The sequence below is a fragment of the Azonexus sp. R2A61 genome, assembly GCF_021401135.1.
GTDB lineage: Bacteria > Pseudomonadota > Gammaproteobacteria > Burkholderiales > Rhodocyclaceae > Azonexus.
In genome coordinates, this window is record NZ_JACBFO010000002.1 from 853,550 (window position 1) to 967,463 (window position 113,914).

The window sequence follows — 113,914 nt, forward strand, 5'->3', positions numbered from 1 at the left end:
CAGGATGGTCATGCGCGACAGCGACGCGTCCTCGGTCGGCGCGACGGTCAGCGATTCAATGTTGTAACCGCGCGCCGAGAACAGGCCGGCAACGCGGGAAAGTGCACCCGATTCGTTTTCGATCAGGATGGAAATGATGTGACGCATATGCTTTTCCTCCCCCGCTTACAGATCTTCGGCGAGGATCATTTCGGTCAGACCCTTGCCGGCCGCCACCATCGGGAACACATTGGCACCAGGATCGATGATGAAGTCCATGAAGACCAGATCGTTCTTGTGCTCGGTAAAGGCCTTGCGCAATGCCGGCTCGACATCTTCCGGCTTTTCGATGCGCATGCCGACATGGCCATAGGATTCGGCCAGCTTGACGAAATCGGGCAGCGAGGTGACGTAGGACTGGGAATAACGCTTGGAATAGAACATCTCCTGCCACTGGCGGACCATGCCAAGCATGCCGTTGTTCAGGTTGATGATTTTGATCGGCAGTTCGAACTGCTTGCAGGTCGACAACTCCTGAATGCACATCTGGATCGAGCCTTCGCCGGTAACACAGGCCACCTGCGCACCCGGATTGGCAAACAGCACGCCCATCGCGTAGGGCAGACCGACCCCCATCGTGCCCAGACCGCCGGAATTGATCCAGCGACGCGGCTTGTCGAACTTGTAGTACTGCGCGGCGAACATCTGGTGCTGACCGACGTCCGAGGTGACAAAGGCATCGCCGCCGGTCACTTCGTAAAGCTTTTCGATCACGTACTGCGGCATGATGTGCGCACTCTGGCGGTAGGCCAGCGAATCGCGGCCGCGCCACTGATCGATCTGTTTCCACCAGTCGGCAACGTCGGGATCGGTCACGACGTCACCATCCAGCAGCTTGAGCATCTCGTCGAGCACCTCGTTTACGTTGCCGACGATGGGCACATCCACCTTGACGCGCTTGGAAATCGACGACGGATCGATATCGATATGGATGACCCGGCGCTTCTCCTGGCCGTAATGCTCCGGATTGCCGATCACGCGGTCGTCAAAGCGGGCGCCGACGGCAAATACCACGTCGGCGTAATGCATCGCATTGTTGGCCTCGAACGTACCGTGCATGCCGAGCATGCCGACAAACTGCGGATCAGTCGCCGGATAGGCACCCAAACCCATCAGGGTATTGGTGACCGGGAACTTCAGCTTGCGGGCCAGTACGGTCAGCTTCTCTGCCGCTTCGGACAGAATCACGCCGCCGCCGGCGTAAATGATCGGACGCTTGGCTTCCTGAAGAATCTGGACGGCTTTCTTGATCTGCCCCAGATGCCCCTTGACGACCGGATTGTAGGAACGCATCTGGACGGTCTTGGGGTAATCGAATTCACAGACCTGGGCCGTGATGTCCTTCGGGATATCCACAACCACGGGACCGGGTCGTCCGGTCGACGCAATATGGAAGGCCTTTTTGATCGTGACCGCCAGATCCTTGACGTCCTTGACCAGGAAATTGTGCTTCACGCAGGGGCGGGTAATGCCGACCGTATCGCACTCCTGGAAGGCATCCTGACCAATGTAGGCCGTTGGCACCTGACCGCACAGGACGACCATCGGGATCGAGTCGGAATAGGCGGTGGCAATGCCGGTCACGGTATTGGTCACACCAGGCCCGGAAGTCACCAGGGCAACCCCGACTTTCTGTGACGAGCGGGAATAGGCATCGGCAGCATGAACAGCAGCCTGCTCGTGGCGGACCAGGATGTGCTTGACCTCTTCCTGCTTGAAAAGGGCATCGTAAATGTGCAGCACGGAACCACCAGGGTACCCGAACACATATTCGACCTTTTCTTCTTGCAGGCACCTGATTACAATTTCCGCACCGCTGATCATCATACTCGAGCCTAAAAAAGCTGTTAGCGTGAAAAGGGCGTAACCTTAATCGACACCACGGTGACGGTCAAGGTGCATTGCCGCAGAACGCCCATCCGGCTCGTCCGACGAAAGAAACGCTCTGGCCACACCACATCAACTCTCGGGATTTCTCGAAAGCGTCGAACGGCGCGCCTTCAAGCAGGCCATGTTTGCCGTGCACGAAGAGGAAGCCGCACTGGACATCGTTCAGGACTCGATGATGAAGCTCGCCGAAAAATACGGCGATCGACCCGAAGAAGAGTTTCCGATGCTGTTCCAGCGCATCCTGCAGAACACCATCCGCGATTTCTACCGGCGCAGCAAGGTCCGCTCGATGTGGACTACCGTGCTTTCTGCCTTTGGTGGCGATGAGGACGACGAACACGACCCGCTCGACACGCTGCTTGGTGACCAGGACACCGACGGCCCCAGCACACCGGAAAGCGAACTATTGCGTAGCCAGACGCTGGCCGCGATCGAGGAAGAATTAAAAAAGTTGCCGGCACGTCAACGCGAAGCATTCATCATGCGTTACTGGGAAGACTTGGACGTTGCGGAAACGGCCAGCGCCATGGGTTGCTCGGAAGGTAGCGTCAAAACGCATTGCTCCCGCGCAACCCATACGTTGGCAGCAGCCCTGGCGGCAAAGGGGATCAGACTATGAACGAAATACAGAAAGCCTACAGAATCAAGCGGGCCCTGAACCACGGGCTCAAGGACATTCCGGCACCGGCCCTCCGACGCCTGGAGGCAGCCCGCCACCTGGCACTCGCCAACCAGAAACAGGAAGCGGCATCGATCGCCCTGATCGGTGCCGGCATGCGCACGACCGCTTTCCGCATCCCCGGACAGGCGCCGCGCATCCCCTATCTGAAGCAGATCATGGCGGTCACCGCCTTGCTGCTGGGCATGTGGATTTCCTTCTACTGGCACAGCACGCAATACGTCAGCGAACTGGAAGAAGTGGATAGCGCACTGCTTGCCGACGACCTGGACCCCGAAGCACTCATTGACCCGGACTTGCTTGAATGGCTGAAAGACGACTCCTCAGACGACACCTCGCTGGAGTGATTCTGGCGTTCGCGCTGTTCAGCCTGGCTCAGGCGGACACCCCGACGGCAGTCATCATCGGCACCCCGCCGCAACCCGAGTGGAGCGGACTGACGCAGACCCAGAAGGACGTCCTGCAACCTTTGGCCAAGGACTGGGACAGCATGGAGGCCGTTCGCCGCAAGACCTGGCTGGCGATTGCCGACCGCTATCACCGGATGGATCCGCCCGAGCAAGGACGAGTCCAGCAGCGCATGCGCGACTGGGTTCGACTGACGCCCGAGCAACGCGCCAAGGCACGAGGCAACTATCGCGAACTCAAGCAACTGTCGACCGAACAGAAACAGCTGATCAAACAGAAATGGTCAGCCTACAAGCAGTTGTCGGACGAAGAAAAACAGGCAATACGGGAAAAGCACAAGTCGTCGGCCTTACTGGCACCGCCCGCCCCTTCGCCCGAAACAGTCGAAATCGATGGTAACCTGCCGGCTTCGCCCGACTCGCCAAAATAAATGACTGTTGCCGTACCCGGCATGGGCCGCCGCCTGGTGTCCATGCTCTACGAAGGGCTCGTGCTCTTCGCCATCCTCATCGCCGGCTTTCTGTTTCCCCAGATCGTGCTGTCCGGCTTTGGCTTTCAGGCCAGCGGCCGGCTGCTGTGGATTCACTGTTTCCTGCTGCTGATGATGTATTTCACCTGGTTCTGGCTGCATGGCGGACAGACGCTGCCGATGAAAACCTGGAAGATTCGCCTGGTCGACCGCAACGGTGGACCGTTACGCCCGACCCAGGCGATCCTGCGCTACTGCGCGATGTTGCCCAGCACCCTGTTGTTCGGCGTCGGCATCCTGTGGGCCGTGTTCGACACCGACAAGCAGTTTCTGCACGACCGGATCGCCGGTACCCGACTGATCCGCGTTCCGGAGCCAGGATCAGCGCCGCTCGACCCACCAGATCATCGCACCGGCAGCGAGCAGGAACAGGGCTGACGGCGCTGCCGCGCTGGCGAACGGCGGCCAGGCATTGATCACGCCGAGATTCGAGAACAGGCCGTTCAGGGCATAGAACGCGATACCCAGCATCACGCCAGTGAATATCTTCAGACTGACCCCGCCGACCCGGTCATGGGCGTAGCCAAAAGGCAGCGCCAACGCCACCATGACCAACGCGGACAGCGGGTAGAGAAATTTCTTCCACATCGCAATCACGTAGCGATCCGTGTTCTGCCGGTTCTCTGCCAGATGCCGCGTGTAGCTGAAAATATTCATCAACGACATGCGTTCCGGCGGCACCATCAGCACGGCCAGCAGATTTGGCGTCACCGATGACGCCCAGACGTCCTCCGGCAATCGTTCGACACTGGCGCGGTCGCCGGCCAGCGCAGTGCGCACGACTTCCTGAATGCGCCAGCCGACCGTCTTGTCGAAACTGGCAGAGGCCGCATCGGTCACCGAAACCAGGGCGTTCCGGTCATCGAAACGATAGATGCGGATTCCTTCGAGAAAGGTTTGCGTCGTTACCCTGCGGATATTCACGAAGCTGCGCCCATCCTTGACCCAGACGCCACTCGAGAACCCCTGCTGGGCCACGACGCGGTTCAGCGCATTGGCCTTGATTTCATGCGCCAGCTTTTCGGTGAAAGGAACCAGCACCTCGCCGATCAGGAAAGTCAGCACAGCCAGCAGCAGGGCGGCACGGCACAAGGTGCCGAGAAGTCCTGCGGTCGACATCCCGGAAGCCCGCAAAACTGTGATCTCGGAATGACGCGCCATCGTCGACAAGGCATACAACGCACCGATCAGGCAGGCAATCGGTACCAGTTCGTACACCAATCCCGGCAGACTGAGCGCGACGACCAGCGCTGCACGCCAGATGTCGTAAGTTCCCGAGCCGACCCGACGCAACTCGTCGACAAAGTCGAAAAAGGAGAAGAGCGCCAGAAAGGCCAGCAACACAAGCATCACTGCCGCCAGCACTTCGCGCTGCAGGTAGCGCTGGTAGAGCGCGTTGGACAGGATGGACGGCATCGATCAAAGCCCCTTGCGACGGAACGGGCTGCGCAGGACCATGCGCCGGCGGAAAAGCAGCAGCAACGGCAGCAGCATCAGCAGATGTGGCGCCCAGACACCGATCGAGAACGGCACCAGTCCGCGCCCAACCCAGGCCTGAACGACGGAAATCAGATTGCTGTAGATGGCGTAAACCAGAATGGCGATCAGCATGTTGGCCGAGCGCCCGGCACGCGGATTGACGTACGAAAGCGGGATCGCCAGCAAGGCGAGAATCACCGCCGAAACGGGAATGGCGATCCGCCACAGCAATTCCGCACGAGCACCGTTGCCAGGCTCTTCGAGCAGATCGAGGATATCCATCCGCTTCGGCGAATTACTGCCCGGCTTGATGTCGCTCTCTTCCGTCATCACCTGATAACGCTCGAACGCCATCACCTTGAATGCCGCACTTCCCGGCTGAACCTCGTAGCGCCGCCCGTTTTCGAGCACCACCGCCCGTTGACCGCCGCCCACCGTCTCCAGATAACCGGCATCGGACATCACCACGCCCAGCTTGCCATCCTGCACATTGGCCACAAAGACATTGCCGACACGCTCGCTTTCACCGGGAATCTCCTCGACGAAGAACACCCGCTGACCATTGCCCACTTCCTTGAACGCCCCCGGTGACAGGCGCGAAAGCTCGGAGCGCGCCGCCAGCACGCCCCGGTAGTCTTCCTGTGCCTGATTCGCCCACGGCGTCAGCACGACAGCCAAGGCAGCGACGGCCAGCACGATCGGCAGCGAAAATACCAGCACCGGCCTGACCCACGCCGTCAGCGGCAAACCGCTGGACAGCCAGACCACCATCTCGGAATCGCGATACAAGCGGGACAACGAGAGCAGGATGGCGACGAACAACGTCAAGGTCAGCAACATCGGCAGGAATTTCAACGCGCCGAAGCCGAGCAGGGTGATCACCCCTTCGGGCGCAAGACGGCCGCCCGCCGCATCCTTGAGCAGACGAATCAACTGGATGGAGGTGAGAATGGCCAGCAACGCGACACTGATGCCAGCCGCTGCCTGAGCAAATTCGCGCCGGACGGCACGCTCGAATATCATGCTTTGACGAAACTGAAAAAATGCAGGGATAATCCCGCGGATACCGATATTTCCTGGACCAGGAGCAGCGCGTGGAATTTAGCATAAAAAGCGGCAGCCCGGAGAAGCAGCGCAGTGCCTGCGTCGTGGTGGGTGTGTTCGAGCCGCGAAAATTGAGTTTTCCGGCGGAGCTCATCGACAAAGCCGCTGGCGGCTATCTCGCCGACGTCATCCGTCGCGGCGACATGGAAGGCAAGGCGGGCACCACGCTGTTGCTGCACAGCGTCCCGGGGACACTCAGCGACCGCGTACTGCTGGTCGGCCTGGGCAAGGAAAAGGATTTCCGGGAAAAGGAATTCACCGCCGCCGTCCGTACTGCCGTCAGAACACTGAACGACACCGGCGCCTTCGACGCGACGCTGTTCCTGACCGAGTTGCCGGTCAAGAAGCGCGATGTGACCTGGCGCGTTCGTCAGGCCGCATGTACCGCCATCGACGCCACTTACCGCTTCGATCAGTTCAAGTCGAAGAAGGAAGAGGTACGCCGTCCGCTGCGCAAGCTGACACTGGCCGTCGAGCGGCGCAACGAACTGACCCAGGCCGAAACGGCGCTCAACCAGGGCACTGCGATCGCCGAAGGCATCGCCCTGGCCCGCACGCTGGGCAACCTGCCCCCCAATGTCTGCCACCCCACGTATCTGGCCGAGCAGGCCAGAGCACTGGCCGACGAGTTCAAGCTCGACTGCGACATCCTCGAACGCGCCGACATGGAAAAGCTGGGCATGAACGCCTTGCTTGCCGTCGCCCGCGGCGCCCACCAACCGCCGAAACTGATCGTCCTCCACTACCGTGGCGGCCCGGCCGCCGGCAAACCGGTCGTTCTGGTCGGCAAGGGCGTCACCTTCGACACCGGCGGCATCTCGCTGAAACCGGCTGCCGAAATGGACGAAATGAAGTTCGACATGTGCGGTGCCGCCAGCGTTCTCGGCACGCTGAAAGCAGTTGCCCGGATGGCGCTGCCGATCAACCTGACGGTCATCGTGCCGGCCACCGAGAACATGCCGGGCGGCAATGCCACGCGGCCTGGCGACATCGTCACCTCGCTGTCCGGACAAACCATCGAGATTCTCAACACCGACGCCGAAGGCCGGCTGATCCTGTGCGACGCCCTGACCTACGCCGAACGTTTCGAGCCGACCACGGTGATCGACGTCGCCACGTTGACCGGCGCCTGCGTCGTTGCACTGGGACAAGTGGCCAGCGGTCTCTTCTCGAGCAAGGACAGCCTGGCCCGCGACCTGCTCGACGCCGGCGAAGAAGCACTGGATCGCGCCTGGCACATGCCCCTGTGGGACGATTACCAGGAACTCCTGAAGAGTCCGTTTGCCGACATGGGCAACATCGGCGGCCGCTACGGCGGCGCAATCACCGCGGCCTGTTTCCTGTCGCGCTTCACCAAGCAGTATGACTGGGCTCATCTGGACATCGCCGGCACCGCCTGGAAGTCCGGTGCCGACAAGGGCGCCACCGGCCGCCCGGTGCCGCTGCTGGTGCACTGGCTGATGCAGCAGGCCGGTTCGGGCGAATGACCCAGGTTTTTTTCTATCACGGCGCCAGCGACCGCATCGCCGCCGCCTGCGCCCTGATCGGCGGCGCCTGGGCAAAACGCCGGCCGCTGATCATCTACGCACCGGAAAAACAGGTGGCGGACAGCGTCGACCGCAGCCTGTGGACCGCCAATCAGTTGAGTTTCATTCCGCATTGCCGGGCCGACTCACCACTGGCCGCCGAAACGTCGATCCTGATCGCCGACCGACTCGACGCGCCAGCCCAGCAGGAACGGCTGATGAACCTGTCGCGCGAACAGCCGCCGGGTTACCAGCGCTTTGCAAGCCTGGTCGAGGTCGTCGGCCAGGACGAGGAAGACCGGCTGGCCGCGCGCGAGCGGGTTCATCGCTACAAGGAAGCGGGCTGCGACGTCCGTTACTTCGACCTCAGCCAGCGCTGACGCCATGCCCAGCCCCATCCTCGCCCGGGCCGACGCTTTGATGCAACGCCGCCGCGCCAGCCTGGCCGACGGCGACGACGTACCGGTCCTGACCGACGCGGTGGTCAATGACGAAGACGACATTCCGCTGCTGCTCGACGCGGAAACGGCCGCTCCCACTACCGCCGAGCAGCCGGCCACCGATTCGCCGCCCTCGCCGAGCGCAGCACTTCGGGAGGAAGAACGCTTCAGCACCGACGAGGAACGCGAACTCTTGATCACCGCACTGACCGAACGGGTTGTACTGCGCCTGCAGACTGAAATCCCGCGGCTGGTCGCCGTCGCCGTGCGGGAATTCCTCGACGAACAGCAGCGCCAGTCCTGACACGAGCCGACGAGCAGGCAGCGGCGTCCGGTATAATTGCCGGTTTTCCGTTTTCCCTTCCCGCGCCGCCATGGAACTCGCCAAAGCCTTCGAACCCGCCGATATCGAACGTCGCTGGTATCCCGAATGGGAAACCAGAAATTACTTCGCCGCCGGGGTCGACCGCAGCAAACAGGACAATTTCTGCATCCTGCTGCCGCCGCCCAACGTCACCGGCACGCTGCACATGGGTCATGGCTTCAACCAGACCATCATGGACGCGCTGACCCGCTACTACCGGATGAAGGGCGCCAACACGCTGTGGCAGCCGGGCACCGATCACGCCGGCATCGCCACGCAGATCGTCGTCGAGCGCCAACTGGACGCGCAAGGCATTTCCCGGCACGACCTCGGCCGCGAGAAATTCCTGGAGAAGGTTTGGGAGTGGAAGGAATACTCCGGCGGCACCATCACCCGCCAGATGCGCCGCATGGGCACCAGCCCGGACTGGAAGCGCGAGCGCTTCACGATGGACGCCGGCCTCAACAAGGTCGTCACCGAAACCTTCGTCCGCCTGTACAACGAAGGCCTGATCTACCGCGGCAAGCGTCTGGTGAACTGGGATCCGAAGCTGCATACCGCCGTCTCCGACCTGGAAGTCGTGCAGGAGGAGGAAGACGGCTTCATGTGGCAGATCCGCTACCCGCTGGCCGATGGCAGCGATAGCCTGGTGGTCGCCACGACGCGTCCGGAAACCATGCTCGGCGATACCGCCGTGATGGTCCACCCGGAAGACGAGCGCTACAAGCACATGATCGGCAAGACGGTGAAGCTGCCGCTGACCGGCCGCGAAATCCCGATCATCGCCGACAGCTACGTCGATCTCGAATTCGGCACCGGCTGCGTCAAGGTCACGCCGGCGCACGATTTCAACGACTACGCGGTCGGCCAGCGCCACGGCCTGCCGATGATCTCGATCCTGACCCTGGACGGCAAGATCAACGACCACGCGCCCGAGAAGTATCGCGGCCTCGACCGTTTCGACGCCCGCAAGGCCGTCGTCGCCGACCTCGAAGAACAAGGCATCCTGGTCAAGGTCGACAAGCACAAGCTGAAGGTGCCGCGCGGCGACCGTACCGGCGTGGTCATCGAGCCGATGCTGACCGACCAGTGGTTCGTCGCCATGTCCAAGCCCGGCGCCGACGGCAAGTCGATCACCGAGAAGGCGCTCGACGTCGTCCACTCCGGCGAGATCAAGTTCTACCCGGAAAACTGGGTCAACACCTACAACCAGTGGCTGAACAACATCCAGGACTGGTGCATCTCCCGCCAGCTCTGGTGGGGCCACCAGATTCCGGCCTGGTACGGCGTCAATGGCGAGGTCTTCGTCGCGCACAGCGAGGAAGAAGCCCGTCACCTGGCCGATCAGGCCGGTTACGCCGGCCAGTTGCAGCGTGACGAAGACGTCCTCGACACCTGGTATTCGTCCGCCCTGTGGCCCTTCTCGACGCTGGACTGGTCCGGCGACGAGGCGACCGACGCGGCCAACCAGGTGCTGCAGCAATACCTGCCGTCGTCGGTGCTGGTCACCGGCTTCGACATCATCTTCTTCTGGGTCGCCCGCATGGTCATGATGACCAAGCACATCACCGGCAAGATCCCGTTCAAGCACGTCTATGTGCACGGCCTGATCCGCGACGGCGAAGGCCAGAAGATGTCCAAGTCCAAGGGTAACGTGCTCGACCCGATCGACCTGATCGACGGCATCGGTATCGACGCGCTGGTCGAGAAGCGCACCTTCGGCCTGATGAATCCGAAGCAGGCCGAGAGCATCGCCAAGAAGACCAAGAAAGAATTCCCGGACGGCATTCCGGCCTTCGGCACCGACGCGCTGCGCTTCACCTTCGCCTCACTGGCCAGCCCGGGCCGCGACATCAAGTTCGACCTGAACCGCTGCGACGGCTACCGCAACTTCTGCAACAAGCTGTGGAACGCCACGCGCTTCGTGCTGATGAACGTCGAAGGCCACGATCTGGCGCTGGAACACCAGCAGCACGGTCCGAGCTGCGGCGGCAACGCGCCGCTCGAATTCTCCTTCGCCGACCGCTGGATCGTCAGCCAGCTGCAGAAGGTCGAGCAGGAAGTCGCGCAGCATTTCACCGATTACCGTTTCGACCTGATCGCCCAGGCCATCTACAAGTTCATCTGGGACGAGTTCTGCGACTGGTACCTGGAAATCGCCAAGGTGCAGATGCAGACCGGCAACGAGGCACAGCAGCGCGGCGCCCGCCGGACCCTGGTGCGCACGCTTGAAGCCATCCTGCGCCTCGCCCATCCGCTGATCCCGTTCATCACCGAGGAACTGTGGCAGACGGTGGCGCCCATTGCCGGCCGCAAGACGCACGACTCGATCATGCTCACCGCCTACCCGCAAGCCGAGGACTACAAGATCGACACCGCCAGCGAGGCCAAGGTCGAGCGCCTGAAGGCCCTGGCTTACGCCTGCCGCAACCTGCGTGGCGAGATGGGCCTGTCGCCGGCGCAGCGCACGCCGCTGCTGGTGGCCGGCGGCGGCGAGGAAATCGCCGAATTCGCACCGATCCTGGCCGCCCTGGCCAAGCTCTCCGAGGTCCAGATCGTCGCCGACATGCCGGAAGACGCGATGGCGCCGGTCGCCGTCGTCGGTGAAATCCGCCTGATGCTCAAGGTCGAGATCGACGTCGCGGCCGAGAAGGAGCGCCTGAAGAAGGAAATCGAAAAGCTCGAAAAGCAGATTTCCATCGCTCAGGGCAAGCTTTCCAACGAAGGCTTCGTCGCTCGTGCGCCGGCCGCCGTCGTCGACCAGGAAAAACAGCGCGTCGCCGAATTCACGGCCACGCTGGAAAAACTCAAGCCGCAACTGGCCAAACTGGGCGACTGACATGAACGGACCGCAACACACCGAGCGCTTCTCGCGCATCTTCACCGCCTTCATGGTGTATTGCGTACTGGTCTGGTTGTGGGGCCTCGGCCTGTTCATGCTGTGGCCGTGGCAGAAGGGCGGCGAATGGTTGCCCGATTATCCGGTCGTCGTGCATTGCGCCGGCGAACAGGATTGCCCGATACCGGTCGGCAAGCTCGACGAAGCGCGCGCCGACGGCCGTCTGCTGGCCCTGATGCCAAAGGACGATACCGGCGAGACGGCTTACGAATCGATCACCGTACAGTGGAAGAAAGTGGCGGGCGGCATGCAGGTCAAGGCTTCCGCCTGGAACTTCCAGACCACCGTGCGTTACCGCATCGAGGACGACCGACCGGTCCTGCTCGAATACCAGGAAATCGGCGGCAAGGTCTTCCTGTACGCATTGCTCGGCGCCCTCCTCTCGCTCGGCCTGCTTTACCTGAACAAGCGGCGCAAGGCTGACTGAAAAATAACGGATTTCCACGGTCGACCGTGGAAATCGCTAAATTTCGCCGGTCGACCGCAGGCGAACGCGGATCAAGCCGCGCAAGGCATTGCCCAGCCAGAAACCGTCGCTCAGATCGGCCGGATACAGCACGGCCTCCCTGGCCTTGCCCTGCGCCAGCAGGCTGTCGCGCAACACGCCGGGCAAGGCGCCGCTGCTCAGCGGCGGTGTCAGCAAGTAGCCGTCGCGCTCGACAAAAACATTGCTGCGTGCGCCTTCGGCAACTTCGCCGCGCCGGTTGAGGAAAACCGCATCGAACACCGCCCCGTCGGCCGGCAAGCCGGCGAGCGCCGCATCGTATTCGGCCCGCTCCGTGGTTTTGTGCCGACGCAGCGGATCGTCGGCGTCGATCCGTACCTCGGCCAGTACCGCCAGTCGCTCGTTCGGCGCCGCCGCTTCAAGCGGAAAGGCCGCCACCTCGATCCGCCCGGCCTTGTCCAGCGTCAGACGCACGCGCCAGGTTCCGGCGACCGGTTGCGCTGCCAGTGCGCGGAACAAGCCTTGCTCGTCGATCGGGAATCCCAGCCAGGCGGCGGAACGCTTGAGCCGTGCGTAATGTCCCGCCCACATCGGATAGACGCCGTTGTCGCGGCGCAAGGTTTCGATCAGCTTGATGCCGGGATCGAGATCGCGCAGGAACGCCAGTTTCAGGGCGCACTCCTGCCATTCCGCCGCCGGATCGGAATCGGCGACGATGCCGCTGCCGACGCCGACCCGCCCACGCCCGCCGGCCGCGATCTCCAGCGTGCGAATCGCCACGTTGAGCCGGAAATCGCCGTCCGGCGCCAGCCAGCCGAGGGCACCGGTATACAAGCCGCGCGGCGCGTTCTCCAGTTCGCCGATGATCTGCATCGCGCGGATTTTCGGCGCACCGGTGATCGAACCGCAGGGAAACAGCGCCTCCAGGATGTCGCCGAAACTCGCATCGGGCGCCATCGCCGAAATTTCCGAGACCATCTGGCGCACCGTCGGGTAATCCTCGACGTCGAACAGGCGCTCGACACGCACGCTGCCCGGTGTGGCGATGCGTCCGAGATCGTTGCGCAACAGATCGACGATCATCAGGTTTTCCGCCCGGTCCTTGGGCGAGTCGCGCAGTTGCGCCAACGGCGCGGCAAGCGGTGCGGTGCCTTTCATCGGTCGGGTACGCAGACGACCGGCCCGTCGCTCGACGAACAGTTCCGGCGACAGCGAAACGACGGCACTCCGGCCATCGCCGACAAAACCGCCGTAGCCGGCCGGCTGACGTTCGCGCAGCGCCGCGTACAGGTCGAGCGGGTGGCCGAAAACCCGGCAATCCAGCGGGAACGTGAAATTGACCTGATAACAGTCACCGGCCGAAATCCACGCCTTGATGCGGTCGACCGCAGCAAGATAGGTTTTTTCGTCGCGCGACGAGCAAAGGCCGCCGACGCCGGCCGCCCGGCCGGGACGCTGGCGGCTCAGCCACGCTTCGGCCTCCGGTACCGTCAAGCGTCGACAGTCGGCAAAGCGCCAGAAACGCGCGAGTGGGCGCTCACCCGGCGACCACTGGGACGGCGCCGATTTCGGTTCCAGCAGATGACCGAGCTCGTAGTCGAGGGCAACGACAGTCCAGGCCGGACGCGCCGTCAGCTCGGCCAGCGCGGCATCGAAGCTGCTGCGGTCGACGACCTCGATACAGGAAAAAAGGCCGCTGAAAAGCCAAGCGGCGGGTTCGCCTTGCGGCGCCCGCCGATCTTCAAGGAAAGCGACGAAATCGGGGTTTATTTGCGCTTCAGGTAAAACTCGAAGACATTGTTCACCTCGCGCTGATCGACCAGCTCGTTGCCGGTCTGCTTGGCGAAGGCGGGGAAATCCTTGAGGGAACCCGGATCGGTCGCCTGCACGCGCAGCACCTGACCGGATTCCATATCGGCCAGCGTCTTCTTGGTACGCAGGATGGGCAACGGACAGTTCAGCCCCTTGACGTCGAGGTCGCGATCAAATTCCATGGTCGTATTCACAAAACACAGTGCCGCGATTCTACCCTCAATTGCGCTGCGCCTTCATTTCTTCGACACGCTGCAACTTGAGTTCGCGCAAACGCGCGTCGATCGACGACATCTCGTAAAAATTGGCGTCACCGGCCTTCTGCGCCAGTTCAAGCTGGCCGATCGCCCCTTGCGTCTGGCCCTGCAAGGCGAACACCTCGGCCAGTGCACGATGCTGCATCGCCTGCCGTCCCTGGCCGGCATAGGCCAGCGCCCGCAACTTGTGCAGCCGCACATCCTGCGGATTGGCCAGTAACTGCTCCTCGGCGAAACGCAAGGTTTCGTCGTAGCGCCTCAACTCGCCCAGGGCATCGCCGTAACCGTAGATCAGCGCAGTGTTCTGCGGGTAGCGCTGCATCGCTTCGCGATAGATGCGCAAGGCCTCGACGCCCTGGCCGTTGGCCAGGCGGATCTGCGCCGCCAGCCGTTCCAGCATCGCCGATGGCTGGTGCATGGCACGCGCAGCATCGATCTCGCGCGCCGCCGCCGCCCAGTCGCGCGCCCGGAAAAAGGCCTGCGCCAGCCCGTAACGGACAACCACCTCATTGCTGAACTTGCGCGCCTGCAGCAATTGGCTGAAGTCCTTGATCGCCTCCGCCGGCAAGCCCTGGTTTGCCCGCAATCGGGCCCGCACCAACTGGAAGTCCAGGCTGTCGGCAATCTGCCGGTACGGCAGCGCGCGTTCCCGGTTCTGCATGTCCGACATGCGCTCGCCGCTCAACGGGTGAGTCCGCAAATAAGCTGTCGCGCTGCTCTCGTACAGGCGCGCGGACTGCTGCAGTCGCTCGAAGAATTGCGCCATGCCGCGTTCGTCGAAACCGGCCTTGGACAAGGTGTCGAACCCGAGACGATCGGCCTCCCGCTCGTAATCCCGGGAAAACGCCAGTTGCGCCGACAGCGCACCGGCCTGGCTAGTGGCGATGGCCGCCGTTGCCACCTGGCCGTTGGAGCGGGCTGCCAGCAAGGCCAAGCCCATCGCCACCATCGACGCAATGCTGACCTTTTTCGACTGATAGATCTGGCGCGCGATATGGCGCTGGGTCACATGCGAGATTTCATGGGCCAGCACACCGGCCAGCTCCGACTCGCTCTGTGCCGCCAGAATCAACCCGGTGTGCACACCGATATAGCCGCCAGGCATCGCGAAAGCGTTGATGCTGGGATCGGCAATGGCAAAGAACTGGAATCCGAAGCCGGGATCGGCACTGAACGACGCCAGCCGATTGCCCAGCTGATTCAGGTAGAACTCGACGTCGGGATCGTCGAGATAAGCCGCCTCGCGCCAGCGAATCTCATGCATGATCTGCTGGCCGATACGCTTCTCCGCCGCAATCGGCAGATCCTCCGCCGCCACGTCGCCCAGTTCAGGCAATTCGTGGGCCGACACACTGCTCGCGGCGAGCAGGGAAGCCAGAAGCAAGGCGGCGAGACGTCGGGAAAAAGCCATGGGTGCTATGATATTCCATCCCGCGCGACGGTCCAGCCGGCGCTTTGTAACCGAAAGCAAGTCATCGTGACCGATTCCCCCTTGACCCATTTCGACGCCACCGGCCAGGCCCACATGGTGGATGTCGGCAACAAACCGGAAACCGCCCGTATCGCCCGTGCCGCCGGTACCATCCGCATGCAGCCGGAAACGCTGGCCCTGATTCGCGACGGCTCGGCCAAGAAAGGCGATGTTCTCGGTATCGCCCGCATTGCCGCGATTCAGGCGGCCAAGCGCACCGGCGACCTGATCCCGCTGTGCCATCCGATCGGTCTGACCCGCGTCGCCGCCGAATTCGCCATCGACGACACCGACAGCGCCGTCCACTGCTCGGTCACCGCCGAATGCTTTGGGCGCACCGGTATCGAGATGGAAGCGCTGATAGCGGTTTCCGTCGGCCTGCTGACCATCTACGACATGTGCAAGGCCGTCGATCGGGGAATGCGCATCGAAGGCGTGCGTCTGATCGAAAAGAAGGGCGGCAAGTCGGGGCACTGGATCGCCGACTGACCTGTCGGCGGCACGATGCCCGAAATCGGTGCAGACGCACCAGCACGCATCATTTCGAAGTCACTACAGACAATAAAAAAGCCCGCCGGAGCGGGCTTTGCATGTTCCTGAACGGCAGCGAATCAGGCGCGCTGGATATTCGAAGCCTGTTTGCCTTTCGGGCCCTGGACGACTTCGAAGGAAACCTTCTCGCCTTCCTTGAGGGTCTTGAAGCCGTTCATGTTGATCGCGGAGAAATGGGCGAAGAGATCTTCACTGCCATCATCCGGCGTGATGAAACCAAAACCTTTTGCGTCGTTGAACCACTTGACGGTACCGATTGCCATGTTTGCTACTTTCCTACAAAACGAATGAACTTCCGGGTCTCCCCGACTCCCTGTTTGAGCTCAATAACGCGGCGCCCCCGGCAACCTCGATACAGCTTGAAGCCAAACAAAGACGCTTTCTACGCCTGTTGAATGATGACGTCAACAGGTTTGGTTGATGCAGCGCAAAATCCTCGGGCAAGGGAATTGCTAGGCAATCAATGAATTTGTCGCAGTCACTCCCGTAACCCCGGTTGCAGATTGGAAAGGACTGTATAAGAATCGGACGCATGGCTACGAAGATTCAGGAAGGCGGACAGCTAGAGGCTTTGCGCAGCAAGCCGGCGCCGCCACGGATGTACAAGGTGGTGTTGCTGAACGACGATTACACACCGATGGATTTCGTCATCACCGTTCTGCAGCGTTTTTTTTCGTTGGACACTGAACAAGCGACGCGAATCATGCTCAAAGTTCACAACGAAGGCCGTGGCGTCTGTGGGGTTTATCCCCGCGACATCGCAGCAACGAAGGTTGAACAGGTCATTGCTTTCGCCCGCCAGAACCAACACCCGCTCGCCTGCATCATGGAGGAAAACTGATGATTGCCCAGGAACTCGAAGTCAGCCTGCACATGGCCTTCGTCGAGGCGCGTCAAAAACGCCACGAGTTCATTACCGTCGAACATCTGCTGCTGGCATTGATCGACAATCCCTCCGCGGCCGAAGCCCTGCATGCCTGTGGTGCGAAAACCGACACGCTGCGTAAGGATCTGAACAATTTCATCACCGAACACACGCCGACGGTTTCCGGCGAGGACGACATCGACACGCAGCCGACCCTCGGCTTCCAGCGCGTCATCCAGCGGGCCATCCTGCACGTGCAGTCGTCGGGCAAGAAGGAAGTCAACGGCGCCAACGTGCTGATCGCGATTTACGGCGAGAAGGATTCGCACGCGGTGTATTTCCTGCAAAAGCAGGGCGTCACGCGGCTGGACGTGGTCAATTTCGTGTCGCACGGCATCAGCAAGGTGCCGCAGCAGAAGGCGGTGCCGGAAAGCGAGGTCGATAGCGAGACCGAAAAGGCCGATGCCGGACCGCTTGAGCAATACACCATCAACCTGAACGCCCTGGCGTTGCAGAACAAGATCGACCCGCTGATCGGCCGCGACAAGGAACTGGAACGCGTGATCCAGATTCTCTGCCGCCGACGCAAAAACAATCCGTTGCTGGTCGGCGAGGCCGGCGTTGGCAAGACGGCCATCGCCGAAGGCCTGGCCCGCCGCGTGGTCGAGGGCGAGGTGCCGGAAGTGCTCGCCCAGGCCAACGTCTATTCGCTGGACATGGGTGCCCTGCTCGCCGGCACCAAGTACCGGGGCGACTTCGAGCAACGCCTGAAGGGTGTCTTGAAAGCGCTGCAGGACAATCCGCATGCGGTCCTGTTCATCGACGAAATCCATACGCTGATCGGGGCCGGCTCGGCCTCGGGCGGTACGCTCGATGCCTCCAACCTGCTCAAGCCGGCACTCTCTTCCGGCCAACTGAAGTGCATCGGTGCCACGACCTACACCGAATTCCGCGGCATCTTCGAGAAGGACAGTGCACTGTCGCGGCGCTTCCAGAAGGTCGATGTGGTCGAACCGTCGGTCGCCGAGACCATCGAAATCCTCAAGGGCCTGAAGGCGCGCTTCGAGGCCCACCACGGCATCAAGTATTCGGCGACGGCGATCTCGTCGGCCGTCGAACTGTCGTCGCGCTACATCACCGACCGCCATCTGCCGGACAAGGCAATCGATGTGATCGACGAAGCCGGTGCGGCACAGCGCATCCTGCCCAAGTCGAAGCAGAAGAAGACCATCGGCAAGACCGATATCGAGGAAATCGTCGCCAAGATCGCCCGCATCCCGTCGCAACACGTGACGATGGACGATCGCAGCGCACTGAAGAACCTCGACCGCGACCTGAAGGCGACCGTCTTCGGTCAGGACAAGGCGATCGATGCACTGGCCAAGGCGATCAAGATGGCGCGCTCCGGTCTCGGCAATCCGGGCAAGCCGATCGGTTCCTTCCTGTTCTCCGGTCCGACCGGGGTCGGCAAGACCGAAGTCGCCAAGCAACTGGCCTATTGCATGGGGGTCGAACTGATCCGCTTCGACATGTCCGAGTACATGGAACGCCACGCCGTCTCCCGGCTGATCGGCGCCCCGCCGGGCTACGTCGGTTTCGACCAGGGCGGCCTGCTGACCGAGGCGGTCACCAAGAAGCCATACAGCGTGCTGCTGCTCGACGAAATCGAGAAGGCGCACCCGGACATCTTCAACATCCTGCTGCAGGTGATGGACCACGGCACGCTGACCGACAACAACGGACGCAAGGCGGATTTCCGCAACGTCGTGCTGATCATGACCAGCAACGCCGGCGCGGCGGAACTGCAGAAGTCGAGCATGGGCTTCACGTCGAGCAAGGAAATCGGCGACGAGATGCAGGAGATCAAGCGCCTGTTCACGCCGGAATTCCGCAACCGGCTGGATGCGATCATCTCCTTCCGTGCGCTGGATCACGAGATCATCCTGCGGGTCGTCGACAAGTTCCTGATGCAGCTGGAAGAACAGTTGCACGAGAAGAAGGTCGATGCCCACTTCACGGATGCCGTCAAGGAAATGCTCGCCGAACGCGGCTTCGATCCCTTGATGGGAGCCCGGCCGATGGCTCGCCTGATCCAGGACACGATCCGCTCGGCGCTGGCCGACGAGCTGCTGTTCGGCCGTCTGGCCAACGGCGGGCATGTCACGGTCGACCTCGACAAGGAAGGAAAAATCCAGCTCGACTTCGCCGAGGAAAAAAGCGAAGCCACCGTCTGACGATTGCCTTCCGGTCAAAAAGCCGTGCAAGATTGCACGGCTTTTTTATTTCCGGAGACAAGCATGAGCTTCAAGACCCCCGACCTGTGCGACGAATTCGAGGCCGAGCTGGGCAAGACGGTGCGCGTCGTCGCTCCGATGTTTCAGCGCTACGGTGGCCGTACGGCTTTTTGCGGCGAAATCGTCACGCTGAAGATTTTCGAGGACAACACGCTGGTCCGCGAGATTTTCAATGAGCCGGGTCACGGCAAGGTGCTGGTCATCGACGGTGGCGGCTCGTTGCGCTGCGCGCTGGTTGGCGATCAGCTGGCCATCCTGGCCCACAAGAACGGCTGGGAAGGCGTTGTTGTCTACGGCTGCATCCGCGACTCGGGCGACATCAACGGGATCGACATCGGTGTCCGCGCACTGAACACGCATCCGCAGAAGACCGTCAAGAAAGGCATCGGCGACCGCAACCTGGCCCTGACTTTCGGTGGTGTCACCTTCCATCCCGGGGAATGGCTGTATGCCGACGAGGACGGCGTGCTGGTCTCGGCTAAAGCGCTGACCCAGGCATGAAAAAAACCGGGGATCGCCCCGGTTTTTCCTGTTTTTCCATCGTCGACCGCAGGATCAGCCTTCGAGCAGTACCGAGCTCTCGCAGCCGACACGCACCGTGCCCCAGTGGCGACCTTCCAGCATGATCGGCATATTGATTTCCGAAAGGATTTCACCGGTATCCCGGGCATAGGTCTGAACCAGCAGGGGCTGCGCGTTCTTGGCACCGCGCAGCCCGGTCGCATCGTCCCAGATGCGCCGAGTGCGGTTGCCGACCAGGTCGGCCTGGTAATTGCCGGTCAGCGCCTGCGAGAACTTCAGGTTGTGGATCGCGCCGTAGGCATTGCTATCGACGATCAGCGCGTAAACCCCGCCTTTCAACCCGCCCAGCGCATTTTCAAGCAGCGGCTGGACCTGCTGTTCGAAGACGCGGCAGTAACCCACTTCGTATTTCTGGGGATTGGTTCCCGGCAGCGCCCGGTAGTTGCGATCCCAGACGTCGACGCCCGACTTGGCCAACTCCCGCAACTTGTCCTGGATCGCATCGCGGAAGCGGCGCGCCTGATCGACGTTGAAGTCGAAGGCACCACGGCCGATCTTGAAGCGCGACACTAGCTCCTGAACGCTTTCCGTCGCCTGACTGAGCAACTGCGTCGTCTGTTCGGACTCTTTCATGCTGCCCGCCACCTCGTCCGACAGGTCATGCACCTGACGGACCGAATCATGCACCTGGGCGTTGGTTGCCGTCAGTTCTTCCATGGCCGTCGCGATCTGGTTGAGCTGGTCGCCGGTTCGCTCGAAATCGCCGACCATGCGCTGGAATTCGCCGGACGAACGTTCGACGACTTCGCGCGTGGTCCGGATATCGGCGTTGATCAGATCGTTCTCGCGCTGCGTCTCGCGCACCAGATCGATCATGCCGCCGATATTGACGGTGATTTCCTGGGTGGCGACGTTAACCCGTTCGGCCAGTTTGCGGACCTCGTCGGCGACGACCGCGAAGCCCCGGCCCATCTCACCGGCACGAGCCGCCTCGATCGCCGCATTCAGCGCCAGCAGGTTGGTCTGGTCGGCGATCTCCCGGATCAATCCGGCGATCTGCTTGATGCTGTCCGAGCGCTGGGCAAGGTGGCCGACGGTGTCGTTGAACTGGCTGAGCTTGGTGCTGACCACCTGCACCTTGCTGACGATTTCGTGCATTTCTTCAAGCGAGTTGCGCGCCGTCGCCAGGTTGGCGTCCGTCGAGTGAGAAATCAGTTCAGTCGAACTCGACACCTCCTGGATCGCCTGCACCGCCTCGGTACTGGCACCGAACACCGAATTGGCAATTTCACCCTGGCGGCTTGCCCGTCCGGCCGTCGCCGATACCGTTTTCTTGACCACCACCGCTTCACGGGCGATGTTCACACTCATCTTGCGCACTTCGCTGATGATCTCGCGCATCTTGTCGGCGAAACGGTTGTAGGCCTCGGCCAGCGTACGCAGCTCATCGTGCGTGATGGTCGGCAGGTTGCGCGAGAAATCGCCTTCGCCACGACCGATTTCATCGAAGATCGTCGAAATCATCCGGATCGGCCGCAGGATCAGATAGCGGATGTACATGATCTGCAGCAGATTCCAGCACAGCGCGATCATGGTCAGCGTGACCATGACGATCAGCCCCTGGTCCATGCTCTCCAGAATGTGCTGCAAGACCTCGCTGCTGGTCCCCGCACGGGCGATCTCTTCCGACACCAGTCGCTTCTGATGCACGTAGACACCCAGATAGCCGAGATCGATGACGAACAGCAACAGGAAGCTCATCAGCTTCTTGGTCAGCGAATTCCAGAAAGTCCGTTCGTTCCAGTCGTAAAGCCGCCTGAATAATTCCATTCAGATCACCAAAATGTTCAAATTTACCGAATTCAACACTCCCCACGACGCAACGTCAAGTTTCAAACAAGATCCATTTCGTCCGAAAATTGCTGCAGCGCATTTCACCGTAGCAAACAATATTTCATATCGTGAAAACCAAACAATAAAGCCATGAATATTTTGAAAAAAATAAAGTCTTATGTCTTATATAAGACTATTGTTGCCCTGCAAAAATCCTTCTATACTTCAGTCATCGCCCCACTGCACTCAACCGGGGGCGCCCAAAGCCTGATCTCAACCCAACCCTGAGGAATTCACATGAGCACTCGCGAACAGCAAATCGCCGCCCTGGAAAAAGACTGGGCCGAAAACCCCCGTTGGAAGAACGTCAAGCGCGGCTACTCCGCTGCTGACGTCGTCCGTCTGCGCGGCTCCCTGCAGCCGGAATACACCCTGGCCCAGCGCGGTGCCAAGGTTCTGTGGGACAAGGTCAACGGCGGCGCCAAGAAGGGCTACGTGAATGCTTTCGGCGCGATCACCGCCGGTCAAGCCATGCAACAGGCCAAGGCCGGCCTGGAAGCCGTGTATCTGTCCGGCTGGCAAGTCGCCGCCGACGGCAACACCTCCGAAACCATGTACCCGGACCAGTCGCTGTATGCCTACGACTCCGTGCCGACCATGGTTCGCCGCATCAACAACACCTTCAAGCGTGCCGACGAAATCCAGTGGTCGCGTGGCGTCAATCCGGGCGACAAGGAATTCATCGACTACTTCCTGCCGATCGTCGCCGACGCTGAAGCCGGTTTCGGCGGCGTGCTGAACGCCTTCGAACTGATGAAGAACATGATCGCCGCCGGCGCCGCCGGTGTGCACTTCGAAGACCAGCTGGCTGCCGCCAAGAAGTGCGGCCACATGGGTGGCAAGGTCCTCGTGCCGACCCGCGAAGCGGTCGAAAAGCTGATCTCCGCGCGTTTCGCCGCCGACGTCATGGGCGTGCCGACGCTGATCCTGGCCCGTACCGATGCCGAAGCCGCCAACCTGATCACCTCCGACTACGACGAGAACGACAAGCCGTTCCTGACCGGCGAGCGCACCCAGGAAGGCTTCTTCCGCGTCAAGAACGGTCTGGAACAGTCGATCTCCCGCGGCGTCGCCTACGCTCCGTACGCCGACCTGGTCTGGTGCGAAACCGGCGTGCCCGATATCGGCTTCGCCCGCGAATTCGCCCAAGCCGTGCTGGCCGCCTGCCCGGGCAAGCTGCTGTCCTACAACTGCTCGCCGTCCTTCAACTGGAAGAAGAACCTCAACGACTCGCAGATCGCCTCCTTCCAGGAAGAACTGTCGGCGCTGGGCTACAAGTACCAGTTCATCACGCTGGCCGGCATCCACGTCAATTGGTACAACACCTTCAAGTTCGCCAAGGCCTACGCCGGCGGCGAAGGCATGAAGCACTATGTGAACATGGTTCAGGAACCGGAATTCGCCGCTCGCGAAGATGGCTACACCTTCGTCTCGCACCAGCAGGAAGTCGGCACCGGTTACTTCGACGACGTCACCACCGTGATCCAGGGTGGCTCTTCCTCCGTGAAGGCCCTGACCGGTTCGACCGAAGAAGAACAGTTCCACTAAGCAACGATTTAGGCATCCCTGCCGCCTACCCGGCGGCATTCGACCGGCCCTCACAAGGGGCCGGTTTTTTTATTTTTCCTGCGGTCGACCGCAAGCAACGCTAAAATCCGAGCCTCCGGCTGGAAATCACGTGAACAGGCTCTGGCACCGCATTTCAGAACACATCCTCGCGCCGTCGCAATTGAACGGCGCGGTGCTGCTCGATTTATTGTCGCCGCGCGGCCGCTCCGACGATCTGCAACGCCATGCAGCCAGTGTCATCCAGGCGCGGGTCCAGTTGATCGCGGCGCTGTTCGCGGTACTGGTGCCGCTCGCCGCCATTGTGGACTGGCTGGTTTTCGATCCGGCCACGGCCCGTTACCTGACCGCGCTGCGCTTTGCCTCCGCCGCGATCTTCCTTGTTCTGGCCTGGCCCAGGCCGCCATCGAGCGACCGCGGTTACGGCCGGGCGATGGGCAATCTGGCCTTGCTGTTGCTGGTGCCTTCGCTGTTTCACCTGATGTCGCTCGGGACGCTGAATGCAGCGGCCCAGACGCCGCTTGAAAAGGCCTTCACCCAGCTCTACGCCTACCTGCCGACCGTCGTCCTGGGCGGACTGGCGATCTTTCCGCTGACCGCACTGGAAAGTCTGCTGCTGTCGCTGCCGGTCCTGATCCTCGGCAGCTACTCGCTGTCGCTGGCCGAACCGCCGCTGTCGCTGGCCCAGCACGGCGGCGCATTGTGGTTCATGCTGATGATGCTCGGCGTGGCGATGTTCTCGTGCATGAGTCAGTGCCATTACATGACCACGCTCGTCGTGCGTGCCCTGCACGACCCGCTGACCGCCGCCTACACGCGGCAATCCGGCGAGGAAGCGATCCAGCTGCTGTACCGCCTGAACCAGATGGCCGGCAAGCCGCTGACGCTGGCTTTCATCGACCTCGATCGCTTCAAGAGCATCAACGACAATTTCGGCCACGAAGCCGGCGACCAGTGCCTGCGCCAGTTTGCCGACTGCCTGAGGGCCGGGCTGCGGCGCAGCGATGTCCTGATCCGTTGGGGAGGAGAGGAATTCGTCGTCGCCCTGCCCGACACACCGCCGGAAAACGCCGCCACGTTGTTGCGGCGTCTGCGCGCGACCGGCTTCGGATTACGTCCGGACGGCACCCCGCTGACGGCATCGATCGGCATCGCCAACAGCGGCGAGCCGAACAGCGCCTATGAGATCCTGCTCAAGCGAGCCGACGAACGGATGTACGCCGCCAAGGATGCCGGCCGCGACCGCGTCGTCTGGGCCGATGGCCGTTGCGAACCGCTGGCCCCTAGCGATCCGGTCGCGACCACATCCACGTCAGCGTAACGCAGGCAACGAGCAGCGGCAGATAGGCCCAGTTTCCCGGCAACGAATACCCGCCGCCGACGACACTGATTGCCAGCATCGCGCTGGCCGCCAGTTTCGCCGCCCGCGGAATCGCCCGATGTTCGCGCCAGGCGACGATGGCCGGTCCGATGCGCGGATGCGCCAACAGGCGGGCCTCCCATGCCGGATGCGAACGGGCGAAGAAAAAGGCGGCCAGGATCAGGAAGGGCGTCGTCGGCAACAGCGGCAGCACCGCGCCGATCGCCCCGAGCAACACCGACAGCACGCCAAGGATGCGGTAAACCGGCTTTTTCATCGTTTTTCCCCGTCGACCGCGTCAGCGCAATTCCCAGTAACTCGGACGGCCGTAATTGTCCTTGAGCAGATCGATGAACAACCGCACCCGCAACGGCAGGTGACGACGTTGCGGAAACACCGCATAGATACCCATCGGCGGTGCCTGCCAGGCATCGAGCACCGAGGTCAGGCGCCCTTCCTTGAGATCGCGACCGACCTCCCACAGCGAGCGCCAGGCCAGCCCACGGCCGGCCAGCGCCCATTCATGCAAGACAGCGCCGTCGTTGCACTCGAAGTTACCGCTCACCTTCACCGTTTCGACCGTGGTGCTGTCCGGATCGCGAAACACCCAACCGCGCTGCTGACCGAGCGACAAACAGTTATGGCCGGCGAGGTCGGCCGGCGTGCGCGGCACGCCGTGTGCCACCAGGTAGGCCGGGCTGGCCACAACCATCCGCCGCATTTCGCCGAGACGGACGCTGACCAGGCTGGAATCGGTCAACTCGCCGATCCGGATGGCGCAGTCGATGTTCTCGTTGATCAGATCGACCAGGCGATCCGAAAGGTCCAGATTGACGCGCACCTCGGGATTCGCCTTCATGAACTCACCGACCAGCGGCGCCACGTGCTGGCGCCCGAAACCGGCCGGCGCCGACACGCGCAACTGGCCGCTGGCCCGCACGCTACCCAGCGACACCGCCGCTTCGGCGTTGGCCAGATCGGTCAGCAGCTTCTGGCAATCCTCAAGAAACGCCTGGCCTTCGAAAGTCAGCGTCAGCTTGCGCGTCGTGCGGATCATCAAACGCACGGCCAGGCGGGACTCAAGCGCATCGAGCCGACGCCCGATGATCGCCGGCGTGACGCCCTCCGCCCGGGCTGCCGCCGACAACGAACCGCGAGTAGCCACATTGACGAAAGCGGATATCTGCTTGAAGGCGTCCATTTGATACCTGAAGTAAAAGAAGCAACGCTGATTTTGCCACTTATCCTATCAATCAAGTAACAATAAACTTGCCAACCATGACGAATCCATCCCCCCTGCCGCCGATCAAAGCGATTGCCTTCGACGCGTACGCCACGCTGTTCGACGTCTATTGCATGGAAGCGCTGGCCGAGGAATATTTCCCCAGTCAGGGCAAGGCGCTCACCGTCCTGTGGCGGCACAAGCAGGTGGAATACACGCGCATCCGGACGATGAGCGGACGTTTCAAGACCTTCTGGGAGCTGACCCGCGATGCGCTGATTTTCGCTGCCGCCCAGCTCGAACTGCCGATGAACGACAGCCAGCGCCAACATCTGATGAACCAGTACGCCTGCCTGCGCCCCTTTCCGGAAAACCAGGCGACCCTGGAAACGCTGGTGGCGATGGACATGCCGCTGGCCATCCTGTCCAACGGCACGCAGCCGATGCTCGACATCGCCGTCAAGTTCAACGGCATGAACCATCTGTTCGCGCACATCCTGTCGGCCGACACGGTGCAGAAATTCAAGACTGCCCCCGAGGTATACCAACTTGCGGTCGACGCCTTCGCCCTGCCGAAAAACGAAATCCTGTTCGTCTCGGCCAATGCCTGGGACGCCTGCGCAGCGACCTGGTTCGGCTTCCAGACCTTCTGGGTCAACCGCAACGGCCAGCCGCCCGAACAACTCGACGTCGCGCCGCACGCCAGCGGCCGGCTCCTTTCCGACGTGCTGGCCCATGTGCGCGGCCTGCACGGTTAATCCGCCATTCACCATAAACCAACGTAGAGGAAAACTCATGAGCATCCAACTGCCCGCCGGCGTGCAAATCACCGCCCCGATCAAGCCCGAATGGGAATCCATCCTCAGCACCGAAGCGCTCGAATTCGTCGCCAAGCTGCACCGCGCCTTCGAAGCCCGCCGCCAGGAACTGCTCAAGGCCCGCGTCGAGCGCCAGGCGCGCATCGATGCCGGCGAAATGCCGGACTTCCTGCCGGAAACCGCGCACATCCGCAACGGCGACTGGAAGGTCGCGCCGGTGCCGGCCGCGCTGCAATGCCGCCGCGTCGAAATCACCGGCCCGGTCGAAGCCAAGATGATCATCAACGCCTTCAACTCGGGTGCTGACTCCTACATGACCGACTTCGAGGACTCCAACAGCCCGAACTGGGAAAACCAGATCCAGGGCCAGGTGAACCTGTACAAGGCGATCCGCCGCGAACTGTCGTTCAAGAACGAAGCCGGCAAGGAATACAAGCTCAACGACAAGATCGCCACCCTGCAGATCCGTCCGCGCGGCTGGCACCTCGACGAAAAGCACGTGCTGGTTGACGGTCAACGCGTTTCCGGCGGCATTTTCGACTTCGCTCTGGTCTTCTTCCACAACGCCAAGGAACAGATCGCCCGCGGCGCCGGCCCGTTCTACTACCTGCCGAAGATGGAAAGCCACCTCGAAGCCCGCCTGTGGAACGACATCTTCGTGATGGCCCAGGACCACGTCGGCCTGCCGCAAGGCACCATCAAGGCCACCGTGCTGGTCGAGACCATCCTCGCCACCTTCGAGATGGAAGAAATCCTGTACGAACTGCGCAATCACTCCGCCGGGCTGAATGCCGGCCGCTGGGACTACATCTTCTCCTGCATCAAGAAGTTCAAGAAGAACAAGGACTTCTGCCTGGCCCAGCGCGGCGCCATCACCATGGAAGTGCCCTTCATGCGCGGCTACGCCCTGGCCCTCGTCCAGGCCTGCCACAAGCGCGGCGCCCCGGCGATGGGCGGCATGTCGGCCCTGATCCCGATCAAGAACGACCCGGTGGCCAACGAAAAGGCCCTGGCCGGCATCCGCCACGACAAGACCCGTGACGCCAACGACGGCTTCGACGGCGGCTGGGTGGCCCACCCGGGCCTGGTGCCGATCGCCATGGAAGAGTTCGTCAAGGTCCTCGGCGACCGCCCGAACCAGTTCGAGAAGCAGGTTTCCGGCAACTTCGGCCCGGCCCAGTGGCTCGACTTCCAGCCGACCACCCCGATCACCGAAGCCGGCCTGCGCAACAACATCAACGTCGGCATCCACTACCTCGGTTCCTGGCTGGCCGGCAACGGCTGCGTGCCCATCCACAACCTGATGGAAGACGCCGCCACCGCCGAAATCAGCCGCTCGCAAGTCTGGCAGTGGGTGGTTTCGCCGAAGGGCATCCTCGACGACGGCCGCAAGGTCACCGTTGAAATGGTCCGCCCGATGATTGCCGAGGAACTGGCCAAGGTGAAGGCCACCGTGACGGCGCAAGGCGAAGACACCGCGACCTACGACCAGGCCGCTGAAATCTTCGACCGCATGAGCCTGACCCCGGACTACCCGGAATTCCTGACGCTGCCGCTCTACGAGGCGATGGCCTGATAAAAACGAAGTGGAGAGAGACCAAACGCCGGGGCAACCCGGCGTTTTTTTTGACGTTTGCGGTCCCCTCAAAAAAGCCCAAATTCCGCACTCCCGCCATGCGTGATGGTCACCGGCACACGGCCGCCTGCCGAAGCATCGACAAAGATGCCGCTCCCCCAAGCCCCGCTTTCCGGCATGGCTCTGACGAATTATTTTTGCCACCCCACAATATTTTCCCGTCTCCGCCGTCTACCCTGGCATGGACACCACGTTTTCCCTGCCGACGCCCGCTGAGACGCCCCTGCCCATGGCCGATCGCAATCGCCACCTGACCGAGACCATCGCCCGCGAGAGCGGCCGGCTGGGGCGTTTCATCCGCCAGCGCGTCGCCGACCCGGGCGAGGCGGAAGACATCCTTCAGGACGTTTTCTTCGACCTGGTCGAAGCCTGGCGGCTGCCCGAACCGATCGAGCAGGTCGGCGCCTGGCTGTTCCGCGTCGCCCGCAACCGCATCGTCGACCGCTTCCGCAAGCAGCGCGAAGTACCGCTGGCGGCAGTCGCCAACCCGCACGATGACGACGCCGAAGCGCGCTGGCTGGACGATGCCCTGCCAGCGGCGGACGGCGGCCCGGAAGCCGCCCATCTGCGCCGCCTGTGGCTCGACACCATGGCCGCCGGCCTCGACGAATTGCCGGCGGGGCCGCGCGACACCTTCATCGCCCACGAAATCGATGGCCGCAGCTTCAAGGAGCTGGCAACGGCCAGCGGCGTGCCGCTGAACACCCTGCTCGGCTGGAAACGCCAGGCCGTCCTGCATCTGCGTGAACGCCTGCGTCCACTCTACGACACTCACCCCTGAATGAGGAAACCCCGATGAAATGCACTTCCCGTACCGCCGGCTGCGTCAAGCACGGCCTCAAGATCGGCCTGCTGGTCATTGCCGGCATCGCCGCTGTCACCTGGATCGTCATGTACCTCTGGAACGCCCTGCTGCCCGACCTGTTCATCGGCGTCTCGCCCATCGGCTACTGGCAGGCGCTGGGCGTGCTGATCCTCAGCCGCATCCTCTTCGGCGGTCTGCGCGGCGGCCACCACCGCTGGCACGACCGGCACGCGCATTGGGAGAAACTCAGCGCGGAGGAGCGCGAACAATTGCGCGGCCGCTTCCACAGCCGCTGGCACCGCTGCTGCGACACGTCGGCAAGTACTGACGACAAGAAGGGCAACGGCGATTCACCCGCCGCGTAAGCACCGAGCCACCGGCGGCCGGGAAATCGCCTTCCCGACCGCCGGCAGATTCTCCGCCCTCAGCCAAAACTGCACATGCCCACCACGCCCCCGACGCCGCCGGCGGTCCTGCCCCAACGCATCCGCCGTGCCCTCTGGCGCATCCTGCCGATCATCGCCGCGCTGCACGCCTACATCGGCTGGCGACTGCTGCTGCCGCTCGATCTCGGCCCGGCAACACTGGCAGTCGCCACCGCCGGACTCACACTCTCCGCCGTGCTCGTGCCGCTCGGCTTGCTCGGACGCTTTCTCGGCCAGCGCCAGGCGCTGGCCGACCGCCTGAGCGGCCTCGGCGGCCTGGCCATGGGTCTGTTCTCGTCGGTCCTGGTCCTCACCGTGCTGCGCGATCTCGCCAGCCTGGCGATAAGCGATCCGGCGCAGGACCGCCCGACCGCGCTCGCCGTCTTTGTGCTGGCGCTGCTGGCGACTGCCATCGGCTTCGTCAATGCCCGCCGCGTCGCCCGCGTGGTGCACGTCGACGTGCCGTTGGCCGGCTTGCCGCCGGGCCTGCACGGCTTTCGTATCGTCCAGCTCAGCGACATCCACGTCGGGCCGACGATCAAACGCGACTACGTGCAGGCCATCGTCGACCGCGTCAACCGCCTCGCTGCCGACCTGGTCGCCATCACCGGCGACACGGTCGACGGCAGCGTCGAGCAGTTGCGCGGAGACGTCGCCCCGCTGGCCGGACTGCGCAGCCGCCACGGCAGCTATCTGGTCACCGGCAACCACGAATACTATGCCGGTGCGGCGGCCTGGCTGGCCGAGTTCGACCGCCTCGGGCTGCACGGCCTGCACAACCGGCATGTCGTCATCGACCACGACGGCGCGCGCCTGGTCGTTGCTGGCGTCACGGACTACAACGCCGGCGCCTTCGACCCCGCCCAGGCCAGCGATCCGGCTGCGGCCCTGGCCGGCAGCCCGGCCGGATTGCCGCGGCTGCTGCTCGCCCACCAGCCGCGTTCGGCAAACGCTGCGGCGGCCGCCGGCGCCGATCTGCAGTTGTCCGGACACACGCACGGCGGCCAATTCTGGCCGTGGAATTTCTTCGTCCCCTTGCAACAGCCCTTCACCGCCGGCCTGCACAAGCTCGGCCGGCTGACCGTCTATACCAGCCGCGGCACTGGCTACTGGGGACCGCCCAAACGCTTCGGCGCCCCGTCCGAAATCACCGTCCTGCACCTGCGGCCGGCCTGAAGCGGCCGCCTGCGGTCGACGGCAAAAAACCGCAAAAATCGCTGAAGGGCCGATGCACCGCAATGGTTCGCAATGCACCATTCGGCACTTGTTGCCAAGCACCGGCACCACGCACCAGCGCGTTCTCTCCGCCAACGACGGCCTGCCGCGGTTCGCCGCAGGCGGCCGTCAAACGGGTGTTTTTCCGGCACGTTTTGTGCACCGCAACAAACACTCACCCACGTCATGTCGCAATCACGACAGGAGAATCGCCATGGACCGCTGGACCAAACTCACCGAATTCTTCGCCTGCGGCCTCGCCGTATTGCCGGCCACATTGGGCATCGGGCTCGACAGCTTCGAGATCTTCGCCACCAGCCTGGGGCTGATGCTGCTGCTACTGATCGGCGTCACCATCGGCGCCCCGGCCGTGCCACCGCCGAGCGAATCCGGCAGCGATGGCGAACACCACGAACGCTGACCGACAACGGCGCCTGCCCCGGCATGACAGGCATGCCTTCGACATTGAAAATTAGCAATCGCTTTTTTTCAAGTGTCTGATGTATAGGCTTTTATCGGAAAAAATCACCAAAAACCCCAGTTCTCGGGTCAAATTTGACGTTTGAACGGTATTTTCCGCGCTCTGGCTTGATTTCCATCCCCGTAGGGACATAATTGCCCCCACACATAACAATGGTTCTCTCGGGGAGAGGAGACAAGAGCCGTGAATCTGAACACCAAGGTCACCCTGTTCTTTGCCGGTATCGCCGCCACCTTGCTGGCCGTGCTGATCGCGATCAGCCTGTATGCCTTCCGCAGTTTTTCGATTGCCTCGGCCACCGAGCATATCCGTACGGCAGCTGAAATCGTCCGTGTCCATCTGACTGAATCGATGATCAACGGCGTCATCGACAAGCGCGAGAGCTTCCTGTCGCGACTGGTCGAGGTCAAGGGGCTGCGCTCCGCCCGCGTGTTCCGCTCGGAAGACGTCAAGAAGCAGTTCGGCGAAGGCTTGCGCATGGAGTCGGCAGCCGACGAGCTGGAACGCCGGGTACTGGCCGAAGGCAAGTCCTATTTCGAAGTCATCGACGAGGGCGACGAATCGATCTTCCGCGGCACCATTCCCTATATCGCCACGTCCACCGGCAGCCCGAACTGCCTGCAATGCCATCATGTGCCGGAAGGTACCGTGCTCGGCGCGGTAAGCATGAGCATGTCGATCGACGCGCTGAAGCAGAAGGCACTGCTCACCGTCGCCGGCATCGTCGGCGCAGTCACCGTCTTCGCGTTGCTGCTGGTCCTGCTGTCGCGCCGGCTGCTGCGCCCGGTCTCGGAAACCGCAGTCAACGTGGAGATGGCCGTCCAGCGTGCCCTGGCCGGCGATTTCCGGGCGCATGTCGAAAAACGCACAAACGACGAGATCGGCCAGATCGCGACCGACATGAACCGTCTGCTGACCTTCCTCGACGACGGTCTGAACCGGATCGGCGACAGCGTCGCCCGACTCACCGACCGCACGCCGACCCCGGGAGAAAACCGCCTGACCGCAACCATCGACATGGTCGACGGGCTGACCAAGGCGGCTCACTTCAAGCAGGCCATCGAAGAGGACGAATCGAAGTCCGAGATCTACCAGCGCCTGTCGCGCACGCTGCAACAGGAGTTCGATCTCCGCGAATTCTCGCTGTACGAGATCAGCGCCAACAAGAAACAGATGCTCAGCATCATCGTCGACGGCGAAGAGGCCGACGGCTGCCGCTGGTGCTCGCCGGAAATCCTGGTCCGCCCGGAAGCCTGCCGCGTTCGGCGTACCGGCCATCTGGTCGACGGCGTCGAGAATCCGGAAATCTGTTACGCCTTCGCACCGCCGGCCGACGCGGGCGCCCGCCGCCATGTCTGCTTCCCGATCATCCAGTCCGGCTCGGTCGGCAGCGTCGTGCAATTGCTGACCCGCCCGGCCGAACAGGAGGCATTGCAGGCCAAGGTGCCGCTGATCAACGTCTACCTGCGCGAGACCGCGCCGGTGCTCGAAACCAAGCGACTGATGGAAAGCCTGCGCGATTCGACGCTGCGCGATCCGATGACCGGCCTGAACAACCGCCGCTTCCTCGAGGAATACGTCGAAACGCTGGTCGCCGGCGTACAGCGCAAACGCTCGCACGCGGCAATCATGATGCTCGACCTCGACTACTTCAAGATGGTCAACGACACGCACGGGCACGATGCCGGCGATGCCGTGCTGAAAGCGCTGTCCAACGTGCTCAAGCAGTCGGTACGCGCTTCCGACCTGGTGATCCGTTACGGCGGCGAAGAGTTCCTGATCGTGTTGCTCGACAGTTCCGGCGAGCACGCCGAGCGGATCGCCGAGAACATTCGTCAGGCCGTCGAGGCCCTGAAGGTGCAAATCGGCGGCATCGTGCTGCAGAAGACGATTTCGATCGGCATTTCCGACTTTCCGACCGACAGCGAAACCTTCTGGCAGGCCGTCAAGTTTGCCGACGTGGCGCTTTACCAGGCCAAGGAACAGGGGCGTAACCGGGTGGTCCGCTTCTCGACCGAAATGTGGTCGGACGGCAAGGACTACTGAGCATTACGCCAAAAAAGTAAAAGATCAATCGACACGACGGCGGATTATCAACACTGCCAGGCTGCAATAAACTGACATCCTCTTTCCGGAGGATGTCCTCATGCTTGCTTCCCTCAGCCTGCTGCTGAGCTGCCAGTTGATCGGCGAACTGATCGCCCACTGGCTGGCCCTGCCCGTGCCCGGCCCGGTGATCGGACTGGTGCTGCTGTTCCTCTGGCTCGTGCTGAGCGAAGGGCCATCGGACGACCTGAAGCAGACCTGCCAGACGCTGCTCCAGCATCTGTCGCTGCTGTTCGTTCCGGCCGGCACCGGCATCGTGCTCTACCTGACGCTGATCGGCGACGAATGGCCAGCGCTCGCCGCATCGCTGCTGATCAGCACGCTGGCCGCGCTGGTGGTCACCGCCGGCGTGATGGTGCTGGTCCAGCGCTACTTCGCCAGGGAGGAATCATGAACCTGCAGTTCCAGCCCTTTTCCGCCATCTGGGTCTACCTCGCGGCGTCGCCGCTGCTCGGGCTGACCCTCACTCTGCTCGCCTACCAGGCCGCCCACGCCCTGCATGTCCGCTGCAAGCGTCATCCGGCGGCCAACCCGGTGCTGATTGCCGTGGCCATTCTCGGGGTTTTCCTGTGGTTGACCGGAACCCGCTACGAAACCTATTTCTCCGGCGCCCAGTTCGTCCATTTCCTGCTCGGCCCGGCCACCGTTGCGCTGGCGGTTCCGCTCTATGCCCAGTTCCGGCGCGTGCGCCGACTGCTGCTGCCGGTGATTCTCGGCCTGCTCGCCGGGAGCCTGACCGCTATCGTGTCGGCCGTGCTGGTCGGCCGCTGGCTGGGTGCCTCGGTTGCCACGCAGGCGTCGCTGGCACCCAAATCGGTGACCACACCGATCGCCATGGGCATTGCCGAAAGAATCGGCGGTTTACCGTCGTTGACCGCAGTCATGGTGATTTTCACCGGCGTGCTCGGCGCCATCGTCGGCCGCCAGGTATTCGACCTGATGCGGGTACGCGACCAGGCGATCCGCGGCTTCGCCATGGGCGTCGCCTCGCACGGCATCGGCACGGCGCGCGCCTTCCAGGAAAACGAGCAAAGCGGCGCATTCGCGGCACTGGCGATGGGGCTCAACGGACTGCTCACCGCCTTGCTGCTGCCGGTGATCGCCGGCTGGCTGCTGGTCCGCTAAGGGTAAGCCCCAATGGCCGCTCCCGAACCGGCGGCCAAGAATCCCGGCATGTTCCCCAAACCCCCGCCCCCCGCGCCCCGCCAGACCTGGCTGTGGCAGGCGCCGTATCTGGCGATCGGCGTGTTCGCGCTGGCCATGCTGTTCGTCACCGGCCTGTTGCAATGGCGCGAACTGGATACCGCCCGGTCGGCGCTGGAAGGCGACATGCATTGGGCCGAGCGAACGCTGGAGGGACGTCTGCACGCCCACCTCGATTTTCTTGGCGAACTGGCGCGCGACCAGGAATTTCGTCAGCTCGACTACGAATCCTTCCAGGTCAAGGCATCGCGCTACGTGCGCGAAATGCCGGAAATCGAAGCGATCATCTGGGTCGACACCGATGGCAAGGTGGAATGGGTGGCGCCCAACGAATCGACCGCCAGCTTCGTCGGCGACCAGTTGAGCGGCAAACGCCTGGCGGCACTGCAGAAAGCCCTGCGCACGCGACACGAGGTCGTCTCCGCCGACTACGCCAACCCGGTCGGCCAACCCGAGCACGACATCGTGATTCCGGTCCAGCGCGGCAGCGCCGACGTCGGCGCGTTCATCGCCATGCAATCGCTCGATGCCTTGCTGCGGGCAGCGATGCCGGCCGCCTTCATGACCCGCTATCACCTGACCGTGGTCGACGAAGCCAACCGCGAGGTCTATCGCAACTCGTCAGTGCGCCCCACCGAACGCAAGATTTCCGGCTCGTTCGTGGTCGACCTGCCGAACAACCGGCTCGGCCTGGATATCGTCGCCTACCGCAGCGGCACTGCCTGGCTGCCCTACGTGCCGGCGCTGCTGATCGTCGTGCTGACGCTGATCGCCACGATCACATTGATCCAGCTGCGCCGCCATGCCCAGCACCGGGCGGATACCGAAGAGCAGTTGCGGGCCGCCTATGCCTTCCGCCAGGCCATGTCCAATTCACTGGTCACCGGGATGCGGGCGATCGATCTGGAAGGACGGATCTCCTTCGTCAATGCCGCCTTCTGCCGGATGACCGGGTTTGCCGAGAGCGAGCTGGTCGGCATCAAGCCGCCCTATCCCTACTGGCCGCCGGAAGAATTCGACCGGCTGCAGCACAATATCGACACCGCGCTGGCCGGCAAGGCTCCGGCCAGCGGCTTCGAGATGCGCATCATGCGCAAGAGCGGCGAGCGTTTCGACGTGCGACTCTATTTTTCGCCATTGATCGACGCCAGCGGCGAACAGATCGGCTGGATGGCGTCGATGAACGACATCACCGAGCCGAAGCGGGCGCGGGTCGAACTGGAACGCGCCCACGAGCGCTTCACGACGGTGATCGACGGGCTCGATTCGGCGGTGCACGTCGCCGACGCGCTGACCGGCGAAATCCTGTTCGCCAACCGCGCCTTCCAGAACATTTACGGCTTCGACGCCGTCGGCCGCGACACGGCGCTGGTCACCGCCAGTTGCCGCCCGGATCCCGCCGCGCTAAGCCACGATCCTCGCGATCTTGCGGTCGACATGCTGCCCTGCGAGATTTTCGACGGCGAACTCCGCCACCAGTTGTCCGGCCACTGGTACCACCTGCACGAACGTGCCATCCGCTGGGTGGACGGGCGCACCGTGCGCGTCCAGATCGCCGCCGACATCACCGACCGCAAGCACATCGAAGAGGTCAACCTGCAACAGCAGAAACGCCTGGAACAAACCTCGCGACTGATCACCATGGGCGAAATGGCCAGTTCGCTGGCCCACGAACTGAACCAGCCGCTGTCGGCGATCGCCAATTACTGCGCCGGCTGCGTCAAGCGCATGCAGGCCGGCAACTACCGCTTCGACGACCTGCTGGCCGCCATGCAGAAAGCCTCGGAACAGGCCGAGCGGGCCGGCAAGATCATTCGCCGGATGCGTGACATGGTGAAGAAGGGCGAGCCCAAGCGGCAACCCGTCTCGCTCGCCGAACTGGTCGACGAAGCACGCGCCTTTGCCGACATCGAAGCCCGTCGCACCGGCACCCAGATCGTCGTCGAACTGCCGGAAAACCTGCCGCAGATCCTGGTTGACCGCATCATGATCGAACAAGTGCTGCTCAACCTGATCAAGAACGGCATCGAGGCCATGCACGAACTGCCGGCCGAACGCCGGATACTGCGCGTCCAGGCACGCAGCCAGGATGCCCGGACGGTCGAGGTGGCGATCGTCGATCAGGGGCACGGGCTGGCCGACGAAGACATCGAACGCATCTTCACCCCGTTCTACACGACCAAGCCCGACGGCATGGGTATCGGCCTGCCGATCTGCCGTTCCATCATAGAATTCCACCAGGGGCGCCTGTGGGCCGAAGCGCGGCGCGAGGGCGGCAGCAGCTTCCGCTTCACCGTACCGGTCAGCGGGCAAGACAACATGAAGGACGACGATGACTGAGAGCGGACAAATCATCTACGTGGTGGACGACGACGAGGCGATGCGCGATTCGATGACCTGGCTGCTCGAAGGCGAAGGCTGGCCGGTGGCGACCTTTGCCTCCGGCCAGCGCTTTCTGGCGGACTACCACGCTGGCATGAAAGGCTGTCTGGTGCTCGACGTGCGGATGCCCGACATGAGCGGCCTGGAGCTCTACGAACACCTGGTCGACCTGCGCTGCGCGCTGCCGGTGATCTTCGTCACCGGCCATGGCGACGTGCCGATGGCCGTAGCCGCCTTGCAACGCGGCGCCTGCGACTTCATCGAAAAACCCTTCCACAACGAAGACCTGCTGTCACGCATCCGGCGCGCACTGAACGTGGATGCCGAAAATGCCGCCCGCCGCCAGCGCGACGGCGAAATCACCCATCGCCTGGCGCAACTGACGCAACGCGAGCGCGAAGTGATGAACCTGGTCGTCGCCGGAAAACTGAACAAGCAGATCGCCGACGAACTGGACATCAGCATGAAGACCGTCGAAGCCCACCGGGCACGGGTCATGGACAAGATGGGCGTGCGTACGCTGGCCGAACTGGTCAAGGTGGTACTGCAGCTGAATTGAAGCGCCGTCCCCGGCGCCGGGATCACAACGGGATGATGTCGTCGCCGCCGGCGCCGAGTTGACCGTCGTACGAGGTCCGCTGACGGACTTCCTTGCGGCGCAGCAACTTCTCCTGCACCTTGGCCGGCAGGTCGGTGAACAGGATCAGGTCCTTGGCGATCAACAGTTCGATGGTGTCTTCGATGACCCGCACGAAATCGCGGTCGAGCTGGGTCAGCTCGTTTTCCCGCCAGCGCTCGTGGATGAACTGCAGCACTTCGGCATTATCCGCCGGCAACGATTCCTGGGCATTGCCGACAGGCGTCGGATGCAATTCGACGATCCTTCCCGCCTCATCTCTCGCCACGTACAGCATGCCCTGCCTCTCCTGTTCCCGTTATTGGCTCGAAGTCTGCATCAGCCCTTGCGGCTTGGCAATTGGCCAAACGAACATTTCAGTAATTTTTCGTAGGAATCTTCAACGGCATTTTCGGTTGACCGTGAAAATTCGTCGGCGGCACCTTGAAACCGCCGCCCGCCGGCTTGTCGGCCGGGACGACCCGCACCGACTGCTGCCCCGACTGCCGGTCGGCGCTCACCTCGATGACCGAGGCCCGCTGCGGCCCCGGCCGGTCCAGCGTTTCACGCACGATACGCACGCGCTCGGCGGCGATCCGGCGATCGATGCCATCGGTAGACATGCCGCGGTCGGCCAGCACCTTGCGCATCTCGAGCAGGCTTTCCAGTTCCTTGCTCATGCGCAGCGAACGGCTCGGTTCGCCCCAGCTTTCCTTCGGCTTGGCCACCGCGATGTTGAACGCCTCCGGATTGCTGACCAGCCGGGCCAGGTTGAGGTTATCGGCCCGCATCGCCCATTCCAGTGCCCCGTCGCCCCAGTCGTTTTTCGGACTGCGGTCGGCGCCTTTCTCGATCAGCTTGCGAGCCAGTCCCTCGCGCCCTTCGTAAACCGCCATCATCAGCACCGTCGAACCATTGGTGCTGCGGGCGTTGATATCGGCGCCAAGGCCGATCAAATACTCCATCATTTCCTCGTTGCCGGCGAATACCGCGTAATGCAGCGGCGACCAGCGACGGGCCGGCGCATTGATCCTGGCTCCGCGCTCGACCAGCCAGCGGGCCGCCTCCATCTTGCCGCGCCAGGCCGCCAGGGCCAGCGCCGATTCGCCGTTGGCGTTGAGTTGATTGATATCGGCCCCGCGCGCAATGAATAGGCGCATCAACGCGATGTTGCCCTCCCAGGCGCCGATCATCAGGCCGGAACCGATCCGGCTGCCGAGGAAGTCCGCCGGCAAGCCGGCATCGAGCCAGGCCTCGGCCTGCCCCAGATCGCCCAGTTCCATCTGGGTCGAGAAAGCCACCGGATCGGGCAGACGGGTTTCGCCGCCGAACCAGGATTGGGCTTGGACGGCGCAAATCGGCGTCACGCCGATTATCATTGTCAGTACGAACTTCCTGATCAGGCGGGTCATTGGTGGTCTCGCTTCATTCATCCGTGCATTTTCTCATGACCCGCCCCCGGCGCCCGCTTCTGCTTGCCCTGCTCCTGTCGGGACTGATCCACCTGCTCCCCTTCCTGAAACTGCCGGACACGGCGGCCCCGCGGAGCCCGTCGCCGAATGCCATGCAGGCGACCCTGCATCCCGCCGCCCCGGCAGCAAGTGCCGCCCCCAGCGAACTGAAGGTGGACGAGACGCCTGTCGGCCCCGCCAGGAAAGCTGTCCCCGACATCGAAAAACCGCGGCCTTCTGCGGTCGACCGCAGAAAACCCGCAAAAACCTGGCAGCAGTCGATCGGCCAGCAACTCGCCAGCCAGCGCAGGCAAGGCAACTGCTATCCGGAGGATGCGCTGCGTCAGGGCGTCCAGGGCGAAGTCCTCATGCGGGTGATCCTCGACGAAAACGGCAAAGTGGTCGCCAGCCGCGTCGAGGCGAGCAGCGGACAGCCCGCGCTCGATGCCGCCGCCCGCTGCGCGATCGACCGACTGAGCGCACTTCCCGCGGATGCCCCGAGGGAATTCCTGCTGCCGGTCCGTTTTCTGCTGCGCTGAAATTCACCTAATCAGAACAATTTTACGGATTATTAATTTTGTTATAAAAAACAATTTTGATGCTAATCTGCCGCACCAATTTGATTTTGATCAACAACGGTTCCGACAAGGAAAATCAGCATGGCATCCCTGAGCAATCTCCGCGTCTCCACGCGCATGCAGCTACTGGTCGGCCTGACGCTGGTCGGGCTGGTCATCCTCTGCCTGGTTTCGCTCTTCGAACTGCGGGACAGCATGCTCGAAGACCGCAAGGCCAAAACGAAAAACCTGATCGAAGTAGCCAACGGCGTCCTGGTACATCACCAGAAACTGGCGGCCAGCGGCGCGCTGTCGCTGGAAGCCGCCCAACAAGCGGCCCGCGACAACCTGCGTGACCTGCGCTACGGCGACAACGATTACTACTTCATTTTCGACACCCAGGGCACCTATCTGATGATGGGTGCCAACCGCTCGGTCGAAGGCCAGAACCGTATCGAACTGAAGGACGCCAACGGAAAATTTCTGGTCAAGGAACTGATCAAGGCCGCACAGGCCGGCGGCGGCTTCGTCGAATACTGGTTCCCGCGGGCCGGCCAGCAGACGGCCGAGCCGAAACTGTCCTACGCCACGCTGTTCGAACCCTGGGGCTGGGTGATCGGTACCGGCATCTACATCGACGACATCGATCGCGAATTCCGCAAGGTGGCGCTGCTGCTCGGCGGCATCGCCGTCGGCCTGCTCGGCGCATTGATCGCCGTCGGCTACCAGGTGAGCAGCAGCGTCCTTCGCCAGCTCGGAGGCGAGCCGGCGACGGCGGCTGCCATCATGCGCCAGATCGCCGACGGCGACCTGACCGCGCATATCGGCGACACCCCGGCCGGCAGCCTGCTGCATACCCTCGACCGCATGGCCGAGTCGCTGCGCAAGATGGTCGGCGAGATCAACGACGACGCCAACCGCTTGGTCGACAACGCCGAACGCATCGCCACGGCGTCGGACGAAGTCGCCAATGCCGCCGAACAACAGGCCGACGCCACGTCGGCGATGGCGGCGGCGATCGAGCAACTGACGGTGAGCTCCAACCACATTTCCGAAAGCGCCCGCGAGACCTCGCAGGATTCGTCGACGGCAGTCGAGCTGTCAGGCCAGGGGTCGGCCCGGGTCGGCCAGGCCACCCAGGCGATCGAACAGATCGCCTCGACGGTGACCGATGCGTCCGGGCGGATTCGCGCCCTGGAAGAACGGGCCCAGCAGATCTCGACGATCGCCAACGTGATCAAGGACATCGCCGGCCAGACCAACCTGCTGGCGCTCAACGCCGCCATCGAAGCGGCGCGGGCCGGCGAGCAGGGCCGCGGTTTCGCGGTGGTCGCCGACGAAGTCCGCAAGCTGGCCGAACGCACCTCGTCGGCCACCACCGAAATCGAGCAGATGATCGTCGGCATCCAGAGCGATACCGTCGGTGCCGTCGAAGCGATGAATGCGGCCCTGCCGGAAGTGCAACAGGGCGTCGAACTGGCCGGCTCGGCCTCGGAATCGCTGCGTGCCATCGAAGCAGGCGCCCGGCGCACCCTGGCCCGGGTCGGCGAAGTGGCTGACGCGACCAGGGAGCAGAGCGCGGCCAGCACGTCGATCGCCCAGCGTGTCGAGCAGATCGCCAACATGGTCGAGGAAACCACGGCGACCATCCGCGGCACGGCGACCACCGCCCATCAACTGGAAAACATCGCGCTCAGCCTGAAGCAGCTGATCAGCCGCTTCAGGGTATGAGCCGCTAGAGCGCGCCGGCAGCGCGCAATTCGGCAATGCGCGCCGCCGGGTAGCCAAGACCGGCGAGGATTTCGTCGGTATGGGCCCCGAGGGCCGGCCCGATCCATTCGGTGCCGCCCGGCGTTGCCGACAATTGCGGCACGATGCCGGGCATCCGGAAAGGCTTGCCGTCGGGCAGTTCGGCCGTCTGGAACATCTGCCGGGCGATGAATTGCGGATCGGCGAACATGTCGAGCACGGAATAGACGCGCGACGCGGGAACTTCCGCCTGCGCCAGCACCGCCAGCACCTCGGCCTCGTCGTGGCTGGCACACCAGGCATCGATCAGTCCGTAGATCTCGTCGCGCCGGCCGTCGCGGCCGGTGTTGTCGGCCAGCGACGGATCGTCGGCCAGATCGCTGCGACCGATGGCCTGCATCAGGCGACGGAAGATCGCATCGCCGTTGGCACCGATCGTCACGTGCTTGCCGTCGCGGGTGCCATGGGTATTCGACGGCGTGATGCCGGGCATGATGTTGCCGGTGCGCTCGCGCACGAAACCGAAGACGTCGGCCTCCGGCACCAGCGATTCCATCATCGCGAACACGGCCTCGTAGAGCGCGACATCCACCACCTGGCCGGCACCGCCATTGACCTCCTTGTGGCGCAGCGCCATCAAGGCGCCGATCGCCCCCCACAGCGCGGCAATCGAATCGCCGATCGAAATCCCGGTACGCACCGGCGGCCGGTCCGGAAAACCGGTCACGTAACGCAGGCCGCCCATCGACTCGCCGACCGCGCCGAAACCCGGCTGGTCCTTGTAGGGCCCGCTCTGGCCGAAGCCCGACAGGCGGACCATGACCAAGCCGGGATTGTCGCGCTGCAGTTCCGCCCAGCCCAGCCCGAGCTTCTCCAGCACCCCCGGCCGGAAGTTCTCGACCAGGATATCGGCCGAAGCGATCAAGCGGCGCACGAACTCGCGGCCGTCGGCGTGCTTGAGGTTGGCCGTCACCGATTTCTTGTTGCGCGCCTGGACGTACCACCACAGCGACGTGCCCTCGTACAACTTGCGCCACTTGCGCAACGGATCGCCGCCATCGGGGGCCTCAACCTTGATGACCTCGGCGCCGAATTCGCCGAGGATGCGGGTACAGAACGGGCCGGCGATCAGCGTGCCGAGTTCGACGACACGCAACCCGGCCAGCGGTTTTTGCGTTGCGGACATGTCAGGGCTCCCAGTGATCGACCGTCGATTTTTCATCCCACAAGCGGTCGACCGTACACTGCACCGCTTGCGGCGCACCGCTGGTCGATAGCTGCAGGCGCCCGTGACCGCCGCCGAGCAGGCCGCCATGCACGAGCAGACGCTCGAGCTGCCGGGCCACCGCCTCGCCGGTATCGAGCAGCGTCGTGCCGACCGGCATGCGCCGGGCGATGGCCGCCGCCACCCAGGGATAGTGCGTGCAACCGAGCACCACGACATCGGCTCCGGCCGCCGCCAGCGGGGCCACGTAAGCGTCGAGCAGCGCACCGACCCGGGGGCTGTCCGGCCCGTCGTTCTCGATCGCCTCGGCCAGGCCGGGACAGGCCTGGGCGACGACCTCGACGCCCGGCGCGTGATGGCCGACCAGACGCTGAAAACGCTCGCTGTGCAGCGTTCGCGTCGTGGCCAGCACGCCCAGCGTGCCGCTGCGGCTGAGCGCGGCGGCCGGCTTGACACCGGGCTCGAGCGCCACGACCGGTACGCCGATGGCAGCGCGGATGGCCTCGGCAGCGGCAGCCGTCGCCGTATTGCAGGCGATCACCAGCGCCTTCGCGCCACGGGCGACGAGCGCCTCGGCGATCCGGACGCCACGTTCGCGCAGGAAGCTTTCCGGCTTGTCGCCGTAAGGCAGGAAGCGGGTATCGGCAAAGTAGAAAAAGTCTTCGTGCGGCAGTCGACCGCGCAAGGCGCGCAGGACAGTCAGGCCACCCAGGCCCGAATCGAAAACGGCGATCGGATGTGCGTTCAAGATGACGGAAAACGAAAGGCCCCCTGGCGGGGGCCTCCATTGAACCACAGCCGGCGGCTTACATGCGAGCGATCATCGCGTCGCCAAACGCCGAACAGGACAACTCCTCGGCGCCGTCCATCAGACGCGCGAAATCGTAAGTCACCTGCTTGTCGCCGATGGCCGCTTCCATCGAACGGATGACCCGGTCGGCGGCCTCCTTCCAGCCCAGGTGGCGCAACATCATTTCGGCCGACAGGATCAACGAGCCCGGGTTGACCTTGTCCAGCCCGGCATACTTTGGCGCCGTGCCGTGCGTCGCTTCGAAGCAGGCATAGCGGTCGGAAATATTGGCCCCCGGCGCAATGCCGATGCCGCCGACCTGCGCTGCCAGCGCGTCGGAAATGTAATCGCCGTTCAGGTTGGTGGTGGCGATCACGTCGTATTCGGCCGGACGCAACAGGATCTGCTGCAGGAAGGCATCGGCGATCGAGTCCTTGATCGTGATTTCGCGGCCGGTCTTCGGATTGCGGATGCGGCACCACGGACCGCCGTCGATCGGCTCGGCGCCGAACTCCTCCTGCGCCAGCTTGTAGCAGGTGTCACGGAACAGGCCTTCCGTGAACTTCATGATGTTGCCCTTGTGCACGATGGTCACCGACTTGCGGTCGTTGTCGATGGCGTACTGGATCGCTGCCCGGACCAGGCGCGACGTGCCCTCGACGGAAATCGGCTTGATGCCGATGCCAGAACTTTCCGGGAAGCGGATCTTCCTGACCCCCATCTCGTCCTGCAGGAACTTGACGACCTTGGCGACGCCCTCGGAGCCCACGGCCCACTCGATGCCGGCGTAGATATCCTCGGTGTTCTCGCGGAAGATCACCATGTTGACCAGTTCCGGGTGCTTCAGCGGCGACGGAACACCCTTGAAGTACTGCACCGGACGGACGCACTGGTACAGATCCAATTCCTGACGCAGGGCCACGTTCAGCGAACGGATGCCACCGCCGACCGGCGTCGTCATCGGTCCCTTGATCGATACCGAATATTCCTTCAACGCAGCGAAGGTTTCCTGTGGCAGCCACTCGTCCGGACCGTAGAGGCGCGTCGATTTCTCGCCGGCATACACCTCCATCCAGTGGATTTTCCTTTTTCCGCCGTAGGCCTTGTCGACCGCAGCATCGATCACCTTGATCATGACCGGCGTGATGTCGATGCCGATGCCGTCGCCTTCGATGAACGGAATGATCGGATTGTCCGGCACCGGTTGTCCCGGCACGATTTTGGCACCACCTTGCGGAATCCTGATGTGGGAAGTCATGGGCAACTCCTTGCGTTGTTATGGGATGGCCCGAGCGGGCGGCTGGCGACCGGCGGTCTCCGCGCGCGGTCGACAGCGGGATCGATTATGAAACAAAAGCCCGATGACTGTCAGCGCTCGAAAGCCAACCGGCGATCGGCGGATTCACCATCGTCCGGTCGCGTCGGCACACGGAAGCGGCGAGCCAGGCGAGCCGCCGGCGTCTCCACCCAGCGATGGAACAGCAAGGCAGCGAACACACTGCCCAGGAAGGCCAGCAGCAGGCCGGCAGCCCCGGCCTCCGGCGACGTCCAGCCGAGTCGCGCCCAGATCGTCGAGGTCAGCACCAGCACCGGAAAATGAATCAGGAAGAGGCTGAACGAAACCTCGCCGAGCACGGCCAGCAGACGGCTCTTCGGCCAGCGCTGGCCGAGCCCCGAACGCTCCGCCACATACAGCACCATGGCAAAGATCATGGCGATCACCAGTCGCCACCGCCACTCGTAGATCACCGCCAGCAGCACCAGGCCCTGAAAGGCCAGGAACTCACCCGCTTGCCGGCTGACCAGCGCCTTGTTCACCTGGATGCCGAGGAAGAAATACGGGAAGAAATACATGGCCCAGCACTCGCCGGCCGGATCGAGATTGAAATGGAACAGCGAATAAATTGAGGTGGCCCAGCCGATGACCGTGAACACCCCGTCGCCACCGCGCCCGAAGCGTTGCTGTACGGCCAGCCCCAGAGCGTAGCCGAAACCCAGTTGAAAATTGATGCAGACGAACCACAGTCCGGCCGACAAGGCTTCATAGCCGAGGATGTCCTGCAGCAGGAAGAGATGGGCGAGAAACTGTGCCAGCGACACCGGTTGCCCGAGCACCTCGTCGGGCAGCCAGCCGCGGGCGAATTCGTAGATCGGCAGGATCAGCACGACGACCGCCAGATACGGCAGGCCCAGCCGGCAATAGCGCTGCACCGAAAACTGCCCGAGCTGGCGCAGACCCCAGAGGCGGCGGCCGATGGTGCGGGCGGCAACATAACCGCTGACCACGAAGAAGACCTGGGTGGCACGCGCATATTCGGCAAGCCAGGCAAGCAGATCGCCGTACAGCGGGGCGGCCCACTCACTGAGCGGCGGATAGAGCGCGAAGTGGTGCCACAGGATGGTCAGCGCGGCGCAGGCACGCAAGGCCAGGATGAAAGTAGGCTGGACGACGGGAAACACGACAGATACATTGAAATTCAATATTTTCCCACAAACGACCGGCCTTGCCTTGTGTCGGGATGTAACACCTGCGGTCGACCTCGCCCGTCAACGAAAAACGGAGGCCGAGGGCCTCCGTTCCGGACAGCGAAAACCAGGAATGATCAGGCTTGCATGGCCTTCAGTGCGGCGTTGAAGGTCGGGCTCGGACGCATCACCGCCTTGCACTTCTCGGGATCGGCCTTGTAGTAGCCGCCGATATCGGCCGGCTTGCCCTGCACCGTCTTCATTTCGGCAACGATCTGCGCTTCGTTGTCGGCCAGCGTCTTGGCCAGCTTGGCGAAGTGGGCAGCCAGTTCGGCATCGTCCTTCTGCGCGGCCAGTTCCTGGGCCCAGTACATGGCCAGGTAGAACTGCGAACCGCGATTATCGAGTTCGCCGGTCTTCGGCGACGGCGACTTGCGGTTGTCGAGCAGCTTGCCGGTTGCCGCATCCAGCGTCCTGGCCAGCAGCTTGGCACGAGCATTGTTTTCCTTCAGGCCGAGATCTTCCAGCGACACCGCCAGGGCCAGGAACTCGCCCAGCGAATCCCAGCGCAGGTGGTTTTCCTCGGTCAGCTGCTGCACGTGCTTCGGCGCCGAACCGCCGGCACCGGTTTCGTACATGCCGCCGCCGGCCATCAGCGGAACGATCGACAGCATCTTGGCCGAGGTGCCCAGTTCCATGATCGGGAACAGGTCGGTCAGGTAGTCGCGCAGGATGTTGCCGGTGACCGAAATGGTGTCCAGGCCGCGGATCACGCGCTCCAGCGTGTAACGCATGGCACGCACCTGCGACATGATGTGAATCTCGAGACCGCTGGTGTCGTGATCCTTCAGGTACTGGGTGACCTTCTTGATCAGTTCGTTTTCGTGCGGACGATACGGGTCCAGCCAGAAGATCGCCGGCGTGTTCGAGTTGCGGGCACGGGTGACAGCCAACTTGACCCAGTCGCGGATCGGCGCGTCCTTGACCTGGCACATGCGCCAGATGTCGCCGGCTTCGACAGCCTGCGTCAGCAGGACTTCGCCGCTGTCGATGTCGACGATGTTGGCGATGCCGTCCTCGGCGATTTCGAAGGTCTTGTCGTGCGAACCGTATTCCTCGGCCTTCTGCGCCATCAGACCGACGTTGGGCACCGAGCCCATGGTCTTCGGATCGAAGGCACCGTTGGTCTTGCAGAAGTTGATCATCTCCTGATAGATACGGGCAAAGGTCGATTCCGGCATGACGCACTTGGCGTCGTACTGCTTGCCGTCGGCGCCCCACATCTTGCCGCCCTGGCGGATCATTGCCGGCATCGACGCATCGACGATGATGTCGTTCGGCGAATGGAAGTTGGTGATGCCCTTGGCCGAATCGACCATCGCCAGCTTCGGACGGTGTTCCTGGCAGGCGTGCAGGTCGCGGATGATCTCGTCGCGCTTCGACTCCGGCAAGGTCTTGATCTTCTCGTAGAGGTCGACCATGCCGTTATTGACGTTGATGCCCAGTTCGTTGAACAGGGCACCGTGCTTCTCGAAGGCTTCCTTGTAGAAGATCTTGACGCAGTGACCGAAAACGATCGGGTGCGACACCTTCATCATCGTCGCCTTGACGTGCAGCGAGAACAGGATGCCGGAATCGCGGCAATCTTCCAGTTCCTTTTCGTAGAAGGCGCACAACGCCTTCTTGCTCATGAACATCGAGTCGATGATCTCGCCTTCGAGCAACTTCACTTCCGGCTTCAGCACGGTGATCTTGGCGCCCTTGGCGATCAGCTCCATGCGCACGCGGCGGGCCTTGTCGAGGGTCATCGACTTTTCGCCATGGTAAAAATCGCCGGCGTGCATGTGCGAGACGTGCGTCTGCGACCAGGGTTTCCATTCGCCCATCGAATGCGGATTCTTGCGGGCGTAGTTCTTGACGGCCAACGGGGCACGACGGTCGGAATTGCCTTCGCGCAGCACCGGGTTGACCGCGGACCCCAGGCATTTGCCGTAGCGCGCGGCAATCGCCTTTTCTTCGTCGGAAACGACGGTTTCCGGATAATCCGGCAAGGGATAGCCCTTGGCCTGGAGCTCCTTGACGCAGGCCTTCAACTGGGCGACCGAGGCGGAAATGTTCGGCAGCTTGATGATGTTGGCGTCGGCATCCAGCGTTTTCTTGCCCAGTTCGGCCAGCGTGTTCGGCAGGCGCAGCGCTTCGGGCAGCATGTCGGAAAACTCGGCGATGACCCGGGCCGACACGGAGATGTCGGCCTTTTCGATCTCGATCCCGGCCGGTTCCGTGAAGGTACGGATGACCGGCAGGAAGGCACAAGTCGCCAGCAGCGGCGCCTCGTCGGTGAGCGTGTAGATGATTTTGGACTTGCCTGAGGACATGCTAACCCCTTGTTGTTGGACGTGAATGCTGACCGGATTGTCGCCCGGTCCCCTTGCGCGGTGCTTACAACGAGAAACTTTCGGAGTATCCGCGCCAGCCGGCCCGCGGTCAACGGTGAAACGGCGTTTCACATCGCGAACCCCGCCAATCCGCACCCCGGGCGATGCTAGAATTTTCCCGAATGGAGGGGGACGAAACGATGAAGATTTCGGTCGGGCTGTACGGCACGAACGCGCACCGCATCGCGCTGGCCCTGATCCAGGGCTTCAACAAGCACTACACGCTGTTTCGCCAGACCTGCCGCGAGGCCAAGACGCGCTTCGAAACCGGCGACTGGCAGGGCGTCCACCGGGCGGTCAAGGAACGCCTGCGCTTTTACGACGACCGCGTCGACGAGTGCGTCGAACGGCTGCGCAGCGAATTCGACATCCAGGGGTCGGACGAGGCGACCTGGCAGCAGGTCAAACTCCTCTACATCGGCCTGCTGCTCAACCACAAGCAGCCGGAACTGGCGGAAACCTTCTTCAACTCGGTCAGCACCAAGATCCTGCACCGGACCTATTTCCACAACGACTTCCTGTTCGTCCGGCCGACGATCTCGACCGAGAACCTGGAGGCCGACGAAGAACCCACCTATCGCAGCTACTACGCCCCCCAGGATGGCCTGCGCGGTGCGATCCGCCAGATCATCACGGATTTCCGCTGGCAACACCCCTTTGCCGATCTCGATCGCGATGTGGACGAGGTGTATCGCGCCGTACGCCGGCACCTGCAAGGGATGCCGGCGCGCGACGTGAACTTCCAGATCCAGGTGCTCGGTTCCGCCTTCTACCGCAACAAGGCCGCCTACATCATCGGCAAGGCCATCAACGGCGCCAGCGAATACCCGTTCGCGATTCCGGTACTGCACGATGCCGACGGCCTGCTCAATCTCGACACCGTGCTGCTCGATGCCTGGCGCATCGGCCTGCTGTTCTCGCTGTCGCGCGCCTATTTCATGGTGGATATGGAAGTGCCGTCGGGCTACGTGCAGTTCCTGCGTTCGATCATGCCGAACAAGCCGCGTTCCGAGCTGTACATCATGCTCGGCCTGGGCAAGCAGGGGAAGACGATGTTCTTCCGCGACTTCATCTATCACCTGCACCATTCCGAGGACAAGTTCGTCATGGCGCCCGGTATCCGCGGGCTGGTCATGCTGGTGTTCACGCTGCCCTCCTACCCCTACGTCTTCAAGATCATCAAGGACGTCTTCGGCAGCTCCAAGGAAATGGATCAGGCGACGGTCAAGAAGAAATTTCTGCTGGTCAAGCAGGTCGACCGCGTCGGTCGACTGGCCGACACGCTGGAATTTTCCAACGTGATGTTCCCGCTCGACCGTTTCGACGATGAAGTGCTCGACGACCTGCGCCGGCTCGCGCCCAGCAAGTTCGAGATCGACGGCAAGCAGTTGATCATCCGGCATCTATATATTGAACGCCGGATGGAGCCGCTGAACATCCACCTCGACCGCATGGACAAGAGCAACGACCTCGCCGGGCTCGAACACGCGATCGAGGAATACGGCAACGCCATCCGCGAACTGGCCATTGCCAACATCTTCCCCGGCGACATGCTGTGGAAGAATTTCGGCGTTACCCGCTACGGCCGTGTCGTGTTCTACGACTACGACGAGATCGAGTACATGACCGACATCAACTTCCGCAAAATTCCACCGGCCCCCGATTTCGAAACGGAGATGTCGGGGGAAGTCTGGTATCCGGTCAATCGCGGCGATGTCTTCCCGGAGGAATTCGCCACCTTCCTGCTCGGCTCGCCGCAGGTTCGCAAGCTGTTCATGAAACATCACCGGGACCTGCTCACGCCTGCCTTCTGGCAAGCCGCCCAGGAGCGGATACGAGCCGGCCACGTCGAGGATTTCTTCCCTTATCCGCAAGAACTGCGCTTTCTCCACCGTCGGGCAGCACGCGCAGTCATTGCTGAATAAATTGGCCAGACCAGTAAGTGATTACTGATCAATCACTTCAGAAATCCTGATTGTTCCCGACTTAAGAAAGCCCTTATCGTTGGGCCATTCGACGTAAGCAGCCTTGATCCCTGACCGGCTGCCGATCTTCACCGGAATTCCCGACCATTCAAGGAGAAACACATGCCGCTGATCGTAGCGGTCGCTCGCGAGCGCACGGAAGGCGAAAGCCGGACCGCGCTCGTCCCCGAGACGGCCAAGAAGTTCGCCGCCCTTGGCGCCCAGCTCCGCATGGAGCAAAGCGCCGGCGTGCAGAGCCATTTCCTGGACCCCGACTATCCGGATGTCGCCTTCGCCCCCGGCCAGTCGGAAACCTATGCCGATGCCGGCCTGATTTTGCGCGTCACCCCGCCGTCGACCGCAGAAATCGCCGCAATGCCGGAAGGCAGCGTGCTCATCGGGCTGTTGAAACCCTACGAGTCGAAGGAACGTCTGGCGGCCTTGAACGCCCGCAAGATCACCGCCTTTGCCCTCGAACTGCTGCCGCGCATCTCGCGCGCCCAGAGCATGGACGCGCTGTCCAGCCAGGGCGCCTGCGCCGGCTACCAGTGCGGGCTGATCGCCGCCGCGCGCTGCACCAAGTTCTTCCCGATGCTGACCACCGCCGCCGGCACCATCCGCCCGGCACGCGTGCTGGTCATCGGCGCCGGCGTCGCCGGTTTGCAAGCCATCGCCACCTGCAAGCGCCTGGGCGCCATGGTCGAAGCCTACGATGTGCGCGCTGCCGCGCGTGAGCAGATCGAATCGCTCGGTGCCAAGTTCGTCGATACCGGCGTTTCCGCCGACGGTTCCGGTGGCTATGCCCGCGAACTCTCCGCCGAGGAGAAGGCGCAGCAGGCCGAGAAGCTGGCCAAGGCCGTCGCCGCCGCCGACGTGGTGATCACCACCGCCGCCATTCCCGGCAAGAAGGCACCGGTCATCGTCACCCGCGACATGGTCGCGCGCATGAAATACGGTGCCATCATCGTCGACATGGCCGCCGAATCCGGTGGCAACTGCGAACTGACCCAGCCGGGCGAACACGTCATCGCCAACGACGTGAATATCCACGGCCCCCTCAACCTCCCTTCACGCATGCCGACGCACGCCTCGGAGCTGTACTCGAAGAACCTGTACAACTTCCTGTCGCCGTGGATCAAGGATGGCCAGTTGAATTTCGACTGGTCCGACGAAGTCCTCGCCGGCACCGTGCTCTGCAAGGACGGCGCCACCGTCCATGCCACCGTGAAACAAGTTCTGGGAGAAGCCTGATGGACGGCCTGCTTGCCTTATACATCTTCATGCTCGCCGCCTTCACCGGCTACGAGATCATCGCCAAGGTGCCGGTCATCCTGCACACGCCGCTGATGTCCGGTTCCAACTTCATCCACGGCGTCGTCGTCGTTGGCGCCATGGTCGCGCTGGGTAACGCCGATACGGTGCTCGAACAGACCATCGGCTTCTTCGCCGTCGCCCTCGGCGCCGCCAATGCCGCCGGCGGCTACGTGGTGACCGAGCGCATGCTCGGCATGTTCAAGAAGAAGGAGGGCTGATCATGGCACTCCCGATCTACGTACAAGGCGCCTGGTTCGCCGGTGCCGCATTGTTCATCTTCGGCCTGAAGGGCATGAGCTCGCCGGCCTCGGCGCGCAACGGCATCGTTGTCGCCGGTTACGGCATGCTGGTAGCCATCGTCGCCACCTTCTTCATTCCGGAACTGAAGAACCTGGCGCTGATGCTCGCCGCGCTGGCCATCGGCGGTGCTGCCGCCTGGATTTCCGGCAAGAAGGTGAAGATGACCGACATGCCGCAGATGGTCGCCATCTACAACGGTATGGGCGGCGGTGCGGCGGCGGCGATTGCCGCCATCGAGTTCGCCAAGGGCGACACGCACGGCGTCGTCACCACCGTGCTGGCGGTGATCGGTGCCCTCATCGGCGCCGTCTCCTTCACCGGCTCCTGCGTCGCCTGGGCGAAGCTGCAAGGTGTCCTCAAGAAGACCTTCCGCCTGCCGGCGCAGAACGCGGTCAACGTGGTGCTGGCGCTGGTCGCCATCGGCCTCGGTGTAGCCATGGTCCTGTTCGCCCCGGCCCAGCCGGAGCTGATCTATGGCTTCTTCGTCGTCGCCCTGGTCCTCGGTCTGATCGTCACGCTGCCCATCGGCGGCGCCGACATGCCGGTGGTGATCTCGCTGTTCAACGCCTTCACCGGTCTGGCGGTCGGTTTCGAGGGTTATGTGCTGGGCAACCCGGCGCTGATCATCGCCGGTATCGTCGTCGGTGCCGCCGGTACGCTGCTCACCCAGCTGATGGCCAAGGCGATGAACCGGCCGCTGTCCAACATCCTGTTCACGCCGATGGTGGCGAGCGGACCGGGCGAAGCGATCACCGGCACGATGAAGGAAGTCGGTGCCATCGACGCGGCAGCGATGATGCGCTACGCCAGCAAGGTCATCATCGTGCCGGGCTACGGCATGGCGGTGGCGCACGCGCAGCACAAGGTCTGGGAAATGACCGCCATCCTGGAGGAAGCCGGCGTCGAGGTGAAATTTGCCATCCACCCGGTGGCGGGCCGCATGCCGGGCCACATGAACGTGCTGCTGGCCGAAGCCGGCGTGCCCTACGACAAGATCTTCGACCTTGAGGAAATCAACGGCGAATTCGGTCAGGCCGACGTCGCGCTGGTGATCGGTGCCAACGACGTGGTGAACCCGAGCGCACGCACCGACAAGGCCAGCCCGATCTACGGCATGCCGATTCTTGATGCCGACAAGGCGCAGAACGTGATCGTCATCAAGCGCGGCAAGGGTACCGGCTACTCCGGCGTCGAGAACGCCCTGTTCTACACCGACAACTGCCGCATGCTCTACGGCGACGCGCAGCCGATGGCCGGCGAGATCATCCAGCATCTGAAAGCGATGAATTGATTTGATCCAGCGCACATTTCACGTGAACTCCCGGCGATACAATGCCGGGAGTTTTCGTGGATGAAACCGATAATGAAAAGAAGCGACGATCTCCTGATCTGGGGAGCGGCAGGGGGGAGTCTGCTGTTGTGGGTGGTCCATCTGGCGACCGGCAGCGTATCCGGACACTGGTTCGCCGCCATTGCCGTCTCGCTGGCACTGGCCAGTGCCCTCTCCTTCGGCGAACGTTCGGGCTGGAAAACACGCCAGTCGGCCTACGTCGACGAACTCAAATCAGTGATGTCGGAATACCAGGTGCTGTCGTCGGAAGCGATGGCCCACGCCGAGCGCCAGTTCGGCTCGCTGGAAAAGGAAATGCAGGATGCCCAGGAGATCATCCGCAGTTCGGTCAATCGACTGTCCGGCAGCCTGACCGGACTGGAAAGCCACTCCTCCGACCAGCGCGAAATCCTGCGCTCGCTGATCGACGAAATGTTGCAGATGACCGGGCCGGACGACGAGCGCGCCGCCGAACAGGCCGGGCTGCAACGCTTCTTCGACGAGACCAACGCGTTGATCGCCGAATTCGTCAGCAAGATGGAGCACCTTCGCTCGACCAGCCGGGGCATTGCCGACAGTTTTTCCGGCATGCAGCATCAGGTGGCCCGTATTTCAGGGACCTTGAACGACATTGCCGGCATCACCAAGCAGACCGATCTGCTGGCGCTGAACGCCGCCATCGAAGCCGCCCGCGCCGGGGAAGCTGGCCGCGGGTTTGCCGTGGTTGCCGACGAAGTGCGCAACCTGGCGGCACGCACCGGTGAATTCAACATCGACATCCGCAACGCACTGAGCGACATCCTGAGTTCGCTGCAGGATGTCGGACAGCGCATCGAATCGGCGACCCAGATCGACCTGACGATCGCCGACCAGTCGCAAGCCACGTTGCGCGACCTCGGTGCCGAGCTGATGGAACTGACCGACAAGGCGCGCAGCCATTCGTCCCACATCACCGCGATCACCGAGAAGATGCAGGGCATGACGCAGGAAGGCGTCATGGCGATGCAGTTCGAAGACATCGTCACGCAGATGATCACGCGCATCGCCCAGCGCACCGAAAACGTCGGTCAGTACCTGCATGCCTTCCTGAACCTTCACCACGACCAGGGCGAAAAGGACGGCGTGCAGCGCTTCCGCGCCCGCAGCCAGAAACTGGTTCAATTGCTGGTCGACGCGCAGGTCAAGGCCGATGCGATTCGCGGCAACACGGCCGGAGCCACAGCCAGGGCCCACAGCGACGGCGATATCGAACTGTTCTGAGCTTGCTGCGGTCAACCCCGACATCGGAGGAAAAATGGATCTGGACGGCCTGATCGATATCTGGGGCGACCGCGCGGTGATCACCGTTGCCGGCCTGCTGATCGGCATCCTGTTCGGCGTTTTCGCACAACGCTCGCGCTTCTGCCTGCGCTCGGCCACGGTCGAATTCTGGGCGCGCCAGGGCACCTCGCGCCTCGCGATCTGGCTGTTCGCCTTTTCCGCGGCAATGATCGCCACGCAGGCGCTGATCGCATCCGGCTGGCTCGACGTCTCCCAGGCCCGGCAGTTGTCGGCACGCGGCAGTCTGTCCGGTGCGCTGGTCGGCGGCCTGCTGTTCGGAACCGGCATGATCCTGGCGCGCGGCTGCTCGTCGCGCATGCTGATCCTGTCGGCCAACGGCAACCTGCGCGCCCTGCTGACCGGCCTGATTTTCGCCGTGACGGCACAGGCCTCGCTGAACGGGCTGCTGTCGCCGCTGCGCACCTGGATTTCCGGCTGGTGGACCATCGACGGCAGCAGCCGCGACCTGCTCGGCCTGATGCATGTCGGGCACGCCGGCGGCCTGCTGTTCGGGCTGCTCTGGCTGGCGGCGGCCATCCATTTCGGCCGCCGCGCGGCGCTGCAGCCTCGCGAATGGCTGGGCGCCGTCGGTGTCGGCCTGGTCGTCGCCTGCGGCTGGCTGATCACCTATCAGGTCGGCACCGCCTCCTTCGACGTGATGCCGGTACAGAGCCTGAGCTTCACCGGTCCGTCGGCCGATGTACTGATGCTGGTGCTGTCGCCGCCCGGACAACCGTGGGATTTCGACATCGGACTGGTGCCCGGCGTCGTCCTCGGCTCCTTCCTGTCGGCCGCCTGGCGCCGCGAACTGAAACTGGAGGGGTTCAAGGATGGACACAGCATGCGCCGCTACATCGTCGGCGCGATCTGCATGGGCTTCGGCGGCATGCTGGCCGGCGGTTGCGCGGTCGGGGCCGGGGTATCCGGCGCCTCGATCTTCGCACTGACGGCCTGGATCGCCCTGATCGGCATGTGGGCCGGCGCCGGCCTGGCCGATGCCTTGATCGACCGGCCGGAGCGCCGCCAGGCTGCGTTGCCGCAGCCGTGAAAAGTCACCCGGCGAGGCGTCGACCGCGCCAGCCGGCCCAGGTGTAGATCAGGATCGCAGTGCCGGCCAAACCCAGCCCGAAGACCAGGGCGATCAGGAACCAGTCGGCAGGACCGCCGGCATCGGTAAATCCGGATGACGAGACCTTGGCCATCAGGATCAGGGCCAGCACGCCGCCCAGCAAGCCTGCCAGTTCGGCGCGCACCAGGCGTTTTGAGTCGATCCTGCGTTCCTTCAGCAGCAATGCGACGAAGGCGACAGTGCCCCCCACGATGAGCAGCAGCATCACCCACAGCAAGGGACCGAGCATTTCCTGAAAAACAGCCAGGAAAACCAGGGGATCCAGTTCTTTCATGTTCTTTTCTCCTTTCAGGCGCGGCCGCGCAGCATGCTGATGTAGGTTGGCTTGAGCGCCATCGTCTTCATCACCCAACTGATCCACAACTCTTCCAGCGGGGCGATCACGCCCGGGAAAGACGGCGTCAGGTTGTTCTTGTAGTCGAACTCGACGAGCATCGCCTGACCGAGCCGGGTAATCAGCGGGCAAGAGGTATAGCCGTCATAGCGCGCCATCGATTCCTTGCCTTCGATCTGTGCCAGCAGATGGTCGACCGCCACCGGCACCTGCCATTTGACGCTGGCCGCCGTCTTGCCCTTGGGCACACCGGCCACATCGCCGACGGCAAAGACATTCGCGAAGCGGGCGTGCCGCAGATTGTGCTTGTCCACCTCGATCCAGCCATCGGCGGCCCAAGCGCCTTCCTGCCAGCGCAACGGGCTGTTGCGCACCGCATCCGGCGCGCGCATCGGCGGAATCACGTTGATGAAATCGTAGGGCTGCTCGACCGGACCGGTCGGCGTATCGAACGTGGCGATCTTCCGGCCAGGATCGATCGCCGCCAGCACCCGCTCGTAATTGATCTTGACCCCGCGCTGCTCGAACAACATGCGGACCTTCTCATGCACGATGGGCACGCTGAACAGGCTCTTGTTGTTGGCGTTGTACACGATTTCCGCCTTGCCGCGATTGCCGCGACGCTGCAGGTAGTCCTCGGTGACGAAGGTGTATTTGAGCGGGGCGCCGGCACACTTCATCTCGGTATTCGGCCGCAGGAAGACACCGACGCCGCCCCGGTCGGCAAACTCGGACATTGCCTGCCAGGTGGCCGCCGCCTTGGCCGGGCTGTGATAGATGCTGCCCAGGCCGTTGCTGCCGATCAGTTCGGTATCCATGCCGGGGATCGCCGCATAGTCCAGCGTCAGGCCGGTGGCGACGACGAGGAAATCGTAGACATGTGCGGTACCGCTTTCGGTAACCACCTTGTTGCCTTCCGGATCGAATTCGGCGATCCGCTCCTCGACCAGTTCGACGCCGGCCGGCAGATAATCGCGGGTCGCCGTGACGACGTAGGATTCCGGCTTGATGCCGGAGGCCACCAGCGTGAATCCGGGCTGGTAGAAATGCGCCTTGCGGGCATCGATCAAGGTGATCTTCGCGCCGTCCAGACGCGCTGCCAGCTGCGATGCCGCCGCCAGCCCGGCCGCCCCGGCGCCGGCGATGACGATGCGCGCCGGGGTTTTCACCCTGGCGGCTGCCGAAGCACTCGCCGGCAACACGCCGCCCGCCCCCGCCAGTGTCGCAAATTTGATGAAAGAACGGCGATCCAGTGTGAATCGCCGTTCCGTTTCGTGCGCTTTCGTCATGCCAGGCCTCCCTTGCCGTTGTAAGTCTGACGAAAGTTATATCAACAAATCAGAAAAGTCTAATATTTGAAATATTCCGAAACGCCCGGTCGACCGCAAGATTCAGCGCGGGAAGTACATCCGGCGCTTGTCCAGCGTGTAACTCCACGGCAAACCGGCATTCTTCCACCCGTTGACCGTCCGCTGCCCCTTGCCCGGCCCGGCCGAGGCCTTGTCCCCCTCAAACCCTTCGGCAACGCTGTAGACGCTGGCGTAGCCTTCGGCCTGCAAGCGGTCGGCCGCCTTCGCGCTGCGGTCACCGGAGCGGCAAAGCAGGATCACCGTCGCATTCTTGTCCAGCCCCATGGCCTGCAGGCGGCGGGCGATCTCGGCGACGAAATCCTGATTCGGTTCAAGCTTGTACATGGCGCGCTTGTCGTCCCAGTCGGTCATCAATTCCTGATGTTCGACAAAAGGCACCAGCGCATCGGCCGCCTCCGCCATACCGACGTACATCGCCTCGGCACGGGTACGGATGTCGAACAAGGCCACCGTCTTCGGATTGCCCTGCTTCATCTCGAATGCCTGTTGCGGCGTCAGATAGCGCCCGGCTTTCGAGACCTTGGCTTCGGGCAGCTGGCGCCAGTCGGTGCTGCCCGGCGCCCAGTCGCCGGCATGGGCGAGAACGGAAAGGAGCAGCCCGACACCGGCCAGCGCAGTTTTCAGGGGGCTCATCATGCAATCCCCGGATTCTTGTCGGCGCCCTTGAGCTTGGGCATGTTCAATTCGATCGGCTTGATCGTCTTGATGTCGCGCAGGTAGCGGGCAACCACCTCCCAGATCGGCTCGCCGGCGCCCTTCGCTTCTTCGGAGACCGGCGCCCAGCCGGCCACCTTGTAGGTTTTCTTCGGATCGATGCGTTGACCGCGCAGCATCATGTCCTGGATGCGGCTGCCCATCTTCGCGGTCGGATCGCAGGTGTACTGCAGACCGCCGACGCGCACCATGTCACCGCCCTGCTGGTAGTAGGGATCCGGGTTGAACAGGTTGTCGCAGACATCCTCCAGTACCGTCTTGATCGTCTCGCCGGTCATCATCGTGACCGTCGTCCACGGATAGGTGATCGCCGTCTGGTCGAGCACGTGCTCCATCAGCACATCCTGCCCGGGCAGCAGCGAAGTCCCCCAGCGAAACCCCGGCGAGAAGGCAATCTCGGCGTCCTTGACCTTGAGCAGGGCATCGACGATGACCTGGTCGAAAGTTCCGTTGAAATTGCCCCGGCGGTACAGCGTGCCCTCGGTCACCGCCAGCTTTTCGCCCAGTTTGTCGAGGTAGGGCGCACGCGCCTTGTCGATCAGCGTCTGCATGGCCTTGTCGGCCGGCAACAGGTTGGCGAACACCGGCAGCAGCTTGTAGCGGAAATCGACGACCTTGCCGTTCTTCACGTCGAAATCCATCACGCCGAGGTACTTGCCGTTGGAACCGGCGTTGGTCACCAGCGTCTTGCCGCCGGCGTTCCTGACGACCACCGGGGCCGGCACGCCATCGTGCGTATGACCACCGAAGATGGCATCGATACCACGCACGCGCGAAGCCATCTTGAGATCGACGTCCATGCCGTTGTGCGAAATGACGACGACGACCTGAGCGCCCTTGGCACGCGCTTCGTCGACCACCGCCTGCATGTTGTCGTCCTGGATGCCGTAGCTCCAGTTCGGAATCTGCCAGCGCGGATTGGCGATCGGCGTATACGGAAAAGCCTGGCCGACGATGGCCACCGGCACGCCGTTGATGTTCTTGATCACGTAGGGCTTGAACACCGGATCGCCGAAATCGGTGGTCTTGATGTTCTGGGCGACGATGTCGACATGGCCGGCGAAATCCTTTTCCTCGATTTCCTTGACCCGTTCCTCACCGTAAGTGGCTTCCCAGTGCAGCGTCATCACGTCGACGCCGAGCGCCTTGCAGGCGTCGACCATATCCTGGGCATTCGACCACAAGGCGGTACCCGAGCCTTGCCAGGTATCGCCGCCGTCGAGCAGCAGCGCTCCCGGCCGGCTGGCCTTCATGCGCTTGACCAGCGTCGCCAGGTGGGCGAAGCCGCCGACCTTGCCGTAGGTCTGCGCCGCCTTCTCGAAATTCAGATAGGTGAAAGCATGTGCCTCGAGGCTGTTCGGCTTGAAACCGAAGTGCTTGAGCAGGTGGTCGCCGACCAGATGCGGCACCTTGCCGAACTGGTCGCCAAACCCCAGATTGACGCTGGGCTCCCGGAAATAGATCGGCAGCAGTTGGGCGTGGCAGTCGGTGATATGCAACAGGCTGACGTTGCCGAACTTCGGCAGGTCGTACAACCGGGCGGCACCTTTCTCGGCCATGGCGAATTCGCTGTGCAGCGACATGCCGCCGGCGGCAGCCACTGCGAGCACCTGGAGGAATTCACGACGATTCATGCTCATGGAATGGTTCCTGAAAAAAGCCCGGCGAGGCGGGTCGCCCCGGCCGGACAAAATCACGCAAGGATTACTTTTTGTTGACCGGGGACGCAGGGTCCAGCAGGAAGGCCATCAGGTCCTTGATCTGCTTTTCCGTCAGGATTTCGGCATCGCCGTTGCGAGGCATGTGGCTGCAGGCATTGAAGGCCTTGGCGTTGTAGATCTTGCCCCAGGTGTATTTCACGACTTCCTCGCCGTTGCCGCGTAGCTTGCCGTATTCGAGCAGGCTGGGGCCGATCGTGCCGTAGGAGATCTCGTGATGGCTCATCTGGTGACAGTTGTAGCAACCGCCGCCGTTGTTGTAAGGCGTCTTGTCGGTCCAGGTCAGACCGCGACCGTTGACCGCGATCTTCTCGCCCTCCTTCCAGTCGCCGAGATACTTGCCGTCGGCCGGATAACGGATGGTCTTCATCTGTTCGGCTTCGATCCGGGCCATTTCCTTTTTCGAAGGCAGCTTCTCGCTGGAACAGGCTTTCTGGAAATCGAGCTGATAGATGCGGTGCTTGCTGGCGATGCCGGTCGTCTTGAACGAGCGGTCCATCATCGCCTTGAAATCGGCATAGGTATCTTCACCTTGCGCCCAGGCAGCTGGCATGGCGACGAGCAGGCCGACGATGAGGCTGATTTTCTTCATGGCGGTCTCCTTAGCGCTTGATGCCGGGGGTCAGCATGGTGCCGCCCTTGGCCGTGGCGGCCAGATAGACGGACAGGGCAATGGTCACGTCCGAACCGTAGATCGGCTCAGGCAGACGCTGCTGACGGAAACAGTCGTTCAGACGATGCTGCATGGTCCAGAACTCGCCGTTCGAGACGCGATAGGCAGGCCAGCTTCCCCAGCCGGCCGCCGCCCCCTTCTGCGTGCGCAGATCGGGCAGGTCCTGCATGCGGATACGCTTGCCTTCCTCGCCATGGCAGGTCGCGCAGGAGAAATCCATCGGCCCGGCGCGGAAGTAGAAGGCCATCTTGCCCATCTCGTACATCTTCTTCATTTCGGGATGGCGCATGTCGACATCGATCCTGGCACCGTTCGACTCGGTAACCACATAAGCCACCAGTGCGGCGACCTTCTCGCGTTCTCCCTTCAGGAACTTGCCGTCAACGATGCTCTTGGGTTCGATGCCCTGAAGGTTTTCCATGCAGGTCATCAGACGCGACTCCAGATCCTGTACCCGACCGGTGTCCTTGAAGTAACGCGGCATCTTGGCATAGGCGCCCTTGATGACGCCCGGCCCGAGGCCGAGATCGCAACGCTCGAGCGATGCCTGCTGCGGTCCACGCTTAGTTTTCCACAATTCCTCGCCTTGCGCCGCAACCAGTTCGGAAGGATTGCCGTCGGCCAGCAACTCGCGATACTTGGCGATTGCGTCCATTTCCGACGAAGCGGCTGCCGTGCCGGAAAGCAGCCCGCAGGCGAATCCGGCCAGCAAAATGGTGAATGTATGTCTCATCACGCCTCCATGGGTGTTTTACGTTATCGGAACGGGGGTCGTGCCCCCGTCCGTTTTTGTTGTGTCGCCGGACGGCAGGATCAGTTGACCACGGCCTCGTCGGTCCGGCTGTCGCCCTTGTTGTCCTTCCACGACACGCTGACCTTGTCGCCCTTGGCGCCGCCCTTGAACTTGAATGCCAGGTAAGGGTTCTTCGACACCGCGGTGCCGAATTCGCTCTGCAGCACGACCTTGTCGCCATGCTTGGCCACCAGTTCGGTAATGAACCAGGCCGGAATCACCGCGCCGTTGGCATCCTTGCGCTGACCGGTTTCCATTTCGTGGCTGATCAGCACCTTGACTTCAGTAACGCCATCCTTTGCGGCGGCGCGAATCTTCATCGGATTTCCCATGTGTTTTCTCCTCTTTCTCTAGTCCGGGACAGGTCGAAATCAGCCGCCGCAGCCGCCGAGCGTGACCTTGATTTCCTTGGTCGCCATATAGAACTTGCCGCCGGCCTTGACCAGGGCATAGACGTTCGACGTCTGGCCCATCTTGACCCGGGTCTGCACGTTGGCTTCGGTACCTTCCGGCAGCGTGAAGCTGGCGGCCAGCGCGTTCGGGTTCTTTTCGACCAGGATGGCGACCATGGTCGTTCCGGCGATCGACGAGGCGACGCCGACCGGCACCACGGCGCCGTTTTCGGCAATATCCGGGCCGGTCACCTGGACATCCTTGCTTTCGACCGGAGCACCAGCCCCCAGCGCCTTCAGCGTATCGGCCATGCTCTTGGCTTCGAAAGCGGCCTTGTTCCAGTCCGCCAGTGCGACGCCCGGCTTGATGATGCCGGCGGCCGCGAGCGCGCCGAGGACGGCGGCACCGGTACCGGATTTGAGTACGTTACGACGTTGATTATTCATGACTTCTCCTCTCAAAAATCGGGATTACTTCGCACCGGAAAGAATCCACTTCACCAGTGTCTTGATGTCCTCATCCTTGACGTGCCCGTTCGGCGGCATCGGGATGGAACCCCAGGCCCCCTGGCCGCCCGCCTTGACCTTGGCGGCCAGACGGTCGGCCGCATCGGCCTGATCCTTGTACCGGGCCTGGACTTCGTTGAGTCCCGGTCCGACGATCTTGCTGCTCAGGCCGTGGCAGGCCATGCATCCGGAAGCGTTGGCCAGCGTCAGTTCGGCCGACTGGGCCGGCGCCCTGGCGACGGCGGCATCGCCGTCGACCGTACGCACGCCGCGCACCGGACCGAAGCTGCGGTTCTGGTCTTCCAGATTACCATGAGCCGTCCGCGCATAATTTGGCAGTACCGAACCGATACGGACTTCCTTCTTGCAATCCTTCATGCAGGCGACGTTTTTCACGTCCGGCTTGCCACCGTTGCCGATGCCACCACGCGCTGCCGGCGCCCCGGGCCACATGCCGTGATTGGTGGTCATGCCGTTGCGGTTGGGCATCATCTTCTGCACCTCGGCAATGTTCTTGTCGGACAAGACGAAATCAGCCGGCACGATTTCGGCAAGGTTCAGGAAGTAGGCCAGGATCGCATACACCTCGTCAGGCTTCAGGGATTTCGGCGCAGTCCAGGGCATGGCGCGCTGGATGTAATCGAAGATCGTCGAAATCGTCGCCACCTTGGTAAAGGTCGTGCGCTGCGGGATATCGCCCTTGACGAAGCCGCCGACCCGGCCGTTCTTGATGTCCTCGTGGGTCGTTCCACCGATCAGCGGGGTAAACACTTCGTTCGACTCCCCGAAGGAACCGTGGCAGGAAGCGCACTTTTCCTCGAACAGGTCGTTACCCTGCTGAACGTTGCCCGACCCCTTGGGCAGCCCCTTGAAGTCCGGCCGGACATCGATGTCCCAGGCGGCCAATTCGGCCGGTGTGGCCTGTCGTCCCAGCTTGAAGGTATCGAAGGCGAAGGCGCTCGCCGTCAGCGCCAGCAGCGCCGCCGCGACAATGGATTTAGAGAACCTGGACATTGCTGACCTCCCCGCTTTCGACGACTTTCCAGGACTGGATGGCATTGTTGTGATAGATCGACTTGGTGCCGCGCACTGCACGCAACTGGCCGTAGGACGGCTGGACATAGCCGGTCTCGTCGATCGCGCGCGACTGCAGGATGGCCGGTTTGCCGTCCCACACCCAGTCGATGTTGAAACGGGTCAGCGCCTTGTTCTGGATCGGCCCTTCGAGGCGTGCCGTCTTCCAGTTGATACCACCATCGAACGAGACATCGACGCGGGTGATCTTGCCACGCCCCGACCAGGCGACACCGGTAACGTTGTAAAAACCGGTCTCCAGCAGCTGTTGACCGCCGGAGGGCGAAGTAATCACCGACTTGCACTCCTGGATGCTGGTGTACTGTCGATGCATGCCGTCCGGCATCAGGTCGATGTAATGCACCGCCTCATCCTTGGTCGCGTAGGGCATGTCACCGACCTCGATGCGACGCAGCCACTTGACCCAGGACACGCCCTGCACACCCGGCACGACGAGACGCAGCGGGTAGCCGTTCTCGGGCCGCAGCATTTCGCCGTTCATGCCGTAAGCGACGATGACCTCGCCGTTCTCGACCATTTCCATCGGGATGGTGCGGGTCATCGAGGAGCCGTCGGCGCCTTCGGCCAGCACGTAGCGGGCCTTCTTGTAATCGACGCCGCAGTCTTCGAGCAGCGTCTTCAACGGCACGCCGGTGAATTCCGAGCAGGACAACATGCCGTGCGTGTACTGCACGGTCGGCACGGCGACGTTGCCCCATTCGAGGCCGGTATTGGCGCCGCATTCGATGAAGTGGATGCGCGACACCGGCGGCAGGCGCATCAATTGATCCATCGTGTAGACCTTGGGTTGTTTCAGGAAGGCCGGATCGGAGCCGTTGATCATCAGGCGATGCTTGCTCGGATCGACGTCGTGCCAGCCCTGGTGGTGCCGCTCGAAATGCAGGCCGGACGGCGTGATGATGCCGAACAGGCCCTGCAGCGGGCAGAAGGACACCGAAGCGCCACCGACGCGGGTCAGCCCCGGCGATTCGCGGCGCAACAACTGGCTTTCATACTTCGACGGCTGACCGTAGGGATTGGTCGCCACCGGCAGGCCCAGGCTGGTCGTCCAGGGAGGCAGGTTCAGGATGTCGGGATCGCCCGCGGCGTCGGCCCTTGCCACCAGAGGTGCCGCCATCGCCGCCCCGGCGGCGAGGAAGCTCTTCCTCAGAAAATCGCGCCGCCCCGCGCCGACGGCCTTGACCTGTTCTTCCGACAGGAAATTTTCCGGTGCACGCCGCAAATGCCCCGGTTTCTTCGATAAATCAACCATTGAGATTTCTCCCCTCCGCTCGCTTGAGTTCAAGTGCTGCATGACGGGACACCTAACTGCTCGCCAATGTCGCGGCTGGCGACAGTGATGGCGACGGTCCGGCAGATGTCCACGAAATTCGGATCGACGACACGGTAGAAAACACTATTTCCCTCCCGACGCCGGTCGACCACGCCAGCCCGATACAGGATGTTCAGGTGGCGGGAAATATTGGCCTGGGTCAGCCCGATCTGATCGACCACGTCGTTGACCGGCCTCTCGTCCACACACAGGCAGGAGAGGATGCGCAAACGCGTGGGATCGGCCAGCAGGCTGAAGTATCGAGCGACCTGCTCGAATACCTGGGTTGTCTCGTCCATATCGTTCTTTTGATCTAAGTCAACAAAACTCTATAACCGAGTATTTATATAGTCAACAACTAATATTATTGCGACGCAGCATGCTTTTTGAAAAAAAGCGCTATAACCTAGGCACCGGGTTGCATCCAGAATGCCGTACAAAAACACCGGCAACCCAACATCAAAACACCTAGAGGAAGGAGATGTCTCGATGAAGCCATTACTCAACGTCGCCGCCGTCTGCCTGCTTGCCGCCAGCACCGGCGCCCAGGCAGCGGATCCCCATCTCGGCCGCAACCTGGCCGCAACCTGCGCCAACTGCCACGGCACCAACGGCAAGGCCGTACCGGGCGCCGGACTCGACTCGCTGGCCGGCGAAAGCAAGGAAAAACTGCTGCAGAAACTGGCCGATTTCAAGAGCGGAGCCAAACCCGCATCGATCATGCACCAGATCGCCAAGGGCTATACCGACGAACAACTGGCGCTGATCGCCGCCTACTTTGCCGCGCAGAAATAAGGGGGGGGAACGACCATGATGCAGATGAAACGACGCGATTTCCTGAAGGTCGGCGCGGCAGCTGGCGCAATGGCAACACTTTACGGCTGCGCCGGCGGTACCAAGGCCAGTGGTCACGTGGTCGTGGTCGGCGGCGGCTACGGCGGCGCCACGGTGGCGAAATACCTGCGCATGTGGAGCGAAGGCGGCGTTCAGGTCACCCTGATCGAACGCAACCCGACCTTCATTTCCTGCCCGATCTCCAATCTGGTCATCGGCGGCACCAAGACCATGGAAGACATCACGGTCAGCTACGACGGACTGAAGAACACCTGGGGTGTACGCGTGATCCAGGACGACGTGGTCGCCGCCGATCCCGCCAAGCGCACCATCAGACTCGCCAAGGGCGGCGAACTGAGCTACGACCGCCTGGTCCTGTCGCCCGGGGTCGACTTCATGTTTGGCGAAATTCCCGGACTCGACAACGCCACCGCCCAGTCCAGCATCCTGCACGCCTGGAAGGCCGGCCCGCAAACGGTGGCACTGCGCCGGCAGCTCGAAGCGATGAAAGATGGCGGCACATACGCCATCGCCATCCCCAAGGCGCCATACCGCTGCCCGCCCGGCCCCTACGAGCGCGCCTGCCTGGTCGCCGACTACTTCAAGAAAAACAAGCCGAAATCCAAGGTCGTCATCCTCGATGCCAACGAAGACGTACAGTCCAAGAAGGCCCTGTTCACCAAAGCCTGGAGCGACCTCTACAAAGGCATCATCGAGTACCGCAACAACAGCGAAGTGAAGGATGTCGACGTCGCCAGCCATACCGCGGTCATGGAGTTCGACAAGTTCAAGGCCGACGTGCTCAACGTCATCCCACCGATGCGGGCCGGCGATATCGCCGCAAAATCCGGGCTGAAACTGGTCAACAACCGCTGGGTGGACATCGACTGGCTGTCGATGGAAGCCAACGGCACACCGGGCGTTCATGTCCTGGGCGACGCCGTATTCCCGGCGCCGACCATGCCGAAATCCGGTCACATGGCCAACCAGCACGGCAAGCTCGCCGCCGCCGCGATCCTCAACCTGCTGGCCGGCGAAGCCCCGAACCCGGCGCCGGTGGTAATGAACACCTGCTACAGCTTTGTCGACGCCAAAAACGTCATCCACGTCGCTTCGGTACACCAGTACGACGCCGCCACCAAGCTGGTTCAACCCGTCAAGGGCGCCGGCGGCGTCTCGGCGGCCCGCAACGAACTGGAAGGCAAGGTCGCCCTGGCCTGGGCGAAAAACATCTGGGCCGACATGCTGGCCTGAGCCAAGCACCCCGCACATGGAACGGCCGCCCAAGCGCGGCCGTTTTTGTGAACTTCTGCGATTTTGTCGCCGAATCGACACGCGTATTCGACTGGCTCGTTGGAGAAACACTCACTCCAGTGTTGCGATGTATTCCGCCACGGCGTGCGTTTCCAGCTCGGACAGCTTGGAGGCAACGGTATGCATCACGGCGTTATCGTTGGTCCGCTCGCGCTTGTTGAACTGCCTGAGCTGATCCTCGATATAGCGAGGATGCTGACCGGCAAGTCGCGGCAGTTGCGGCGTGCCGTGCCCCGTTGCGCCATGGCAACTGGAACAGGCCGGTAACCCGGAGAAGGAATTGCCGCGCTCGAAGATGTACTTGCCGACACCGACCAGCATCGTGTCCGAAGCAACCGCTGCCGCGACGGATTTCTGCTGGAAGAACAGCCCCAGCGCCTTCATTTCATCCGCTGTCAATTCTTCGGACTGCGGTTTCATCGTGTCACTCTTGCGTTTGCCGGACTTGAAGTCGCTCAACTGTCTTGCAATATAGTCGGCGTGCTGGCCGGCCAGGCGCGGGAACACCTGGCTGGCGGCTTCGCCTTCCAGGCCATGGCACAGGAAACAGCGTCCAGAGACAATCTCCTCTGCCCGCGCCAGATCGAGCTTGTCGGCCGCCAGCACGGCACTTCCCGGCGCCAGCGACAGCAAGGCACCGAACACCGATAACAGTTTCCTCATTTCCCCTCCCCCAAAAACCTATATAAAAATAAAGTTATAAAATACTAATTTTCTTACATAGGCCTTTCAAGGGGCTCAGGCGTGCCCGGTGCTGCCGAAACCTCCGGTACCGCGGTCGCTGGCGGAAAAATCGTCAACCACGTTGAAACCGACCTGCAGCACCGGCACCACCACCAGTTGCGCAATACGATCCAGCGGCTGGATGGTGAAGGCGCTGTGCCCGCGGTTCCATACCGAGACCATCAGTTCACCCTGGTAGTCCGAATCGATCAGCCCGACCAGATTGCCGAGCACGATGCCGTGCTTGTGGCCGAGGCCGGAGCGCGGCAGGATCATCGCCGCCAGCCCGGGATCGGCCAGATGAATGGCCATGCCGGTCGGCACCAGCACGGTCTGCCCGGGCTGCAGTTCCAGCGCGTCGTTCAGGCAGGCGCGCAGGTCCAGGCCGGCCGAGCCCGGCGTGGCATAGGCCGGCGGGTTGTCGCGCAGGCGTTGGTCAAGCAGTTTGACGTCGATACGATGCATTCAGCGGTTTCCTGTCAGTTTGGCAATATGTTCGATGAGCTGGCGTGCCAGCACCGCCTTCGGCGCCGGGGTCAGTGGATGGCTGCCGGCGTCGTCGAACAGCACGAGCCGGTTGTCGTCGCCGCCGAAGCCGTCCTGGATCAGGTTGCCGGCAATCAGCGGGATGTTCTTCTTGCGCCGCTTGGCCTGGGCATAGTCATCCAGATTGCGGCTTTCGGCAGCGAAGCCCACACAGAACGGCCCTTCGGGCAGCGCGGCAACCTCGGCCAGGATATCGGGATTCTCGACCAGTTCGATGGCCGGTACGCCGCCGTGATCCTTCTTCAGTTTGTGCTCGGCGGCATTGGCCACGCGGTAGTCGGCAACCGCCGCCACGGCAATGAAGATGTCGCTGTCGGCAGCCCGGGCCAATACCGCCGCATGCATGTCGAGCGCACTGCGCACATTGATGCGGTCGACGCCCTGTGGCGGCGAAAAAGCTACCGGGCCGGAAACCAGCGTCACTTCGGCGCCAGCCTGCCGGGCGGCACGCGCCACGGCATAGCCCATGCGGCCGGACGACAGATTGGTGATGCCGCGCACCGGATCGATCGCCTCGAAAGTGGGCCCGGCGGTGATCAGCACCTTGCGACCGGCCAGACATTTGGGCGCAAAGTGGGCGATCACCGCCTCGACGATGTCTTCCGGCTCGACCATACGGCCGGCACCGACTTCGCCGCAAGCCTGCTCGCCGCTGACCGGACCGATGAATGCAACGCCGTCTTCGCCCAATTGCCGGACATTGCGCTGCGTTGCCGGGTTTTCCCACATCTGGCGATTCATCGCCGGCGCCACCAGCAACGGACAATCACGGGCCAGCACCATGGTGGCCAGCAGATCGTCGGCCATGCCGTTGGCGATGCGGGCGAGAAAATCGGCCGACGCCGGCGCGATGACGATCAGGTCGGCCTGCCGCGACAGATCGATATGGGCCATCGCATTCGGCATGCGTGCGTCCCACTGGTCAAGATAGACCGGCCGCCCCGACAGTGCCTGGAAAGTGGTGGCCGTGACGAAATGGGTGGCGCCTTCGGTCATCGCCACCTGGACTTCCGCGCCCGTCCTGCCCAGCAGGCGAACCAGCTCCGCTGCCTTGTAAGCAGCAATGCCGCCGGTCACACCGAGCACGATGCGCTTGCCAGTTAATTCCATTATCATATTCCGCAAGATCGACTGCGCCCATTCTACAACTCCCATGCCCATCACCGACTGGCCCAGCGGCGAACGACCGCGCGAACGCCTGCTGGCGCACGGCCCCGCCGCACTCAGCGATGCCGAATTGCTGGCCATCTATTTAAGAGTCGGCGTGCGCGGCAAAAGCGCCGTCGATCTGGCGCGTGACCTGCTCGGCCGGTTCTCCGGCGAACTCGGCCAGTTGGCCGAAGCCTCTCCCGAACAACTCGCCAGTTGCCCCGGCATCGGACCGGCCAAGGCCGCACAATTGAAAGCCAGCTTCGAACTGGCTCGACGTGCGCTGACCCAGCAGATGAAACAGCGGGACACCCTGACTTCACCCGCGCAGGTCCGCGACTGGCTCCGCCTGACGCTGGCCCGCCGACCGCAGGAGGTATTCATCGCCTTGTGGCTGGATGCCCAGAACCGGTTGTTGCTCGCCGAGGAATTGTTTACAGGCAGCCTGACGGCTACCACGGTCTACCCGCGTGAAATCGTCAAAAAGGCGCTGACCCACAATGCTGCATCGGTCGTCTTCGCCCACAACCACCCTTCCGGCCTGGCCGAACCGTCGCGCGCCGACGAAATGCTGACCCGCGACCTGAAGGCCGCGCTGGCGCTGGTAGACGTCAAACTGCTCGATCATTTCATCGTGGCCGGCAACGCGACACCGCTTTCCCTTGCCGAACGGGGATTGATCTGAAAGAAAAAAGGCTTGCCGGAACAATCACGTCCGGCTACAATCGCGGGCTTTCTTCCATCGAATTCTGGAGCACCATCATGGCGCGAGTCTGCCAAGTCACGGGTAAAGCCCCGATGGTTGGGAACAACGTTTCCCACGCCAACAACAAAACGAAGCGCCGCTTCCTGCCGAACCTGCAGTACCGTCGCTTCTGGGTCGAAAGCGAAAACCGCTTCGTCCGTCTGCGCGTTTCCAACGCCGGTCTGCGCATCATCGACAAGAAGGGCATCGACGCCGTTCTGACCGATCTGCGCGCCCGTGGCGAAATCTAATCGAGAGGAACTGAATCATGGCTAGCAAGGGCGGTCGCGAAAAGATCAAGCTGGAATCCACCGCGGGTACCGGTCACTTCTATACCACCTCCAAGAACAAGCGCACGACGCCTGAAAAACTGGAGTTCATGAAGTACGACCCGAAGGCACGCAAGCACGTTGCCTACAAGGAAGTGAAGCTGAAGTAATTCAGCCGACTCCGGCAATTCGACAAGCCCGCCTTCCGGCGGGCTTCGTTTTTTGCACGGCGGCCGTGACGGCCGCCGTTTCCCGTTCACCGCCCGCGTTCATTCACCTCGACGAATGAACAACAAGGCGCAAAAGCCGGCGATCCCGGCAAACAGCACAGCCGACCAGTTGGCCATCGACAGGCCGAGGAATTCCCACTCGCGGCTGGTACAGAAGCCGGTCGCCAGGAACCAGCCCGGCCACTGCATACCCAGCCAGTCGACCAGTTGCTCGATCAGGTTCGGGTTGCTGAACCCACATTCCGGCGCCAGATCCGGAAAAGCCTGCATCCATGACTGAAAGGCCGCCACGGCAAACCCCAGCGCCGCCAGCGCACCGCTCACGGCCGCCCACAAGGGCCGGACACGCGGCGCCAGAACACCGGCCAGCGCCACCGCGCCGATCGCCAGATAGAGCACACGCTGAAAGATGCAATAAGGGCAGGGAGACAGACGCAAAAGACTTTGCAGCGTCATGCCGACTGCGCTGATGCCAAAGGTCCCGAGCGCCAGCGTGGCGAACCAGGCACGGTCAGGACAACGGGCCAGCCAGCCCGAAAGGTAACGAATCATTCCTTGCTCCGAAAAAAACAAAATCACGACTGCAGATAAAATTATTGCAGATTCGCCAAAAGCACCGGCAGAATAATGGAAATTCAGACCGCAAGACGGTCGGACAAAAAAGCGGAGACAATTCTTGCAAGACCCGGTAAAGGCCGATGGCGGAACGCCGCTGCGCCCCCTTCTGACCCTGCTCGCCGACAGCAACCGGCAGCGCCTGGCCGCCGCCAGCGAACAGGCCTTGCTCGACGGGCAATGCCGTTTGCTGATCGACAGCAAGCGCTACGCGCTGGCCTGTATCGGCCTGCCACCGGACGACCATGTCGCGCCGGAAGGAAGCTGGCATCTGGCCGCCGCCAGGGCGACCGCCAAGCCCCCCCGGGACTGGCTGCAGACCCGCCGCGACGACAGCACGGATTTTCCGTTCCACCACGCCGGCAAGACATTGGGCATCCTGCGCATTGCACCGGTCAAGGACAATCTGCTGGGCCCCGACGAACGTCGTGCGCTGGACCTGATTGCCGAAAGCATCGGCGAAGCCCTGATCGTACTGCGCGGCGAAGCCGTGCAACGCGAACTCGAATCCAGCCTGCGCCAGTTGTCGCGCGCACTGGAATCGAGTCTCAACGGCGTGATGATCACCTCGTCGACCCAACTCGACCATCCCATCGTCTACGTCAACCCGGCCTTCGAGCGCATCACCGGTTACAGCGCCGAGGAAGTGATCGGCCTGAGCGGCCGCTTCCTGGTTCGCGACGATCTCAACCAGCGCGGCCTGAATACCATACGCGATGCGCTGCGCACCCGCCGCGACGCCCACGCCATCCTGCGCAACTATCGCAAGGACGGTTCGCTGTTCTGGAACGAGCTGTTCATCTCCCCGGTACGCGACGAAAGCGGCGGCATCACCACCCATTTCGTCAGCATACTGAACGATGTCAGCGAGCGCATCAGCTACGAGCAGCAACTGGAATTCCACGCCAACCACGATTCGCTGACCGGCCTGGCCAATCGCAACCTGCTCAACGACCGCATCGCCCAGGCCATCGCCCAGGCCCGCCTGGACGGTCTGCTGGCCGGCGTGCTGCTGCTCGACCTGGACCGCTTCAAGCTGGTCAACGACGGTTTCGGTCATTCACCGGCCAATGATCTATTGAAATCGGTGGCCCAGCGACTGACCCAGGCGGTGCGCGATACCGATACCGTCGCCCGGCTCGGCGGCGACGAATTCGTCGTCGTCATCGGTCGCCTGCAATCGGCCGACGACCTGGCGCTGGTGGCCAGCAAGATCATGCGGGCGCTGAACCAGCCGATCCTGGTCGAGGGCAAGGAAGTGTTCATCACGGCGTCGATCGGTGCCGCGCTGTTCCCGCGCGACGGCGACCACGGCGAGATGCTGCTGCGCAACGCCGATGTGGCGATGTATCGGGTCAAGGAGCACGGGCGCAACAATTACCGCTTCTACACGCCGGAAATGACGCACATGGCGATCGACCGGCTGGACATGGAAGGCAACCTGCGCCGGGCCCTCGAGCGCGAGGAATTGCTGGTGCATTACCAGCCCATCGTCGATGTCGCCAGCGGCGAGGTGATCGGTGCAGAAGCGCTGGTCCGCTGGCAACACCCGCGAATCGGCATGATCCAGCCGAACGAGTTCATCCCGCTCGCCGAGGAAACCGGCTTGATCATCGCCCTCGGCCAACTGGTATTGCGCCGCGTCTGCAAGGACATCGCCCAGTGGGATGCGGCCGGTCTGCCGCCGATCAAGCTGTCGATCAACCTGTCGGCCCGCCAGTTCCGCCAGGAAGACCTCGCCGACAACATCGGCCAGATTCTCGGCCAGGCCGGCATCGACGGCCGCCGGCTGGCATTCGAGCTGACCGAAAGCATGGTCATGCACGATGTCGAGAACACATTGCACACGCTGCGCGAACTGAAGCAACTGGGCGCCACCGTCTCGCTCGACGACTTCGGCACCGGCTATTCCAGCCTGTCCTACCTGAAGCGCTTCCCGATCGACGTGCTCAAGATCGACCGCTCCTTCGTGCGCGACATTCACCGCGACAGCGACGATTCGGCCATTGCCCAGGCGGTCATCGCGATGGCCCACAAGCTCGGCCTGAAGGTGGTTGCCGAAGGGGTCGAGGATCATTCGCAACTGGCCCTGCTGCGCGAATTCGACTGCGACCAGTTGCAGGGCTACCTGTTCAGCCGCGCGATCCCGCCCGAGGAATTCGCACTGATGTTGCAGCAAGGCAAGACGCTGGCTGCGGTCGACCGGCCATGAAGGGAAAAATCGAATACCGGCAGGTCGACCGCAGCCAGTTGGTCGACCTGATCGCCGAGCACGACGTGCTGTCTGCCGAGGCCCTCGGCGATACCCGCATTTACCGGTGCGCCGGCGAGACCGGCGATTTCCTGGCGATCGCGCTCGCCGACGGCAGCGGCCTGCTCGTCTCGCAACAGGCGGCAGCGAAGGTAGACCGGCGGCGGCCTCGCCGCTAAGATTGGCGGATGAGCACGCGCATCCTTCTCGTCGAAGACGACGAACGACTGGCCGAACTGACGGCCGAATACCTGACCAAGAACGATCTGCAGGTCGCCATCGAACCGCGTGGCGACGCCGCCGAAGCACGCATCCTGAACGAGCAGCCCGACCTGGTGATCCTCGACGTGATGCTGCCCGGCAAGGACGGTTTCGAGGTCTGCCGCTCGGTACGCCAGCAGTACCGCGGCGTCATCCTGATGCTGACCGCCCGCGACGAGGATTTCGACCAGATTCTCGGGCTCGAACTGGGGGCCGACGACTACATCGCCAAGCCGGTACAGCCGCGGGTGCTGCTGGCCCGCATCAAGGCACTGCTGCGACGCATGCCGACCGCCAGCGAGCCGGCACAGGACAACGAATCGCTGGTCTTCGGGCAATTCCGGATCAGCCAGGCGACGCGCACCGCCGCCCTCGGCAGCCAGGCCATCGACCTGACCACCGCCGAATTCGACCTGCTGTGGCTGCTCGCCTCGCACGCCGGCAACGTCCTGTCGCGCGACGACCTGCTGCAGGAGTTGCGCGGCATCGGCTTCGACGGCCTGGACCGCTCGATCGACGCCCGCATTTCCCGACTGCGCAAGAAACTGAACGACGACCCGGAAAATCCGACGCGCATCAAGACCGTACGCGGCAAGGGCTACCTGTTCAGCAAGCATGACTGGAACTGATCCCGAATCCGGGAACCCCGGCGACAAGCCGGGGCGCCAGGGCCTTGCCCGCTCGCTGTTCCGCGCCTCGCTGCCGCGCTGGCGCGGCAACCGCTACAGCCTGTCCAAGCTGTTCTTCAACTTCTACCTGCTGGCGATGGGCTCCTTCGTCGCCATCGCGTTTACCGCCGATTTCATCATCTCGACCGCCCAGCGCGGCATCACCGACGACTACGCGCGCCGTTTCATGCGCGGCACGATCACGCTGATCGAGGACGAACTCTTCGCCGTCCCGCGTCGCCAGTGGGAAACCAAGATCAAGGACATCGACGGCAAGTTCTCGTACAAGCTCGACATCGTCGAGCGGATGACCCTGGATACCCGCCTGACCAGCGCCCAGGTCGAAAAGCTCGACGCCGGCGACATCGCCATCGCCCACGATCACGACTTGATGTATCACCGCCTCGGGACGTCCAGCAAGGTCCTGGTGATCGGTCCGCTGTCGGCCAGCCGGAATCCCGAGCGCACCGAACGCCTGCCGCTGGAACTGCGTCTGCGCCTGCTGACCTGGAGCCTGATCGGCGTCATCTTTGCCATCGCCTTGTGGTTCTGGATCCGCCCGGTCTGGCGCGACCTCGAAAGCCTGCGCCAGACCGCCCGCGATCTGGGCGACGGCAACTTCGACGCCCATTCGCCGCAGGCGCGCACCCAGCTGTTCGCACCGCTTTCCGACACCCTGAACAGCATGGCCGACCGCATCCGTCAATTGCTCGCCACGCACCGCGAACTGTCCTGCGGCATCTCGCACGAACTGCGCACGCCGATCGCCCGCATGCGCTTTGCCCTCGAAATGCTGTCGGAAACCGACGACACCGCCGAACACGGCCGCCTGCGTGCGATGATCGAAGCCGACCTCGACGAACTCGATCAACTGATCGACACCAGCCTGACCTACGCCCGTTACGAACGGGAAGCGCCGTCCGCCCATTTCTCCAGCGTCGCCTTCGCCGCCTGGCTGGTCGATGAAGTGGAAAGCGTGCGCCTGCTCGGGCGGACGCTGGATGTCACGGTCGACACCGCCCAATTGCCGGAAAACCTGCGCATCGACCTTGACCGCAAGGCGATGCCCTACGCGCTGCGCAACCTGCTGCGCAACGCCTTCAAGTACGCCGGCAAGCACATCCGGGTGAGTGCCGAACTGCAGGACGAACAAATCTTCATCCACGTCGACGACGACGGCATCGGCATTCCGGAAGGCGAACGCGAACACATCTTTTCGGCGTTTACCCGGCTGGATCGTTCCCGCGACCGCTCGACCGGCGGTTACGGCCTGGGCCTGGCGATCGCCCGGCGCGTGCTGGAACTGCACGGCGGGACGGCAACCGCCGATGCATCGCCGCTCGGCGGCGCCCGTTTCACGCTGCGCTGGCAGGCGCATCAGTAGCCCGACGACTTCAGGTTACAGAACGTCATCGAAGCCTGCGGCTTGGTTACCCCGAGCCAACGCAGGCCCAACAGACCGGCCGGCGCGCCGTCCTTAGAATCGGCTCCATGGAACAACAACGAGCCCCTGAAGAGGAGGACCGCGAAATGATCGACATCAACATCAAGCAATTTCTCGAAGCCGCGCGCTTCTACCTGCTCGGCCTGGTGCCGACCCAACAGCCGGTGCTGGCCGCCATCCCGGTCCGTCGCAACGACCGCCGCTGATTGATGTCGCTGCCGGATGACCTGCCGCTCAGCGAGACGCTGGGCATTTTCGTCGGCATCGCCGGTTTCGACTGGCTGGACGACGGCAATGCCGAGTTGCTGACCGCAGTCATCGGCGCAATCGTCGCCGGCACCATCATCTTCCTTGCCCGCCGGATTTCCCGCCGCCGCAAGCGCTGACCCGAATCCCTCCTCTCGGATCTTCCCCCCGATTCGAGACCTCCCTGTTACCCCGCCCTCGTGGCGGGGTCTTTTTTTGTGCCGCCGGCTCAGGCGCCGGACGGGTTCAACAGACGCACTTCGCGCTGCGGGAAGGGAATCGAAATCCCGTTGTCGCGGAAACGCTGCCAGATCGCCAGATTGATGTCCGACACCACATTGCCCTTGCCGTTTTCGGGATCTTCGATCCAGAAGCCGAGCTCCAGGTTGATCGCGCTGTCGGCGAACTGCAGGATCGAAACCCGCGGCGCCGGCTCCGTCATCACCCTGGGCTGGGCTCGGGCGCATTCGGCCATCAGCCGCATCGCCTCGGGCAGATCGCAGTCGTAGGCGACACCGACCGTCGTTGCCAGACGCAGGCGTTTGTCGGTGTAGGTCTGGTTCTGTACCGTCGAACTGATCAGCGTCTCGTTGGGCACGATGAATTCGCTGCCGCCCGGATGCTGCAATACGGTATAGCGCGTCGTGATCTGGGTGACCACGCCGGAATCGTTGCCGACCTGGACGATGTTGCCGATGCGGATCGAGCGCTCGAGCAGGATGATGAAGCCGGACACATAATTGTTGGCGATCTTCTGCAACCCGAAACCGAGGCCGACGCCAAGCGCACCGGTAAACACCGACAGTGCCGTCATGTCGATGCCGGCCAGCGACAGGCTGACCAGGATGGCCAGCACGGTAAGTACGGCCTTGGCCACCCGCACGCCGACGATGCGCAGGTTGTTGTCCAGCGACGAGACGCGCATCAAGCGGTTTTCGATGATGCCGGCACCCCACAGGGCGACGATCACCGTCAGGAAAACGGTGACGATGCCGCGCAGGATCACCCAGAGATTCAGCCGTTGCTGGCCGACGGTGAAGCTGATGTCCTCCAGCGCGTCGATCACGAACGGCAACAGATCGGTGATGTGCAGCGCCAGCCAGCACCAGACCAGGGTGGCGATCACCCGTTCCCAGGTGGTCAGCCACTGGGCATGCGGAAACGCCTGACGCAGCACGAACACCACGCCGCGCACCAGCGCCATCGAACCGAGCAGGGGCATCACCAGGCGCAGCAGGTTGACCGGCATCGCCTGCTTGAGGGTGACGATTGCCAGGCCGGCCAGCAGCATGCCGGTAAACGGAAAAACCAGGCGGGCACCGGCATCACGCAGACGGCCGCGCGTTTCCTGATGGCCGCTGCGCCACCAGCGGGAAAAGAGCAGCGCCGCCCCCAGGCAGACGCACAGTGCGACGACCTGCCAGACGAAGCCGGGATTGCTGAAATCGTCGAGCAGATCGTTGATCAGGCGCAGGGCCTCGGCGTGGCTGTTCATGACTGGCGCTCCAGGATGGCGGCAAAGAACCCGTCGGTATCGTGTTCATGCGGCAGCAGGCGCAGGCAGTCGCCGCCGATCTCGATGCCCTGCCGCGCCATCACGGTCGACGCCGGCAATAGCGAAAAATCGGCGTGGGCAGCCAGGAAAGCCTCGACCACGGCTTCGTTTTCTGCGGTCAACAGGCTGCAGGTGGCATAAACCACGCGGCCGCCGGGCCGGACCAGCGGTGCGGCAGCGGCCAGGATGGCGGTCTGTTTGGCCACCAGTTCGTCGATCGCCGTCGCGTCCTGACGCCATTTGAGGTCCGGATTGCGACGCAAGGTCCCGAGGCCGGAACACGGCGCGTCGACCAGCACGCGATCCACCTTGCCGGCCAGCCGCTTCATCTTGGCATCGCGCTCGTGTTCGATGCGCACCGGATGCACGTTGGACAGGCCGGAACGCGCCAGCCGAGGCTTGAGGTTGCTCAGCCGCTTGTCGGAAACATCGCAGGCATAAAGCCGGCCGGTGTTGCGCATCTGGGCGCCGATCAACAGCGTCTTGCCGCCGGCGCCGGCACAGAAGTCGACGACCATCTCGCCGCGCTTCGCTTCCAGCGCCAGACCGAGCAGTTGGCTGCCTTCGTCCTGAACTTCGAAAGCACCGTCCTGGAAACGCGGATTGCTGGCCAGCGACGGCTTGTCGCGCAGCCGGACGGCAAGCGGCGACCAACGCCCGGCACGGGCCTCGATGCCGTCCGCCGCGAGACCGGCCAGCAGTTCGTCGCGCGTCGTCTTCAGCGTATTCACCCGCAAGTCGAGCGGCGCCGGCTGGTTCAGCGCGCGGGCCAGCGCCGGCAACTGCTCGGCCGGCCATTGGGCGACCAGCCGGTCGTACAGCCAGTCGGGCAGATCGCAACGCTCGGCCGGGCTTAACGACGCATCGTCGAAGGCCTTGACGCCGGCCAGCCAGCTTTCTTCATCGCCGCGCAATACCGGTGCCAGTTCGCGCAGGCTCCAGCCGCGCACCACGGCCAGCGCAACCAGCAGCCGGGCCCGGTCGCTGCGTCGGTCGCCCAGTCTCGCCTCGATGCTGCGCCGACGGCGCAGCACGGCGAACACCGTTTCGGCCACGAAAGCCCGGTCGGCATGACCGAGCTGGCGATGCTCGCGGAAATAACGCGAGACGACGGCATCGGCTGGATGCTCGAAGCGCAGGAGTTGGCCGAGAACGGCTTCGGCATGGGTGAACAGGGCGGGAGTGAAGCGTGCTTTCATGGAATCCGGGCAATCTTGGGCGAGGAATCAGGGATCGGCCACCGGCTGGCCGATTTCGCGGGCGACCTGGAAATAGCGGCGGCCCTTTTTGTCGGTGAAACGGATTTTAACCGGCAAGCGGTACAGATCGAGCGCGATCCACAATTCGGTGACGGTTTCGCCGGCCGCCCGCAGGTGCAGGGTCCGGAATTCGCCGGCCGGCGTGAGCAGCGTTTCCTCGCCCAGCGCGTCCAGTTCGTACACCTCGTACTTCTTGCCGGTGACGACGCCGATCCGGCTGCCGTTCTCGGGCGCTTTCAGATAGGCCAGCTGAAAGGTCAGCGACAACAGGTCCTGCGTCCCGTCGGCGATCTGCAGCGTGGTGCCCTCGCGGCCGATCACCACTTGCCGGGTCGGCCAGACGAAGTCGGCCCGTTCGCGGGTCTCCTCGCCGTTGCGCCAGGTCCGGTAGATTTCCGGCTGCAGGCCGCTGGCGATCAAGCGACCGGTGCTGCGCGTTTCCTGGCGCACCGACTTGAACAGCGCGACCAGGCCGACCGTCTCGGACAGGCTCTGCAAGCGATAGCTCCCGTCGGCGGCAAACTGCCAGACCACCTCGGCCCGGCCGATGAGGGCTTCCGACGACTCATGCACGATGTCGTAACGCAGCACGCCGGACGATGGCTGCACCGGCGCCGGCGAAGCGGGCTCGGCCGACGCGGCGACCGGCGTGGCGGAAGGCTCGACCGGTTCGGCAGGCGAAGGGATGTCGTCGGCCGGGACAACCGACGGCGCCGGCGCCGAGGTCTTGACCCGAGGTGGCGCCGCGGCGGTGCTTGCTGCCTTCGCCTGCGGTGGGCCCTGGCGCCCGCCCGCAACGGCCGCCGGTTTGGGCAGCGGACGCAATGTTGCGGTCAACGCCGGCCGCGACGAAAAATCCTCACCGGCAGGCCAGCCCGGCAAGCCGGCCATCAGCCAGCAATGGAGCAGCAGGGAAACGAGCAGCGCGACGATCAGCTTGCGCGGCATCGCAAATCAGCACACCTCGGGCGACCGTAGTGCGCGCTCACCTTCCTGGCGATCGGCCAGCACCACCCGGCCGCCGACCAGCGTCAGACGATCCTCGGCAAACCAGCGCACCGCCTGCGGATAGATACGGTGTTCCTGTTTCAGGACGCGGGCCGCCAGGCTGGCCTCGTCGTCGTCGTCGAGAACCGGCACCGCGGCCTGGATGACGACCGGCCCGTGATCCAGTTCGGCGGTCACGAAATGCACCGTGCAGCCGTGGATGCGCACGCCTTCCTCGAGCGCGCGCCGGTGCGTGTGCAAACCGGGGAAGGACGGCAGCAGCGATGGATGGATATTGAGCAACCGGCCTTCGTAGCGGCGGACGAAATCCGCCGTCAGGATGCGCATGAAACCGGCCAGCACGACCAGGTCCGGCGCAAAGCTGTCGATGCATTCGGCCAGCGCGGCGTCGAAGGCGTCGCGGCCGGCGAAGGCCTTGTGATCGAGCGCCCGGGTGGCAATGCCGGCCGCGGCGGCGGTGGCCAGCCCGCCGGCATCCGGCCGGTTGCTGATCACTGCGGCAAGGTTGACCGGCAGTTCGCCGGCCGCGCGGGCGGCGATCATCGCCTCCATGTTGCTGCCACGACCGGAAACCAGAATGACGACGTTCTTCATGCTTCAGAAACCCACGGGAAGGAAAACGGCGGTCGCCAGCGACTGCGTGACGCGCGACAGCGTGCGTCCGTTGCGGTCGGCGACGATGCGCGCCATGAAATCGAGCAGGCCGATGTCGCGGCCGAATTCGCGCTCGAAGGAGAGATTGCGGTTGTTCGGATCGAGTTCGTTGGACAACAGGAACAGCGTGCCGTCGGCCTGCCGGTCGTTGCCCAGCTTCCAGATGGCGATTTCCAGGTTGCGCGCGGTGTTGAACAGCTTGCTCTCGTTCAGGCTGTCGAGCAGGTAGAAATCGTCCTTGTACTCGAAGGCCGCATCGACCATGGTCAGCAGACCGAACATCAGGGCCGCGACACGGTCGCCGGCGAACTGCTCGTCGAAGGCCAGCGCCGCGGCCAGGCGCTCGCGCCGCCCCTGCAGGTCCGGCCAGGCATGGCGCACGCGCTGGCGCAGGCGGTCCACGGCCGCTTCGCGGCTGGCGGCGCCCTTTTTCCACTCGCGCGGATTGCGTTTGTACAGCTTATCGGCGATCAGCAACAGGCTGTCGACCACCTCCTGACGATTGGCGTCGGCAATGCGGTCGACCTCGGTTTTCAGCAAATATTTGGCGTCGACCGTGGTTTCGCTGCGGCCGTCCCGCCCCAGCCGGGTCGAGCAGGCCGCCAGCATCAGCGCGAGGACGACGAGCAGCCAGCGCATCAGGTCGTCCGGCGTTGCTGCAGCAGGCCGATCGCCGCCGGAATCAGCGAGACGACGATGATGCCGACGATCAGCAGCGACAGGTTCTGCTTAACCCACGGCAGGTTGCCCAGCCAGTAGCCGGCCGCGCACAGCGACACCACCCAGGCAACGGCGCCGATCAGGTTGAACAGCGAAAACTTGCTCCACGACATCGCGCCGATACCGGCGACAAACGGGGCAAAGGTGCGCAGCAGCGGCAGGAAGCGCGAGATGACCAGGGTCTTGCCGCCATGCACTTCGTAGAAGGCATGGGTCTTCTGCAGTGCCGCCTGGTTGAAGAAGCGCGAGTTCTCCCACTGGAAGACGCGCGGCCCGAAATGTCGCCCGATCGCGTAGTTGACCGTATTGCCGAGCACGGCGGCAACGATCAGCACGACCATCAGCGTCGGCAGATCCATGCCGCCCTCGCCCAGCGCCGCCAGTGCGCCGGCCACGAAGAGCAGCGAATCGCCCGGCAGGAAGGGAAAGACCACGAAGCCGGTCTCGGCGAACACGATGAAGAACAGGATGGCGTAGATCCACAGCCCGTATTGCTGGACCAGCACGGCAAGATACTGGTCGAGGTGCAGCACGATGTCGATGAATTGGGTAAGCAGTTCCATGAGCGAAGCCGGGCCTTTGACGAGGCCGCATTATAATCCGGGCATGCCGATGCCTTTGCCCAGAATCGCCCGCCTGCCCGACCTGCTGATCAGCCAGATCGCCGCCGGCGAGGTCGTCGAAAGACCCGCCTCCGTCCTCAAGGAACTGCTGGAAAACAGCCTCGACGCCGGCAGCACGGCGATCCGGGTGCATCTCGAGGAAGGCGGCGTCAAGCTGATCCGCATCACCGACGACGGCTGCGGCATCGCCAAAGACGAACTGGCGCTGGCGCTGACCCGCCACGCGACCTCCAAGATCACCAGCCTCGACGACCTCGAACGCGTCGCCAGCTTCGGCTTTCGCGGCGAAGCGCTGGCCTCGGTCGCCGCCGTCGCCCGGCTGACGATTACCAGCCGCGAACGCGGCGCCGGCCATGCCTGGAAACTCAAGGCCGAAAACGGCGCCGCGCCGGAACCGGCGGCGCTGATGGCCGGTACCGTGGTCGAGATGCGCGACCTGTACTACAACACGCCGGCCCGCCGCAAATTCCTCAAGTCGGAAAGCACCGAGTTCGCCCACTGCGCCGACGCCGTGCGCCGGCTGGCGCTGACCCGGCCGGACGTGGCGATCAGCCTGGCGCACAACGGCCGCAGCCTGTTCCAGCTGGCACCGGCCGATCGCACCCGGCGCATTGCCGACATCCTCGGCGACGACTTCATCGGCGCCTGTCGTGCGGTCGACGCCTCCGCCGGGCCGATTTCGCTGGCCGGCTTCGCCATCGATCCGACCCGTGCCGGCGACACGAAGGACGGCCAGACTGTCTTCGTCAACGGCCGTTTCGTGCGCGACAAGGTGATCAGCCACGCGCTGCGCGAAGCCTACCGCGACGTGCTGCACGGCAGCCGCCAGCCGGCCGTCTGCCTGTTCCTCGAGATTGATCCGGCGCTGGTCGACGTCAACGTGCATCCGGCCAAGACCGAAGTCCGCTTCCGCGATTCGCGCGCCGTGCACCAGTTCGTCTTCCACGCCATCCAGCGCACGCTCGCCGCGCCGATCGAACGCGCCTCGCTGGCCGACGCCGGCACGCCGGAAAATCCGCCCGCTGCCGCGGTCGACCGCAATAATGGGCAACATTCCGCGCCGCCCGCCTACCCGACCCGCCAGGCCAGCCTCGGCGTCGCCGAACCGGCAGCCGCCGCCTACCTCGCCTTCGCCCGCGCCGCGCAGAACATCGAACGCCAGCCGGCCATCGCCGGCGAACGGATGCCGCAATTCGCCCCCGGCAACGCGCTGCAAAATCCGCCGCCGGCAGCGGTCGACCGCAACAACGGCGCGGAAATGCCCGCCGCCAGCGGCGACGGCCCGCCGCTCGGCTACGCGCTGGCGCAACTGCACGGCATCTACATCCTGGCGCAGAACGCGCGCGGCCTGATCGTCGTCGACATGCACGCCGCGCACGAACGCATCCTCTACGAAAAGCTCAAGGCAGCCTACGACGGTGCCGGCGTGGCGACGCAGAACCTGCTGATCCCCGCCGTCTTCTCGGCCGACGCGCTCGACATCGCCGCCGTCGAGGAACACGGCGAAGCGCTGGCCGGCCTCGGCTTCAGCCTCGCCCCGCTCGGCCCTGGTCAACTCGGCGTACGCGCCGTGCCGGCACTGCTGCAGGCCGGCGACCCGGTGGCGCTGGCCCGCGCGCTGATCGCCGACCTGCGCGAACACGGCATCAGCCACCTGCTCGCCGCCCGCCGCAACGAACTCCTCGCCACCATGGCCTGCCACGGCGCGGTACGCGCCCGCCGGCAACTGGCGATCCCGGAAATGAACGCGCTGCTGCGCCAGATGGAAGACACCGAACGCGCCGGCCAGTGCAACCACGGCCGGCCGACGTGGACCGAACTGTCGATGGATCAGCTGGACAAGCTCTTCCTGCGCGGGCAGTAAAACGGCGGATTTCTGCGGTCGACCGCAGGAAACGGGGGAAATGCCGGTTGCCGGGTTGAGGGATGTTTATCGCTTCGGAGAAGTCTGTCCGCTGCGCCTGATGCGCGGAGCGGGGTTTCTGAAAGGCTGTTTTCTGCCGTTGACCGGTGAGCGTCGTTGTTACGGAAATGCCGGGTTCCGCGCCTGACGCGCGGGGTGGGATTTTCTGAAAGGCTGTTTTCCGCCGTTGACCGGCGGGCGTACTTTTCTTGCTTCGCCAAGAAAAGTAGCCAAAAGAAGGCGACCCTGACTTTCGCGGTCGGCGTGCCGCCGACTCCCCTGCGCGACTCGAAGGACCGGGCGGCTGGCTAAACTCGGCCCTGCGGGCCTCAAACAACGCCAGCCGAAATCCCCCGGCCCTTCTGCGTTGCTCGGCGCGAAACACAGGGAACCGGGAAAACGTCACGGCGGAAACCTTGGCGGAAAAAATGGTTTTTGTGCCGTCGACCGCAAGATTCGTTTTTTTGCGCTTCTTGTGCGGTCGACCTGCTTTTTCGCCAATTTTGTCCGTCGACCGCAGCACACCATCGGTTTCGGGCCCCTTGAGAGGCGCCGAGCAACGCAGGGCGGTCGGGGGCCGTCGGCTGGCGTTGTCCGAGCCGCGCAGCGGCGAGTTTAGCCAGCCACCCGACCGCCCGAGTCGCGCAGGGAACCGGGCAACGCCCGGCGCCGAGCCAGGGTCGCCTTCTTCTTTGGCTACTTTCTTCTTGGCGAAACAAGAAGAAAGTACGCCCGCCGGTCAACGGCGGAAACCAGCCTTTCAGAAAACCCGCCCCCCCAAAACAGCCAACGACTCTCAGCCCGCCAACTGCTGCTGCGCAAACCGCCGCAACCGGTTCATGTCCTGCGCCCGTTCCTCGCGCCCGGCCGAGTTGAGCACCACCATCGCCACCGTCCGGTTGCCGAAACGCTCGGCTTCGGCCAGGCAGAAACCGGCGGCAGAGGTGAAACCGGTCTTGCCGGCGAGCAGCGCCACCGACTGGTCGTGCGCGAAGCGATTGACGTTGAGCTTGCCGCCGACCGCCGTCTTGCGCGACAGGTTGCGGAAATACGGCAGTTGCGCGAGGGTCACCAGCAGCACGCCGAGGTCGCGGGCGCTGGCTTTGTTGACCGACGACAGGCCGGACGAGTCGCCGAAGTCGAAGCTGAACAGTTGCATGCGCGTCATCAGCGCGCGCATCTGGTACTGGAATTCCGGCCAGCCGCCGGGAAAGGTGCGCGCCAGCGTCGCCGCCGCCCGGTTGTCGGACGTCACCACCAGCCATTCGAGCAGTTCCTCGCGCCGCCAGCGCGAGCCGACCGGCAGGCTGGAATGGGTATTCAGCGACAGGCGCACATCCTCGTCGGTGACGCGCAGCGTCTCCTGCAGGTCCAGCCCGGCGCTGAGCACCACCCAGGCGGTGATCAGCTTGGTGATCGAGGCGATCTGCACCGGCCGGTCGGCATCGACGGCCAGCAAGGTATCGTCGAACCCGCCGACATAGGCGTGTTTTGCGGTCAACCCCGGCAGGGCACGGATTTCGGCCAGTGCCGGCAGGCTGGCCGCGGGCGCCAGCAGGCCGCCGAGCAGCAGGCGACGCCGGTTCGAAGAGGGCGGAAAAAAGGGGGGCGACATACCTGTCATTATAGGCAGCAGAAGGGACTCGCGCGAAACGGATGAGTCGACAAAGGCTTCGGACAACACCGATAATCGGCCCTCGCCGTCCGGAGCCGTCATGAAGGATTCCCCACCCAGCCTGTCGCCAACGACCGCCGCCGTCCACACGCTGTGGCGTCGCAACGGGCTGCTGGCCATCGGCCTGCTCGCGCTGCTCTGCTATGCGGTGCTGCTGGGATTCTGGCTGAAGATCGCACACGACCGGGAAACCGAATTTGCCGCCCGCAATCTGGAAAACCTTGCACGCGTCCTCGAAGGCCGGGTACATGGCACGGTCGACAAGATCGACACGGTGTTGCTGGCAACCCAGCTCCGGCTGAATGAAGCCTTTCACGGCGAACATCATGACCGACCGGCAATCGATGCGGCGCTGGCCCGCTATCTGGCGCTGATCGAAGCAGAGTCGCAAAGCCTGCGGGTGGCGGATGCCAGCGGCCGTTTCATCCACGACGCCAGCGGCCGCCTGGCCACCGCACGCATCGACGACCGCGACTATTTCCTGCGCAACCGGGATGACCCGCACGCCGGCCTGGTCATTTCGGCACCCCTGTTCGCCCGCATCACGCACAACTGGGTGATCACCCTCAGCCGCCGGATCGACGGCCCCGGCGGTCGGTTCGCCGGCCTCGTGCAGGCCGCGGCGCGGGCCGATTATTTTCAGCAAGTGTTTGCCCGACTCAATCTCGGCCCCGCCCAAAGCGTCACGCTGATTGATGACCAGCGTCGGCTGATCGCCCGCTATCCGGCGGCGCCGGAGCGACTTGGCAAGGTGCTGGAGAGCGAAAACCTGCGCCAACTGATCGACAGCGGCGAACGCCAGGTCTCCTACACCCGCCCGTCGGCAATCGACGGCATCGAACGGCTCTACGTCGTCCGCCGGGTCGGCAACCAACCGCTTTACCTGCTGGTCGGCCACGCCGAAGCAGACTATCTGAGCAACTGGCAACGTCAGTTGCTCGGCGGCCTGTTGAGCATCGTGCTGCTTGGCGGCGTACTCGCCGGCTGGGTACGCATCTGGCTGCGCACCTACGACCGGGCCCGGGAAATCGCCAGCGACATGACCCGGGCGCACGCCGCAACCCTGCAACGCACCCGCGCCCTGCTCGACAGCCTGCCCGATCCGGCCTGGCTAAGCGACCGCCAGCACCGGCTGATCGCGGTCAACGACGCCTACGCCGCGCTGGCCGGCCTCCCGGCCTCGGCCATTCTCGACCGGCAGGTGGCCGAAATCTGGCCATCGGCGGCGGCCCGCACGCTGGGCGCGCTGGACCTCGCGGCGCTCGACGAGCAACAGCAGATCCGGCGCAAGGGCAGCCAGAGCCTGGCCGACGGCAGCACCCGCTACTTCGACTACATCGCCACGCCGGTCGTCGACGATGCAGGGCAGCTGGTCGGGGTCGCCGGGGTGGCACGCGACATTACCCAGTTGCACGAAGATCGCGAGCGCATCCGCCATCTGGCCGAACACGACCAGTTAACCGGCTTGCCCAATCGCGGCCAGCTCGCTGCACATGTCCAGGATGCGCTCTCCGGCGCGGGCGGACGCCCCCCCGAAATGGCGCTGTTTTTCCTCGACCTCGACCATTTCAAGAACATCAACGACACCCTCGGCCACGAGATCGGCGACCGCCTGCTGTTGCAGGCTGCCCATCGCCTGCGCACCCGCCTCGACTGGCGCGACGTGATCAGCCGCCAGGGCGGCGACGAATTCGTCGTGCTCCTGCGCGACTACGGCACGCCTGCCCGCCTGGCCGGCATCGCCCAGCGCCTGATCGATACGCTGAGCCGTCCCTTCGATGTCGATGGGCACGAACTGCGCGTCGGCGTCAGCATCGGCATCAGCACCTACCCGCAGGACGGGGACAATCTCGGCGGCCTGCTGAAGAGCGCCGACACCGCGATGTATCAGGCGAAGGCGACGGGCGGCAATACCTACCGCTTCTTCACTCAGGAGATGAATGCCCGCATCTCGGAACGCGTGGCACTCGAAAACAATCTGCGCCGGGCACTGCAGAACGGAGAAATCCACCTGCACTATCAGCCGCAGATCGACATCGGCCAACGCCGCCTGACCGGTTTCGAGGCGCTTGCCCGCTGGCGCCACCCGACGCTGGGCGACATTCCGCCCGGTCGCTTTATTCCAATCGCCGAGGAAAGCAAGCTGATCAATCCGATCGGCGAATGGGTGCTGCGCGAGGCCTGCCGACAGAACCGGGCCTGGCAGGACGCCGGCTTGCCGCCGGTCGCAATCGCCGTCAACCTGTCGGCCGTCCAGTTGCGTCAGCCGGAACTGGTCGAGCAGGTTGCCGCGATCCTCGCCGAAACCGGCCTGGATGCCCACTGGCTCGAACTGGAAATCACCGAAACCGCATTCATCCGCGATACCGAGAGGATCATCGGCATCCTCGGCCAGCTCAAGGCGCTCGGCATCAAACTGTCGGTCGACGATTTCGGCACCGGCTATTCCAGCCTGAGCTATCTGAAGCGACTGCCCTTCGACCGGATCAAGATCGATCAGTCCTTCGTCCGCGAATTGCCGGACGATCCGGACGACACGGCCATCGTCCGCGCCATTGTCGCAATTGCCGTCAGCCTGCAGAAGGAAGTCATTGCCGAGGGCGTCGAGCAATCGCCGCAAATGGAATTCCTGCGCCAGGCCGGCTGTCATCTGATGCAGGGTTACCATTTCGGCCACCCGGTTGCCCCCGGACAGGCCGAGACCCTGCTGCGCCATCCGGAAAACCTGTTCGTCGGGCACTGAGGCGCGCACCGGCGGCCGCCCGTGCTAGCATTCGCCGCCATGTCGCTCCCGCCTGCTTCCGCCCTGCCGCCCGCCATCCTGCTGATGGGCCCGACCGCGTCGGGCAAGACCGCTGCCGCGATGCATCTGGCCGACCGCTTTCCGGTCGAGCTGATCAGCGTCGATTCGGCGCAGGTCTTCGTCGACATGGACGTCGGCACCGCCAAACCGGATGCGGCAACGCTGGCGCGCTACCCGCACCGGCTGATCGACCTGATCACGCCCGAGCAAAGTTATTCCACGGCTCGCTTCCGCAGCGACGCGCTGGCGGCGATGGCCGAGATCACCGCCGCCGGGCGCGTGCCGCTGCTGGTCGGCGGCACCATGCTGTATTTCCGCACCTTGCTGCAGGGACTGGCCGATCTGCCGCAGGCCAACGCGGAGATTCGCGCCGAACTCGATGCGCAGGCCGCCGTGCACGGCTGGCCGGCGCTGCACGCCAGATTGGCCGGGCTCGACCCGTCGACCGCAGCACGCCTGCATCCGACCGACAGCCAGCGCATCCAGCGGGCGCTGGAAATCTGCCTGAGCAGCGGCCGGCCGATGTCCGAATTGCTGGCCGAAGCGCAGGCCGAACGCGAAGCGCAGAAACCGCCCTACGCTTTCCTGCAGCTGGCGCTGCTGCCGTCCGAGCGCAGCGTGCTGCACCGGCGCATCGAAAACCGTTTCGACGACATGCTGCGCGACGGCCTGGAGGACGAGGTGAGCCGGCTGCGCGCCAAGTACGCGCTGCACCTGGGCCTGCCGTCGATGCGTTGCGTCGGCTACCGGCAGGTCTGGGAAGCGCAGGAAGGCAGCTACGGCCGACAGGAAATGCGCGACCGCGGCGTCTTTGCCACGCGCCAGCTGGCCAAACGCCAGATCACCTGGCTCGGCAACAGCTTCTCGGCCGAAGCCGTCGACTGCCTGGCGCCCGACCTGGCCGGCCGCGTCGCCGAGCGCGTCGCCGCCTTCCTCAACGCCTGAGCAGGCTTTCCAGGCTGCGCGCCAGTTCTTCGAGCCGGCCGATGGTTTCCAGGCTGGCATCCTGGCTGGCCACCAGCCGCTGCATGTTCTCGCTGGCCAGCGCGCTCATCGATTCCTCCTGCGACTCGGTCAAGCCAAGCGCCAGGAAGGAACGACCAAGCGCCTCGTGGAACTCGATCATCGCCTGGGTCATTTCCAGCGAATTCCGCCGGTAGTTGGCCTGCACGGCCTCCAGCGTCTGACGGACGCGCGGCAGCGCCGCCTCGATACCGGCCCGCCGCTCGGCCGCCAGGACTTCCGCCTCGATCGCCTTCATCCGCGCATCGGCCCCTTCGGCCAGCAGCGCCGCGTTGTCGCGAATGCGTCCGCAGCGGTCGCCGTCGTCCAGCGGCATGTTGTTGACCAGCAGCGTGACGTGGCCGTAGTTGAACACGCAGCGCGAGCGGAACTGGAAGATGCGCCCCGAATTGCGCACATGGTTGAGCACCGAGACTTCGAGCGGCAATTCGTGGCCGTTGTGGCTGATCGAAACCGCGCGGGCGCCGCTGCGCAGCTGGACCGCCGCATTCAGGCCCCATTGCCCCATCGCTTCGAGCATCGCCGCCGCCAGTTCGTCGCGGCTGGCACAGGCGAAGGATTTGCCGAGAAACTGCAGCACGACGCCCAGTTCGCCCATGCTGACCATCGCCGACATCGCCGTCTGCTGGGCAAAGCCGGCCTGTTCGCGCAACGCCCGCTGCTCGCCCAACACGCGTGCGGCGACGCGCACCTTGCGCAGCAGTTCGGCCGGCATGAAGGGCTTGACGATGAAATCCTCGCCGCCGGCCTCGTAGCAGAGCAGGCGGGTTTCGATGTCGTCGTCGGCGGAAACGAAGAGGATGGGGATGTCGCTGGTTTCCCAGTCATCCTGCAGCCGCTTGCAGACTTCGAGCCCGCCGATGCCGGGCAGGCCGAGATCGAGGATCACGATATCCGGCGCCCGTTCGGCGATGCGCGCCAGACAGGCTTCGCCCGAGGTGAAGAATTCGCGGTCGAATTCGTCTTCCAGCGCGGCACCGAGCAATTCAAGCAGGATCGCATCGTCGTCGACGATGTACACACGAAGTTTCTGGTCCATGGGGTGTTCTCGCCGGGATGTTGCCTCAGACCGCATTTTTTCACCCCGGGCGGCAAAAGCAAAGACTTGCCGCACCGGGACTCAGGCGGGCGCGGGCTCGGCGGCCTTTTTTCGCGCCAGCAGCGTGTAGACCGCAGGAACCACGAACAAGGTCAGCAGCGTGCCGAGCAGCAGGCCGCCGACGATCACCCAGCCGATCTGCTGCCGCGACTCGGCGCCGGCGCCGCTGGCCAGCGCCAGCGGAATGGCGCCGAGCACCATCGCGCCGGTGGTCATCAGGATCGGCCGCAGACGCAGTTCGGCCGCCTCGACGACCGCGGCCTGCACGTCGCGCCCCTGCTCCTGCAACTGGTTGGCGAATTCGACGATCAGGATGCCGTGCTTGGTGATCAGGCCGACCAGCGTGACCAGGCCGATCTGGCTGTAGACGTTGAGCGTGCCGTCGGTCGCCCACAGTGCGAGCAGCGCGCCGGCCATCGACAGCGGCACGGTGAGCATGATGATGAACGGATCGCGGAAACTCTCGAACTGGGCGGCCAGCACCAGATAGATGAAGGCCAGCGCGAGCAGGAAAGTGACTGCCAGCGACGACGAGGACTGCCGGAACTCGCGCGACTGCCCGTTGTAATCCACCGAATAGCCGGCCTTGAGCACGCGCTCGGCCACGCCGTCCATGGCCGTGAGCGCCTCGCCCAGCGTGTAGCCCGGCGCCAGGTTGGCGGTGATCGTCACCGCGCGGCGCTGGCCGAAGTGGTTCAGTTCGCGCGGCGACACCGTTTCCTTGACGTCGAGCAGGTTGTCGAGCGAGATCATGGTGTCGTTGCGCCCGCGCACGTAGATGTCGCGGATGTCTTCCGGATTGCGCCGGTCGGTGTCGGCGATCTGGACGATCACGTCGTACTGTTCACCGTCGCGCTTGAAGCGGGTAACCTGACGACCGCCCAGCGCGCTTTCCAGCGTCCGGCCGATGGTTTCGATCGGCGTGCCGACGTCGACCGCCTTGTCGCGGCGGACGACCACCGACAGCTCCGGCTTGTTCAGCTTGAGATCGGTATCGAGGTTGCTCAGGCCGGGATTCTTGGCCAGCTCGGCGAGGAAGGCTTGCGTCACCTGCTGCAGTTCCTCGTAGGATGCCGAAGTCGCAATCACGAAGTTGACCGGCCGGTCGCGCGGGCTCTGGCCGAGCGACGGCGGCGTGATCGGAAAGGCCAGCACGCCCGGGATCGCCGAGAACTGCGGACGCAGCTCGTTGGCGATGGCCAGCGAACTGCGCTGCCGCGCCTTCCAGTCGGTCAGGCCGATGAACGAGGTGCCCTGGGTCACCGTCGGGTTGCCGGAAACGACGAAGTAACGCTCGACATCGGCCGTGCCTTCGATGATCTCCTCCATCCGCCGGGCGTACTTCTCGGTGTATTCCAGCGTGGCGCCGTCCGGCCCGCTGAACGAGCCGAGGATGATGCCGCGATCCTCGATCGGCGCCAGTTCGGATTTCAGGGTTTTCAGCAGTAGACCGCAGGCAGCGGCAACCGCGACGAAACCGATCAGCACCACCCAGCGCTGCCCGAGCACGGCTGTCAGCGCCCGCCGGTAGGCGGCGTTCAGACCGTCCAGGAAGCGCTCGATGGCGACGAACAGCGGTCCGTGCTTGTCCTCGTGCCGGAGCAGGATAGAGCACATCATCGGCGACAGCGTCAGCGCGACGAAGCCGGAGACCAGCACGGCGCCGGCCAGGGTCAACGCGAATTCGATGAACAATTTGCCGGTGCGCCCGGTCATGAAGGCGACCGGCGCGTAAACCGCGGCCAGCGTCAGCGTCATTGCCACCACGGCAAAGCCGATTTCCTTCGCCCCCTTGAACGCCGCCTCGCGCCGCGGCATGCCTTCCTCGATGTGGCGGTAGATGTTTTCCAGCACGACGATGGCGTCGTCGACCACCAGGCCGATCGCCAGCACCAGCGCCAGCAAGGTCAGCGTATTGATCGAAAACCCGAGCACGAACATCAACGTGAACGAGCCGATCAACGACACCGGGATGGTGACCAGCGGGATCAGCGTCGCCCGCACGTTGCGCAGGAAGAAGAAGATGATCGCCAGCACCAGCACGATAGCTTCGCCGATGGTCGAGAACACCGAGCTGATCGAGCGGTCGATGAACACCGAGGTATCGTAGGAAATCGTCGCCTGCATGCCGTCCGGTAACTGCTCGCCGATCCTCGGCAGTTCGGCGCGCAGCGCCTTCGACAGTTCAAGCGGATTGGCCGTCGCCTGCTTGATGACGCCGAGCGACACCGCCGGCTGGCCGCGGAAGCGCACCGACGTCCGCTCCTCGACGGCGCCGATCTCGACGTGTGCGAGGTCGGCAATACGCACCGGATAGCCGTCGACCCGACGCACGACGACGGCGCCGAATTCTTCCGGCGTGCGCAGGTCGGTGGTCGCCACCACCGAGAATTCGCGTTCGCGGCTTTCGATACGGCCGGCCGGCACTTCGACGTTCTGCCGGCGCAAGGCGTCCTCGACATCGGCCGGCGTCAACCGGTAGGCCGCCAGGCGCTGCTTGTCCAGCCAGATGCGCATGGCGAACTTGCGCTCGCCGAACACCCGCACATCGGCCGCCCCCGGCAGCGTCTGCAGCTTGGGTTTGACGATGCGGTTGGCGACGTCGGTGACTTCCAGCGCCGAATGCCTGTCCGACGAGAAAGCGACCCAGACCACCGGGTTGGCGTCGGCCTCGACCTTGGCGATGACCGGCTCGTCGACTTCGTCCGGCAACCGGTTGCGCACCCGCGACACGCGGTCGCGCACATCGGCGGCGGCCGAGTCAGGTTCGCGTTCGAGCTTGAAGCGCACCGAAATCTGGCTGCGCTCGGCGCGCGAGATCGAGGTCAGCACCTCGACGCCCTCGATACCGGCCAGCGAATCCTCCATCGGCTTGGTCACCTGCGATTCGATGATGTCGGCCGAGGCGCCGCGATACGTGGTCGTCACCGTGACGATCGGCTCGTCGATCTTCGGGTATTCACGCACCGCAAGGCGGTCGTAGGAAACCAGCCCGAGCAGCATGACGATCAGCGACAGCACGGTCGCGAAGACCGGGCGTTCGATGCAGACTTCGGAAATCTTCATTCCGCGGCCTTGCCTTCCGCCGGCTTGCTTTCTGCGGCAGCGGCAACGTTGACCGGCGCCCCCGGCTTCAAACGCAACTGGCCGGCAGTCACCACCTGATCGCCGATCGCCAGGCCCTCGCTGATCTCGACCTGAGCGTCGCGCCGGGCGCCGAGACGCACGGCAACCCGTTCCGCCTTGCCGTCCACCACCTTGTACACCGCCGGCCGGGCGCCGGGCATCACCGCCGCTTCGGGCACCATCGGTACGCCCTTGCGCTCGCCGAAGCTCAGCCGGACGCGCACGAACATGCCCGGCCGCAGGCTGCCGTCGCGGTTGTCCAGCCGGGCGCGCACGGAAATCGACCGACCTTCCGGATCGATCTGCGGATCGACCGCTTCGAGCCTTGCCGAAAAACGCTTGCCGGGCAGCGCGTCGCTGCTCAGTTCGATGGCCTGGCCGCGGGCCAGGCGGTCCAGCCAGGCTTCGGCCAGCCGAAAATCGACACGCAGGCTGGAGATGTCCTCGATATTGACCAGCGTTTCGCCTTCCTTGACGTAATCGCCGACGCTTACCTCGCGCAGCCCGACGATGCCGCGGAACGGCGCGCGGATGCGCATCCGCGCGGCCTTCGCCTCGGCCAGCTGGACCGCCGCCTCCTGCACCTTCAAGGCTGCCGCCGACGCATCGAGCGCCTGCGGACTGATGAATTTCTTGCCCAGCAACTCCTGGTTGCGCTCATGCGTGGTCCGCGCCAATGCCAGATTGGCCTTGGCCTGCGCCAGTTCGGCGTCGGGAATCGCCGCATCGAGGGTGATCAGCAGGGCGCCGCGGTCGACCAGCGCGCCGTCGCGAAAACCGATGCCGGCGATGCGCCCGCTGGCTTCCGGCTTGAGCACCACCGATTCGTTCGATTTCAGCGTACCGACCGCCGTGGCCTCGTCGGCGAAATCGACCCCGGTCACACGGGCGGTTTCCACCGCCGTCGGCTGGCTGTCGCCGGCCGGCTTGGCCGCAACCGGCACCGGCGCACTGGCGCGATTGAGCGACCAGGCATAGGCCGCCAGGCCGAGCAGGCCGACAACGGCAATCACGAGAACGGGACGACGGGACTTCGCTTTCATCGGGGAAACTTCCGGATACGCCGGCTGCGCCCGGCGGGATTGGCGATTGTAACGGACCCGGCGACCGCTCAGGGCCGGATGCCGGCTGCCGGCGCGACGTTTTCCGGTAGTGCCGGCGACGACGGAAGCGCTTCGTCGGTCAGCAGCGGCAACGCGTCTTCCTGCGGTCCACCGTCCCCGGCCGCGATTTTTGCCGGCCGGGCAAACGCCGCCTGGCAAGCCTTGACGCCTTCACGCTCCCAGCCGGCCCACATCGACACCATCTCGACGCTGGCCACGCCATCGCGCAGCATGTTCAGGTGGGCGGCGACGCCATGCGCCAGATCGACGATGCGCGTCGTGTGCCGGGCGTGCATCCGGTCGTTGATCCGCACGACCGCGCAGCGGCCATTGTCCGGACGGCGGATGGCCACCCAACTACCGAGCGGGAAATGATTGGAAGCGGCGGTGAATTGCCGGCGGTCGAAACGTTCGCCGCTGGCCGTCTTGCGGCCGTGAAAACGTGCGCTGTAGAAGCTGGCCTGGCCGCGCTTCAGGTCCGGCTGGATCAGCGCCGAATCGGTCGATTCGCGATGCAGCAGCGGATCGAGGACGGCCGGTGTCGCCTGCGCGCCGGCCAGCCAGAGGCTGCCCACCAGCAGGGCAGCCAACCGGCGGATGTCAGACCACGACGGTCTGCGCTTCGTCACCCTGACGCGCCCGGATGCGGCCGATGCGATAGACCGCTTCGCCCTGCGCCTTGAGTTCGGCTTCCGCCGCGTCCGCCTCGGCGGCCGAGACGATCACCACCATGCCGATGCCGCAGTTGAAGGTGCGGTGCATTTCGTTCTCGGCGACCTTGCCTTCCTGCTGCATCCAGTCAAACAGCTTGGGACGCGGCCAGGCGGCCTTCTGCAGTTCGGCGACGGTGTTTTCCGGCAGCACGCGCGGCACGTTTTCCAGCAGGCCGCCGCCGGTGATGTGGGCCATGCCCTTGATCGTCACCTTCTGCATCGTGGCGAGCACCTGCTTGACGTAGATGCGGGTCGGCGCCATGACGACGTCGGCCAGGGAACGATCACCGTCGAACGGGGCGTTCATGTCCGGGTTGGAGCGCTCGATGATCTTGCGCACCAGCGAGTAGCCGTTGGAGTGGGCGCCGGAGGACGCCAGGCCGAGCACCACGTCGCCTTCGCCAATCGATTTGCCGTCGATCAGCAACGACTTTTCGGCGACGCCGACGGCGAAGCCGGCCAGGTCGTATTCGCCGTCCGGGTACATGCCCGGCATCTCGGCGGTTTCGCCGCCGATCAGCGCACAGCCGGCCAGTTCACAGCCCTTGGCGATGCCGCCGACGACCGCCGCGGCGGTGTCCACGTGCAGCTTGCCGCAGGCGAAGTAGTCGAGGAAGAACAGCGATTCGGCGCCTTGCACGAGGATGTCGTTGACGCTCATGGCGACCAGATCCTGGCCGACGGTGTCGTGGCGGTTCAGTTGGAAAGCCAGCTTCAGCTTGGTGCCGACGCCGTCGGTGCCGGAGACCAGCACCGGCTCCTTGTACCGCTTGGGCACCTCGAACAGCGCGCCGAAGCCGCCGATGCCGCCGAGCACGCCGTCGCGCAGGGTCTTCTTGGCGAGCGGCTTGATGCGGTCGACGAGGGCATCGCCCGCGTCGATATCGACACCGGCATCACGGTAGGAAAGGGAAGTGTTCTGGCTCATGGTAGGCAACGCCAACTGACTGAAAAGCCCGGCATTTTACCCGAAACCGGCCAAGCGCCTAAGTCCGAACGACAGCGGCCGCGAATCCTGCGGTCGACGCGGCCTGCCGCCGGATTTCCGGCTTGGCTTATCATTGCCGCCATCATGCACATCCTGATCGTCGACGACGAACCGGCCATCGCCGACACGCTGGCCTACGCGCTGCGGGCCGAAGGCTTTTCCAGCGAGCATTGCGCGCTGGGCGGCGCGGCACTGGAACGGCTGGCCGACGGCAGCGCCTTCGATCTCGTCGTGCTCGACATCGGCCTGCCCGACATCAGCGGCTTCGACGTCTGCCGCCGGCTGCGCCGCGATTCGGACATCCCGGTGCTGTTCCTGACCGCCCGTTCGGACGAAGTGGACCGCATCGTCGGCCTCGAACTGGGCGGCGACGACTATGTCGCCAAGCCGTTCAGCCCGCGCGAGGTCGTCTCGCGCATCCGCGCCATCCTGCGCCGGCTGCGCCCGGAACGGCAGGAATCGGCCGAAGCGCACGGTCGACCGCAAAAATCCGCCAAATTCGCCGTCGACCGCGACGGCCTGCGCATCGCCTACCACGGCCACTGGCTGGCGCTGACGCGCTACGAATATCTGCTGCTGGCGCTGCTGCTCGAACGCCCGGGGCGCATCCTTAGCCGCCCACAGATCATGGCGGCGGTCTGGCAGGACGACGGCGAAAGCCTGGAACGCACCGTCGACACCCACATCAAGACGCTGCGCGGCAAGCTGCGCGCGGTGCGCGACGACGAGGTCATCCTCACCCATCGCGGCCTCGGCTACAGCCTGGCGGCCTGAGCGTGAACATCTCGGTCCGCCTCTTTTTCGGCTATTTCCTGGTGGTCGGCCTGGCCGCCTGGTTCGTGCTGTACACCTTCGTCAAGGAAAGCGAACCGAGCATCCGCCAGGCCACCGAGGAAAGCCTGGTCGACAGCGCCAACCTGCTCGCCGAACTGGCGGCCGGCGAACTCGCCGCCGGGCGCATCGACAGCGGCGCCTTCGCCAAGGCCGTCACTGCCGCACTGCAGCGCCATCCGGGCGCTGAAATCTACGGCATCCGCAAGGACAGCGTCGACCTGCGCATCACCCTCACCGACGCGCGCGGCATCGTCGTCTACGACTCGGCCGGGCAGGCGCAGGGTAAGGATTTCTCGAAATGGAACGACGTCGCCCGCGTGCTGCGCGGCGAATACGGCGCCCGCCAGAGCCGGATCGACCCGAACGACCCGAGCACCTCCGTCATGCACGTCGCCGCCCCAGTGCGCCGCGACGGCCAGTTGATCGGCGTCGTCTCGCTGGCCAAGCCGATGACCTCAATCGCCCCCTTCGTCGAGCGCGCCACCGACCGCGTGCGCGCCTCCGGCCTGACGCTGCTGCTGGCGACGGCGGTGATCGGCCTGGTGTTCACCGCCTGGCTGAGCTGGTCGATCCACCGCCTGCGCGACTACGCCCGCGCCGTCAGCGAAGGGCAGAAGGCCGAACCGCCGAGCGGCGGCGGCCGGCAACTCTCCGAACTGGCGCAGGCGCTGGCGACGATGCGCGAAAAGCTCGAAGGCAAGCAATACGTCGAACGCTACGTGCAGAACCTGGCGCACGAGATGAAAAGCCCGCTGACGGCCGTCATCGGCGCCGCCGAAATCCTCGAAGACGAACTCCCGGCCGAAGACCGCCGCCGCTTCGCCGCCAGCATCGGCGAACAGGCCGGGCGCCTGCGCGACATCATCGACCGCATGCTGCAACTCGCCCGCGTCGAACAGTTGCAGGCACCCGGTGCCAATCTGACGGTCGACCTCGCCGAATTGCTGAAAACCGCCGTCGCCGACCGCCAGCTGGCGCTCGCCGCCCGCAACCTGCACTGCGTCATCGACGCCGAACCGGGCGTCAGCCTCAACGGCGACGCCTTCCTGCTGCGTCAGGCGGTGCTCAACCTGCTCGACAACGCCATCGAGTTCTCGCCACCTGGCGGATTCATCGACGTCACACTGAAACTTGCCGCTACTGCCCAAATTCGACCAGACCAGCACAAGGCTGCCGACGCCCCAACAACACCTTCCTTGCGGCTCCCCAGCGAACCCCGGATTGAACTCTCCATCCGCGACCATGGTGACGGCGCTCCCGACTACGCGCTGTCCCACCTGTTCGATCGTTTCTATTCGCTCCCCCGTCCGCTGACCGGCAAAAAAAGTACCGGCCTGGGACTTGCCCTGGTCCGCGAAGTCGCTCGTCTGCACAACGGTGAAGCAAGCTTTTCGAATCACCCGGATGGCGGCGCATTAGCCAGTTTGAGCCTCCCCTGCCGAATCGATGGAACAGCTATGCCTTTCCCTGGAAAGAGACTAAAGTAAAGAAAAACCATAGGCATATCGGCCGACGCTACCCCGGTACGCGACACAGATATCCGGCAAGCGGCGAACCGTCAGGCCCCCCAACTGGATCGCCATGAACGATAACGACACAAAGCACCCCGCGCCGCTCCCGGCAACGGACAGAGACAAGCCGCTGCAAGACGATGCCACAATCCTGCTGCGGCAACCCCGGCTGCCTTTCCGCGCGATGGCCTGGCTCGCTTCATTGGCCATTTTTGCGCTATCCGCCTTCATCGTCTGGAAACAGCAGCAGGAAAGTCGGGAACTGGCCGAAATTTCGGTGCTCAATACCGCGCGGATACTGGCCAATCAGGTTGAAGGCTCGTTCACCCAGGCCGATGCCTTGCTCGTTTCGGTCAGCGAACGCTACCGTAGCGCGGCGCGCAAAGGGCCGGCGGAAGTCGAAAAGCTTGGCCAGGAAATACTCCACGAACTCCCTTACTATCCCTTGGTCGCTCGCGTCGGCACAACCGACCCGCAGGGCATTGTCGTCTTCAATACCGGCTTTCAGAACGGCGAGGTTTCACAACAGATCGATTTATCCCAGCGCAACTACTTCGTTCGGGCCCAGGCCGGGGAAGACCGACTGCTCTTCGAAGGGCCGCTGCAAACCCGGATCAATCAGGAATGGGCCCTGGTGCTGGCGAGGCGCATGACCGATGCCAACGGCAACTTTCAAGGCGTAGTCTTCGCCATCCTGCCGGCTGGGACCATTGGTCGATCATTTTCACAAATCGACCTCGGGGCAAGTGGCGTCATTAATTTGCGCACCCTTGACCTAGCCCAGGTCGTCCGCCATCCTGCGCTACCCGGCGGCGAGCAGGACACGGGCAACCGGAACGTTTCCAAGACGATTCGTCAGCTGATCGAAGCAGCACCTCTGGAGAAGCAATACGTCTACATGACCGTGGCGCCGATCGACGGCATCGAACGGGTCTATGCGTACGCAAAATTCAGTCAATCGCCGTTCTGGATGACCGTGGGACGAGCCACTGCCGATTTCGCCACTTCGTGGCAGCAGACCGCCCTGTTGCTCGGACTGTTCACCCTCGGCATGAATATCCTGCTGCTCTGGGGGGCACGCCGTCTGGATCGACACAACCTCGGCCTGCGCAAGACCCTGGCAAATCTCGACGAGGCCCAGCGGGTAGCCGAACTGGGCAGCTTTGAAATCGATCATGAAAACGACCATTGGCACGGCTCACGCGAACTGGCGCGCATCCTCGGCATCGACGCGGACTACCCTCGCAACCTCGCCGGATGGCTGGCTCGGATATCCCCCGAGGACCGGGCACAAGTAGAAGCAGCCCTCTCTCCCAGCACCGGAGATGGCAGCGAGATGATCGATCTGGAATACCGTATCGTTCGCCAAAACGATGGCGAAGTACGCTGGGTGCACAGCCGGAGTCACCCTGACGGCAACATCGCTGGAAAATCGGGACGCATTCTCGGAACACTCCAGGACATCACCGAACGCATGCAGGCAGAACAGGCTCAGCGCGAAAGTGCGCATCTTTATCGCAGCCTGCTCGACAACCTGCCTCAGTTCGTCTGGCACAAGGACGCAGCCTGTATTTACGTCACCTGCAATGTGGCCTTTGCCCGCACCGTCGGACGTCGCCCGGAAGAAATCGCCGGATGTACCGACCTTGATTTTTACCCCGGGCACCTGGCCGGAAAATACACCGCAGACGATCGCCGCATCATGGCCGAGGGCAACATCGAAAATTTCGAGGAGGCTTGGCAGGATAATGGTGAAGCCCGTTTTTTGAGCACCACGAAAGTTCCGCTTTTCGATAGTGATAGCAAGGTTTACGGAATTCTCGGCATCGCTGAAGACATCACCGACCGCAAACTGCAAGCCGAAGAACTGCTGCGACATCGCGAACACCTGCAGGAACTCGTCGCACAAAAAACCGGCGAACTGGAAATTGCGCGACGCAAGGCCGAGGTCGCCAGCCAGGCAAAATCCGCCTTTCTGGCCAACATGAGCCACGAAATCCGCACGCCCATGAATGCCATCAGCGGCCTCACGCACCTGCTCATTCAGGACGCCCCCCGCCCTGAGCAAGCGGACCGCCTGGCCAAGATCGACGCTTCCGGCAAACATCTCTTGTCGATCATCAACGACATACTTGACCTGTCCAAGATCGAAGCCGGCAAGTTCAGTTTGGAAGAAGGGGATTTCGCCCTTGAGCAGCTACTGGATCATGTCGCGTCGATTATCGGGGAATCCGCACATGCCAAGGGATTGAGCATTTCAATCGATACCGATCACGTTCCCGTCTGGCTCCGGGGAGACATGCTGCGCATACGACAGGCGATGCTGAACTTTGCCGGCAATGCCGTGAAATTCACGCAGACAGGCAGCATTTCCCTGTGCTCCGAACTGGAAGAAGAACAAGCCGGTCGCCTAAAAGTCAGGTTTTCGGTACACGACACCGGCATCGGCATCCCGCCGGAAATCCAGGCTCGTCTGTTCCACGACTTCGAGCAAGCGGACGCCAGCACGACCCGCAAATATGGCGGAACCGGCCTTGGCCTCGCCATTTCCAGGCGACTCGCCGAAATGATGGGCGGAGAAGCCGGCTGCAATAGCCGCCCAGGCATCGGCAGCACGTTCTGGTTCACTGCCTGGCTACAGCGGGGACATGGGATCATGCCAACCTCCCAGCCAGCAATCCAGCCGGCAGAACACGACCTGCGCATGCGTCACGGCGGCAACCGGATACTGCTTGCCGAAGACAACGAAATCAACGTCGAAGTCGCTTTGCAACTGCTGCACGGCGTCAATCTGATTGTCGATGTGGCTGAAAATGGCCGTATCGCGCTCGAAAAAGCCACGAAAAACCACTACGACCTGATCCTGATGGACATGCAGATGCCGGAGATGGATGGCATCGCCGCCAGTCGCGCCATCCGCAGGCTCGATTCGTGGCAGACGAAACCTATCCTGGCAATGACCGCCAACGCGTTCGAGGACGACAAAGCAGCCTGTCTGGCTGCCGGCATGAACGACTTCATCACAAAACCGGTCGAACCCAGCGAGCTTTACGCAGTATTGCTGAAATGGCTCCCCACCGGCGGCAATGCGCTGCCTCCCCTACCCCAAGCGCCTGCTGCAACGCCCAGCGGGATCGAGGAGATATTCTCGCGCCTGGCGACATCGCCCGACATCGATATCGAACGCCCCCTGCAAACCTTTTCCAGCCACAAGCAAAAAGTGCTTGAACTGCTGCATCTGCACGGTGAGACGACGCCGCAAGCCATCGTGGAAATTCAGGCCAGCCTGAGCGCCAAGGATTTCGCCACCGCCGAACGACTGGTGCACAGCATCAAAAGCAGCGCCGCTTACCTTGGTCTCAAAACCCAGTACCGGATTGCGCAGGAACTCGACGATGCATTACGGCAACCCCACCCCGACGAGCACGCCACCAACGAATTGAGCCAACAACTTGAGCATTCGCAACAGATTGTCGACCGGCTGTTGAACCCTTGAAGCGGATTTAGATGGCAAACGACATCAATCCGTCATTTCACCTCCGCTTCACATAACCTCATCACCAACTCACCCACCCCGTCCAGACTCGCTCCCGTCATTCAACCAGGGAGTCAATCATGGACAGGAAACTGCTTTACAAGATCGTCGCCATCGTCACGATGTCGATCCTTCTGCTGATACCGCTGGCGCTGATCGAGGGGCAGATTCGCGAGCGCAGCCAGCGGCAGCATGAGGTGCAGCAGAACATTGCCGAGAGTTCGGCCGGGGCACAGACGCTGATCGGGCCGATTGTCGTGCTGCGTTACCGCGAGCGCCTGCGCGAGACGCGGGTGGCGCCGGATACCGGCAAGGTCACCGAGAGCACGCGGGTGGTCGAGCATCGGCGGCTGGTGGCGCCGGAGTCGCTGAGCATCGAGGGCGACGTCAAGGTCGAGACGCGCCAGCGCGGCATTTACCAGGCGCGGCTGTTCCACCTCGACAGCCAGGTCGCTGGCCGTTTCCGCTTCAACGCGCCACCACCGGGCGGCGATGCCGAGCTGCTCGACCTGCAGGCGACGCTGGTCGTCGGCCTGTCCGATCCGCGCGGCGTGGCCAGCGATCCGGAGGTGACGATCAACGGCCAGCGCCACCGTTTCGCCAGCGGCAAGGTCGATCCGGAAATCATGCCCTTGCAGCCGTTGACCGTGACACTCGGGCGCATCGAGGCGGGCAAGCCCTACGATTTCTCGCTGGCCTTTCCGCTGCACCTGACCGGTACCACACGCCTGGCCATCGCGCCGGTTGGCGAGAGCAACCGCATCGCGCTGAAGTCGGCCTGGCCGCATCCGAACTTCGGCGGCCGCTTCCTGCCGCGCGAGCGCAGCGTCGGTGCCGACGGTTTCAACGCCCGCTGGGAAGTCTCCCACCTCGCCCGCAACTTCGACAACGCGCTCAACCCGAACAGTGGCGAGGCGCTGGCGATCGACTTCATCAACCCGGTCAACGTCTATCTGCAATCGGAGCGCGCGGTGAAGTACGGCGTGCTGTTCATCGTGCTGACCTTCGCCGGCTTCTTCCTCACCGAAATCCTGCGCCGGGCGCCTATCCATCCGCTGCAATACCTGCTGGTCGGGCTGGCGCTGGCGATCTTCTTCCTGCTGCTGATCGCCTTCTCCGAGCACATGCCCTTCGCCACCGCCTACGGCCTGTCGGCGGCGGCCTGCATCGTGCTGATCGGCTGGTACCTGGCCGGCGCACTCGGCGGCTGGCGTCAGGGCGCAGCCTTCGGCGCCGGGCTGAGCGGGCTTTACGGCGTGCTCTTCGGCGTGCTGCGTTCGGAAGACAACGCGCTGCTGATGGGCAGCCTGCTGCTCTTCGCGGCGCTCGGCGCGACCATGCTGGCGACCCGCCGACTCGACTGGTACGGCCTCGGCCGCAAGGCGGAGGACGCCTGATGCCGGCCGGCACCGCGTTCGGCCGCGGCGCGGCGACGCTGGCGGCGAGCCTCTGGCCGCTGGCGCTGCTGCCCTCGGCCTGGCATTACCAGCATCCGCTGCTGTTCAGCCTGCGCCACGGCGAAAGCGTGCTGCTCTGGGGCCTGCCGCTACTCGGGCTGCTCGGCTGGCGGCGGCTGCCGGGCCTCGCCCGGGTGCTGCTGCTCGGCGTCGGGCTGCTGCTCGGCTGGCAGGCGCTCGACTACCGCTTGCAGCGCGAGGCGGTGCTCGCCGCCGGGCCGGCAATGCGCGCGGTCGGCCGGCATTTCGTCGTCGGCTACACCGCTGTCGACGAAGTCCGCGAGCTGGCGGCCAAGGGGCTGATCGGCGGCATCTACGTCGGCCGGCGCAACGTGCGCGGGCGCAGCCTGGCCGAGGTGCGCACCGAGATCGCCGGCCTGCAGGCGGTGCGCGCCCGGGCCGGTTTGCCACCGCTGATCGTCGCCGCCGACCAGGAAGGTGGCCCGGTCAATCACCTGTCGCCGCTGCTCGAACGCCTGCCGCCACTGGCCGGCGTCGCCGACCAGCCCGACCCCGGCATCGCCGCGCAGGCCTACGGCGCACGCCAGGGCGGCGCGCTGGCCGGGCTCGGCGTGACGCTCAATTTCGGCCCGGTGGTCGACCTGCGCCCGGCTAACCAACCAGCCGGCGACATGTTCAGCGACATCCCGGCGCGTGCCATCGGCAGCGATCCGGAAGGCGTCGCCGAAGTCGCCGCCGGCTATCTCGACGGCCTCGCCGCCAGCGGCGTGCGCGGCACGCTGAAGCATTTTCCCGGTCTGGGGCGGGTTGACCGTGACACGCACCTGCACCCGGCCCGCTTGAGCGAAACGCCGGCCGAACTGGCCGCCGACTGGCTGCCCTTCCGCACCCTGGCCGGCCACGCCGGCAGCGCACTGATGCTCGGCCACGTGACGCTGGACGCGCTCGACCCCTACCGTGCCGCCTCGCACTCGCCGGCCATCGTCCGGCTGCTGCGCAATGACTGGGCCTACGACGGCGTGCTGGTCACCGACGACCTGAACATGGGCGCGGTATACAGCCAGGGCATCGGCAAGGTCGCCAGCGAAGCGCTCAATGCCGGCGTCGACCTGGTGCTCGTCAGCTACGATCCGCGCCAGGTCTACCGGGCGATTTTCGCGGCGGCGCAAGCGCTGGAACGGGGCCGCATTGACCCGGCCCGGCTGACCGCGGGCGACCGCCGGCTGCAGGCGCTCAACCGGCCGCCGGCTGGCGCAGCGGCAACGTGACGCGGAAACGGCTGCCCTGGCCCGGCTGGCTGAAGGCGCCGATCGTCCCGCCGTGGATCGAGACGATCGCGTAGGCGACCGACAGGCCCAACCCCATGCCGGCACCGGGCGGCTTGGTGGTGAAGAAGGGATCGAAGATGCGCGACAGGTTTTCCGGGGCGATGCCGCGACCGGTATCGACGATATCGACCCAGGCCTCGTCGCCACCGACGCCAGTGCGAATGCCGACGCTGCCGACACCGTCGATCGCCTCGACGGCGTTGGTCAGCAGGTTCTTGAACACCTCGGCCAGTTCCGACGGCCGGCACTCGAGTTCAGGGACGCCGGCATAAACCGGCAGAAAGCGGATCCGTTCGCCGGCAAGCGGCGCGATTCGCGCCCACGCCGCGTCGAGCATCTCCTGCAGCGCCGCCCGGCGGCTGCCGCTGCCCTGGGCATGCGCCAGCACGCGCAGGCTGGCGACCATGGTCGCCAGGCGGCCCGTTCCCTTGAGCGATTCGTCGAGCAGATCGAGCGTATCCTGCCGCAGGAAATCGAAATCCATCGCCTGCTTGGCTGCGGCAATCTCCGCCAACAGCGGCGACTCGGGGGACATGCCGGATTCGCCTCGTCGGTAGCGGTCGAGCAGGTCCAGCATGCTGCCGACGTAGCGCCGGAGCGCCTCCAGGTTGGACTGGACGAAACCAATCGGATTACTGATCTCGTGCGCCAGCCCGGCCGACAGCTGGAAGATCGCCGCCAGCTTTTCCGCCTGCAGCAGGCGCCCCTGGGTTTCGTCGAGCTTGCGCTCGAGCAGGCGGCGATGGGTTTCCGAGCGGAAGCGTTCGGTCACATCAAGAAAGCTGACCACTCGTTTGACCCCGGCCCAGACGGCCGGCTGCGGCTGCGAACGCCACTCGATGACACGACCGTCGAGGCATTCGAGCGTTTCGCGCCAATTGGCGTCGGCTTGCCCGCACAAGCGCGCGAGACTGTCGCTGAACGCCTGCGGTTCGGACAATTGCGCCAGCACTGCGGCCATCACCTCCTCGTGCCGCCAAAAGGCGATGACCTCGTCGGGAATCCGGAACAAGCTGACCAGCTGCGAATTGAAACGAATGATGCGGTCGTCGACATCGAGCGCCAAAATGCCTTCGTCGGACGATTCCAGGATGGTGCCCAGCAGTTGCAGCAGGTTCTCCGTCTGCGCCTCCGCTTCGAGCCGTTCAGCCGCCTGCCGGACACGGTCGGCGACGCAGGACTGGTGGCGTTCGAGCGCCAGCGCCAGCAGCGCAGTCAGGGTTTCGCCCGCCAATGTCTCTCCGCGGGCCAACTGCGTCAGACAGGCCTCGACGGCGGGCGGACGCTCCGCTGCCGCCGGGAAGGAGCGTTCGATCAGGTTGCGTATCCGGTCATCCATGAGACACCTCGGCAACGATTGATGGCTGGCGCGCGCCCGGCCACCCTCTCTGCGATCCAGCATAGCACGTGTCGCAGGCCCTCCGGCAAGCCGTTCCGACAGCAAAACGGGGGCGGAGAAGACATCCCGGAGGCAACTGGCGAAGCCCCGGCAAAACGCAGCGACAACAGCCGCCTCTGCTAGAATCTCGGGTCCGATTTTTCCGGTGCCGCCCCGTCAGGGCGGCACTTCGCCCCTGGAGCCATTCGCCATGTACCAGTCCCCCCTTCTTCAGGATCTGCATGATCGCGGCCTGATCGCGCAACTGACCGACGCGGCGACGCTCGACCAGATGCTGATCGAGAAGAAGGTGACGCTGTATTGCGGCTTCGATCCGACGGCCGACAGCCTGCACCTCGGCCATCTGGTGCCGGTGCTCATCCTCAAGCGCTTCCAGCAGGCCGGCCATCGGCCGATCGCGCTGGTCGGCGGCGCCACCGGCATGATCGGCGACCCCAGCTTCAAGGCCACCGAACGCAAGCTCAACACGCCCGACGTGATCGCCGGCTGGGTGAACAACATCCGCGGCCAGGTCTCGCCCTTCCTCAGTTTCGAGGGTGACAACGCGGCGCTGATGGCGAACAACCATGACTGGTTCGGCACGATGAACTGCCTCGATTTCCTGCGCGACATCGGCAAGCACTTCTCGGTCAATTCGATGATCAAGCGCGAATCGGTGCAACAGCGGCTGGAACGCGAAGACCAGGGCATTTCCTACACCGAGTTTTCCTACGCGCTGCTGCAGGGCTACGACTTCGCCGAACTGTACAAGCGTTTCGGCTGCGTGCTGCAGGTCGGCGGCTCCGACCAGTGGGGCAACATCACCGCCGGCACCGACCTCACCCGCCGCCTGCACCAGACGCAGGCCTACGGCCTGACCGTGCCGCTGATCACCAAGGCCGACGGCACCAAGTTCGGCAAGACCGAATCGGGCGCCGTCTGGCTCGACCCGAAGAAGACTTCACCCTACGCCTTCTACCAGTTCTGGCTGAACACGGCCGATGCCGACGTCTACAAGTTCCTGAAGTTTTTCACTTTTCTGCCGGTCGACCGCATCAATGAGATCGAGGCGGCGGACAAGGCCGATGGCGGCAAGCCGCAAGCCCAGCGCATCCTGGCCGAGGAAGCCACCCGTCTGGTACACGGCGAACAGGCGCTGATGGCCGCCCGGCGCATCACCGAATGCCTGTTCTCCGGTCAACTGCTCGATCTGACCGAAAACGACCTGGAACAACTGGCGCAGGACGGCATGCCCGGCATCGCGCTGGACAGCGCCGCCGACGGCCTGATCGACGCGCTGGCGGCAAGCGGCCTGGCCAAGTCGAAATCGGAAGCGCGCAGCTTCATCCAGAGCGGCAGCGTGACGATCAACGGCGACAAGGCCGACGCGCTCGACCACCGCATCGTCGGCGAACAACGCCTGTTCGGTCGCTTCACCATCCTGCGTCGCGGCAAGAAGCAGTACGCGATGCTGCGCTGGCAATAACTTTCCGGAGCCATCTTGGACTTCCTTCTCTCGCCCGAAATCTGGATCGCCTTCTTCACGCTGACCGCGCTGGAGCTGGTGCTCGGTATCGACAACATCATCTTCATCTCGATCATCGTCGACAAGCTGCCGAAGGAAACGCGCGAAGTGGCGCGCAAGCTCGGGCTGTTCCTGGCGATGTTCATGCGCATCGGCCTGCTCGTCGCGCTGTCGTGGATCGTCGGCCTGACCGAACCGCTGCTCACCGTCTTCGGCTACGGCTTCTCCGGCCGCGACATCATCCTGATCGGCGGCGGCCTGTTCCTGATCTGGAAAAGCACCGGCGAAGTACACCAGTTGCTCGAAGGCGAGGAAGGCGAAGCATCGCGCAAGGTCGCCAACAGCTTCGCCGGCGTCATCCTGCAAATCATGATGATCGACATCGTCTTCTCGCTCGATTCGATCATCACCGCCGTCGGCATGGTCCGCGAAGTCGGCGTGATGATCGCCGCCGTCGTCGCTTCGGTCGGCCTGATGATGCTGTTCGCCGGCGCCATCGGCCGTTTCGTGTCCGACCATCCGACGATCAAGATGCTGGCGTTGTCCTTCCTCGTCGTCGTCGGCGTCGTGCTGATCGCCGACGGCTTCGGCCACCATGTGCCGAAGGGCTACATCTACTTCGCGATGGCTTTCTCGGTCGCCGTCGAAATGCTCAACATCCGCCTGCGCAAGAGCGCGGGCAAGCCGGTGGACCTGCGCGAACCTTACGTGCGGGAAGAACAGGGCGGCTGACCGTGCGCCAGCTCCTGCTCGACCTGCTGCCCGACAGCCCGCCCGGCCTCGACAACTTCGTTGCCGGCACCAATGCCGAAACGGTTGCCGCGCTGACCGCCTGGCTGGCTGGCGCCACCGAGGATCCCTCGTTCTATCTGTACGGCGAGCCAGGCTGCGGCCGCAGCCACCTGCTGCAGGCCAGCGGTTTCGCTTACATCGACGCCGCACGCGACCCGGCGCTGAAAACGGCCGGCGACGACGAACTGCTGGCGGTCGACAACGTCGAGTCGCTCGACGAAACCGGCCAGATCGCCCTGTTCAACCAGTTCAACCGGCTGAAAATGGCCGGCGGACGCTTGTTGACCGCAGCCGGCCAGCCACCGCAACACCTGGCGCTGCGCGAGGACCTGCGCACCCGGCTGGGCTCCGGGCTAATCTACCGGCTGCAGCCGCTGTCCGATGCCGAAAAGGCCGAAGCGCTGGCCGCCCAGGCCCGCGACCGCGCCCTCAAGCTCGGCCCGGAAGCCATCGATTACCTGCTGCGCCACGCCCCGCGCGACATGCGCACGCTGTCCGACTTCGTCGTCGCCCTCGACCGCTACACGCTCGAACACAAACGCGCGGTGACGCTGCCGCTGCTGCGCGAACTGCTCACCCAGGAAACCTCGTCATGAATCTCGCCCTCTTTGACCTCGACAACACCCTGCTGGCCGGCGATTCGGATTTCGAATGGGCGCAGTTCCTGATTTCGCGCGGCGTCGTCGACCGCGAGCTCCAGGAAGCGAAGAATCGGCAGTTCTACGAGCAGTACAAGGCCGGCACGCTGGACATCCAGGCATTCCTCGCCTTCCAGCTGCAACCGCTGGCCCGCCACCCGCGCGCCGAACTCGACGCCTGGCACGCCGAGTACATGGAACGCCACATCCGGCCGATCATGACCGCCAAGGCGAAAGCCCTGGTCGCCGAACATCTGGCGGCCGGCGACGTATGCGTCGTCGTCACCGCCACCAACAGCTTCGTCACCGGCCCGATCGCCCGCGAATTCGGCATTCCCCACCTGATCGGCGCAATTCCTGCGGTCGACGTGGGTAACGGTGCATTTTCCGGCGCGCCGACCGGCGTACCGTCGTTCCAGGGCGGCAAGATCGTCCGCGTCGAACAATGGCTGGAGGCCCAGGGCCTGTGGTGGGGCAGTTTCGCCAACACCAGCTTCTACAGCGATTCGCACAACGACCTGCCGTTGATGCAACGGGTGAAGACACCGGTCGCCGTCGACCCGGACGATAAATTGCGCGCGCATGCCACGGAAATGGGCTGGAAAATCATCAGTCTGCGGTAAAATCGCGGTTTTCCGCAGTCCGGACGACGCTGTCGCCGCTTCCGCCCCACCCGTGATCCGAAAATTCATCTCCCGCGTCCTGCGCGGCAAGAAACCGGCCGCCCGATTCGGCGAACCGGCCGTCATTCCCGTTTCCAGCCACGGCATCACCCGCGATCGCCTGTCCAGCGGCAGCCGGCGTACTTGCGAAGGCCTGCAGGCAGCCGGCTTCAAGGCCTATGTCGTCGGCGGCGCCGTGCGCGACCTGCTGATCGGCGCCGAGCCCAAGGATTTCGACGTCGCCACCGACGCCACGCCGGAAGAGGTGCGCCGCTGTTTCCGCCGCTCGCGCATCATCGGCCGGCGTTTCCAGATCGTCCATGTGATGATGGGCCAGGAGGTCATCGAAGTGACCACCTTCCGCGGTCAACTCGACGAAAACACCAAAACCGACGAGCACGGCCGCGTGCTGCACGACAACGTCTTCGGCACCCAGGCCGAAGACGCCGCCCGTCGCGATTTCACCGCCAACGCGCTGTACTACGACCCGAGCAGCGAAACGGTGCTCGACTACCACCACGGCGTCGGCGACCTGAAAGCGAAGACGCTGCGCATGATCGGCGAGCCGCGCGCGCGCTACCGCGAAGACCCGGTGCGCATGCTGCGCGCCGTCCGGCTGGCCGCCAAGCTCGGTCTATCGATCGATCCGGCAGCCAAGAAGCCGATCCGCGAGATGGCCGACTTGCTCGAGAACGTGCCGGCCGCGCGCCTGTTCGACGAGATGCTCAAGTTGCTGACTTCGGGCCATTCGGTCAAGTGCATCACGCAGTTGCGCGACGAAGGCCTGCACCACGGCCTGCTGCCGCTGCTCGACGTGATCCTCGAACAGCCGATGGGCGAGAAGTTCGTCATGCTGGCACTGGCCAACACCGACGAGCGCGTCCGCCGCGGCAAGGGCACCTCACCCGGCTTCCTGTTCGCCACGCTGCTCTGGCACGAGGTGCTGGCGCACTGGGACAAATTGAAGGCCAAGGGCGAATCGAAGATTCCGGCGCTGTTCCAGGCGATGGATACGGTGCTCGACGTGCAGGGCGAGAAGCTCGCCATCACCCGCCGCATCGCCGGCGACATCAAGGACATCTGGGCCCTGCAGCCGCGCTTCGAACAACGCGCCGGCAAGCGGCCGTATGCGCTGCTCGAACATCCGCGCTTCCGCGCCGGCTACGACTTCCTGCTGCTGCGCGCACAGGCCGGCGAGCTGGACATGGACGTCGTCGAATGGTGGTCGCATTTCCAGAATGCCGACGGTGAAAAACGCGGCCAGATGCTGCTGCCGGACACCGGTGCCGACAAGAAGAAACGCCGGCGTCGGCGCAAGAAACCGGCCGGCGAATCCGTCGACCGCAGCGACGCCGCCTGAGCGCGGTCGACCGGCTTTTTTCCCGAAAATCCCCGTAGACCGCAGATGAGCCTTGCCTACGTCGCCCTCGGCGCCAACCTCGGCGATCCTGTCGCCACTGTCGAAGCCGCCTTCGCGGCGCTGGCCGGCCTGCCGCAGAGTACGCTGCGCGGCCGCTCGGCGCTGTACCGCACGGCGCCGGTCGGCATAGAGACGCAACCGGAATTCGTCAACGCCGCCGCCTGCCTCGACACCACGCTGGCACCGGAAGCCCTGCTCGACGCCCTGCTCGCCATCGAACAGGATTTCGGACGCGTGCGTGCCGAACGCAACGGTCCGCGCACACTCGATCTCGACGTGCTGCTCTACGATGAACAGGTGCTCGATACACCGCGCCTGACCCTGCCGCATCCGCGCCTGCACCTGCGCGCCTTCGTGCTGCAACCGCTGGCCGAGCTTGCACCGGCGCTGCGCATTCCCGGCCGCGGTACGTTGGCCGCCTGGCTACCGGCCGTCGCCAACCAGGGCATCCGCCGCCTTTAACCCAGCTTGCACACCGGGCGTCGCTGTGTATCCTAGGCGTCCGTTTCACGACAGCGAGTCATCCATGTCCGCACAAACCATCACCCGCCGACTGACCCAGGCCGATCTGGCCAAGCTTTACCAGGCTGGCGAGAAAGTCGTCATGTTCACCTGCTACGACGCCAGCTTCGCGCGCCTGCTCGACGGCGCCGGCGTCGAATGTCTGCTGATCGGCGATTCGCTGGGCAACGTGATCCAGGGCCACGACACGACGCTGCCGGTGACCGTTACCGACATCGCCTACCACACGGCCGCCGTCAAACGCGGTTCGGAACACGGGTTCGTACTCGCCGACATGCCCTTCGGCAGCTATCAGGAGTCGCCCGAGCAGGCTTTCCGCAATGCCGTGACGCTGATGGCAGCCGGCGCGCAGATGGTCAAGCTGGAAGGCGGTGCCGAGATGGCGGAGACGGTGCGCTTCCTGGTCGCCCGCGGCATCCCGGTTTGCGGCCACCTCGGCCTGACGCCGCAGTCGGTGCACGTGCTCGGTGGCTACAAGGTCCAGGGCAAGGGCGAAGCCGCCGCGCAGCGCCTGAAGGAAGACGCGCTGGCGCTGCAGCAGGCCGGCGCGACGATGATCGTGCTGGAAGCGATTCCTGCCGCACTCGCCGCCGAAGTCACCACCATGCTGCAGATCATCACCATCGGCATCGGCGCCGGCCGCGACTGTTCCGGCCAGGTCATGGTGCTGCACGACGCCTTCGACATCCCGCCCGGCCGCAAGGCCAAGTTCGTCCGCAACTTCATGGATGGCGCCAGCTCGATCGCCGACGCCGCCGCCCGTGCCGTCGCCGCCGTCAAGGACGGCAGCTATCCTGGCCCGGAACATACTTATTCCGCCTGATCTTCACGGAAACGCCATGCACATCCATTCCGCCATCGCCGACCTGCGTGCCGCGCTCAAGCCGCGCGGCCGCATCGTCTTCGTGCCGACCATGGGCAACCTGCACGCCGGCCATATCAGCCTGATGCAGCAGGCGCGTGCCCACGGCGACACGGTGGTCGCCTCGATCTTCGTCAACCGGCTGCAGTTCGGTCCGAACGAGGATTTCGACAAGTACCCGCGCACTTTCCAGGCCGATTGCGACAAGCTCGCGGCAGCCGGCGTCGACGTACTGTTCGCGCCGACCGAGTCCGATCTTTATCCCGAGCCGCAGGAATACTTCATCGAACCGCCGGGCATCCAGGATGTGCTCGACGGCGAATTCCGCCCGGGTCACTTCCGCGGCGTCGCCACCGTCGTGACCAAACTGTTCAACTGCGTGCAGCCGCAGGTCGCGCTGTTCGGCAAAAAGGACTATCAGCAGCTGATGGTGATCCGCAACATGACGCGCCAGCTGGCCATGCCGATCGACATCGTCGGCGGCGAAACGGTGCGTGCCGACGACGGTCTGGCGCTGTCGTCGCGCAACGGCTACCTGAGCGCCGCCGAACGCGCCGAGGCACCGCGCCTGTACCGTCTGTTGTGCGAACTTCGTCAGGCGGTCCGTTGCGGTGAGACGGATTTTGTAAAACTGGAAAAATCCGTCATCGAGCAGTTGACCGCAGCCGGCTGGAAGACCGATTATGTTGCGGTGCGACAACAGTCCGACCTGACCCCGCCCGAATCCGCAAACGCCCCACTGGTGGTCCTTGCCGCCAGCCGCCTGGGCAACACGCGGCTGATCGACAATATCGAGCTATGAACTGCGGGAAAATCATAATTATGGCGGTTGACAGAGGGTCTGTTGCCGTTAAAATGCGCTTCCCCAACTCTCCGGATGAGTGAAACCATGCAGAGAACGATGTTGAAATCCAAGTTGCATCGCGTGACCACGACGCACGCCGACCTGCACTACGAGGGTTCCTGCGCGATCGACGAAGACCTGCTTGAAGCTGCCAACATCAAGGAATACGAGCAGATCGACATCTGGAACGTGAACAACGGCGAACGCTTCACGACCTATGCGATCCGTGCCGAACGCGGATCGGGCGTCATCTCGGTCAACGGTTCGGCTGCCCGTCGCGCCGCACCCGGCGACATCCTGATCATTGCCACCTTCGCGATCTACAACGAAGTCGAACTGGCCAAGCACGAGCCGGAACTGATCTACGTCGATTCGCAGAACCGCATCGCCCGCCGCGGCCACAAGATTCCGGTCCAGGCGGCCGCCTGAGCGAACGCCCGTTTCCGTTCGGTGAAAACCCGCCTTCCGGCGGGTTTTTTGTTTTGGTTACAATGGCCTGACAATATTCACAAAACAATGGAGACAAGATGGGCGTCATTTTCGCCAAGACCCCGAAGGGGCAGGTCGAGGTCGCCGCGCGATCCGGAGGGCTGACACCCCGGCAGCGGCGCGTCCTGATCATGGTCGACGGCCGACGGACGGTCGAACAACTGCGCGAGATGCTGCAGACCGATGACCTTCAGCACACCCTGGGCCTGCTCGAGGAAAGCGGTTTCATCGAGATCGCCGGCCTCACCGACGAAGCGGGAAGGCATCACCCGCCACCGGATACGCCCCTGCCGGCAATCACCGCCTTCCGCCCGGCACCAGCGCCGGCGAACGAGAAGGAGCTGGAAATGGCGCGCAACTTCATCCAG

At 63.8% G+C, this 113,914-nt stretch carries 110 protein-coding genes (2 of these 110 cut by a window edge); 64 read left to right on the forward strand and 46 right to left on the reverse strand.

Annotation, left to right across the window (positions count from 1 at the left end; genetic code table 11):
- Positions 1–147, reverse strand: partial view of an acetolactate synthase small subunit gene (gene ilvN, locus L0962_RS09120; protein ID WP_234086055.1) — the 5' portion only. The gene continues 345 nt to the left of window position 1, outside the view; the window shows 147 of its 492 coding nt (coding positions 1–147); its start codon is at positions 145–147; its stop codon lies beyond the left edge, outside the window.
- A gap of 18 nt (positions 148–165) precedes the next feature.
- Positions 166–1,866, reverse strand: coding sequence for a biosynthetic-type acetolactate synthase large subunit (ilvB, locus tag L0962_RS09125; protein ID WP_234086056.1), 1,701 nt, complete (start codon positions 1,864–1,866; stop codon positions 166–168).
- A 118-nt stretch (positions 1,867–1,984) separates the two neighbouring features.
- Here ilvB and L0962_RS09130 point away from each other — a divergent pair, with 118 nt between their 5' ends.
- Genes L0962_RS09130 through L0962_RS09145 form a run of 4 tightly spaced genes read left to right on the forward strand, consistent with a single transcriptional unit; the run spans position 1,985 to position 3,923 of the window.
- Complete coding sequence (locus L0962_RS09130) at positions 1,985–2,548, forward strand: RNA polymerase sigma factor (protein ID WP_234086228.1); 564 nt, start codon at positions 1,985–1,987, stop codon at positions 2,546–2,548.
- On the forward strand, positions 2,545–2,955 hold the full coding sequence (locus tag L0962_RS09135) for a DUF3619 family protein (RefSeq protein ID WP_234086057.1): 411 nt from the start codon (positions 2,545–2,547) through the stop codon (positions 2,953–2,955). Before L0962_RS09130 ends, L0962_RS09135 begins: the two co-directional genes overlap by 4 nt.
- Positions 2,952–3,446: a DUF3106 domain-containing protein gene (locus tag L0962_RS09140; RefSeq protein ID WP_234086059.1), complete on the forward strand. Its 495-nt coding sequence runs from the start codon at positions 2,952–2,954 to the stop codon at positions 3,444–3,446. The genes L0962_RS09135 and L0962_RS09140 overlap by 4 nt, the downstream gene beginning before the upstream one ends.
- On the forward strand, positions 3,447–3,923 hold the full coding sequence (locus L0962_RS09145) for an RDD family protein (RefSeq protein ID WP_234086060.1): 477 nt from the start codon (positions 3,447–3,449) through the stop codon (positions 3,921–3,923).
- Here L0962_RS09145 and lptG read toward each other — a convergent pair.
- Both lptG and lptF read right to left on the reverse strand, forming a co-directional pair.
- On the reverse strand, positions 3,867–4,961 hold the full coding sequence (gene lptG / locus L0962_RS09150) for an LPS export ABC transporter permease LptG (protein ID WP_234086062.1): 1,095 nt from the start codon (positions 4,959–4,961) through the stop codon (positions 3,867–3,869). The two genes, L0962_RS09145 and lptG, sit on opposite strands and share 57 nt — an antisense overlap.
- Positions 4,962–4,964: 3 nt before the next feature.
- Positions 4,965–6,047: an LPS export ABC transporter permease LptF gene (gene lptF / locus L0962_RS09155; RefSeq protein ID WP_234086063.1), complete on the reverse strand. Its 1,083-nt coding sequence runs from the start codon at positions 6,045–6,047 to the stop codon at positions 4,965–4,967.
- 71 nt (positions 6,048–6,118) lie between these two features.
- Here lptF and L0962_RS09160 point away from each other — a divergent pair, with 71 nt between their 5' ends.
- The 5 genes from L0962_RS09160 (at position 6,119) to L0962_RS09180 (ending at position 11,784) form a co-directional block, all read left to right on the forward strand.
- The gene (locus tag L0962_RS09160; protein ID WP_234086065.1) at positions 6,119–7,615 is read left to right on the forward strand and encodes a leucyl aminopeptidase; all 1,497 of its coding nucleotides are present in this window, start codon (positions 6,119–6,121) and stop codon (positions 7,613–7,615) included.
- Positions 7,612–8,034: a DNA polymerase III subunit chi gene (locus tag L0962_RS09165; protein ID WP_234086067.1), complete on the forward strand. Its 423-nt coding sequence runs from the start codon at positions 7,612–7,614 to the stop codon at positions 8,032–8,034. The genes L0962_RS09160 and L0962_RS09165 overlap by 4 nt, the downstream gene beginning before the upstream one ends.
- Positions 8,035–8,038: 4 nt before the next feature.
- On the forward strand, positions 8,039–8,398 hold the full coding sequence (locus L0962_RS09170; protein ID WP_234086073.1) for a hypothetical protein: 360 nt from the start codon (positions 8,039–8,041) through the stop codon (positions 8,396–8,398).
- A gap of 70 nt (positions 8,399–8,468) precedes the next feature.
- A complete protein-coding gene (locus L0962_RS09175) occupies positions 8,469–11,297 on the forward strand; it encodes a valine--tRNA ligase (protein WP_234086075.1) in 2,829 nt (942 codons plus the stop codon).
- A 1-nt stretch (position 11,298) separates the two neighbouring features.
- On the forward strand, positions 11,299–11,784 hold the full coding sequence (locus tag L0962_RS09180; protein ID WP_234086076.1) for a hypothetical protein: 486 nt from the start codon (positions 11,299–11,301) through the stop codon (positions 11,782–11,784).
- A 36-nt stretch (positions 11,785–11,820) separates the two neighbouring features.
- Here the strand turns inward: L0962_RS09180 and pabB are convergent, their stop codons facing one another.
- Positions 11,821–13,482, reverse strand: a complete 1,662-nt coding sequence (gene pabB / locus L0962_RS09185; RefSeq protein ID WP_367398022.1) for an aminodeoxychorismate synthase component I — start codon at positions 13,480–13,482, stop codon at positions 11,821–11,823.
- On the opposite strand from pabB, the gene L0962_RS09190 reads away from it, so the two are divergent.
- Positions 13,384–13,587 (forward strand): hypothetical protein, encoded by a 204-nt coding sequence (locus tag L0962_RS09190; RefSeq protein WP_234086077.1) that lies wholly within the window; start codon positions 13,384–13,386, stop codon positions 13,585–13,587. The genes pabB and L0962_RS09190 overlap by 99 nt on opposite strands.
- Here the strand turns inward: L0962_RS09190 and L0962_RS09195 are convergent.
- The gene (locus L0962_RS09195) at positions 13,569–13,796 is read right to left on the reverse strand and encodes a sulfurtransferase TusA family protein (protein ID WP_234086078.1); all 228 of its coding nucleotides are present in this window, start codon (positions 13,794–13,796) and stop codon (positions 13,569–13,571) included. The genes L0962_RS09190 and L0962_RS09195 overlap by 19 nt on opposite strands.
- Positions 13,797–13,833: 37 nt before the next feature.
- The gene (locus L0962_RS09200; RefSeq protein WP_234086080.1) at positions 13,834–15,282 is read right to left on the reverse strand and encodes a M48 family metalloprotease; all 1,449 of its coding nucleotides are present in this window, start codon (positions 15,280–15,282) and stop codon (positions 13,834–13,836) included.
- A 66-nt stretch (positions 15,283–15,348) separates the two neighbouring features.
- On the opposite strand from L0962_RS09200, the gene moaC reads away from it, so the two are divergent.
- Complete coding sequence (moaC, locus tag L0962_RS09205; RefSeq protein WP_367398020.1) at positions 15,349–15,831, forward strand: cyclic pyranopterin monophosphate synthase MoaC; 483 nt, start codon at positions 15,349–15,351, stop codon at positions 15,829–15,831.
- A 122-nt stretch (positions 15,832–15,953) separates the two neighbouring features.
- Here moaC and L0962_RS09210 read toward each other — a convergent pair whose 3' ends face one another.
- Complete coding sequence (locus tag L0962_RS09210) at positions 15,954–16,157, reverse strand: cold-shock protein (RefSeq protein ID WP_234086081.1); 204 nt, start codon at positions 16,155–16,157, stop codon at positions 15,954–15,956.
- A 269-nt stretch (positions 16,158–16,426) separates the two neighbouring features.
- Here L0962_RS09210 and clpS point away from each other — a divergent pair, with 269 nt between their 5' ends.
- From clpS to rraA, 3 genes are all read left to right on the forward strand, one after another.
- On the forward strand, positions 16,427–16,735 hold the full coding sequence (gene clpS / locus L0962_RS09215; protein ID WP_234086083.1) for an ATP-dependent Clp protease adapter ClpS: 309 nt from the start codon (positions 16,427–16,429) through the stop codon (positions 16,733–16,735).
- Positions 16,735–18,993: an ATP-dependent Clp protease ATP-binding subunit ClpA gene (gene clpA, locus L0962_RS09220; RefSeq protein WP_234086085.1), complete on the forward strand. Its 2,259-nt coding sequence runs from the start codon at positions 16,735–16,737 to the stop codon at positions 18,991–18,993. The genes clpS and clpA overlap by 1 nt, the downstream gene beginning before the upstream one ends.
- Positions 18,994–19,056: 63 nt before the next feature.
- Entirely contained in the window at positions 19,057–19,554 is a 498-nt protein-coding gene (gene rraA / locus L0962_RS09225; RefSeq protein ID WP_234086086.1) for a ribonuclease E activity regulator RraA, read from the forward strand.
- 54 nt (positions 19,555–19,608) lie between these two features.
- Here rraA and L0962_RS09230 read toward each other — a convergent pair whose 3' ends face one another.
- Positions 19,609–21,405: a methyl-accepting chemotaxis protein gene (locus tag L0962_RS09230; protein WP_234086089.1), complete on the reverse strand. Its 1,797-nt coding sequence runs from the start codon at positions 21,403–21,405 to the stop codon at positions 19,609–19,611.
- A gap of 300 nt (positions 21,406–21,705) precedes the next feature.
- On the opposite strand from L0962_RS09230, the gene aceA reads away from it, so the two are divergent.
- Entirely contained in the window at positions 21,706–23,016 is a 1,311-nt protein-coding gene (aceA, locus tag L0962_RS09235) for an isocitrate lyase (protein WP_234086092.1), read from the forward strand.
- A 130-nt stretch (positions 23,017–23,146) separates the two neighbouring features.
- Entirely contained in the window at positions 23,147–24,355 is a 1,209-nt protein-coding gene (locus L0962_RS18305; RefSeq protein WP_234086094.1) for a GGDEF domain-containing protein, read from the forward strand.
- Here the strand turns inward: L0962_RS18305 and L0962_RS09245 are convergent.
- Both L0962_RS09245 and L0962_RS09250 read right to left on the reverse strand, forming a co-directional pair.
- Complete coding sequence (locus L0962_RS09245) at positions 24,318–24,671, reverse strand: YbaN family protein (protein ID WP_234086096.1); 354 nt, start codon at positions 24,669–24,671, stop codon at positions 24,318–24,320. The two genes, L0962_RS18305 and L0962_RS09245, sit on opposite strands and share 38 nt — an antisense overlap.
- Positions 24,672–24,692: 21 nt before the next feature.
- Positions 24,693–25,595, reverse strand: a complete 903-nt coding sequence (locus tag L0962_RS09250; RefSeq protein WP_234086098.1) for a LysR family transcriptional regulator — start codon at positions 25,593–25,595, stop codon at positions 24,693–24,695.
- 77 nt (positions 25,596–25,672) lie between these two features.
- On the opposite strand from L0962_RS09250, the gene L0962_RS09255 reads away from it, so the two are divergent.
- The 11 genes from L0962_RS09255 (at position 25,673) to L0962_RS09305 (ending at position 37,246) form a co-directional block, all read left to right on the forward strand.
- Complete coding sequence (locus L0962_RS09255) at positions 25,673–26,374, forward strand: haloacid dehalogenase type II (RefSeq protein WP_234086099.1); 702 nt, start codon at positions 25,673–25,675, stop codon at positions 26,372–26,374.
- 37 nt (positions 26,375–26,411) lie between these two features.
- Complete coding sequence (gene aceB / locus L0962_RS09260; protein WP_234086101.1) at positions 26,412–28,010, forward strand: malate synthase A; 1,599 nt, start codon at positions 26,412–26,414, stop codon at positions 28,008–28,010.
- 289 nt (positions 28,011–28,299) lie between these two features.
- Positions 28,300–28,851 (forward strand): RNA polymerase sigma factor, encoded by a 552-nt coding sequence (locus L0962_RS09265; protein WP_234086102.1) that lies wholly within the window; start codon positions 28,300–28,302, stop codon positions 28,849–28,851.
- Between the two features lie 14 nt (positions 28,852–28,865).
- Positions 28,866–29,240: a DUF3106 domain-containing protein gene (locus tag L0962_RS09270; RefSeq protein WP_234086105.1), complete on the forward strand. Its 375-nt coding sequence runs from the start codon at positions 28,866–28,868 to the stop codon at positions 29,238–29,240.
- Positions 29,241–29,315: 75 nt separating this feature from the next.
- Positions 29,316–30,476, forward strand: a complete 1,161-nt coding sequence (locus tag L0962_RS09275; RefSeq protein ID WP_234086108.1) for a metallophosphoesterase — start codon at positions 29,316–29,318, stop codon at positions 30,474–30,476.
- Positions 30,477–30,729: 253 nt separating this feature from the next.
- On the forward strand, positions 30,730–30,936 hold the full coding sequence (locus L0962_RS09280; protein ID WP_234086109.1) for a hypothetical protein: 207 nt from the start codon (positions 30,730–30,732) through the stop codon (positions 30,934–30,936).
- Positions 30,937–31,179: 243 nt separating this feature from the next.
- Positions 31,180–33,042: a GGDEF domain-containing protein gene (locus L0962_RS09285; protein WP_234086113.1), complete on the forward strand. Its 1,863-nt coding sequence runs from the start codon at positions 31,180–31,182 to the stop codon at positions 33,040–33,042.
- Between the two features lie 100 nt (positions 33,043–33,142).
- A complete protein-coding gene (locus L0962_RS09290; protein WP_234086114.1) occupies positions 33,143–33,496 on the forward strand; it encodes a CidA/LrgA family protein in 354 nt (117 codons plus the stop codon).
- Positions 33,493–34,227 carry an LrgB family protein gene (locus L0962_RS09295; protein WP_234086116.1) on the forward strand — a complete coding sequence of 245 codons (735 nt, stop codon included), beginning with the start codon at positions 33,493–33,495 and terminating at the stop codon, positions 34,225–34,227. Before L0962_RS09290 ends, L0962_RS09295 begins: the two co-directional genes overlap by 4 nt.
- Before the next feature lie 48 nt (positions 34,228–34,275).
- Positions 34,276–36,645: a PAS domain S-box protein gene (locus tag L0962_RS09300; protein WP_234086117.1), complete on the forward strand. Its 2,370-nt coding sequence runs from the start codon at positions 34,276–34,278 to the stop codon at positions 36,643–36,645.
- Positions 36,638–37,246 (forward strand): response regulator transcription factor, encoded by a 609-nt coding sequence (locus L0962_RS09305; RefSeq protein ID WP_234086118.1) that lies wholly within the window; start codon positions 36,638–36,640, stop codon positions 37,244–37,246. Before L0962_RS09300 ends, L0962_RS09305 begins: the two co-directional genes overlap by 8 nt.
- A gap of 22 nt (positions 37,247–37,268) precedes the next feature.
- Here L0962_RS09305 and L0962_RS09310 read toward each other — a convergent pair whose 3' ends face one another.
- Both L0962_RS09310 and L0962_RS09315 read right to left on the reverse strand, forming a co-directional pair.
- Complete coding sequence (locus L0962_RS09310; protein ID WP_234086120.1) at positions 37,269–37,601, reverse strand: hypothetical protein; 333 nt, start codon at positions 37,599–37,601, stop codon at positions 37,269–37,271.
- A gap of 79 nt (positions 37,602–37,680) precedes the next feature.
- The gene (locus L0962_RS09315) at positions 37,681–38,670 is read right to left on the reverse strand and encodes an ankyrin repeat domain-containing protein (RefSeq protein ID WP_234086121.1); all 990 of its coding nucleotides are present in this window, start codon (positions 38,668–38,670) and stop codon (positions 37,681–37,683) included.
- Between the two features lie 80 nt (positions 38,671–38,750).
- Between L0962_RS09315 and L0962_RS09320 the strand changes: the two genes are divergently transcribed.
- Complete coding sequence (locus tag L0962_RS09320; RefSeq protein ID WP_234086123.1) at positions 38,751–39,293, forward strand: energy transducer TonB; 543 nt, start codon at positions 38,751–38,753, stop codon at positions 39,291–39,293.
- A 120-nt stretch (positions 39,294–39,413) separates the two neighbouring features.
- The gene (locus L0962_RS09325) at positions 39,414–41,042 is read left to right on the forward strand and encodes a methyl-accepting chemotaxis protein (RefSeq protein WP_234086124.1); all 1,629 of its coding nucleotides are present in this window, start codon (positions 39,414–39,416) and stop codon (positions 41,040–41,042) included.
- Between the two features lie 4 nt (positions 41,043–41,046).
- On the opposite strand, the gene L0962_RS09330 is transcribed toward L0962_RS09325, so the two are convergent.
- From L0962_RS09330 to L0962_RS09350, 5 genes are all read right to left on the reverse strand, one after another.
- Positions 41,047–42,246 (reverse strand): CaiB/BaiF CoA-transferase family protein, encoded by a 1,200-nt coding sequence (locus L0962_RS09330; protein ID WP_234086125.1) that lies wholly within the window; start codon positions 42,244–42,246, stop codon positions 41,047–41,049.
- A 1-nt stretch (position 42,247) separates the two neighbouring features.
- Complete coding sequence (gene murI / locus L0962_RS09335; RefSeq protein ID WP_234086126.1) at positions 42,248–43,033, reverse strand: glutamate racemase; 786 nt, start codon at positions 43,031–43,033, stop codon at positions 42,248–42,250.
- Between the two features lie 58 nt (positions 43,034–43,091).
- Complete coding sequence (icd, locus tag L0962_RS09340; RefSeq protein WP_234086128.1) at positions 43,092–44,333, reverse strand: NADP-dependent isocitrate dehydrogenase; 1,242 nt, start codon at positions 44,331–44,333, stop codon at positions 43,092–43,094.
- Between the two features lie 110 nt (positions 44,334–44,443).
- Entirely contained in the window at positions 44,444–45,535 is a 1,092-nt protein-coding gene (locus L0962_RS09345) for an acyltransferase (protein ID WP_234086130.1), read from the reverse strand.
- Positions 45,536–45,678: 143 nt separating this feature from the next.
- Entirely contained in the window at positions 45,679–47,916 is a 2,238-nt protein-coding gene (locus L0962_RS09350; protein ID WP_234086131.1) for an NADP-dependent isocitrate dehydrogenase, read from the reverse strand.
- A gap of 200 nt (positions 47,917–48,116) precedes the next feature.
- On the opposite strand from L0962_RS09350, the gene aceK reads away from it, so the two are divergent.
- The 6 genes from aceK (at position 48,117) to L0962_RS09380 (ending at position 55,252) form a co-directional block, all read left to right on the forward strand.
- Positions 48,117–49,901, forward strand: a complete 1,785-nt coding sequence (gene aceK, locus L0962_RS09355; RefSeq protein ID WP_234086231.1) for a bifunctional isocitrate dehydrogenase kinase/phosphatase — start codon at positions 48,117–48,119, stop codon at positions 49,899–49,901.
- Between the two features lie 162 nt (positions 49,902–50,063).
- Positions 50,064–51,191, forward strand: a complete 1,128-nt coding sequence (locus L0962_RS09360) for an NAD(P) transhydrogenase subunit alpha (protein ID WP_234086132.1) — start codon at positions 50,064–50,066, stop codon at positions 51,189–51,191.
- Positions 51,191–51,472: a proton-translocating transhydrogenase family protein gene (locus L0962_RS09365; RefSeq protein WP_234086133.1), complete on the forward strand. Its 282-nt coding sequence runs from the start codon at positions 51,191–51,193 to the stop codon at positions 51,470–51,472. The genes L0962_RS09360 and L0962_RS09365 overlap by 1 nt, the downstream gene beginning before the upstream one ends.
- A gap of 2 nt (positions 51,473–51,474) precedes the next feature.
- Positions 51,475–52,845 carry an NAD(P)(+) transhydrogenase (Re/Si-specific) subunit beta gene (locus L0962_RS09370; RefSeq protein WP_234086136.1) on the forward strand — a complete coding sequence of 457 codons (1,371 nt, stop codon included), beginning with the start codon at positions 51,475–51,477 and terminating at the stop codon, positions 52,843–52,845.
- Positions 52,846–52,917: 72 nt separating this feature from the next.
- Positions 52,918–54,144 (forward strand): methyl-accepting chemotaxis protein, encoded by a 1,227-nt coding sequence (locus L0962_RS09375; RefSeq protein WP_234086137.1) that lies wholly within the window; start codon positions 52,918–52,920, stop codon positions 54,142–54,144.
- A gap of 34 nt (positions 54,145–54,178) precedes the next feature.
- Positions 54,179–55,252 (forward strand): YeeE/YedE family protein, encoded by a 1,074-nt coding sequence (locus L0962_RS09380; RefSeq protein ID WP_234086138.1) that lies wholly within the window; start codon positions 54,179–54,181, stop codon positions 55,250–55,252.
- A gap of 4 nt (positions 55,253–55,256) precedes the next feature.
- Here L0962_RS09380 and L0962_RS09385 read toward each other — a convergent pair whose 3' ends face one another.
- The 11 genes from L0962_RS09385 to L0962_RS09435 all read right to left on the reverse strand — a co-directional run bounded on the left by L0962_RS09385 (position 55,257) and on the right by L0962_RS09435 (position 64,540).
- A complete protein-coding gene (locus L0962_RS09385) occupies positions 55,257–55,607 on the reverse strand; it encodes a DUF5368 domain-containing protein (protein ID WP_234086139.1) in 351 nt (116 codons plus the stop codon).
- 14 nt (positions 55,608–55,621) lie between these two features.
- Positions 55,622–56,956 carry an NAD(P)/FAD-dependent oxidoreductase gene (locus tag L0962_RS09390; RefSeq protein ID WP_234086141.1) on the reverse strand — a complete coding sequence of 445 codons (1,335 nt, stop codon included), beginning with the start codon at positions 56,954–56,956 and terminating at the stop codon, positions 55,622–55,624.
- A 102-nt stretch (positions 56,957–57,058) separates the two neighbouring features.
- The gene (locus tag L0962_RS09395) at positions 57,059–57,670 is read right to left on the reverse strand and encodes a rhodanese-like domain-containing protein (protein WP_234086142.1); all 612 of its coding nucleotides are present in this window, start codon (positions 57,668–57,670) and stop codon (positions 57,059–57,061) included.
- Positions 57,670–59,391 carry a thiosulfohydrolase SoxB gene (gene soxB, locus L0962_RS09400; protein WP_234086143.1) on the reverse strand — a complete coding sequence of 574 codons (1,722 nt, stop codon included), beginning with the start codon at positions 59,389–59,391 and terminating at the stop codon, positions 57,670–57,672. The genes L0962_RS09395 and soxB overlap by 1 nt, the downstream gene beginning before the upstream one ends.
- A 64-nt stretch (positions 59,392–59,455) precedes the next feature.
- Positions 59,456–60,061, reverse strand: coding sequence for a sulfur oxidation c-type cytochrome SoxX (soxX, locus tag L0962_RS09405; RefSeq protein WP_234086144.1), 606 nt, complete (start codon positions 60,059–60,061; stop codon positions 59,456–59,458).
- Positions 60,062–60,071: 10 nt separating this feature from the next.
- Positions 60,072–60,875 (reverse strand): sulfur oxidation c-type cytochrome SoxA, encoded by an 804-nt coding sequence (gene soxA / locus L0962_RS09410; protein ID WP_234086145.1) that lies wholly within the window; start codon positions 60,873–60,875, stop codon positions 60,072–60,074.
- Between the two features lie 80 nt (positions 60,876–60,955).
- Complete coding sequence (gene soxZ, locus L0962_RS09415; RefSeq protein WP_234086146.1) at positions 60,956–61,267, reverse strand: thiosulfate oxidation carrier complex protein SoxZ; 312 nt, start codon at positions 61,265–61,267, stop codon at positions 60,956–60,958.
- A 39-nt stretch (positions 61,268–61,306) separates the two neighbouring features.
- Positions 61,307–61,774 carry a thiosulfate oxidation carrier protein SoxY gene (gene soxY / locus L0962_RS09420; RefSeq protein WP_234086147.1) on the reverse strand — a complete coding sequence of 156 codons (468 nt, stop codon included), beginning with the start codon at positions 61,772–61,774 and terminating at the stop codon, positions 61,307–61,309.
- Between the two features lie 24 nt (positions 61,775–61,798).
- A complete protein-coding gene (locus tag L0962_RS09425; protein WP_234086148.1) occupies positions 61,799–62,848 on the reverse strand; it encodes a c-type cytochrome in 1,050 nt (349 codons plus the stop codon).
- Positions 62,832–64,181 (reverse strand): sulfite dehydrogenase, encoded by a 1,350-nt coding sequence (gene soxC, locus L0962_RS09430; RefSeq protein WP_234086149.1) that lies wholly within the window; start codon positions 64,179–64,181, stop codon positions 62,832–62,834. The genes L0962_RS09425 and soxC overlap by 17 nt, the downstream gene beginning before the upstream one ends.
- 29 nt (positions 64,182–64,210) lie before the next feature.
- Positions 64,211–64,540, reverse strand: a complete 330-nt coding sequence (locus L0962_RS09435; protein ID WP_234086150.1) for a metalloregulator ArsR/SmtB family transcription factor — start codon at positions 64,538–64,540, stop codon at positions 64,211–64,213.
- 190 nt (positions 64,541–64,730) lie between these two features.
- Between L0962_RS09435 and L0962_RS09440 the strand changes: the two genes are divergently transcribed.
- Both L0962_RS09440 and L0962_RS09445 read left to right on the forward strand, forming a co-directional pair.
- Complete coding sequence (locus L0962_RS09440; RefSeq protein ID WP_234086151.1) at positions 64,731–65,036, forward strand: c-type cytochrome; 306 nt, start codon at positions 64,731–64,733, stop codon at positions 65,034–65,036.
- A 15-nt stretch (positions 65,037–65,051) separates the two neighbouring features.
- Positions 65,052–66,329 (forward strand): FCSD flavin-binding domain-containing protein, encoded by a 1,278-nt coding sequence (locus L0962_RS09445; protein WP_234086152.1) that lies wholly within the window; start codon positions 65,052–65,054, stop codon positions 66,327–66,329.
- 111 nt (positions 66,330–66,440) lie between these two features.
- Here L0962_RS09445 and L0962_RS09450 read toward each other — a convergent pair whose 3' ends face one another.
- The 3 genes from L0962_RS09450 to coaBC form a co-directional block, all read right to left on the reverse strand.
- A complete protein-coding gene (locus tag L0962_RS09450) occupies positions 66,441–67,052 on the reverse strand; it encodes a cytochrome c (protein WP_234086153.1) in 612 nt (203 codons plus the stop codon).
- Positions 67,053–67,127: 75 nt separating this feature from the next.
- Positions 67,128–67,577, reverse strand: coding sequence for a dUTP diphosphatase (gene dut / locus L0962_RS09455; protein ID WP_234086157.1), 450 nt, complete (start codon positions 67,575–67,577; stop codon positions 67,128–67,130).
- Positions 67,578–68,768, reverse strand: coding sequence for a bifunctional phosphopantothenoylcysteine decarboxylase/phosphopantothenate--cysteine ligase CoaBC (gene coaBC / locus L0962_RS09460; protein ID WP_234086158.1), 1,191 nt, complete (start codon positions 68,766–68,768; stop codon positions 67,578–67,580).
- A 43-nt stretch (positions 68,769–68,811) separates the two neighbouring features.
- On the opposite strand from coaBC, the gene radC reads away from it, so the two are divergent.
- The 3 genes from radC (at position 68,812) to rpmG (ending at position 69,991) form a co-directional block, all read left to right on the forward strand.
- Entirely contained in the window at positions 68,812–69,492 is a 681-nt protein-coding gene (gene radC / locus L0962_RS09465) for a DNA repair protein RadC (protein ID WP_234086159.1), read from the forward strand.
- Positions 69,493–69,569: 77 nt separating this feature from the next.
- The gene (gene rpmB, locus L0962_RS09470) at positions 69,570–69,803 is read left to right on the forward strand and encodes a 50S ribosomal protein L28 (protein WP_234086161.1); all 234 of its coding nucleotides are present in this window, start codon (positions 69,570–69,572) and stop codon (positions 69,801–69,803) included.
- Between the two features lie 17 nt (positions 69,804–69,820).
- Positions 69,821–69,991 (forward strand): 50S ribosomal protein L33, encoded by a 171-nt coding sequence (gene rpmG / locus L0962_RS09475; RefSeq protein WP_028994601.1) that lies wholly within the window; start codon positions 69,821–69,823, stop codon positions 69,989–69,991.
- A gap of 99 nt (positions 69,992–70,090) precedes the next feature.
- On the opposite strand, the gene L0962_RS09480 is transcribed toward rpmG, so the two are convergent.
- Positions 70,091–70,603 carry a disulfide bond formation protein B gene (locus tag L0962_RS09480; protein ID WP_234086163.1) on the reverse strand — a complete coding sequence of 171 codons (513 nt, stop codon included), beginning with the start codon at positions 70,601–70,603 and terminating at the stop codon, positions 70,091–70,093.
- A 124-nt stretch (positions 70,604–70,727) separates the two neighbouring features.
- On the opposite strand from L0962_RS09480, the gene L0962_RS09485 reads away from it, so the two are divergent.
- The 6 genes from L0962_RS09485 (at position 70,728) to L0962_RS09510 (ending at position 75,676) form a co-directional block, all read left to right on the forward strand.
- Positions 70,728–72,878, forward strand: a complete 2,151-nt coding sequence (locus L0962_RS09485; protein WP_234086164.1) for a bifunctional diguanylate cyclase/phosphodiesterase — start codon at positions 70,728–70,730, stop codon at positions 72,876–72,878.
- Positions 72,875–73,096 carry a hypothetical protein gene (locus L0962_RS09490; RefSeq protein ID WP_234086170.1) on the forward strand — a complete coding sequence of 74 codons (222 nt, stop codon included), beginning with the start codon at positions 72,875–72,877 and terminating at the stop codon, positions 73,094–73,096. Before L0962_RS09485 ends, L0962_RS09490 begins: the two co-directional genes overlap by 4 nt.
- A gap of 9 nt (positions 73,097–73,105) precedes the next feature.
- A complete protein-coding gene (locus L0962_RS09495) occupies positions 73,106–73,807 on the forward strand; it encodes a winged helix-turn-helix domain-containing protein (RefSeq protein WP_234086172.1) in 702 nt (233 codons plus the stop codon).
- Positions 73,794–75,230 (forward strand): ATP-binding protein, encoded by a 1,437-nt coding sequence (locus L0962_RS09500; RefSeq protein ID WP_234086173.1) that lies wholly within the window; start codon positions 73,794–73,796, stop codon positions 75,228–75,230. Before L0962_RS09495 ends, L0962_RS09500 begins: the two co-directional genes overlap by 14 nt.
- Before the next feature lie 107 nt (positions 75,231–75,337).
- Positions 75,338–75,496 (forward strand): hypothetical protein, encoded by a 159-nt coding sequence (locus L0962_RS09505; protein WP_234086174.1) that lies wholly within the window; start codon positions 75,338–75,340, stop codon positions 75,494–75,496.
- A gap of 3 nt (positions 75,497–75,499) precedes the next feature.
- Positions 75,500–75,676 carry a hypothetical protein gene (locus tag L0962_RS09510; protein ID WP_234086176.1) on the forward strand — a complete coding sequence of 59 codons (177 nt, stop codon included), beginning with the start codon at positions 75,500–75,502 and terminating at the stop codon, positions 75,674–75,676.
- Between the two features lie 89 nt (positions 75,677–75,765).
- On the opposite strand, the gene L0962_RS09515 is transcribed toward L0962_RS09510, so the two are convergent.
- From L0962_RS09515 to L0962_RS09540, 6 genes are read right to left on the reverse strand one after another with little or no spacing between them, the layout of a single operon-like run.
- Entirely contained in the window at positions 75,766–77,031 is a 1,266-nt protein-coding gene (locus L0962_RS09515) for a mechanosensitive ion channel family protein (RefSeq protein WP_234086178.1), read from the reverse strand.
- The gene (locus tag L0962_RS09520; RefSeq protein ID WP_234086179.1) at positions 77,028–78,290 is read right to left on the reverse strand and encodes an RsmB/NOP family class I SAM-dependent RNA methyltransferase; all 1,263 of its coding nucleotides are present in this window, start codon (positions 78,288–78,290) and stop codon (positions 77,028–77,030) included. The genes L0962_RS09515 and L0962_RS09520 overlap by 4 nt, the downstream gene beginning before the upstream one ends.
- 27 nt (positions 78,291–78,317) lie before the next feature.
- On the reverse strand, positions 78,318–79,298 hold the full coding sequence (locus tag L0962_RS09525; protein ID WP_234086180.1) for a DUF3108 domain-containing protein: 981 nt from the start codon (positions 79,296–79,298) through the stop codon (positions 78,318–78,320).
- Between the two features lie 6 nt (positions 79,299–79,304).
- Entirely contained in the window at positions 79,305–79,952 is a 648-nt protein-coding gene (gene purN, locus L0962_RS09530) for a phosphoribosylglycinamide formyltransferase (RefSeq protein WP_234086181.1), read from the reverse strand.
- A gap of 3 nt (positions 79,953–79,955) precedes the next feature.
- Entirely contained in the window at positions 79,956–80,651 is a 696-nt protein-coding gene (locus L0962_RS09535) for a hypothetical protein (protein ID WP_234086182.1), read from the reverse strand.
- Positions 80,651–81,295, reverse strand: coding sequence for a DedA family protein (locus L0962_RS09540; protein ID WP_234086183.1), 645 nt, complete (start codon positions 81,293–81,295; stop codon positions 80,651–80,653). Before L0962_RS09540 ends, L0962_RS09535 begins: the two co-directional genes overlap by 1 nt.
- A 49-nt stretch (positions 81,296–81,344) precedes the next feature.
- Between L0962_RS09540 and mutL the strand changes: the two genes are divergently transcribed.
- Positions 81,345–83,219, forward strand: a complete 1,875-nt coding sequence (mutL, locus tag L0962_RS09545; RefSeq protein ID WP_234086184.1) for a DNA mismatch repair endonuclease MutL — start codon at positions 81,345–81,347, stop codon at positions 83,217–83,219.
- Between the two features lie 835 nt (positions 83,220–84,054).
- Here mutL and L0962_RS09550 read toward each other — a convergent pair.
- On the reverse strand, positions 84,055–84,873 hold the full coding sequence (locus tag L0962_RS09550) for a D-alanyl-D-alanine carboxypeptidase family protein (protein WP_234086185.1): 819 nt from the start codon (positions 84,871–84,873) through the stop codon (positions 84,055–84,057).
- A 100-nt stretch (positions 84,874–84,973) separates the two neighbouring features.
- Here L0962_RS09550 and L0962_RS09555 point away from each other — a divergent pair, with 100 nt between their 5' ends.
- Together L0962_RS09555 and miaA are read left to right on the forward strand one after the other, a co-directional pair.
- Positions 84,974–87,676 carry an EAL domain-containing protein gene (locus tag L0962_RS09555; RefSeq protein WP_234086186.1) on the forward strand — a complete coding sequence of 901 codons (2,703 nt, stop codon included), beginning with the start codon at positions 84,974–84,976 and terminating at the stop codon, positions 87,674–87,676.
- A 39-nt stretch (positions 87,677–87,715) separates the two neighbouring features.
- Complete coding sequence (miaA, locus tag L0962_RS09560; RefSeq protein WP_234086187.1) at positions 87,716–88,681, forward strand: tRNA (adenosine(37)-N6)-dimethylallyltransferase MiaA; 966 nt, start codon at positions 87,716–87,718, stop codon at positions 88,679–88,681.
- On the opposite strand, the gene L0962_RS09565 is transcribed toward miaA, so the two are convergent.
- The 5 genes from L0962_RS09565 to purM form a co-directional block, all read right to left on the reverse strand.
- Entirely contained in the window at positions 88,671–89,798 is a 1,128-nt protein-coding gene (locus L0962_RS09565) for a PleD family two-component system response regulator (protein WP_234086188.1), read from the reverse strand. The two genes, miaA and L0962_RS09565, sit on opposite strands and share 11 nt — an antisense overlap.
- An 81-nt stretch (positions 89,799–89,879) precedes the next feature.
- Positions 89,880–92,924: an efflux RND transporter permease subunit gene (locus L0962_RS09570; RefSeq protein ID WP_234086189.1), complete on the reverse strand. Its 3,045-nt coding sequence runs from the start codon at positions 92,922–92,924 to the stop codon at positions 89,880–89,882.
- The gene (locus tag L0962_RS09575) at positions 92,921–94,027 is read right to left on the reverse strand and encodes an efflux RND transporter periplasmic adaptor subunit (protein ID WP_234086190.1); all 1,107 of its coding nucleotides are present in this window, start codon (positions 94,025–94,027) and stop codon (positions 92,921–92,923) included. Before L0962_RS09575 ends, L0962_RS09570 begins: the two co-directional genes overlap by 4 nt.
- A gap of 68 nt (positions 94,028–94,095) precedes the next feature.
- On the reverse strand, positions 94,096–94,716 hold the full coding sequence (locus tag L0962_RS09580; RefSeq protein ID WP_234086191.1) for a septal ring lytic transglycosylase RlpA family protein: 621 nt from the start codon (positions 94,714–94,716) through the stop codon (positions 94,096–94,098).
- On the reverse strand, positions 94,688–95,728 hold the full coding sequence (gene purM / locus L0962_RS09585) for a phosphoribosylformylglycinamidine cyclo-ligase (RefSeq protein WP_234086192.1): 1,041 nt from the start codon (positions 95,726–95,728) through the stop codon (positions 94,688–94,690). The genes L0962_RS09580 and purM overlap by 29 nt, the downstream gene beginning before the upstream one ends.
- A gap of 144 nt (positions 95,729–95,872) precedes the next feature.
- Between purM and creB the strand changes: the two genes are divergently transcribed.
- From creB to L0962_RS09610, 5 genes are all read left to right on the forward strand, one after another.
- Positions 95,873–96,562, forward strand: a complete 690-nt coding sequence (gene creB, locus L0962_RS09590; RefSeq protein ID WP_234086193.1) for a two-component system response regulator CreB — start codon at positions 95,873–95,875, stop codon at positions 96,560–96,562.
- Between the two features lie 2 nt (positions 96,563–96,564).
- Positions 96,565–98,109, forward strand: a complete 1,545-nt coding sequence (creC, locus tag L0962_RS09595; RefSeq protein WP_234086194.1) for a two-component system sensor histidine kinase CreC — start codon at positions 96,565–96,567, stop codon at positions 98,107–98,109.
- Between the two features lie 94 nt (positions 98,110–98,203).
- Positions 98,204–101,629: a response regulator gene (locus L0962_RS09600; protein ID WP_234086195.1), complete on the forward strand. Its 3,426-nt coding sequence runs from the start codon at positions 98,204–98,206 to the stop codon at positions 101,627–101,629.
- 119 nt (positions 101,630–101,748) lie between these two features.
- Complete coding sequence (creD, locus tag L0962_RS09605) at positions 101,749–103,065, forward strand: cell envelope integrity protein CreD (RefSeq protein WP_234086196.1); 1,317 nt, start codon at positions 101,749–101,751, stop codon at positions 103,063–103,065.
- Positions 103,065–104,354 carry a glycoside hydrolase family 3 N-terminal domain-containing protein gene (locus L0962_RS09610; protein ID WP_234086197.1) on the forward strand — a complete coding sequence of 430 codons (1,290 nt, stop codon included), beginning with the start codon at positions 103,065–103,067 and terminating at the stop codon, positions 104,352–104,354. Before creD ends, L0962_RS09610 begins: the two co-directional genes overlap by 1 nt.
- On the opposite strand, the gene L0962_RS09615 is transcribed toward L0962_RS09610, so the two are convergent.
- The gene (locus L0962_RS09615) at positions 104,320–105,753 is read right to left on the reverse strand and encodes a sensor histidine kinase (RefSeq protein ID WP_234086198.1); all 1,434 of its coding nucleotides are present in this window, start codon (positions 105,751–105,753) and stop codon (positions 104,320–104,322) included. The two genes, L0962_RS09610 and L0962_RS09615, sit on opposite strands and share 35 nt — an antisense overlap.
- A 250-nt stretch (positions 105,754–106,003) precedes the next feature.
- Here L0962_RS09615 and tyrS point away from each other — a divergent pair, with 250 nt between their 5' ends.
- The 10 genes from tyrS to L0962_RS09665 form a co-directional block, all read left to right on the forward strand.
- Positions 106,004–107,278, forward strand: coding sequence for a tyrosine--tRNA ligase (gene tyrS / locus L0962_RS09620; RefSeq protein WP_234086199.1), 1,275 nt, complete (start codon positions 106,004–106,006; stop codon positions 107,276–107,278).
- A gap of 12 nt (positions 107,279–107,290) precedes the next feature.
- On the forward strand, positions 107,291–108,049 hold the full coding sequence (locus L0962_RS09625; protein WP_234086232.1) for a TerC family protein: 759 nt from the start codon (positions 107,291–107,293) through the stop codon (positions 108,047–108,049).
- 2 nt (positions 108,050–108,051) lie between these two features.
- On the forward strand, positions 108,052–108,705 hold the full coding sequence (hda, locus tag L0962_RS09630; RefSeq protein WP_234086200.1) for a DnaA regulatory inactivator Hda: 654 nt from the start codon (positions 108,052–108,054) through the stop codon (positions 108,703–108,705).
- Entirely contained in the window at positions 108,702–109,370 is a 669-nt protein-coding gene (locus tag L0962_RS09635; protein ID WP_234086201.1) for an HAD family phosphatase, read from the forward strand. Before hda ends, L0962_RS09635 begins: the two co-directional genes overlap by 4 nt.
- Positions 109,371–109,422: 52 nt before the next feature.
- Positions 109,423–110,769 carry a polynucleotide adenylyltransferase PcnB gene (gene pcnB, locus L0962_RS09640; RefSeq protein ID WP_234086202.1) on the forward strand — a complete coding sequence of 449 codons (1,347 nt, stop codon included), beginning with the start codon at positions 109,423–109,425 and terminating at the stop codon, positions 110,767–110,769.
- Between the two features lie 45 nt (positions 110,770–110,814).
- Positions 110,815–111,291, forward strand: coding sequence for a 2-amino-4-hydroxy-6-hydroxymethyldihydropteridine diphosphokinase (gene folK / locus L0962_RS09645; RefSeq protein ID WP_234086203.1), 477 nt, complete (start codon positions 110,815–110,817; stop codon positions 111,289–111,291).
- 64 nt (positions 111,292–111,355) lie between these two features.
- Positions 111,356–112,174 (forward strand): 3-methyl-2-oxobutanoate hydroxymethyltransferase, encoded by an 819-nt coding sequence (panB, locus tag L0962_RS09650; protein ID WP_234086204.1) that lies wholly within the window; start codon positions 111,356–111,358, stop codon positions 112,172–112,174.
- A 16-nt stretch (positions 112,175–112,190) separates the two neighbouring features.
- Positions 112,191–113,015, forward strand: a complete 825-nt coding sequence (panC, locus tag L0962_RS09655; RefSeq protein WP_234086205.1) for a pantoate--beta-alanine ligase — start codon at positions 112,191–112,193, stop codon at positions 113,013–113,015.
- An 87-nt stretch (positions 113,016–113,102) separates the two neighbouring features.
- Complete coding sequence (panD, locus tag L0962_RS09660) at positions 113,103–113,486, forward strand: aspartate 1-decarboxylase (protein WP_234086206.1); 384 nt, start codon at positions 113,103–113,105, stop codon at positions 113,484–113,486.
- A 98-nt stretch (positions 113,487–113,584) separates the two neighbouring features.
- Positions 113,585–113,914, forward strand: the 5' portion of a protein-coding gene (locus tag L0962_RS09665) for a hypothetical protein (RefSeq protein ID WP_234086207.1). Its footprint extends 183 nt past the window's final position; 330 of the gene's 513 nt are visible here — the first part of the coding sequence; it begins with the start codon at positions 113,585–113,587; its stop codon lies beyond the right edge, outside the window.

What these genes read in the sequence shown, in the direction of transcription:
- rpmB (WP_234086161.1), top strand. Translation starts at nt 69,570, where the DNA reads ATGGCGCGAGTCTGCCAAGTCACGGGTAAAGCCCCGATGGTTGGGAAC.
- rpmG (WP_028994601.1), top strand. Translation starts at nt 69,821, where the DNA reads ATGGCTAGCAAGGGCGGTCGCGAAAAGATCAAGCTGGAATCCACCGCG.
- panC (WP_234086205.1), top strand. Translation starts at nt 112,191, where the DNA reads ATGCACATCCATTCCGCCATCGCCGACCTGCGTGCCGCGCTCAAGCCG.
- coaBC (WP_234086158.1), bottom strand. Translation starts at nt 68,768, where the DNA reads ATGGAATTAACTGGCAAGCGCATCGTGCTCGGTGTGACCGGCGGCATT.
- lptG (WP_234086062.1), bottom strand. Translation starts at nt 4,961, where the DNA reads ATGCCGTCCATCCTGTCCAACGCGCTCTACCAGCGCTACCTGCAGCGC.
- dut (WP_234086157.1), bottom strand. Translation starts at nt 67,577, where the DNA reads ATGCATCGTATCGACGTCAAACTGCTTGACCAACGCCTGCGCGACAAC.
- soxX (WP_234086144.1), bottom strand. Translation starts at nt 60,061, where the DNA reads ATGAAGAAAATCAGCCTCATCGTCGGCCTGCTCGTCGCCATGCCAGCT.
- L0962_RS09390 (WP_234086141.1), bottom strand. Translation starts at nt 56,956, where the DNA reads ATGACGAAAGCGCACGAAACGGAACGGCGATTCACACTGGATCGCCGT.
- L0962_RS09265 (WP_234086102.1), top strand. Translation starts at nt 28,300, where the DNA reads ATGGCCGATCGCAATCGCCACCTGACCGAGACCATCGCCCGCGAGAGC.
- L0962_RS09535 (WP_234086182.1), bottom strand. Translation starts at nt 80,651, where the DNA reads ATGCGCTGGCTGCTCGTCGTCCTCGCGCTGATGCTGGCGGCCTGCTCG.
- mutL (WP_234086184.1), top strand. Translation starts at nt 81,345, where the DNA reads ATGCCTTTGCCCAGAATCGCCCGCCTGCCCGACCTGCTGATCAGCCAG.
- L0962_RS09250 (WP_234086098.1), bottom strand. Translation starts at nt 25,595, where the DNA reads ATGGACGCCTTCAAGCAGATATCCGCTTTCGTCAATGTGGCTACTCGC.
- L0962_RS09200 (WP_234086080.1), bottom strand. Translation starts at nt 15,282, where the DNA reads ATGGCTTTTTCCCGACGTCTCGCCGCCTTGCTTCTGGCTTCCCTGCTC.
- icd (WP_234086128.1), bottom strand. Translation starts at nt 44,333, where the DNA reads ATGACTTCCCACATCAGGATTCCGCAAGGTGGTGCCAAAATCGTGCCG.
- clpA (WP_234086085.1), top strand. Translation starts at nt 16,735, where the DNA reads ATGATTGCCCAGGAACTCGAAGTCAGCCTGCACATGGCCTTCGTCGAG.
- L0962_RS09380 (WP_234086138.1), top strand. Translation starts at nt 54,179, where the DNA reads ATGGATCTGGACGGCCTGATCGATATCTGGGGCGACCGCGCGGTGATC.
- L0962_RS09360 (WP_234086132.1), top strand. Translation starts at nt 50,064, where the DNA reads ATGCCGCTGATCGTAGCGGTCGCTCGCGAGCGCACGGAAGGCGAAAGC.
- L0962_RS09145 (WP_234086060.1), top strand. Translation starts at nt 3,447, where the DNA reads ATGACTGTTGCCGTACCCGGCATGGGCCGCCGCCTGGTGTCCATGCTC.
- L0962_RS09425 (WP_234086148.1), bottom strand. Translation starts at nt 62,848, where the DNA reads ATGTCCAGGTTCTCTAAATCCATTGTCGCGGCGGCGCTGCTGGCGCTG.
- L0962_RS09190 (WP_234086077.1), top strand. Translation starts at nt 13,384, where the DNA reads ATGACCGAGCTCGTAGTCGAGGGCAACGACAGTCCAGGCCGGACGCGC.
- L0962_RS09525 (WP_234086180.1), bottom strand. Translation starts at nt 79,298, where the DNA reads ATGCCGCGCAAGCTGATCGTCGCGCTGCTCGTTTCCCTGCTGCTCCAT.
- L0962_RS09555 (WP_234086186.1), top strand. Translation starts at nt 84,974, where the DNA reads ATGAAGGATTCCCCACCCAGCCTGTCGCCAACGACCGCCGCCGTCCAC.
- L0962_RS09440 (WP_234086151.1), top strand. Translation starts at nt 64,731, where the DNA reads ATGAAGCCATTACTCAACGTCGCCGCCGTCTGCCTGCTTGCCGCCAGC.
- L0962_RS09270 (WP_234086105.1), top strand. Translation starts at nt 28,866, where the DNA reads ATGAAATGCACTTCCCGTACCGCCGGCTGCGTCAAGCACGGCCTCAAG.
- L0962_RS09165 (WP_234086067.1), top strand. Translation starts at nt 7,612, where the DNA reads ATGACCCAGGTTTTTTTCTATCACGGCGCCAGCGACCGCATCGCCGCC.
- L0962_RS09445 (WP_234086152.1), top strand. Translation starts at nt 65,052, where the DNA reads ATGATGCAGATGAAACGACGCGATTTCCTGAAGGTCGGCGCGGCAGCT.
- L0962_RS09170 (WP_234086073.1), top strand. Translation starts at nt 8,039, where the DNA reads ATGCCCAGCCCCATCCTCGCCCGGGCCGACGCTTTGATGCAACGCCGC.
- soxB (WP_234086143.1), bottom strand. Translation starts at nt 59,391, where the DNA reads ATGAGCATGAATCGTCGTGAATTCCTCCAGGTGCTCGCAGTGGCTGCC.
- clpS (WP_234086083.1), top strand. Translation starts at nt 16,427, where the DNA reads ATGGCTACGAAGATTCAGGAAGGCGGACAGCTAGAGGCTTTGCGCAGC.
- lptF (WP_234086063.1), bottom strand. Translation starts at nt 6,047, where the DNA reads ATGATATTCGAGCGTGCCGTCCGGCGCGAATTTGCTCAGGCAGCGGCT.
- L0962_RS09320 (WP_234086123.1), top strand. Translation starts at nt 38,751, where the DNA reads ATGACCCGCCCCCGGCGCCCGCTTCTGCTTGCCCTGCTCCTGTCGGGA.
- L0962_RS09330 (WP_234086125.1), bottom strand. Translation starts at nt 42,246, where the DNA reads ATGTCCGCAACGCAAAAACCGCTGGCCGGGTTGCGTGTCGTCGAACTC.
- L0962_RS09275 (WP_234086108.1), top strand. Translation starts at nt 29,316, where the DNA reads ATGCCCACCACGCCCCCGACGCCGCCGGCGGTCCTGCCCCAACGCATC.
- purN (WP_234086181.1), bottom strand. Translation starts at nt 79,952, where the DNA reads ATGAAGAACGTCGTCATTCTGGTTTCCGGTCGTGGCAGCAACATGGAG.
- L0962_RS09600 (WP_234086195.1), top strand. Translation starts at nt 98,204, where the DNA reads ATGAACGATAACGACACAAAGCACCCCGCGCCGCTCCCGGCAACGGAC.
- soxA (WP_234086145.1), bottom strand. Translation starts at nt 60,875, where the DNA reads ATGAGACATACATTCACCATTTTGCTGGCCGGATTCGCCTGCGGGCTG.
- L0962_RS09290 (WP_234086114.1), top strand. Translation starts at nt 33,143, where the DNA reads ATGCTTGCTTCCCTCAGCCTGCTGCTGAGCTGCCAGTTGATCGGCGAA.
- creD (WP_234086196.1), top strand. Translation starts at nt 101,749, where the DNA reads ATGGACAGGAAACTGCTTTACAAGATCGTCGCCATCGTCACGATGTCG.
- L0962_RS09310 (WP_234086120.1), bottom strand. Translation starts at nt 37,601, where the DNA reads ATGCTGTACGTGGCGAGAGATGAGGCGGGAAGGATCGTCGAATTGCAT.
- aceB (WP_234086101.1), top strand. Translation starts at nt 26,412, where the DNA reads ATGAGCATCCAACTGCCCGCCGGCGTGCAAATCACCGCCCCGATCAAG.
- soxC (WP_234086149.1), bottom strand. Translation starts at nt 64,181, where the DNA reads ATGGTTGATTTATCGAAGAAACCGGGGCATTTGCGGCGTGCACCGGAA.
- soxY (WP_234086147.1), bottom strand. Translation starts at nt 61,774, where the DNA reads ATGAATAATCAACGTCGTAACGTACTCAAATCCGGTACCGGTGCCGCC.
- L0962_RS09350 (WP_234086131.1), bottom strand. Translation starts at nt 47,916, where the DNA reads ATGTCCTCAGGCAAGTCCAAAATCATCTACACGCTCACCGACGAGGCG.
- L0962_RS09575 (WP_234086190.1), bottom strand. Translation starts at nt 94,027, where the DNA reads ATGAAAGCGAAGTCCCGTCGTCCCGTTCTCGTGATTGCCGTTGTCGGC.
- L0962_RS09435 (WP_234086150.1), bottom strand. Translation starts at nt 64,540, where the DNA reads ATGGACGAGACAACCCAGGTATTCGAGCAGGTCGCTCGATACTTCAGC.
- L0962_RS09295 (WP_234086116.1), top strand. Translation starts at nt 33,493, where the DNA reads ATGAACCTGCAGTTCCAGCCCTTTTCCGCCATCTGGGTCTACCTCGCG.
- L0962_RS09480 (WP_234086163.1), bottom strand. Translation starts at nt 70,603, where the DNA reads ATGATTCGTTACCTTTCGGGCTGGCTGGCCCGTTGTCCTGACCGTGCC.
- miaA (WP_234086187.1), top strand. Translation starts at nt 87,716, where the DNA reads ATGTCGCTCCCGCCTGCTTCCGCCCTGCCGCCCGCCATCCTGCTGATG.
- L0962_RS09385 (WP_234086139.1), bottom strand. Translation starts at nt 55,607, where the DNA reads ATGAAAGAACTGGATCCCCTGGTTTTCCTGGCTGTTTTTCAGGAAATG.
- L0962_RS09210 (WP_234086081.1), bottom strand. Translation starts at nt 16,157, where the DNA reads ATGGCAATCGGTACCGTCAAGTGGTTCAACGACGCAAAAGGTTTTGGT.
- tyrS (WP_234086199.1), top strand. Translation starts at nt 106,004, where the DNA reads ATGTACCAGTCCCCCCTTCTTCAGGATCTGCATGATCGCGGCCTGATC.
- L0962_RS09280 (WP_234086109.1), top strand. Translation starts at nt 30,730, where the DNA reads ATGGACCGCTGGACCAAACTCACCGAATTCTTCGCCTGCGGCCTCGCC.
- L0962_RS09635 (WP_234086201.1), top strand. Translation starts at nt 108,702, where the DNA reads ATGAATCTCGCCCTCTTTGACCTCGACAACACCCTGCTGGCCGGCGAT.
- ilvB (WP_234086056.1), bottom strand. Translation starts at nt 1,866, where the DNA reads ATGATGATCAGCGGTGCGGAAATTGTAATCAGGTGCCTGCAAGAAGAA.
- folK (WP_234086203.1), top strand. Translation starts at nt 110,815, where the DNA reads ATGAGCCTTGCCTACGTCGCCCTCGGCGCCAACCTCGGCGATCCTGTC.
- L0962_RS09395 (WP_234086142.1), bottom strand. Translation starts at nt 57,670, where the DNA reads ATGAGCCCCCTGAAAACTGCGCTGGCCGGTGTCGGGCTGCTCCTTTCC.
- rraA (WP_234086086.1), top strand. Translation starts at nt 19,057, where the DNA reads ATGAGCTTCAAGACCCCCGACCTGTGCGACGAATTCGAGGCCGAGCTG.
- L0962_RS09565 (WP_234086188.1), bottom strand. Translation starts at nt 89,798, where the DNA reads ATGGACCAGAAACTTCGTGTGTACATCGTCGACGACGATGCGATCCTG.
- L0962_RS09510 (WP_234086176.1), top strand. Translation starts at nt 75,500, where the DNA reads ATGTCGCTGCCGGATGACCTGCCGCTCAGCGAGACGCTGGGCATTTTC.
- soxZ (WP_234086146.1), bottom strand. Translation starts at nt 61,267, where the DNA reads ATGGGAAATCCGATGAAGATTCGCGCCGCCGCAAAGGATGGCGTTACT.
- creB (WP_234086193.1), top strand. Translation starts at nt 95,873, where the DNA reads ATGCACATCCTGATCGTCGACGACGAACCGGCCATCGCCGACACGCTG.
- aceA (WP_234086092.1), top strand. Translation starts at nt 21,706, where the DNA reads ATGAGCACTCGCGAACAGCAAATCGCCGCCCTGGAAAAAGACTGGGCC.
- L0962_RS09490 (WP_234086170.1), top strand. Translation starts at nt 72,875, where the DNA reads ATGAAGGGAAAAATCGAATACCGGCAGGTCGACCGCAGCCAGTTGGTC.
- L0962_RS09505 (WP_234086174.1), top strand. Translation starts at nt 75,338, where the DNA reads ATGGAACAACAACGAGCCCCTGAAGAGGAGGACCGCGAAATGATCGAC.
- panB (WP_234086204.1), top strand. Translation starts at nt 111,356, where the DNA reads ATGTCCGCACAAACCATCACCCGCCGACTGACCCAGGCCGATCTGGCC.
- L0962_RS09370 (WP_234086136.1), top strand. Translation starts at nt 51,475, where the DNA reads ATGGCACTCCCGATCTACGTACAAGGCGCCTGGTTCGCCGGTGCCGCA.
- L0962_RS09230 (WP_234086089.1), bottom strand. Translation starts at nt 21,405, where the DNA reads ATGGAATTATTCAGGCGGCTTTACGACTGGAACGAACGGACTTTCTGG.
- radC (WP_234086159.1), top strand. Translation starts at nt 68,812, where the DNA reads ATGCCCATCACCGACTGGCCCAGCGGCGAACGACCGCGCGAACGCCTG.
- L0962_RS09610 (WP_234086197.1), top strand. Translation starts at nt 103,065, where the DNA reads ATGCCGGCCGGCACCGCGTTCGGCCGCGGCGCGGCGACGCTGGCGGCG.
- purM (WP_234086192.1), bottom strand. Translation starts at nt 95,728, where the DNA reads ATGAGCCAGAACACTTCCCTTTCCTACCGTGATGCCGGTGTCGATATC.
- L0962_RS09325 (WP_234086124.1), top strand. Translation starts at nt 39,414, where the DNA reads ATGGCATCCCTGAGCAATCTCCGCGTCTCCACGCGCATGCAGCTACTG.
- L0962_RS09365 (WP_234086133.1), top strand. Translation starts at nt 51,191, where the DNA reads ATGGACGGCCTGCTTGCCTTATACATCTTCATGCTCGCCGCCTTCACC.
- L0962_RS09180 (WP_234086076.1), top strand. Translation starts at nt 11,299, where the DNA reads ATGAACGGACCGCAACACACCGAGCGCTTCTCGCGCATCTTCACCGCC.
- L0962_RS09550 (WP_234086185.1), bottom strand. Translation starts at nt 84,873, where the DNA reads ATGTCGCCCCCCTTTTTTCCGCCCTCTTCGAACCGGCGTCGCCTGCTG.
- L0962_RS09515 (WP_234086178.1), bottom strand. Translation starts at nt 77,031, where the DNA reads ATGAACAGCCACGCCGAGGCCCTGCGCCTGATCAACGATCTGCTCGAC.
- L0962_RS09520 (WP_234086179.1), bottom strand. Translation starts at nt 78,290, where the DNA reads ATGAAAGCACGCTTCACTCCCGCCCTGTTCACCCATGCCGAAGCCGTT.
- L0962_RS09540 (WP_234086183.1), bottom strand. Translation starts at nt 81,295, where the DNA reads ATGGAACTGCTTACCCAATTCATCGACATCGTGCTGCACCTCGACCAG.
- L0962_RS09135 (WP_234086057.1), top strand. Translation starts at nt 2,545, where the DNA reads ATGAACGAAATACAGAAAGCCTACAGAATCAAGCGGGCCCTGAACCAC.
- L0962_RS09375 (WP_234086137.1), top strand. Translation starts at nt 52,918, where the DNA reads ATGAAAAGAAGCGACGATCTCCTGATCTGGGGAGCGGCAGGGGGGAGT.
- L0962_RS09570 (WP_234086189.1), bottom strand. Translation starts at nt 92,924, where the DNA reads ATGAAGATTTCCGAAGTCTGCATCGAACGCCCGGTCTTCGCGACCGTG.
- L0962_RS09255 (WP_234086099.1), top strand. Translation starts at nt 25,673, where the DNA reads ATGACGAATCCATCCCCCCTGCCGCCGATCAAAGCGATTGCCTTCGAC.
- panD (WP_234086206.1), top strand. Translation starts at nt 113,103, where the DNA reads ATGCAGAGAACGATGTTGAAATCCAAGTTGCATCGCGTGACCACGACG.
- L0962_RS09500 (WP_234086173.1), top strand. Translation starts at nt 73,794, where the DNA reads ATGACTGGAACTGATCCCGAATCCGGGAACCCCGGCGACAAGCCGGGG.
- L0962_RS09495 (WP_234086172.1), top strand. Translation starts at nt 73,106, where the DNA reads ATGAGCACGCGCATCCTTCTCGTCGAAGACGACGAACGACTGGCCGAA.
- L0962_RS09195 (WP_234086078.1), bottom strand. Translation starts at nt 13,796, where the DNA reads ATGGAATTTGATCGCGACCTCGACGTCAAGGGGCTGAACTGTCCGTTG.
- aceK (WP_234086231.1), top strand. Translation starts at nt 48,117, where the DNA reads ATGAAGATTTCGGTCGGGCTGTACGGCACGAACGCGCACCGCATCGCG.
- L0962_RS09450 (WP_234086153.1), bottom strand. Translation starts at nt 67,052, where the DNA reads ATGAGGAAACTGTTATCGGTGTTCGGTGCCTTGCTGTCGCTGGCGCCG.
- L0962_RS09175 (WP_234086075.1), top strand. Translation starts at nt 8,469, where the DNA reads ATGGAACTCGCCAAAGCCTTCGAACCCGCCGATATCGAACGTCGCTGG.
- L0962_RS09615 (WP_234086198.1), bottom strand. Translation starts at nt 105,753, where the DNA reads ATGGATGACCGGATACGCAACCTGATCGAACGCTCCTTCCCGGCGGCA.
- L0962_RS09300 (WP_234086117.1), top strand. Translation starts at nt 34,276, where the DNA reads ATGTTCCCCAAACCCCCGCCCCCCGCGCCCCGCCAGACCTGGCTGTGG.
- L0962_RS09305 (WP_234086118.1), top strand. Translation starts at nt 36,638, where the DNA reads ATGACTGAGAGCGGACAAATCATCTACGTGGTGGACGACGACGAGGCG.
- L0962_RS09245 (WP_234086096.1), bottom strand. Translation starts at nt 24,671, where the DNA reads ATGAAAAAGCCGGTTTACCGCATCCTTGGCGTGCTGTCGGTGTTGCTC.